This window comes from Chryseobacterium sp. AC405b, from assembly GCF_979258685.1.
In genome coordinates, this window is the sequence record NZ_OZ409877.1 from 1,499,461 (window position 1) to 1,614,803 (window position 115,343).

At 35.3% G+C, this 115,343-nt stretch carries 108 protein-coding genes, 3 tRNA genes, 3 rRNA genes and 2 pseudogenes (2 of these 116 only partly in view); 73 read left to right on the forward strand and 43 right to left on the reverse strand.

Annotated elements, in window-relative coordinates:
- Positions 1 to 180: the beginning of a lipopolysaccharide biosynthesis protein gene (locus tag ACZZZA_RS07265; protein ID WP_463430500.1), read on the reverse strand. The gene continues 1,275 nt to the left of window position 1, outside the view; 180 of the gene's 1,455 nt are visible here — the first part of the coding sequence; its start codon is at positions 178 to 180; its stop codon lies beyond the left edge, outside the window.
- A gap of 122 nt (positions 181 to 302) precedes the next feature.
- Here ACZZZA_RS07265 and ACZZZA_RS07270 point away from each other — a divergent pair, with 122 nt between their 5' ends.
- Positions 303 to 1,640 carry a dihydroorotase gene (locus ACZZZA_RS07270; RefSeq protein ID WP_463430501.1) on the forward strand — a complete coding sequence of 446 codons (1,338 nt, stop codon included), beginning with the start codon at positions 303 to 305 and terminating at the stop codon, positions 1,638 to 1,640.
- A gap of 37 nt (positions 1,641 to 1,677) precedes the next feature.
- Here ACZZZA_RS07270 and ACZZZA_RS07275 read toward each other — a convergent pair whose 3' ends face one another.
- The 4 genes from ACZZZA_RS07275 to ACZZZA_RS07290 all read right to left on the reverse strand — a co-directional run bounded on the left by ACZZZA_RS07275 (position 1,678) and on the right by ACZZZA_RS07290 (position 5,648).
- A complete protein-coding gene (locus ACZZZA_RS07275) occupies positions 1,678 to 2,574 on the reverse strand; it encodes a helix-turn-helix domain-containing protein (protein ID WP_463430502.1) in 897 nt (298 codons plus the stop codon).
- 17 nt (positions 2,575 to 2,591) lie between these two features.
- The gene (locus ACZZZA_RS07280; protein WP_463430503.1) at positions 2,592 to 3,593 is read right to left on the reverse strand and encodes an aldo/keto reductase; all 1,002 of its coding nucleotides are present in this window, start codon (positions 3,591 to 3,593) and stop codon (positions 2,592 to 2,594) included.
- A 111-nt stretch (positions 3,594 to 3,704) separates the two neighbouring features.
- On the reverse strand, positions 3,705 to 4,385 hold the full coding sequence (locus ACZZZA_RS07285) for a response regulator transcription factor (RefSeq protein ID WP_463430504.1): 681 nt from the start codon (positions 4,383 to 4,385) through the stop codon (positions 3,705 to 3,707).
- Between the two features lie 15 nt (positions 4,386 to 4,400).
- Positions 4,401 to 5,648, reverse strand: coding sequence for a sensor histidine kinase (locus ACZZZA_RS07290; protein ID WP_463430505.1), 1,248 nt, complete (start codon positions 5,646 to 5,648; stop codon positions 4,401 to 4,403).
- A gap of 166 nt (positions 5,649 to 5,814) precedes the next feature.
- On the opposite strand from ACZZZA_RS07290, the gene ACZZZA_RS07295 reads away from it, so the two are divergent.
- From ACZZZA_RS07295 to ACZZZA_RS07335, 9 genes are all read left to right on the forward strand, one after another.
- Positions 5,815 to 6,228: a DUF1573 domain-containing protein gene (locus ACZZZA_RS07295; RefSeq protein WP_463430506.1), complete on the forward strand. Its 414-nt coding sequence runs from the start codon at positions 5,815 to 5,817 to the stop codon at positions 6,226 to 6,228.
- Positions 6,229 to 6,408: 180 nt separating this feature from the next.
- On the forward strand, positions 6,409 to 7,290 hold the full coding sequence (locus tag ACZZZA_RS07300) for an SDR family oxidoreductase (protein WP_463430507.1): 882 nt from the start codon (positions 6,409 to 6,411) through the stop codon (positions 7,288 to 7,290).
- A gap of 169 nt (positions 7,291 to 7,459) precedes the next feature.
- The gene (locus ACZZZA_RS07305) at positions 7,460 to 8,344 is read left to right on the forward strand and encodes a DUF2589 domain-containing protein (RefSeq protein WP_463430508.1); all 885 of its coding nucleotides are present in this window, start codon (positions 7,460 to 7,462) and stop codon (positions 8,342 to 8,344) included.
- 17 nt (positions 8,345 to 8,361) lie between these two features.
- Entirely contained in the window at positions 8,362 to 9,060 is a 699-nt protein-coding gene (locus ACZZZA_RS07310) for a hypothetical protein (protein ID WP_463430509.1), read from the forward strand.
- The gene (locus ACZZZA_RS07315; protein ID WP_463430510.1) at positions 9,060 to 9,638 is read left to right on the forward strand and encodes a hypothetical protein; all 579 of its coding nucleotides are present in this window, start codon (positions 9,060 to 9,062) and stop codon (positions 9,636 to 9,638) included. The genes ACZZZA_RS07310 and ACZZZA_RS07315 overlap by 1 nt, the downstream gene beginning before the upstream one ends.
- Before the next feature lie 11 nt (positions 9,639 to 9,649).
- Positions 9,650 to 10,906: a S8 family peptidase gene (locus ACZZZA_RS07320; protein ID WP_463430511.1), complete on the forward strand. Its 1,257-nt coding sequence runs from the start codon at positions 9,650 to 9,652 to the stop codon at positions 10,904 to 10,906.
- 2 nt (positions 10,907 to 10,908) lie between these two features.
- A complete protein-coding gene (locus ACZZZA_RS07325) occupies positions 10,909 to 11,112 on the forward strand; it encodes a hypothetical protein (protein WP_463430512.1) in 204 nt (67 codons plus the stop codon).
- Positions 11,113 to 11,180: 68 nt separating this feature from the next.
- Complete coding sequence (locus ACZZZA_RS07330) at positions 11,181 to 12,014, forward strand: endonuclease/exonuclease/phosphatase family protein (protein WP_463430513.1); 834 nt, start codon at positions 11,181 to 11,183, stop codon at positions 12,012 to 12,014.
- A gap of 141 nt (positions 12,015 to 12,155) precedes the next feature.
- On the forward strand, positions 12,156 to 12,860 hold the full coding sequence (locus ACZZZA_RS07335; protein ID WP_463430514.1) for an FKBP-type peptidyl-prolyl cis-trans isomerase: 705 nt from the start codon (positions 12,156 to 12,158) through the stop codon (positions 12,858 to 12,860).
- Between the two features lie 116 nt (positions 12,861 to 12,976).
- Here ACZZZA_RS07335 and ACZZZA_RS07340 read toward each other — a convergent pair whose 3' ends face one another.
- The 5 genes from ACZZZA_RS07340 to clpB form a co-directional block, all read right to left on the reverse strand.
- Positions 12,977 to 13,618 carry a response regulator transcription factor gene (locus tag ACZZZA_RS07340; RefSeq protein ID WP_463430515.1) on the reverse strand — a complete coding sequence of 214 codons (642 nt, stop codon included), beginning with the start codon at positions 13,616 to 13,618 and terminating at the stop codon, positions 12,977 to 12,979.
- Positions 13,615 to 14,400 (reverse strand): sensor histidine kinase, encoded by a 786-nt coding sequence (locus ACZZZA_RS07345; RefSeq protein ID WP_463430516.1) that lies wholly within the window; start codon positions 14,398 to 14,400, stop codon positions 13,615 to 13,617. Before ACZZZA_RS07345 ends, ACZZZA_RS07340 begins: the two co-directional genes overlap by 4 nt.
- Positions 14,376 to 15,029 carry a hypothetical protein gene (locus ACZZZA_RS07350; protein ID WP_463430517.1) on the reverse strand — a complete coding sequence of 218 codons (654 nt, stop codon included), beginning with the start codon at positions 15,027 to 15,029 and terminating at the stop codon, positions 14,376 to 14,378. Before ACZZZA_RS07350 ends, ACZZZA_RS07345 begins: the two co-directional genes overlap by 25 nt.
- Positions 15,029 to 15,517 carry a hypothetical protein gene (locus ACZZZA_RS07355; RefSeq protein ID WP_463430518.1) on the reverse strand — a complete coding sequence of 163 codons (489 nt, stop codon included), beginning with the start codon at positions 15,515 to 15,517 and terminating at the stop codon, positions 15,029 to 15,031. The genes ACZZZA_RS07350 and ACZZZA_RS07355 overlap by 1 nt, the downstream gene beginning before the upstream one ends.
- A 164-nt stretch (positions 15,518 to 15,681) precedes the next feature.
- Positions 15,682 to 18,276, reverse strand: a complete 2,595-nt coding sequence (gene clpB, locus ACZZZA_RS07360; protein ID WP_463430519.1) for an ATP-dependent chaperone ClpB — start codon at positions 18,274 to 18,276, stop codon at positions 15,682 to 15,684.
- 345 nt (positions 18,277 to 18,621) lie between these two features.
- Here clpB and ACZZZA_RS07365 point away from each other — a divergent pair, with 345 nt between their 5' ends.
- The 16 genes from ACZZZA_RS07365 (at position 18,622) to ACZZZA_RS07440 (ending at position 33,400) form a co-directional block, all read left to right on the forward strand.
- Positions 18,622 to 19,194 (forward strand): TetR/AcrR family transcriptional regulator, encoded by a 573-nt coding sequence (locus ACZZZA_RS07365; RefSeq protein WP_463430520.1) that lies wholly within the window; start codon positions 18,622 to 18,624, stop codon positions 19,192 to 19,194.
- A 94-nt stretch (positions 19,195 to 19,288) separates the two neighbouring features.
- On the forward strand, positions 19,289 to 20,374 hold the full coding sequence (locus ACZZZA_RS07370) for a 2Fe-2S iron-sulfur cluster-binding protein (protein WP_463430521.1): 1,086 nt from the start codon (positions 19,289 to 19,291) through the stop codon (positions 20,372 to 20,374).
- Positions 20,375 to 20,450: 76 nt separating this feature from the next.
- Positions 20,451 to 21,389 carry a 1,2-phenylacetyl-CoA epoxidase subunit PaaA gene (gene paaA / locus ACZZZA_RS07375; RefSeq protein ID WP_463430522.1) on the forward strand — a complete coding sequence of 313 codons (939 nt, stop codon included), beginning with the start codon at positions 20,451 to 20,453 and terminating at the stop codon, positions 21,387 to 21,389.
- Positions 21,390 to 21,494: 105 nt separating this feature from the next.
- On the forward strand, positions 21,495 to 21,776 hold the full coding sequence (gene paaB, locus ACZZZA_RS07380) for a 1,2-phenylacetyl-CoA epoxidase subunit PaaB (protein WP_463430523.1): 282 nt from the start codon (positions 21,495 to 21,497) through the stop codon (positions 21,774 to 21,776).
- A gap of 89 nt (positions 21,777 to 21,865) precedes the next feature.
- Positions 21,866 to 22,615 (forward strand): 1,2-phenylacetyl-CoA epoxidase subunit PaaC, encoded by a 750-nt coding sequence (gene paaC / locus ACZZZA_RS07385; RefSeq protein ID WP_463430524.1) that lies wholly within the window; start codon positions 21,866 to 21,868, stop codon positions 22,613 to 22,615.
- A 170-nt stretch (positions 22,616 to 22,785) separates the two neighbouring features.
- Positions 22,786 to 23,250 carry a 1,2-phenylacetyl-CoA epoxidase subunit PaaD gene (gene paaD, locus ACZZZA_RS07390; RefSeq protein WP_463430525.1) on the forward strand — a complete coding sequence of 155 codons (465 nt, stop codon included), beginning with the start codon at positions 22,786 to 22,788 and terminating at the stop codon, positions 23,248 to 23,250.
- 121 nt (positions 23,251 to 23,371) lie between these two features.
- The gene (locus ACZZZA_RS07395) at positions 23,372 to 24,172 is read left to right on the forward strand and encodes an enoyl-CoA hydratase/isomerase family protein (protein ID WP_463430526.1); all 801 of its coding nucleotides are present in this window, start codon (positions 23,372 to 23,374) and stop codon (positions 24,170 to 24,172) included.
- 110 nt (positions 24,173 to 24,282) lie between these two features.
- The gene (locus tag ACZZZA_RS07400; RefSeq protein ID WP_463430527.1) at positions 24,283 to 25,413 is read left to right on the forward strand and encodes a 3-hydroxyacyl-CoA dehydrogenase NAD-binding domain-containing protein; all 1,131 of its coding nucleotides are present in this window, start codon (positions 24,283 to 24,285) and stop codon (positions 25,411 to 25,413) included.
- An 87-nt stretch (positions 25,414 to 25,500) separates the two neighbouring features.
- The gene (locus ACZZZA_RS07405) at positions 25,501 to 25,914 is read left to right on the forward strand and encodes a PaaI family thioesterase (protein ID WP_463430528.1); all 414 of its coding nucleotides are present in this window, start codon (positions 25,501 to 25,503) and stop codon (positions 25,912 to 25,914) included.
- A gap of 48 nt (positions 25,915 to 25,962) precedes the next feature.
- Entirely contained in the window at positions 25,963 to 26,325 is a 363-nt protein-coding gene (locus ACZZZA_RS07410) for a four helix bundle protein (RefSeq protein ID WP_463433746.1), read from the forward strand.
- A gap of 44 nt (positions 26,326 to 26,369) precedes the next feature.
- A complete protein-coding gene (gene pcaF, locus ACZZZA_RS07415; RefSeq protein WP_463430529.1) occupies positions 26,370 to 27,578 on the forward strand; it encodes a 3-oxoadipyl-CoA thiolase in 1,209 nt (402 codons plus the stop codon).
- Positions 27,579 to 27,695: 117 nt separating this feature from the next.
- Positions 27,696 to 28,289, forward strand: a complete 594-nt coding sequence (locus ACZZZA_RS07420; protein WP_463430530.1) for an acyltransferase — start codon at positions 27,696 to 27,698, stop codon at positions 28,287 to 28,289.
- A gap of 19 nt (positions 28,290 to 28,308) precedes the next feature.
- Positions 28,309 to 29,136, forward strand: coding sequence for an alpha/beta hydrolase (locus ACZZZA_RS07425; protein WP_463430531.1), 828 nt, complete (start codon positions 28,309 to 28,311; stop codon positions 29,134 to 29,136).
- A 25-nt stretch (positions 29,137 to 29,161) separates the two neighbouring features.
- Positions 29,162 to 29,992 carry an alpha/beta hydrolase gene (locus ACZZZA_RS07430; RefSeq protein WP_463430532.1) on the forward strand — a complete coding sequence of 277 codons (831 nt, stop codon included), beginning with the start codon at positions 29,162 to 29,164 and terminating at the stop codon, positions 29,990 to 29,992.
- A gap of 75 nt (positions 29,993 to 30,067) precedes the next feature.
- Positions 30,068 to 32,563, forward strand: a complete 2,496-nt coding sequence (gene paaZ / locus ACZZZA_RS07435) for a phenylacetic acid degradation bifunctional protein PaaZ (RefSeq protein WP_463430533.1) — start codon at positions 30,068 to 30,070, stop codon at positions 32,561 to 32,563.
- Between the two features lie 306 nt (positions 32,564 to 32,869).
- On the forward strand, positions 32,870 to 33,400 hold the full coding sequence (locus tag ACZZZA_RS07440) for an SMI1/KNR4 family protein (protein ID WP_463430534.1): 531 nt from the start codon (positions 32,870 to 32,872) through the stop codon (positions 33,398 to 33,400).
- Between the two features lie 346 nt (positions 33,401 to 33,746).
- Here ACZZZA_RS07440 and ACZZZA_RS07445 read toward each other — a convergent pair whose 3' ends face one another.
- Genes ACZZZA_RS07445 through ACZZZA_RS07455 form a run of 3 tightly spaced genes read right to left on the reverse strand, consistent with a single transcriptional unit; the run spans position 33,747 to position 35,799 of the window.
- Entirely contained in the window at positions 33,747 to 34,424 is a 678-nt protein-coding gene (locus tag ACZZZA_RS07445) for a response regulator transcription factor (protein WP_463430535.1), read from the reverse strand.
- Positions 34,421 to 35,155 (reverse strand): sensor histidine kinase, encoded by a 735-nt coding sequence (locus tag ACZZZA_RS07450; protein WP_463430536.1) that lies wholly within the window; start codon positions 35,153 to 35,155, stop codon positions 34,421 to 34,423. Before ACZZZA_RS07450 ends, ACZZZA_RS07445 begins: the two co-directional genes overlap by 4 nt.
- A 23-nt stretch (positions 35,156 to 35,178) precedes the next feature.
- Positions 35,179 to 35,799, reverse strand: coding sequence for a hypothetical protein (locus ACZZZA_RS07455; RefSeq protein ID WP_463430537.1), 621 nt, complete (start codon positions 35,797 to 35,799; stop codon positions 35,179 to 35,181).
- A gap of 276 nt (positions 35,800 to 36,075) precedes the next feature.
- Here ACZZZA_RS07455 and ACZZZA_RS07460 point away from each other — a divergent pair, with 276 nt between their 5' ends.
- Positions 36,076 to 36,840, forward strand: a complete 765-nt coding sequence (locus ACZZZA_RS07460) for an enoyl-CoA hydratase/isomerase family protein (protein ID WP_463430538.1) — start codon at positions 36,076 to 36,078, stop codon at positions 36,838 to 36,840.
- 123 nt (positions 36,841 to 36,963) lie between these two features.
- A complete protein-coding gene (locus tag ACZZZA_RS07465) occupies positions 36,964 to 37,695 on the forward strand; it encodes a hypothetical protein (protein ID WP_463430539.1) in 732 nt (243 codons plus the stop codon).
- A 117-nt stretch (positions 37,696 to 37,812) separates the two neighbouring features.
- On the opposite strand, the gene ACZZZA_RS07470 is transcribed toward ACZZZA_RS07465, so the two are convergent.
- Together ACZZZA_RS07470 and ACZZZA_RS07475 are read right to left on the reverse strand one after the other, a co-directional pair.
- Positions 37,813 to 38,364: a GNAT family N-acetyltransferase gene (locus ACZZZA_RS07470; RefSeq protein WP_463430540.1), complete on the reverse strand. Its 552-nt coding sequence runs from the start codon at positions 38,362 to 38,364 to the stop codon at positions 37,813 to 37,815.
- A gap of 130 nt (positions 38,365 to 38,494) precedes the next feature.
- Positions 38,495 to 40,096, reverse strand: coding sequence for a class I SAM-dependent methyltransferase (locus ACZZZA_RS07475; RefSeq protein WP_463430541.1), 1,602 nt, complete (start codon positions 40,094 to 40,096; stop codon positions 38,495 to 38,497).
- A 101-nt stretch (positions 40,097 to 40,197) separates the two neighbouring features.
- Here ACZZZA_RS07475 and ACZZZA_RS07480 point away from each other — a divergent pair, with 101 nt between their 5' ends.
- The 9 genes from ACZZZA_RS07480 to ACZZZA_RS07520 all read left to right on the forward strand — a co-directional run bounded on the left by ACZZZA_RS07480 (position 40,198) and on the right by ACZZZA_RS07520 (position 46,033).
- Positions 40,198 to 40,815 carry a hypothetical protein gene (locus ACZZZA_RS07480; protein ID WP_463430542.1) on the forward strand — a complete coding sequence of 206 codons (618 nt, stop codon included), beginning with the start codon at positions 40,198 to 40,200 and terminating at the stop codon, positions 40,813 to 40,815.
- 116 nt (positions 40,816 to 40,931) lie between these two features.
- Positions 40,932 to 41,336: a hypothetical protein gene (locus ACZZZA_RS07485; protein ID WP_463430544.1), complete on the forward strand. Its 405-nt coding sequence runs from the start codon at positions 40,932 to 40,934 to the stop codon at positions 41,334 to 41,336.
- Between the two features lie 23 nt (positions 41,337 to 41,359).
- Entirely contained in the window at positions 41,360 to 41,650 is a 291-nt protein-coding gene (locus tag ACZZZA_RS07490; protein WP_463430546.1) for a winged helix-turn-helix domain-containing protein, read from the forward strand.
- A 65-nt stretch (positions 41,651 to 41,715) separates the two neighbouring features.
- Positions 41,716 to 42,003: a hypothetical protein gene (locus tag ACZZZA_RS07495; protein ID WP_463430548.1), complete on the forward strand. Its 288-nt coding sequence runs from the start codon at positions 41,716 to 41,718 to the stop codon at positions 42,001 to 42,003.
- Positions 42,004 to 42,024: 21 nt separating this feature from the next.
- Positions 42,025 to 42,864, forward strand: coding sequence for a metallophosphoesterase (locus ACZZZA_RS07500; protein WP_463430550.1), 840 nt, complete (start codon positions 42,025 to 42,027; stop codon positions 42,862 to 42,864).
- 124 nt (positions 42,865 to 42,988) lie between these two features.
- On the forward strand, positions 42,989 to 43,474 hold the full coding sequence (locus tag ACZZZA_RS07505) for a Coq4 family protein (RefSeq protein ID WP_463430552.1): 486 nt from the start codon (positions 42,989 to 42,991) through the stop codon (positions 43,472 to 43,474).
- A 38-nt stretch (positions 43,475 to 43,512) separates the two neighbouring features.
- Positions 43,513 to 44,886, forward strand: a complete 1,374-nt coding sequence (locus ACZZZA_RS07510; protein WP_463430554.1) for a DUF4153 domain-containing protein — start codon at positions 43,513 to 43,515, stop codon at positions 44,884 to 44,886.
- A 38-nt stretch (positions 44,887 to 44,924) separates the two neighbouring features.
- On the forward strand, positions 44,925 to 45,371 hold the full coding sequence (locus ACZZZA_RS07515) for a hypothetical protein (protein ID WP_463430556.1): 447 nt from the start codon (positions 44,925 to 44,927) through the stop codon (positions 45,369 to 45,371).
- A 140-nt stretch (positions 45,372 to 45,511) separates the two neighbouring features.
- Positions 45,512 to 46,033, forward strand: coding sequence for a hypothetical protein (locus tag ACZZZA_RS07520; RefSeq protein WP_463430558.1), 522 nt, complete (start codon positions 45,512 to 45,514; stop codon positions 46,031 to 46,033).
- A gap of 75 nt (positions 46,034 to 46,108) precedes the next feature.
- Here the strand turns inward: ACZZZA_RS07520 and ACZZZA_RS07525 are convergent, their stop codons facing one another.
- The 3 genes from ACZZZA_RS07525 to ACZZZA_RS07535 all read right to left on the reverse strand — a co-directional run bounded on the left by ACZZZA_RS07525 (position 46,109) and on the right by ACZZZA_RS07535 (position 48,169).
- The gene (locus ACZZZA_RS07525; RefSeq protein WP_463430560.1) at positions 46,109 to 47,023 is read right to left on the reverse strand and encodes a hypothetical protein; all 915 of its coding nucleotides are present in this window, start codon (positions 47,021 to 47,023) and stop codon (positions 46,109 to 46,111) included.
- Between the two features lie 236 nt (positions 47,024 to 47,259).
- Positions 47,260 to 47,709: a D-aminoacyl-tRNA deacylase gene (dtd, locus tag ACZZZA_RS07530; RefSeq protein ID WP_463430562.1), complete on the reverse strand. Its 450-nt coding sequence runs from the start codon at positions 47,707 to 47,709 to the stop codon at positions 47,260 to 47,262.
- A 1-nt stretch (position 47,710) separates the two neighbouring features.
- On the reverse strand, positions 47,711 to 48,169 hold the full coding sequence (locus tag ACZZZA_RS07535) for a hypothetical protein (protein WP_463430564.1): 459 nt from the start codon (positions 48,167 to 48,169) through the stop codon (positions 47,711 to 47,713).
- Positions 48,170 to 48,277: 108 nt separating this feature from the next.
- Between ACZZZA_RS07535 and greA the strand changes: the two genes are divergently transcribed.
- The 9 genes from greA to ACZZZA_RS07580 all read left to right on the forward strand — a co-directional run bounded on the left by greA (position 48,278) and on the right by ACZZZA_RS07580 (position 55,419).
- Positions 48,278 to 48,748: a transcription elongation factor GreA gene (gene greA / locus ACZZZA_RS07540; protein WP_463430566.1), complete on the forward strand. Its 471-nt coding sequence runs from the start codon at positions 48,278 to 48,280 to the stop codon at positions 48,746 to 48,748.
- Between the two features lie 37 nt (positions 48,749 to 48,785).
- Positions 48,786 to 49,175 (forward strand): HIT family protein, encoded by a 390-nt coding sequence (locus ACZZZA_RS07545; RefSeq protein WP_463430568.1) that lies wholly within the window; start codon positions 48,786 to 48,788, stop codon positions 49,173 to 49,175.
- A 62-nt stretch (positions 49,176 to 49,237) separates the two neighbouring features.
- Entirely contained in the window at positions 49,238 to 50,425 is a 1,188-nt protein-coding gene (gene clpX, locus ACZZZA_RS07550) for an ATP-dependent Clp protease ATP-binding subunit ClpX (RefSeq protein ID WP_463430570.1), read from the forward strand.
- A gap of 71 nt (positions 50,426 to 50,496) precedes the next feature.
- Entirely contained in the window at positions 50,497 to 52,488 is a 1,992-nt protein-coding gene (locus ACZZZA_RS07555; protein WP_463430572.1) for a T9SS type A sorting domain-containing protein, read from the forward strand.
- An 8-nt stretch (positions 52,489 to 52,496) separates the two neighbouring features.
- Positions 52,497 to 52,706 carry a signal peptidase gene (locus ACZZZA_RS07560; RefSeq protein WP_463430574.1) on the forward strand — a complete coding sequence of 70 codons (210 nt, stop codon included), beginning with the start codon at positions 52,497 to 52,499 and terminating at the stop codon, positions 52,704 to 52,706.
- A 60-nt stretch (positions 52,707 to 52,766) separates the two neighbouring features.
- Entirely contained in the window at positions 52,767 to 54,050 is a 1,284-nt protein-coding gene (locus ACZZZA_RS07565; protein WP_463430576.1) for a TlpA family protein disulfide reductase, read from the forward strand.
- 44 nt (positions 54,051 to 54,094) lie between these two features.
- A tRNA-Met gene (locus ACZZZA_RS07570) sits at positions 54,095 to 54,168 on the forward strand.
- A 236-nt stretch (positions 54,169 to 54,404) separates the two neighbouring features.
- Positions 54,405 to 54,884: a hypothetical protein gene (locus ACZZZA_RS07575; protein WP_463430578.1), complete on the forward strand. Its 480-nt coding sequence runs from the start codon at positions 54,405 to 54,407 to the stop codon at positions 54,882 to 54,884.
- A 343-nt stretch (positions 54,885 to 55,227) separates the two neighbouring features.
- Entirely contained in the window at positions 55,228 to 55,419 is a 192-nt protein-coding gene (locus ACZZZA_RS07580; RefSeq protein ID WP_463430580.1) for a hypothetical protein, read from the forward strand.
- Between the two features lie 12 nt (positions 55,420 to 55,431).
- On the opposite strand, the gene ACZZZA_RS07585 is transcribed toward ACZZZA_RS07580, so the two are convergent.
- The 3 genes from ACZZZA_RS07585 to ACZZZA_RS07595 form a co-directional block, all read right to left on the reverse strand.
- Positions 55,432 to 56,199 carry a CPBP family intramembrane glutamic endopeptidase gene (locus ACZZZA_RS07585; protein ID WP_463430582.1) on the reverse strand — a complete coding sequence of 256 codons (768 nt, stop codon included), beginning with the start codon at positions 56,197 to 56,199 and terminating at the stop codon, positions 55,432 to 55,434.
- A gap of 44 nt (positions 56,200 to 56,243) precedes the next feature.
- Positions 56,244 to 56,849, reverse strand: a complete 606-nt coding sequence (locus ACZZZA_RS07590) for a hypothetical protein (RefSeq protein WP_463430584.1) — start codon at positions 56,847 to 56,849, stop codon at positions 56,244 to 56,246.
- A gap of 367 nt (positions 56,850 to 57,216) precedes the next feature.
- Positions 57,217 to 57,402 (reverse strand): hypothetical protein, encoded by a 186-nt coding sequence (locus ACZZZA_RS07595; RefSeq protein WP_463430586.1) that lies wholly within the window; start codon positions 57,400 to 57,402, stop codon positions 57,217 to 57,219.
- Between the two features lie 168 nt (positions 57,403 to 57,570).
- On the opposite strand from ACZZZA_RS07595, the gene ACZZZA_RS07600 reads away from it, so the two are divergent.
- Complete coding sequence (locus ACZZZA_RS07600) at positions 57,571 to 58,368, forward strand: TIR domain-containing protein (RefSeq protein ID WP_463430588.1); 798 nt, start codon at positions 57,571 to 57,573, stop codon at positions 58,366 to 58,368.
- Positions 58,369 to 58,486: 118 nt separating this feature from the next.
- Here ACZZZA_RS07600 and ACZZZA_RS07605 read toward each other — a convergent pair.
- The 5 genes and pseudogenes from ACZZZA_RS07605 to ACZZZA_RS07625 form a co-directional block, all read right to left on the reverse strand.
- Positions 58,487 to 58,591, reverse strand: a pseudogene (locus ACZZZA_RS07605) (hypothetical protein); the annotation flags it as partial.
- 636 nt (positions 58,592 to 59,227) lie between these two features.
- Complete coding sequence (locus ACZZZA_RS07610) at positions 59,228 to 60,283, reverse strand: DUF3810 domain-containing protein (RefSeq protein ID WP_463430590.1); 1,056 nt, start codon at positions 60,281 to 60,283, stop codon at positions 59,228 to 59,230.
- Complete coding sequence (locus ACZZZA_RS07615; protein ID WP_463430592.1) at positions 60,273 to 61,718, reverse strand: MFS transporter; 1,446 nt, start codon at positions 61,716 to 61,718, stop codon at positions 60,273 to 60,275. Before ACZZZA_RS07615 ends, ACZZZA_RS07610 begins: the two co-directional genes overlap by 11 nt.
- Before the next feature lie 49 nt (positions 61,719 to 61,767).
- The gene (locus tag ACZZZA_RS07620; protein WP_463430594.1) at positions 61,768 to 62,493 is read right to left on the reverse strand and encodes a lysophospholipid acyltransferase family protein; all 726 of its coding nucleotides are present in this window, start codon (positions 62,491 to 62,493) and stop codon (positions 61,768 to 61,770) included.
- A gap of 3 nt (positions 62,494 to 62,496) precedes the next feature.
- Entirely contained in the window at positions 62,497 to 62,955 is a 459-nt protein-coding gene (locus tag ACZZZA_RS07625; protein WP_463430596.1) for a GtrA family protein, read from the reverse strand.
- Positions 62,956 to 63,184: 229 nt separating this feature from the next.
- Here ACZZZA_RS07625 and ACZZZA_RS07630 point away from each other — a divergent pair, with 229 nt between their 5' ends.
- The 12 genes from ACZZZA_RS07630 to rrf all read left to right on the forward strand — a co-directional run bounded on the left by ACZZZA_RS07630 (position 63,185) and on the right by rrf (position 81,625).
- Complete coding sequence (locus tag ACZZZA_RS07630; RefSeq protein ID WP_463430598.1) at positions 63,185 to 63,448, forward strand: hypothetical protein; 264 nt, start codon at positions 63,185 to 63,187, stop codon at positions 63,446 to 63,448.
- A gap of 86 nt (positions 63,449 to 63,534) precedes the next feature.
- A complete protein-coding gene (locus ACZZZA_RS07635) occupies positions 63,535 to 64,386 on the forward strand; it encodes an ATPase (RefSeq protein WP_463430600.1) in 852 nt (283 codons plus the stop codon).
- Between the two features lie 17 nt (positions 64,387 to 64,403).
- On the forward strand, positions 64,404 to 66,692 hold the full coding sequence (locus ACZZZA_RS07640; RefSeq protein ID WP_463430602.1) for an NADP-dependent malic enzyme: 2,289 nt from the start codon (positions 64,404 to 64,406) through the stop codon (positions 66,690 to 66,692).
- Between the two features lie 169 nt (positions 66,693 to 66,861).
- The gene (gene ruvA / locus ACZZZA_RS07645; RefSeq protein ID WP_463430604.1) at positions 66,862 to 67,446 is read left to right on the forward strand and encodes a Holliday junction branch migration protein RuvA; all 585 of its coding nucleotides are present in this window, start codon (positions 66,862 to 66,864) and stop codon (positions 67,444 to 67,446) included.
- 6 nt (positions 67,447 to 67,452) lie between these two features.
- The gene (sov, locus tag ACZZZA_RS07650; protein ID WP_463430606.1) at positions 67,453 to 74,577 is read left to right on the forward strand and encodes a T9SS outer membrane translocon Sov/SprA; all 7,125 of its coding nucleotides are present in this window, start codon (positions 67,453 to 67,455) and stop codon (positions 74,575 to 74,577) included.
- 157 nt (positions 74,578 to 74,734) lie between these two features.
- Positions 74,735 to 75,112 carry a glycine cleavage system protein GcvH gene (gene gcvH, locus ACZZZA_RS07655; protein WP_463430608.1) on the forward strand — a complete coding sequence of 126 codons (378 nt, stop codon included), beginning with the start codon at positions 74,735 to 74,737 and terminating at the stop codon, positions 75,110 to 75,112.
- Positions 75,105 to 75,464 (forward strand): VanZ family protein, encoded by a 360-nt coding sequence (locus ACZZZA_RS07660; protein WP_463430610.1) that lies wholly within the window; start codon positions 75,105 to 75,107, stop codon positions 75,462 to 75,464. The genes gcvH and ACZZZA_RS07660 overlap by 8 nt, the downstream gene beginning before the upstream one ends.
- A gap of 966 nt (positions 75,465 to 76,430) precedes the next feature.
- Positions 76,431 to 77,946: ribosomal RNA gene (locus ACZZZA_RS07665) — 16S ribosomal RNA — on the forward strand.
- Positions 77,947 to 78,166: 220 nt separating this feature from the next.
- Positions 78,167 to 78,240 (forward strand) — tRNA-Ile (locus ACZZZA_RS07670).
- An 89-nt stretch (positions 78,241 to 78,329) separates the two neighbouring features.
- A tRNA-Ala gene (locus ACZZZA_RS07675) sits at positions 78,330 to 78,403 on the forward strand.
- Between the two features lie 203 nt (positions 78,404 to 78,606).
- A 23S ribosomal RNA gene (locus ACZZZA_RS07680) occupies positions 78,607 to 81,368 on the forward strand.
- A 149-nt stretch (positions 81,369 to 81,517) separates the two neighbouring features.
- Positions 81,518 to 81,625: ribosomal RNA gene (rrf, locus tag ACZZZA_RS07685) — 5S ribosomal RNA — on the forward strand.
- Together the 16S, 23S and 5S rRNA genes with 2 tRNA genes alongside form the textbook arrangement of a ribosomal RNA operon.
- Positions 81,626 to 82,221: 596 nt before the next feature.
- Here rrf and ACZZZA_RS07690 read toward each other — a convergent pair.
- Together ACZZZA_RS07690 and ACZZZA_RS07695 are read right to left on the reverse strand one after the other, a co-directional pair.
- Positions 82,222 to 82,692 carry a VanZ family protein gene (locus ACZZZA_RS07690; RefSeq protein WP_463430612.1) on the reverse strand — a complete coding sequence of 157 codons (471 nt, stop codon included), beginning with the start codon at positions 82,690 to 82,692 and terminating at the stop codon, positions 82,222 to 82,224.
- A gap of 182 nt (positions 82,693 to 82,874) precedes the next feature.
- Positions 82,875 to 84,503: an acyl-CoA carboxylase subunit beta gene (locus tag ACZZZA_RS07695; RefSeq protein ID WP_463430613.1), complete on the reverse strand. Its 1,629-nt coding sequence runs from the start codon at positions 84,501 to 84,503 to the stop codon at positions 82,875 to 82,877.
- A 385-nt stretch (positions 84,504 to 84,888) separates the two neighbouring features.
- Here ACZZZA_RS07695 and ACZZZA_RS07700 point away from each other — a divergent pair, with 385 nt between their 5' ends.
- The 3 genes from ACZZZA_RS07700 to ACZZZA_RS07710 are packed head-to-tail and all read left to right on the forward strand — an operon-like array spanning position 84,889 to position 87,654.
- On the forward strand, positions 84,889 to 85,767 hold the full coding sequence (locus ACZZZA_RS07700; protein WP_463430615.1) for a DMT family transporter: 879 nt from the start codon (positions 84,889 to 84,891) through the stop codon (positions 85,765 to 85,767).
- 13 nt (positions 85,768 to 85,780) lie between these two features.
- Complete coding sequence (locus tag ACZZZA_RS07705) at positions 85,781 to 86,863, forward strand: putative type IX sorting system protein PorV2 (RefSeq protein ID WP_463430617.1); 1,083 nt, start codon at positions 85,781 to 85,783, stop codon at positions 86,861 to 86,863.
- A 26-nt stretch (positions 86,864 to 86,889) separates the two neighbouring features.
- A complete protein-coding gene (locus ACZZZA_RS07710; RefSeq protein ID WP_463430619.1) occupies positions 86,890 to 87,654 on the forward strand; it encodes a hypothetical protein in 765 nt (254 codons plus the stop codon).
- Positions 87,655 to 87,716: 62 nt separating this feature from the next.
- Here ACZZZA_RS07710 and ACZZZA_RS07715 read toward each other — a convergent pair whose 3' ends face one another.
- Both ACZZZA_RS07715 and msrB read right to left on the reverse strand, forming a co-directional pair.
- Entirely contained in the window at positions 87,717 to 88,286 is a 570-nt protein-coding gene (locus ACZZZA_RS07715) for a fasciclin domain-containing protein (protein ID WP_463430621.1), read from the reverse strand.
- A gap of 136 nt (positions 88,287 to 88,422) precedes the next feature.
- Entirely contained in the window at positions 88,423 to 88,902 is a 480-nt protein-coding gene (gene msrB, locus ACZZZA_RS07720; RefSeq protein WP_463433748.1) for a peptide-methionine (R)-S-oxide reductase MsrB, read from the reverse strand.
- A 129-nt stretch (positions 88,903 to 89,031) separates the two neighbouring features.
- Between msrB and ACZZZA_RS07725 the strand changes: the two genes are divergently transcribed.
- Together ACZZZA_RS07725 and ACZZZA_RS07730 are read left to right on the forward strand one after the other, a co-directional pair.
- Positions 89,032 to 89,598, forward strand: coding sequence for an RNA polymerase sigma factor (locus ACZZZA_RS07725; RefSeq protein WP_463430623.1), 567 nt, complete (start codon positions 89,032 to 89,034; stop codon positions 89,596 to 89,598).
- A 6-nt stretch (positions 89,599 to 89,604) separates the two neighbouring features.
- A complete protein-coding gene (locus ACZZZA_RS07730) occupies positions 89,605 to 90,429 on the forward strand; it encodes an anti-sigma factor (protein WP_463430625.1) in 825 nt (274 codons plus the stop codon).
- A gap of 53 nt (positions 90,430 to 90,482) precedes the next feature.
- On the opposite strand, the pseudogene uvrC reads toward ACZZZA_RS07730, so the two are convergent.
- A pseudogene (gene uvrC / locus ACZZZA_RS07735) lies at positions 90,483 to 92,277 on the reverse strand (excinuclease ABC subunit UvrC).
- A gap of 86 nt (positions 92,278 to 92,363) precedes the next feature.
- On the reverse strand, positions 92,364 to 93,128 hold the full coding sequence (locus tag ACZZZA_RS07740; protein ID WP_463430627.1) for a hypothetical protein: 765 nt from the start codon (positions 93,126 to 93,128) through the stop codon (positions 92,364 to 92,366).
- 127 nt (positions 93,129 to 93,255) lie between these two features.
- Here ACZZZA_RS07740 and hutH point away from each other — a divergent pair, with 127 nt between their 5' ends.
- Entirely contained in the window at positions 93,256 to 94,746 is a 1,491-nt protein-coding gene (gene hutH / locus ACZZZA_RS07745) for a histidine ammonia-lyase (protein WP_463430629.1), read from the forward strand.
- Between the two features lie 265 nt (positions 94,747 to 95,011).
- Complete coding sequence (locus ACZZZA_RS07750; protein WP_463430631.1) at positions 95,012 to 96,511, forward strand: S8 family serine peptidase; 1,500 nt, start codon at positions 95,012 to 95,014, stop codon at positions 96,509 to 96,511.
- Positions 96,512 to 96,580: 69 nt separating this feature from the next.
- On the opposite strand, the gene ACZZZA_RS07755 is transcribed toward ACZZZA_RS07750, so the two are convergent.
- The 3 genes from ACZZZA_RS07755 to ACZZZA_RS07765 form a co-directional block, all read right to left on the reverse strand.
- Positions 96,581 to 97,750, reverse strand: coding sequence for a carboxypeptidase-like regulatory domain-containing protein (locus ACZZZA_RS07755; protein WP_463430633.1), 1,170 nt, complete (start codon positions 97,748 to 97,750; stop codon positions 96,581 to 96,583).
- A 58-nt stretch (positions 97,751 to 97,808) separates the two neighbouring features.
- Positions 97,809 to 98,636, reverse strand: coding sequence for a 4,5-DOPA-extradiol-dioxygenase (ygiD, locus tag ACZZZA_RS07760; RefSeq protein ID WP_463430635.1), 828 nt, complete (start codon positions 98,634 to 98,636; stop codon positions 97,809 to 97,811).
- A 75-nt stretch (positions 98,637 to 98,711) separates the two neighbouring features.
- Positions 98,712 to 99,224, reverse strand: a complete 513-nt coding sequence (locus tag ACZZZA_RS07765) for a YceI family protein (RefSeq protein ID WP_463430637.1) — start codon at positions 99,222 to 99,224, stop codon at positions 98,712 to 98,714.
- Between the two features lie 233 nt (positions 99,225 to 99,457).
- On the opposite strand from ACZZZA_RS07765, the gene ACZZZA_RS07770 reads away from it, so the two are divergent.
- The 4 genes from ACZZZA_RS07770 (at position 99,458) to ACZZZA_RS07785 (ending at position 104,327) form a co-directional block, all read left to right on the forward strand.
- Positions 99,458 to 101,599: a S9 family peptidase gene (locus tag ACZZZA_RS07770; protein WP_463430639.1), complete on the forward strand. Its 2,142-nt coding sequence runs from the start codon at positions 99,458 to 99,460 to the stop codon at positions 101,597 to 101,599.
- A gap of 15 nt (positions 101,600 to 101,614) precedes the next feature.
- Positions 101,615 to 102,709 (forward strand): acyltransferase family protein, encoded by a 1,095-nt coding sequence (locus ACZZZA_RS07775; protein WP_463430641.1) that lies wholly within the window; start codon positions 101,615 to 101,617, stop codon positions 102,707 to 102,709.
- Between the two features lie 78 nt (positions 102,710 to 102,787).
- The gene (locus tag ACZZZA_RS07780; protein ID WP_463430643.1) at positions 102,788 to 103,807 is read left to right on the forward strand and encodes an LLM class flavin-dependent oxidoreductase; all 1,020 of its coding nucleotides are present in this window, start codon (positions 102,788 to 102,790) and stop codon (positions 103,805 to 103,807) included.
- A gap of 85 nt (positions 103,808 to 103,892) precedes the next feature.
- Positions 103,893 to 104,327 (forward strand): lipocalin family protein, encoded by a 435-nt coding sequence (locus ACZZZA_RS07785; protein WP_463430645.1) that lies wholly within the window; start codon positions 103,893 to 103,895, stop codon positions 104,325 to 104,327.
- A gap of 90 nt (positions 104,328 to 104,417) precedes the next feature.
- On the opposite strand, the gene ACZZZA_RS07790 is transcribed toward ACZZZA_RS07785, so the two are convergent.
- Genes ACZZZA_RS07790 through ACZZZA_RS07805 form a run of 4 tightly spaced genes read right to left on the reverse strand, consistent with a single transcriptional unit; the run spans position 104,418 to position 108,854 of the window.
- The gene (locus ACZZZA_RS07790; protein ID WP_463430647.1) at positions 104,418 to 105,479 is read right to left on the reverse strand and encodes an SbcC/MukB-like Walker B domain-containing protein; all 1,062 of its coding nucleotides are present in this window, start codon (positions 105,477 to 105,479) and stop codon (positions 104,418 to 104,420) included.
- A complete protein-coding gene (locus tag ACZZZA_RS07795; protein ID WP_463430649.1) occupies positions 105,442 to 107,457 on the reverse strand; it encodes an AAA family ATPase in 2,016 nt (671 codons plus the stop codon). The genes ACZZZA_RS07790 and ACZZZA_RS07795 overlap by 38 nt, the downstream gene beginning before the upstream one ends.
- Positions 107,458 to 107,505: 48 nt before the next feature.
- Positions 107,506 to 108,705, reverse strand: coding sequence for a metallophosphoesterase family protein (locus ACZZZA_RS07800; RefSeq protein WP_463430651.1), 1,200 nt, complete (start codon positions 108,703 to 108,705; stop codon positions 107,506 to 107,508).
- Positions 108,702 to 108,854 (reverse strand): hypothetical protein, encoded by a 153-nt coding sequence (locus tag ACZZZA_RS07805; RefSeq protein ID WP_463430653.1) that lies wholly within the window; start codon positions 108,852 to 108,854, stop codon positions 108,702 to 108,704. Before ACZZZA_RS07805 ends, ACZZZA_RS07800 begins: the two co-directional genes overlap by 4 nt.
- A 120-nt stretch (positions 108,855 to 108,974) precedes the next feature.
- On the opposite strand from ACZZZA_RS07805, the gene ACZZZA_RS07810 reads away from it, so the two are divergent.
- A complete protein-coding gene (locus tag ACZZZA_RS07810; protein ID WP_463430655.1) occupies positions 108,975 to 109,226 on the forward strand; it encodes a VF530 family protein in 252 nt (83 codons plus the stop codon).
- A gap of 112 nt (positions 109,227 to 109,338) precedes the next feature.
- On the forward strand, positions 109,339 to 109,839 hold the full coding sequence (locus ACZZZA_RS07815) for an FKBP-type peptidyl-prolyl cis-trans isomerase (RefSeq protein WP_463430657.1): 501 nt from the start codon (positions 109,339 to 109,341) through the stop codon (positions 109,837 to 109,839).
- A gap of 68 nt (positions 109,840 to 109,907) precedes the next feature.
- Here the strand turns inward: ACZZZA_RS07815 and ACZZZA_RS07820 are convergent, their stop codons facing one another.
- The 3 genes from ACZZZA_RS07820 to ACZZZA_RS07830 form a co-directional block, all read right to left on the reverse strand.
- Positions 109,908 to 110,285, reverse strand: coding sequence for a YchJ family protein (locus ACZZZA_RS07820; RefSeq protein WP_463430659.1), 378 nt, complete (start codon positions 110,283 to 110,285; stop codon positions 109,908 to 109,910).
- A gap of 22 nt (positions 110,286 to 110,307) precedes the next feature.
- Positions 110,308 to 110,646 (reverse strand): superinfection immunity protein, encoded by a 339-nt coding sequence (locus ACZZZA_RS07825; RefSeq protein WP_463430661.1) that lies wholly within the window; start codon positions 110,644 to 110,646, stop codon positions 110,308 to 110,310.
- A gap of 133 nt (positions 110,647 to 110,779) precedes the next feature.
- On the reverse strand, positions 110,780 to 112,921 hold the full coding sequence (locus ACZZZA_RS07830) for a M3 family metallopeptidase (RefSeq protein ID WP_463430663.1): 2,142 nt from the start codon (positions 112,919 to 112,921) through the stop codon (positions 110,780 to 110,782).
- 136 nt (positions 112,922 to 113,057) lie between these two features.
- Here ACZZZA_RS07830 and ACZZZA_RS07835 point away from each other — a divergent pair, with 136 nt between their 5' ends.
- Entirely contained in the window at positions 113,058 to 113,858 is an 801-nt protein-coding gene (locus ACZZZA_RS07835) for a head GIN domain-containing protein (RefSeq protein WP_463430665.1), read from the forward strand.
- 1 nt (position 113,859) lies between these two features.
- Here ACZZZA_RS07835 and ACZZZA_RS07840 read toward each other — a convergent pair whose 3' ends face one another.
- On the reverse strand, positions 113,860 to 115,343 hold the 3' portion of the coding sequence (locus ACZZZA_RS07840; protein ID WP_463430667.1) for a monovalent cation:proton antiporter-2 (CPA2) family protein. 403 nt of this gene lie beyond the right edge of the window; the window shows 1,484 of its 1,887 coding nt (coding positions 404-1,887); the start codon falls outside the window, past its right edge — the gene reads right to left on this strand; it ends in the stop codon at positions 113,860 to 113,862.

The window sequence follows — 115,343 nt, forward strand, 5'->3', positions numbered from 1 at the left end:
CATTCCGTGGGTCAAAAAAACGGTAATTACTCCTGCAATAGAGTACCAATCTACAAAAGGTGATGATGCAGAAGGTCCGAATGCATTGGTCACGATAGGCGCAATCAGGAAAGGAAATATCCTTACTAAGACCGAACTCAACCCATATACAGCGGTTTGACCAAATAATTTCTTGTACAAATTTATTTTTTTAAAATGCAAATGTAAATATTAGAATTCACAAATTTCTGATTGATGCCTAAAAATCATTGTTGAAAATATTAAATTTGTGCAATATAAATTTCCACATCTAAAATAAATACATGAAAACCCTTATAAAAAATGCAAAAATCGTCAATGAAGGAAAAATTATTGAAAATGATATTCTTATTGAAAATGATTTAATTGCCAAAATTGATTCTCTTATTTCTGACGAAGCGGATCAGATTATCGATGCTTCAGGAAAATATCTTTTGCCGGGAATTATTGATGATCAGGTGCATTTCCGTGAACCTGGATTGACGCAGAAAGGTGATATTGAAACCGAATCTAAAGCTGCAATTGCTGGCGGAATTACAAGTTTCATCGACCAGCCAAACACTGTTCCGAATGCTGTAACGCAGGAATTATTGGCTGATAAATACGAAATTGGTTCTCAGAAAGCTTACGCCAATTATGGCTTTATGATGGGTGGAACGAATGATAATCTGGAGGAAGTTTTAAAAACAAACCCAAGAAATGTTCCGGGAATTAAATTGTTTCTAGGTTCTTCCACAGGAAATATGTTGGTTGATAACCCGGAAACGCTGGAAAATATTTTTAGCAATACAAAAATGCTGATCGCCGTTCATTGTGAAGATGAAGCAACGATTAAAGCAAATACCCAAAAATATCTGGATGAATATGGTGAAGATATTCCTGTAAAATTTCACCATTTGATCAGAAGTGAAGAAGCTTGTTACAAATCTTCTTCAAAGGCGGTTGAATTAGCCGAAAAAACAGGTGCAAGACTTCACGTTTTCCATCTTTCTACAGCGAAAGAAATGGAACTTTTTAGAAATGATATTCCTTTAAAAGATAAAAAAATTACGGCAGAAGTTTGTGTTCATCACCTGACTTTCACGAATGAAGATTACGATACTAAAGGCGGACTTATCAAATGGAATCCTGCGGTAAAAACTCAAAAAGATAAAGATGCACTTTGGGAAGCTTTGCTGGATAACAGAATTGATGTAATTGCAACAGATCATGCGCCACACACATGGGAAGAAAAGCAGAATGTTTACACAAAATGTCCTTCCGGTGCGCCTTTGGTTCAACATTCTCTGAACGTAATGCTTGAAAATTATATCAACGGGAAAATTTCACTTGAAAAAATTGTTGAAAAAATGGCTCACAATCCTGCCATTCTTTTCAGAGTGGAGAAAAGAGGTTTTATAAGAGAAGGGTATAAAGCAGATTTGGTTTTGGTAGATTTAAATGAAAACTGGACGGTTGCTAAAGAAAATATTCTTTACAAATGTGGCTGGAGCCCGCTTGAAGGAACCGAATTCCATTCTAAAGTGACCCACACTTTTGTCAACGGAAATCTGGTGTATGATAACGGAAAAATCAATGAAGAAAAATTCGGAGAGCGATTGCTTTTTGAAGTTCAGAAATAAACAAAAACGACTGCTAAAATGCAGTCGTTTTTTTATGTTAATTAAGAGACTGCCTAAATTCCAAAGGCGACATATTGGTTTTCTTCTTGAAAAGCGTACTGAAAGACTGCGAATGTTCAAATCCCAATTCGTAAGCAATTTCGCTTACAGAAAGTTCTGTGGTCGACAGTTTTTCTTTTGCCTTGCTGATCAGCTTTTCGTGAATGTGTTGCTGAGAGTTTTGTCCCGTGTGAACCCGCAAAAGGTCACTTAAATAATTGGGTGAAAGATTCATCGCTTCAGCAATCTGATGAACAGTCAAAAGTCCTCTTTCTGCAGTTTTCTCATCAAAATAGTCGTTCAGAAACCTTTCGAATTTTACCAGCAACTGATGGTTGTTGTTTTTTCTCGTGATAAATTGGCGCTCATAAAAACGATGAGAATAATTCAGCAGAAGATCTATTTGGGATAAAATAATTTCCTGTGTATGTCGGTCAATATGCTGACTTTCTTTATCAATTTTATGAAGGATTTCGATCAGGTCATTTTCCTCATCTTCAGATAAATGCAAAGCTTCATTCACTGCATAAGAGAAAAACCCATAAGAGGAGATTGTTTTTGCCAACGGATGCTTCAGCAGAAAATCTTCGTGAAAAATCAAAAGATAACCATTATTGTCGCAATCCATGGTTTCCAAATCCAGATACTGCACCTGATTGGGAGCTGTAAAACTCAGAACACCTTTATCATAATCATAATGTTGCTGTCCGTATTTCATCTTTCCCGTTGCTTCTCTTTTCAGGGCAACACAATAAAATCTGTTGGTGAAACCTTTCCAGACCTCATCTTCTATGAAATTACTTTCGGATAAATTGATGACGCTTACCAACGGATGTTTCGGTTCTGACAAAGATAATAATCTGTGGAAAGCTGAAATGGACGGAATTGTATTCATTTAATGCAAATTTAAATTTAATAATCCAAAAGTCCCATACTAAATTCATCGTAAGGCGCTCCGGTATCGGTTCCTAAAGGTACAATACTATCCAGTTTTGTAAGTTCGTTTTCTGTCAGTTCTATTTTACCAGCTTCAATATTCTGCTCCACATATTTTGTGCGTTTGGTTCCCGGAATCGGTACAATTCCTTTGCTGATGATCCAGGCTAATGCTAATTGAGAAGAGGTAATATCCTTTTCCTTGGCAAGATTGTCAATAGCTTCCACCAATTCAATGTTTTTATGAAAATACTGTTCCTGAAAACGTGGAATTCCTCTTCTGAAGTCATTTTCCGGGATGTCATTAATCGAACGGATCTGTCCGGATAAAAACCCTCTTCCCAGTGGTGAATATGCAACAAAACCTATTCCCAACTCGTTTAATGTTTTGATGACCCCTTTTTCTTCTACAGTTCTCTCAAAAAGAGAAAATTCACTTTGTACTGCAGTAATCGGATGAATAGCGTGTGCTCTTTTAACCGTTTCAGATGAAACTTCAGACAAACCAATATATCCAATTTTTCCTTCTTTTACCAATTCGCTCATCGCTTCTACCGTTTCTTCGATCGGAGTATTTTTGTCGAGACGGTGCATGTAATAAAGATCAATGTAGTCTGTCTTCAGGTTCTTGAGCGAACGTTCTACTGATTTTTTTACATACTCTTTCTTTCCATTGATCGCCCATGTTATCTGATCGCTGTCATCAATTTCCCAACCGAATTTTGTTGCAATGATGTACTGGTCACGATTCCCTTCAATAGCTTTGGCAACGAGCCTTTCGTTTGTAAAAGGGCCGTACAAATCTGCCGTATCAAGAAAGTTGCCTCCCAATTCTAATGAACGGTGAATGGTTGCGATGGCTTCTTTTTCATCTGCCTTTCCATAGATGTCACTATCACCAAAACTGGTCATTCCCATACAGCCTAAACCGATATTTGGAATGATTAAACCCTGATTTCCTAATTTTACTTTGTTCATATTTTAAATATTAATTTTAATAGAACAAAGTTGAACAGAAATAAAGATTCGGATGTATGCAAAACGATGAATGTTGTATGCGAATTACGGATGGTATTTTTTCGGTTTTAATTATTTTTCAGAAAAACGAAAACCAATTCCGTGAAGATTTTCTATGGTGATATTATCCTCATTATGAAAAACTTTGCGTAGTCTTGAAATGAAAACATCCAGACTTCGTCCCATGAAATAATCATCATCTCCCCAAATGGCTTTTAAAATATCTTGTCTTTTTAAAACAGAATTTTTGTGTCTGATAAAATATAAAAGCAATTCAGATTCTCTTTGGGTAAGAGCAATGATGTTATTTTCTTCCTGCAGAGTGTAGTTTTTCGGGTCGAATTGATATTTTCCGACTTGATAGGTAATGACAGATGTTTCTGTTTTTCTTGTACGTTTTAAGAAAATTTCGATTTTTAAAATCAATTCTTCAATACTGAAAGGTTTCACCAAATAATCATCAGCACCAATTTTGAGTCCTTTGATTCTGTCTTCTTTTAAAGTTTTAGCAGAAATAAAAATAATGGGAATCTCTGAATTGTGAGCTCGAATATGTTTTGCCACCTCAAAACCGTCTACTTCGGGCATCATGATATCGAGCAGACAAATATCATAATCTTTGCAGTCAAATGCATGTAAAGCAGACTTTCCATTTGCATGATAATCAATATGATAATGAGTTTCCAGACTGTCCTGGATCAGAAAAGCAATTGTCTGGTCATCTTCTGCATACAAAATTTTAGGTTTTTCCATTTATTAAGCAGTATTTCAATAGGGTAAAAGCAGTGTCGTGGTAATTCCCTGATCTGCATTATTCTCAACAGAAATTTTCCAGCGATGTTGCTGAACGATTTTTTTTACATAAAATAAACCAAGTCCGAAACCATTGATTTCGTTATTCTTCTCAGTATTCACCCGGTAGAATTTATCAAAAATATGAGGGATATTTTTACTGGGAATTCCTATTCCGTTGTCTTTAAACTTTAAATATAAACCTTTTGAATCTTTTTTGGCTGAAATTGTAATATCCGGTTTGGTTTCACAATATTTAATAGAATTATCTAAAATGTTGTAAATGATATTGGTGAAGTGAAACTCATCTGCCATCACCGAAATATTATTTTCTACATCTACATGAATCGTAAGATTTTCATTTTTCTGCTTCATAGTCTCAGCAATTTCCTGAATAAAAGGCAACAACATGATTTTTTGAGTTTTTAAAGACAATCCGGAAGCATCATTTTTAGCAATATTCAGTATTTTTTCAATATGATTGTTAAGCTTATTGCTTTGGTTGATAATAATTGAAGTGTAGGTTTGAAGCTTGGAATTTTCTTTGATAATCTGTTGTTTGTTAAGAGCTTCAGTAGCCAAAAGAATTGATGACAACGGAGTTTTAAACTCATGAGTCATATTATTGATAAAATCACGCTGCAGTTCTGAGAACTTTTTTTGCTGAATAATGGTATAAATTGAATAAACATAGACCAGAAGAATAATAATCAATGCCAGTGTAAGCAGGTACCAAAACCTTAGTGAACTGATCAGGTAAGTGGTTTTATCGGGAAAGCGTATCGAGAAATAATACACCAGATTTTTATGTTTCGGAAATTCTATGAACTGATTTTTTAGGTTTTCATCATCAACTGAAATATATTTTCCGTACACCATTTTATCACTTTGGCAATTATACATTGCGTATACGTAGTCTGTTTCTATATGAAGACGCGTGAATTCTGTTTTTAGATAATATTCAAGAATGGAAGGATGAAATTCATTATTGGTGTTGACCACATAATAGTCGTTGGCAATATTCTGTACAGGGTTTTCTGTGAAAGAGGTTTTCCCTACAGATAATTTTTCAGCAACTTGCAGTAAAGCGATATTTACTTTTTGGTTAAATTTTTTATCCTCAAGATTATAGGCCTGTTTTGCCCACAGAAGCTGAGCCGTAAGAATTCCGACAATAGCGACAAACCCGAGACTTATAATGATATTGAGCTTTTTTATTTCCATTTTCAGAAGCAATATTATCCAAAAATATTTATTAATCTTTTATCATTAACAACTTGTTAACAAATCTTTGAGAATGGTTAACAACTTCTCATCAAAATCATCAATACATTTGCTCTATTGAAATACAATTATAGGTTTCTTTATTAACTATTCAAAATTTATACTTATGAAAAATTTAAAAATTACAGCATTACTTGCAGTTATGGCATTTTCACCATTTTATGCAAATGTACTTCCTATTGAAGGTACTTCTTTAGTAAAAGCAGTTGCCGAAGCCATCAAATGGAAATCAGAATCTATCAACGTAGGAAATATTCCTCAGGGAAAACCAAAGTTAATCAGATTTGAGTTCACAAATACCTCTTCAAAACCAATTATTATCGAAAACGTTGCACCATCTTGTGGATGTACAACGGCCAATTACACAAAAACGCCAATTCAACCGGGAAAAAAAGGCTTTGTAGAAGCAAGCTATAATGCTGCAAGTCCAGGTGCATTTGTGAAAACAGTAAATGTTACTACAAGTGACAACAAAACACCAAAAACGCTTTCTTTTAAAGGTGTGGTTACTGCTTCATAAGAATTAAAAAAATATAATCAACAGCTGATCGTATTGATCAGCTGTTTTTTTATATAAGAACGGTATCATATACCTTTTTTCTGAGATCGCTATAAAGAACAATTATTTATAACATCATTTATCGACAGATTTTAGGCTGCAACAGGTTTATATTTATTATTTTTAAGAAAAATAAAATTTATGAATCTTTATACACAACCCATGTTGCGTGAGGGTGCTCTCAAAGATAAAGTAGCCATCGTTACAGGTGGCGGAAGCGGTCTCGGAAAAGCGATGACCAAATATTTCTTAGAATTAGGGGCAAAAGTAGTCATTACTTCGAGAAATTTAGAAAAATTGCAAGCCACAGCAAAAGAACTGGAAGATGCAACCGGCGGAAAAGTTCTGTGTGTTTCTTGCGATGTTAGAAATTGGGATGAGGTAGAAGCCATGAAAGAAGCGACTCTGAAAGAATTCGGTAGAATTGATATTTTATTGAATAACGCAGCCGGCAATTTCATCTCTCCAACCGAAAGACTGACGCATTCTGCTTTTGATTCCATTTTAGATATCGTTTTAAAAGGGACAAAAAACTGCACACTTTCCATTGGAAAACACTGGATTGATTCTAAAACACCCGGGACGGTTTTAAATATCGTCACCACTTATGCCTGGACAGGTTCTGCCTACGTTGTTCCGTCAGCTTGTGCAAAAGCAGGTGTTCTGGCAATGACAAGATCTCTAGCCGTTGAATGGGCAAAATACGGAATCCGTTTTAATGCCATTGCGCCGGGACCGTTTCCTACAAAAGGAGCGTGGGACAGATTGCTGCCGGGAGATTTGCAGGAAAAATTTGATATGAGAAAAAAAGTTCCTTTGAGAAGAGTAGGAGAACATCAGGAACTGGCCAATCTTGCTGCTTATCTTGTCTCAGATTATTCAGCGTACATGAATGGTGAAGTAGTGACAATTGATGGTGGAGAATGGTTGCAGGGCGCAGGAGAATTTAATATGCTCGAAGACGTACCGCAGGAAATGTGGGATATGCTTGAAGCAATGATTAAAGCTAAAAAATCGAATTAAATTTATTTCGTTTAATTCATAAAAATGCAGATTTCCAATCAGGATATTCTGCATTTTTTATTTAAGGTGTTTTCACCCTTTACTTTTAGGTGAAAGTCCTGTAATGTTTTCATATTTAGTGATTTAGATTTGTACTACAAATTAGTATTAACCTAAAAACAAAACCAAAATGGAAACATTAAAAGCGGCGTTAGAATCTAATCACGCCAAAAAATCAAAAAATGAATTAATTGATCTTTTATCAGGAGTAGAAAAAGTTCTTACTCCAGGTGTTTATGAAAAAATTTCAGGAGTGGAAGTTTCAGAACTTAAAAATCTTTCGTTAAAAGAGATTCTTTCAATTGTAGATCAGTTTAAAAATGGCTATGATGAAAAGTGGGAAAAATCTTTAGCCAACGCATCTTCAGAAGTTCTTAAAATGATTTCTTTGAAGATGGCTGCAGATGAAAATATTTTTAAAACTTCGGATGCCGCAAATGCAGATTTTGCAGCAGAATTGGGCAGTATAGATTTCGCAACCATCATCGGTGGTCCTTTGGATGCCTGTGTAAAAGCACAGTCAAATGCTTCAATTGCGACTGTAAGCTTTATCAATGAAGTTGGTTTTGAACTTTCCGATCCTAATGATCCTGCAAGTGCAAAAAAATTGAGAATGGCAGATTTTAAATACAAAAAAAATGCGCCAAATCCCGATTATATCAATGAAACAGAAACGCCGAATGAAGAACCAATGATTCCTACTGATGTAGAACTTTCTGTTCCGTTCATCGCTCTGCTGAATGTTCCAAGCTTCAGAATAGAATCTTGCGAAGTTGATTTCAATGTTAAATTAAATTCCACATACACTAAAAATGTGAGTGACGAATTTGGTTTAAAAGTAGGAGCTTCCGGTGGATGGGGCCCTGTGAAACTGAGTGTAGATGTGTCTTATAAAAGATCTTCAAGCACAGGAATCAAAGTAGAAAAAGAATATTCTCTGGGAGTGAAGGTAAGAGCCACGAATGACGAAATGCCTGCTGGACTTGAAAAAGTTTTGGGAATACTCGCCCAGTAATTTCAAATTTTACGATCATGATCAAATTATCAGATTACCTGGATTATCTCAACAACGAGATAATTCAGGCTCGTAAAAAGGCTGACGAAAATGCTGTTGCGATCGCAAAAGAATACGCAAAACATCCTTACCTCAAATTTTTTACGGCACCAAGATATGCTTTGCCCAGTGTGAAAATGGATATTCCTCTGAAAATAACCGACATTGATTCTGATGCTAAATATAATTTTAAACTTAACGAAGATCAGCTTATCGGCGAGGTTAACGAAAGAATACGACTTGTAAACCGGGAAAAAAAACTCAATATTTCTGAGATCACAAAAAAGCAGATTCAGAATGACGATTTTAAAACTCTTTTTAAAAAGCTCGAATCTCACGACCAGAAATTTGGCAAACTTCCTACGACAGAAATTATAAAAATTGATCTAAAATCTAAAATACAGACTTTGAATACAGGTGTTTTCAGACCGCAGGATGGAACGACAGATGAAGAAGTCAATGAGCTGAAAGACATTTTTTCGAACATTTTGGTGAATAAATATACATTGGTGAATGCTAAGCTCAACAATATCTACATCGATCCTAACACGACAGCAGCAGAAGACAAAGACAAACTTTTCATCAATCTGCAAGTGTCTATGGAAGCTGAAGGTATACGAATAATGTCTTACAAAGATAAAGACGGTAACGAGGTCGAACAAATAACTTTTGAGTAATGCAAGAGCTCATACACCACAGCACGCAGACTTTAGAGTTTCATTTAGATCAACTCAATAAAGTTCAGGAGTTGTACCTCTCTAAATCTTTTGATTTTGATGCCGGTTTCGATACTTTTCTTCGTGATCTTTTAGAATATTTTAAAGCAAAAGGAAATACCACATACGAATCTGAAGTTTTAAAAATAATGAGTATGATTTCCACTGTCAAGCGTGGTTTTAATCCCGTGAAAATGGAAAAAGTAAATTTTGGAAAGAGAGATCTTGTGTATGGATTTTCTTTTAACGGAATTGAAAATATTCATGGTTTTCTGACCGGTTTACTTTCTAAAGAACAAAGAAAACTAGACGAATCGGAAGAACTACTTTCAGGATTAATCATCTCCATGTACCAAAACGGAATTTTAGATGATGCAAAAATACAAGATCTGAATTCAGTCGCAAAAATTGAAGCTTTTTGGAATCAGCTTCTTCCACAGAATTTAACTATTGCAGGGCTCAACAAAAAACTGAGACTTACACTTTTAGCAGAAGATATCTATTTGATTATCGAAAAAATATGTACCAAAATTGCATAAAAAAACCAGCCATGAAAAAAGAAAAATACTTCGTCCTGCTCAGAAATCAGGAAAAAACATCGCTCAGAAAAGTAGAAAAAGAGCTTCAGGTAAGCATCACCTCTTCAGAACTTCTTTCAAAAGAAAACCGCTCTTTTCAGGTGATTGATCATGATAACGGAGTTTTGTATAAAAATCTGGGAGTAGTAGTGGTAGAAAATATGGATGAAGATCAGCTGAAAAAAGCAGTGAATGATGATACAAATCCTATCGTCTATTTCGAAAAAGAGCGTGAGTTTTTTCCTGCAGATGAGATGAAAATCATAGCTGAATTAAAACAACAAACCACAGAACTTTCAGTTAAAATTTCGGAGCTCGAAAAATACCTCAACAATAAACCCATTCCGCCAAAGAATTTTATGGAAATGGAATGGGGGCTGAAAGCGGTAGGAATAGAGAAAACAATTTTTACAGGTAAAGGAATTAATGTTTGCATTTTAGATACAGGTTTAGAAATGACCCATCCCGATTTTTCTGCCCGGGAAATTGAAGGTAAATCCTTCATCGAAGGAGAAGAATGGAACAAAGATCCCAACGGTCATGGAACGCACTGCGCCGGTGTTGCTGCCGGAAATCTGAGAGCCGATACAGGCAAACGCTACGGAATTGCGAAGGACTGCAACCTGAAAATAGCCAAAGTGCTTTCCAATAAAGGAAAAGGAACAACAAGCAGCGTTATTGACGCTATCGACTGGGCAATTACCAAGCAGTTCAGAGTTTTGTCGCTTTCACTTGCAGCTCCTGTAGGTTTAAATGAAAAGCCTTCCGTACTTTTTGAAACTGTGGGAATGAGAGCATTAGAAAACAATTGTCTCATCATTGCAGCAGCAGGAAACGACAGCAACCGACCTTCTCTCCCAAAACCTGTTTCTGCGCCGGCTAATTCTCTTTCAATCCTAGCTGTTGCTGCCATCGACGGACAAATGCGGGTTGCAGGTTTTTCTAATGCCGGTTTAAATCCTACCACGGGAGGAAATATCAATGTTTGCGCTCCGGGAGTAGATGTTTTTAGCAGTTATCCCAAAAATGCAAAGAATAAAAATAATTATCTTGCCTTAAGCGGAACCAGTATGGCAACACCACACGTCTCCGGACTTGCAGCTTTGTATATGGAGCAGTTTCCGGATAAAACAGCAAAAGAAATTTGGGAAATGATAGAAACACAGGCAAAACCAATCGAAGGTTTGAAGTACAGAGATATTGGGAATGGTTTAATTCAAATAGTTTAATCATGAAAATTTACCTTGCTGTTCTTAAAGAAAATGTGAATATTGAAGAATTTAAAAAGATTCTTAAAGAGAAAAAAAATAAATTTCTGGAACATTACAAGATCCTGGGAATCGTAAAATTTCAGAGCGATAAGACAATTTCAGAGAAAGAATTTGAAAAATTTTGTTCAGGCATTGAAGAGGAAAAAGATAATTTAACAATTTAATCATCACAATAAGGCTTTTCTGTACAAGAGAAGTTTTATTTTTGTTTTCAATTTAAATAAAGACCATAATGAATTTCAGATTTTCAATCGTTTTACTGATGTTTTTTGCAGTAGGCTTTTCTCAGGATGTAAAAGTAAAAGTAATGAGTTTCAATATCAGGCTGAATGTTGACTCCGACAAAGAAAATGCGTGGCCCAACAGAAAAAAAGATGTTGCAGATCTGCTGACCTATTATCATCCGGATTTTTTTGGTGTGCAGGAAGCGCTTCCTGAGCAGATGAAAGATATTAAAATGAGTCTAAAAAACTACGATTATGTAGGAGTCGGAAGAGATGACGGAAAAGAAAAAGGCGAGTTTTCTGCAATATTTTATGATACGAAAAGACTTCAGATTATTAAATCCGGAACATTCTGGCTATCTGAAACTCCCGAAAAACCATCTAAAGGCTGGGATGCGGCTTTGAACAGAATTTGTACCTACGCTGTTTTTAAAGATAAAGAATCTCAGAAAGAATTTTTGGCAATGAACATCCATTTTGATCATGTAGGAAATGTCGCAAGAGTCAAATCTTCAGAATTAATTTTGAAGAAATCTAAGGAACTGAATCCAAAAAACTTACCGTTGGTGTTGACTGGTGATTTTAATTTAACGGAAGATTCGGAACCTGTTAAAATTCTTTCGCAAAACCTGGAAGATACTTTTTACAATTCAGAAAAGAAACATTATGGTCCGGTAGGGACTTTTACCGCTTTTAATGTAACTGAAATCCCGCAAAACCGAATCGATTATATTTTTGTGAAAGGTTTTAAAATAAAATCTCACAGACATATCAACGACAGAAGAGAAAATCTGTTGTATCCTTCAGATCATTTCCCGGTATTGGTAGATTTGCAGTTTTAAAATAATGTAATCATATGAATTCAGATGATCATCAATTGAAAAATTAATGGTAGAAAAACTTTTTTGTAATAAGAAAATTTCTATAATTAATGATAGATTTGCAGCCATTAATTAATTACTGATCAACAATAAAAATTATCAATGAAAAAACAGATTATTGCATTATTTTGTATAGCAGCATTTAGTGTTTCGTGTGACAAGAAAGATGATACACAGGGAGACAGCAAATATACCGATGACCAAAAAGCTTCTTATTATATAGGTCTTAATATTGCACAAAATATGAAGCAGGAAGGTTTCAAAGTAGATGCAGACCTTTTGGCTCAGGCTATCAAAGAGGAAATGGAAGGCAAAAAAAAGCTGTTGCCTGCAGAAGAGATGGATACCTTTATGCAGGAATTTATGCAAAAGCAAAATGAAAAGAAACATTCTTCAGCATTAATACAGGCAACTGAAAACAAGAAAAAAGGTCAGGATTTTCTTGCCAAAAATAAAAGCAATCCTAAAGTGAAAACTACGGCTTCCGGTTTACAGTACGAGGTTTTACAGGAAGGTGATGGTACAACGAAACCAAAAGCATCAGATGTTGTACAGGTAAAATATACCGGAAAACTGCTTGATGGAACTGTTTTTGACTCTACCGATAAAAATGGAGGCGCACCAATGGATATTAATCTTGGCGCTGTCATAAAAGGATGGACAGAAGGTATCCAACTCATGAGCAAAGGATCTAAATACAGATTTTACATTCCTTCAGATTTGGCTTACGGAGATGGCGGAGCCGGAGCGGCAATTCCCGCAGGTGCTACGATCATCTTTGATGTAGAATTGGTGAGTATACAATAAGTTAAGATATTTTTTTCAAAATTATATTCAAAAAGAAGGAGCTGAAAAGTTCCTTCTTTTGTTTAAAAAATTCCAGATTATTAAATATTAAAATCTTACTTATAAAGATTTGAGAATTAAGATTCTGCAAAACCGTTTTTTAGCGCAAAAATCGCCAAACCTACTCTTGTTTTCAGTTTTAATTTTTCACAAAGCTGATCTCTATAACTTTCTACTGTTCTAGGGCTGCAGCACATTATATCGGAAATTTGTTTATAACTGAGCTCAGTTACGGTGTATTTGAGAAATTCTTTTTCTCGGGTGGAAATCCGCACTGCTTTTTCATTATTTTTTTCGTCATTTACATTAAATATAATTTTTGAAGCCCATTCCGGGTAGAAAAAACCATTATCCTTTATTTTGATAAGAGCCTCTTCAAGATCTTTAGGATGCGTATTTTTTAATAAATACCCTTTGGCTCCGTTTTTTATCATTTTGATGAGACTTTGTTCATCACCCTGCATACTTAATGCCATCACTTTAATGTCCGGATGATTATTTTTAAGCCAAATTACAGTTTCAAAACCATCCATTACGGGCATACTGATGTCCATCAGAATAATATCCGGAATCTTGCAGTTATTCTCAAACTTATCAATAAGATCCTGGCCGTTTTCTGCTACATTTATTACTGTAAAATCTTTGAAATTATTGATGATTCCTTCTAATGCTTTTGCAATCAGGAGGTGATCATCTACAATAATTATGGTTGTTTTCATGATTGTTTTTTAAAAGATATGCTGAGTGTGGTTCCTGAATCTTTTTTACTTTCGAGACTAAATTCGGCTCCGATGATCTTAGCGCGGTTTCTCATATTTGTTAGCCCAATTCCATTGCTGAGGTTTGTAGAGGCATCGAAGCCAACCCCATCATCTTTGATAATAAGTTCCCATAAATTGGTTTCAGAAGTATTCAGATGAATGAAAATATTTTTGCATTGTGAATGTTTAATGCTGTTCTGAATAAACTCCTGCGTAATTCTGAGTAAAACATTTTTGTGCATGAAATCTAAATCTAAATCCTCAAAATTGTGTTCAAAACTTATGATGCATTTTTTAATGGTATTGGTGGTCTCAACTTCTTCTTCAATTAAAGCTACAATTTCTTTCTGGTTGATATTGTCATCTGTAAGAGTTTTAGATAGATTTCGTAAATCCTGAAGTGACTGATTAATGATTTGTGAAACCTGATCTATTCTCTCAACCACTTCAGGAACTTTGTTTTCGTACAAAAGCTGTTGAGTGTAAAGACTTACCAAAGTGAGTTTCTGACCAATATTATCATGAAGCTCACGACCTATTTGCTGCATTGTAGACTGTTGAATTTCTAATTGTGTGGCTAAAAGTTCTCTCTGATGAATTTCGTTTTTGATTTGAATTTCACTTAAATATTCTACTTTTCTCTGTTTGTATTTTTTTATATAAACCATTACGGCAACAATAAAAAAGACAAAGAAAATATTGAATAAAAAAATGGTTAAGAATAATTCTGTTTTCCCCATATAAAAGAACTTGCGAACATAAGATACATAATAATCGCCGAAGTTTGGAAATATAAAGTATATATATTCCAGATTTGTCTGTGTTCGAAGATTTGAAGATAAAACGTCCAATATGGAAGAGTCCCAATATAAAATAATGTTACTCCGAGGTTGGTGTAAAACATAGGATTTTTAGCAAATTCCAGGATATGATCTGAATTAATCTGCTTATAATATTCCATAACAACTAAAAACATCAACAGTACGCTCCCAAAAGTATAATTGAAAGAAAAGATATATTTATTTTTCAAAAAATAAAGTTCATTGGGTATATAAGCTAATAAAAATAAAGCTGTAAAACACCAAAACAAAACCTTTTTCTGTAAAGAAACATAAGCATAAAGCCAAAAGAAAAATATGAATTCTAATGGGATCACAAAATAATTAAAAACTAAATTTATAGGAAACGGACTGTATTCTGCACCGAATTTTCCAAGCATTTCACAGCAAAAAATAAATACGAGATAACCCGCAAAATAACGATAAATCGTTTTCTTGCTTTTTTTGAAAGTCATAAAAACAGCAATAAATGCTGCAAAACCTTCAGTGAAAATCATCGAATCCTGCAGCAATAATTGGAGGTCGTTCATTAGTATGACTCTACAATAGAGGTTCCCGGAGGAATAAGTGCCCCATGATTCTGAGCAACCGCTCTTCCTGAAACTTCTAAAGTCATTGCCAATGCCTGACCGATTTCTTGATAAGGATTAAAGTCATAGTTGAGATCGTCCTGCCTTTTTGTAGGAACCATAATGAGAGTGTGTCTTCTAGCATAATCTTCAGGAATTGGTTCTGCAGGTTGTTCAGGATATGCTGCATAATAAAAACGGATGCCTAAATCTTCAGTTTTTACTGCAGAATCTACATTAGTCGCTTCTTCTTCAATATCTGCAATAAATTTTTTCATAGTAACCAGATCAAACCAGATCGAATGCGCATCATCTATTCTCATGTTTTCATTGATTGTCAAAAGCTGGTTATTACGATAATTGTCAACCTGGGTTTGAATTATTTCTGTAGGCATCAAATTCGCAGCACTAAGTCTCTTTTTTTCTGTTGTTTCAGTTTTGTTTTCCATAGTATTAGTTCTAAATTTCACTGCAAATTAAAGAAAAATAGGATATGTTTTTTTTCTAAGCTTAAAATTCCGTGATTTTACGGTACTTTTAAAATAAAATAACCACAAATTTTAGTTTGCGGTTATTTCTTTAAAAATAATATATATGAAAAAAAACTACTCTTTTATTTGTCTAATGGTCTGAAAACCAAACCTGTTTCCTCAAAATAATCTAAAGTGATTCTGTCGCCGTCATTCACGGTTCCTGCAAGGATTTCTCTTGATAATTTATTTAAAACTTCCTGCTGAATTACTCTTTTCAAAGGTCTTGCTCCAAAGCTTGGGTCGTAACCTTTATTGGTCAGATAATCCAAAGCATCCTGTGTCGCGGTCATAATGATGTTTCGTTTTAACAACAAATCATTGAAACCTCTCAACTGATACTGAACGATTTTTCCGATTTCTTTTTTTCTTAAAGGCTGGAACAATACTGTTTCATCAATTCTGTTCAGAAATTCTGGACGCAAAGTTTGTTTTAATAAATCGAAAACTTCAATTTTAGTTTTGTCAACAATTTCATCTTGATTTTCCTCAGTAATATCTTCAAAATTCTCCTGAATGATGTGCGAACCGAGATTCGAAGTCATAATGATAATCGTGTTTTTAAAATTTACCACTCTGCCTTTATTGTCTGTTAATCTTCCGTCATCCAAAACCTGCAGCAGCGTGTTAAAAACATCAGGATGCGCTTTTTCGATTTCATCTAAAAGCACGACTGAGTAAGGTCTTCTTCTCACTGCTTCCGTTAATTGCCCACCCTCATCGTAACCCACATATCCCGGAGGCGCACCAACAAGCCTGGACACGCTGTGTCTTTCCTGATATTCACTCATATCAATTCTCGTCATATTGTTTTCGTCGTCGAAAAGGAATTCTGCTAAAGCTTTTGCGAGCTCAGTTTTACCGACACCGGTTGTTCCTAAAAACAAGAAACTTCCGATTGGTTTTTTCTCATCGCTCAATCCTGCTCTGTTTCTTCTGATCGCATCTGCAACCGCCTGGATTGCTTCTTCCTGACCTACAACTCTGTGATGAAGTTCGGTTTCCAGATGTAATAATTTTTCTCTTTCAGACTGTAGTAATTTGGTTACAGGAATTCCTGTCCATTTTCCGATCACTTCAGAGATGTTTTCCGAGGTCACTTCTTCTTTAATCAATTCATTTTGATGGTTTTGCATTTCCAGCTCGAGTTTTTGCAAAGCATCTTCTTTTTCCTTGATTTTCCCATACTGTATTTCAGCAACTTTTGCATAATCTCCTGCTCTTGAAGCTCTTTCGGCTTCCAGCTTCAGAGATTCAATATCTTTTTTAATGGATGTAAGATCCTCAGATTTTTGTTTTTCTTTCAGCCATTTTGCATTTATCTCATTTCTTTGTTCAGAAATTTTCGAAATATCTTCTTTCAAATGGTCAATTTTCGTCTGATTTCCTTCTCTTGAGATGGCTGCCAATTCAATTTCCATCTGCATCAGTTTTCTGTCGAGAACATCGAGTTCTTCAGGTTTCGAATTGATTTCCATTCTCAATTTTGCCGAAGCTTCATCAATCAGATCAATCGCTTTATCCGGTAAAAATCGGTCTGAAATATATCGTTGAGACATTTCTACCGCAGCAATAATTGCTTCATCTTTGATTCTTACTTTATGGTGTGCTTCATATTTATCTTTAATCCCACGAAGAATGGAGATGGCAGATTCCGTATCAGGTTCTTCCACCATTACTTTCTGGAAACGTCTTTCTAATGCTTTATCTTTTTCAAAATATTTTTGATATTCATTTAAAGTTGTGGCTCCGATCGCTCTTAGTTCTCCTCTTGCCAAAGCGGGCTTCAGAATATTGGCGGCATCCATTGCACCTTCGCCACCTCCGGCTCCTACCAAAGTATGGATTTCATCGATGAAAAGAATAATTTGTCCGTTCGACTTTGTGACCTCGTTGATCACAGATTTCAAGCGTTCTTCAAATTCACCTTTGTATTTTGCTCCGGCGATCAAAGCTCCCATATCTAAGGAATACAAGGTTTTATCCTGTAAGTTTTCAGGAATGTCTCCGGAAATAATTCTGTGCGCAATTCCTTCAGCAATGGCAGTTTTACCCACTCCGGGTTCACCAATCAGAATCGGATTATTTTTAGTTCTTCTGGAAAGAATCTGCAAAACTCTTCTGATTTCTTCGTCACGACCGATGACGGGATCAAGTTTTCCTTCCGCAGCGAGTTCGTTGAAGTTTTTTGCGTATTTTTTTAAGGATTGATACGTTTCTTCTGAGCTTGCAGAATTCGCAGTACTTCCTTTTCTTAATTCTTTAATTCCGCCTTCCAAAAGACTTTTGGTTACGCCCAAATCTTTGAGTGTCTTAGAAACTTCGGAATTCGTTTCTAATAATGAAAGCCATAAATGTTCGATCGTCACGAATTCATCTCCCATTTTTTTGGCGATGTTGGGTGCATCAAGCAAAACTTTGCTGGCAGATTGTGAAAGGTAAATATTTCCACCCTGTACTTTTGGCAGTTTTGCAAGATTTTCACGGTTTCGCTCTCTTACCAAATTAGCGTCTGCTTCAGATTTTTTTAGCAGGAAAGGCGATATATTTTCATCTATTTGAAAAATTCCTTCCAAAAGATGTTGAGGTTCTATTTGCTGGTTACCAAATTCCATTGCTACTTGCTGAGCGGCCTGGATGGCTTCCTGTGATTTTACGGTATATTGATTTAAGTTCATATCGTGTATATTTTGGTTTTGTTGTCATATAAGATTTCAGACATCAGATTTCAGACCATAAGAGTCTAATAAGTGCTAATTTTTAAATCGAATTTCTAAATTCTGATGCCCTTAAATCCTATTTAATCATTTAATTCAGTTAACTGATCGCAAAAAGCATTCTATTATTGAATTTATAAATTTTTAAGACAAATTTTCCGAATATTGTATTTTAATGATTATTTTTATTGACAAATTTTCCGAAAAGAGATTATTCCATAATTTTTACGGGATATTTTGACATTTGAATATTGTCAATTTTCAGAAATAAATTTTAAATCAGAATAGTTACTTTTGTATTACATCATGGAGCTTAAAGAAAAACAAAAGAAAATTTTAGACGTTGCGGTAGAACTTTTCAAAGAAAAAGGTTATATGGGCAGTTCTGTAAGAGATTTGGCAACAAGACTGAATATCAAAGCTGCTTCTTTGTACGCACACATCCGTTCAAAAGAAGAAATTCTGGAATGGATTTGCTTTGGAATCGCTCATGAATTTTTTGCGCAGCTTCAGGAAATCAAAAATACCGATGTTCCTGCTACAGAAAAATTGAATTTATTTATCGACAAACATTTATCTGTGGTTCTTGAAAACCGGGATGTTACCCACATCTATTCCAATGAATGGAAACATTTGGATGGCCGACTACCTGAATTTGTCGAAATGAGAAAAAATTATCAGCTTGAGGTCGAAAAATTGCTGATTGAAATCTATAAGGCTGAAAACTGGGAATTGAAATCTCCTGCTTTTACGACAAGATTTATTCTTCATACTTTAAACAACTCTTATTTCTGGTTTAAAAGAAATGTAGAATCTACCGTTGAAATTAAAGATGAAATCAGGAACAAAATACTTTTCGGTCTTATAGGAAAATCGTAGAATATCAAAGAATTATAAAAATTTTGTCATCACAGAAAATATTTTTACATTTGTACCTAACAAGTGTTAGTTAGTTTTATTTAGCATATCAAAAATGAATTCATTTTATAAATTAAAAACTGTAAAAGTTCAGAAAGATACCAATGATGCTGTAAATGTAGCGTTGGAAATTCCTGAGGAGCTGAAAGATAAATTCAGGTTCAAACAAGGGCAGTATCTGAACTTTAAACTCATGGTAAACGGTAATGAAGAACGCCGTTCTTACTCTATCTGCAATGCGCCGAGCGAAAAAAGCAATACGCTTGAAGTTCTGGTAAAGCTTTTAGAAAACGGAAAAGTTTCAGGATATTTCAATGAACATCTTCATATGGATGAATTGCTGGAAGTAATGCCTCCGATGGGCGGTTTCAATACTTCTTATCATCCGACCAACACAAAAACATATGTTGGTTTGGCTGCCGGAAGCGGAATCAGCCCGATTCTTTCTAACTTAAAAGAAAGTCTTTACCAAGAGCCCAACTCAAACGCATATCTTTTCTACAGCAACAGAAGCATGAATCATGTGATGAAAAAAGCTGAAATAGATGCATTAGTAGAGCAGTTCAACGGAAGACTGAAAGTCGTTTATCTGGTAAGCCGTGAAAAACACGCAGACCCGATTTTTGAAGGAAGAATTTCTCCGGAAAAATTAGAACATTTATTTGAAAGATATACAGACATCGACATCAAAGAAGCTACTTATTTTATTTGCGGACCATCTGATATGATCAAAGGGATTTCTGACTATTTGAAAAAAGAGAAGAAAGTTCCTGCCATTCAGGTTTTATTTGAATATTTCTCGGCTCCAGATGAAGAAGATTCTGCGGAAATGAGCGATGAATTTAAGGCAATTGCCAATATTGAAAGTATGGTAACGGTGATTATCGATGATGATGAATATTCGTTCCATTTGAATTCAAAAAAAGAGAGTATCTTAGATAAAGCATTGAAAGACAATCTCCCCGTACCTTTCGCTTGTAAAGGAGGAGTTTGTTGTACGTGTAAAGCGGAAGTTCTCGAAGGAGAAGTTTTCATGGAGAAAAATTTCGCATTGACCGAAGACGAAGTAGCCAGAGGTTTTGTTCTGACTTGCCAGTGTCATCCGACGACCAATGTGGTGATGCTAAATTATGATGTTTAAATTGTATTAACGATTTAATGTAAAACGTATTCATGAATACATCAATACTTTTTACATTTTACAAAAAAGACAAAAAATGGACTTAGAAAAATTCGTACAATACGTACACGACGAAAATAAAGTTGAACCAAAAGATGTAATGCCCGATGATTACAGAAAATTATTGGTTCGTCAGATTTCACAGCACGCACATTCTGAGATTGTCGGGATGTTGCCGGAAGCGAACTGGGTTTCAAGAGCACCTTCATTGAGAAGAAAAATGGCGCTTTTGGCTAAAGTTCAGGATGAAGCAGGTCACGGTTTATACCTGTATTCTGCCACCGAAACGTTAGGAAACGGAACGATCAGAGCAGACAGAGATGCGACCTATGAAGATATGCTGGAAGGAAAAGCAAAATATTCAAGTATCTTTAATTATCCTACTTTGAGCTGGGCAGATATCGGTGCAATCGGTTGGTTAGTTGATGGTGCAGCGATTATGAACCAAGTTATGTTGATGGGGAATTCTTACGGTCCTTACTCCAGAGCGATGGTGAAAATCTGTAAAGAAGAATCTTTTCACCAAAGACAAGGCTATGAAATTTTAATGGCACTTTGTCGTGGTACAAAGCAGCAGAAAGAAATGGCTCAGGCTTCGTTAAACCGTTTCTGGTGGCCGGCTTTGATGATGTTTGGTCCGAATGACGACAGTTCGCCAAACTCAAAAATCTCAATGAATTACAGAGTGAAAAGAGAAAGTAACGACAGTCTTCGTCAGAGATTTATCGATGTTACGGTTTCTCAGGCTGAATTTTTAGGATTGACAGTTCCTGATAAAGATCTGAAATGGAATGAGGAAAGACAACATTACGATTTCGGGGAACTTCCTTGGGGTGAATTCATGGAAATCTTAAAAGGAAACGGGCCTTGCAACAAAAAGAGATTGCAGACCAAAGTAAAAGCACAGCAGGAAAACCTTTGGGTAAAAGAAGCGGCGATTGCTTTTGCTGAGAAACAAGAAAAAATTTCGATATAACAATATACCAATGTAAAAATGTAACAATCATTGTCATGCTGAGCTGGTCGAAGCATTTCATTGGTAAACTGGTACATTGATACATTGTTAAATTTAATTTTATTTATGGCAAATTTAGATGTGTGGGAAGTGTTTATTCAGACTAAACCGGGATTATCTCACAAACACGTTGGAATAGTACAGGCACCAACAGCAGAAATGGCTTTGCAGAACGCAAGAGACGTTTATACAAGAAGAAAGGAAGGAACTTCTGTTTGGGTAGTTCCAAGTAAATATATGGTGACTTCGGAAGGAATTGACAAAGAAGCTTTTTTCGATCCGGCTGATGACAAATTATACCGTCACCCGACGTTCTACGATATTCCAAACGATGTGAAAAATATGTAATTAATAAAGATTTTAAGATGTGAGATATCAGATAATAGACTGATTGTCAATCTGAAATCTAATGTCTGAAATCTGAAATCTACTAAACAATGAACCCATTATATAATTATTTATTAAAACTAGCAGACGACAGTTTCATTATGGGACAGCGTTTGTCTGCGTGGTGCGGTGAAGGTCCTTATCTGGAGGAAGATATTGCATTGACGAATATTGCTTTGGATGAACTTGGACAAGCCAACAATTTTTATGTTTACGCTTCAAGAGTTGCCGATAACGGGAAAAGTGAAGATGACCTGGCTTTCCTGAGATACGAGCACGAATATCTGAATGCACACTGGACAGAACTTCCCAACGAAGATTATGCTCAGACCATTCTGAAAGTATATGTTTTTTCTGTGTATCAGAAATTGATGTATGAAGCTTTGTCAAACTCAACGGACGAAGAACTTTCTGCCATCGCTCAAAAATCCCTGAAAGAGGTGAGATATCATTATACTCATGCCGCTTCATGGATGAAAATTTTCGGACAAGGCACAGAAGAAAGTAAAATGCGCCTGGAAAGATCCATCGAAAACATCTGGGAATATACCAAAGGTTTATTCGCAAAAACAGAAGGTGAAGATGATTTAATTGCTTTAAACATCGCTCCAAATACAGATGCTTTGTATGAAGATTTTGTATCGATTACAATAAAAGATTTTGCAGATTTCGGTTTGGAATATCCTGCAAATCCTTTCATGCAGCCAAAATCGAGAACAGGATACCACACAGAATATTTCGGATTTATGCTTTGTGAATTGCAGTATATGCAGAGAGCGTATCCGGGATGCACTTGGTAATTATTTTGAATGGAACAATGTAACAGTTTATCAATGTAACAATTTGAACTGGCATTGGAATTATATTTTGTTGACTTTGCTGAGTGAAACGCCTTTGCGAACTTAAAAGCAGTTAGTAGTTAAAAAAATCTTAGCACACTTTGCGTTAAAAACTTGAGATAAAAGAAAGATTGAAAAATCCTTTAGAAATATTAGAATTAGTCCCCGATCCGGAAGTTCCGGTAATCAATATCGTGGAATTGGGTATTGTAAGAGAAGCAAAAGTTACGGGCGAGAATTCTTGTGAAATAACGATTACTCCCACTTATTCTGCTTGTCCCGCCATGTTTACCATTGAGGAAGACATCATCAAGATCATGAAGGAAAACGGTTGGGATGCAAAAGTAGTCACCAAAATGTTTCCCATTTGGACAACAGACTGGTTAACAGATGAAGCGAGAGAAAAACTTCGTGTGTATGGAATTTCGCCGCCCGAAAAAGGAGCAGACGAAAATCACATCGGGAAACCCAAAAAATGTCCTCGTTGTGGTTCTATGAATTCTAAGCAGATCAGCAGATTCGGGTCTACTTTATGTAAGGCCTCTTATCAATGTCTGGATTGTTTGGAACCTTTTGATTATTTCAAATGCCACTAAAATTAATGTAATCATTTAGAAATGTAACAATTTTGAATGCTGTAAATATTGTTATTAGGCTAAACTCATACTTTGCCACATTTTTATATGTAAATTTACATTAATCATAAAAATTAAAACTATGTACACACAACTCGATATTGAATCGCATTTTGATGGAAAATTAAAAATCGCTTATCTCAATCAACCTGATACGATGAATGCTTTAACGAAGCCTTCGTTGTCAGATTTGAGAGATTTTGTAAAAGAGTGTAGTGATGATCCCACAGTAAGATGTGTTGCCATTTCAGGAAGAGGAAAAGCGTTCTGTTCTGGTCAGAACCTGGATGATGCATTTGTTCAGGGCAACGAACATCACGATAACGACATCATCAGAAGAATTGTAACCGATTATTATAATCCATTGGTGTTAGAAATTACCCGTTGTAAAAAACCTGTAGTTGCTTTGGTAAACGGTCCTGCAGTGGGAGCCGGTGCAATGTTGGCGTTGATTTGTGACTTCGTTTTAGCGAGTGATAAAGCCTATTTTGCTCAGGCATTCTCTAATATCGGTTTGATTCCTGATACAGGCGGAACTTATTTTTTGCCTAAATTGTTGGGAAGACAACTGGCAAACTATTTAGCATTTACCGGTAAAAAATTATCGGCTGAAGAATCAAAATCTTATGGTTTGGTTGCTGAGGTTTTCACTGAAGAAGAATTCAATTCAAAATCAATGGAAATTTTAGAGAAAGTTTCCAATATGCCGACTGTTGGTTTAAAATTAACCAAAAAAGCCTTTGCAAATTCGTATAATAACACTTTGAAGGAACAGTTGGAACTGGAAGGAGATTTACAGCAGGAAGCCGCCGAAACGGAAGATTTCAAAGAAGGAGTAAGTGCATTTTTAGAAAAAAGGAAACCTAATTATTTGGGAAAATAAGAATTAATATAACAATGTACCAATGTAGCAGTTTACCAATGAAATGCTTCGACAAGTTCAGCATGACAGGGCGTAATTGTTACATTGTTACATTGATACACTGTTAGATTATGAATATAGGAATTATCGGTGCAGGAACAATGGGAATTGGCATTGCTCAAGTAGCCGCAACCAACGGATGTAAAGTTTGGGTCTATGATGCCAATGCAAAACAGGTAGAAACGGCAACTGTAGGTTTAGAAAAAACCTTAACCAGATTGGTAGATAAACAGAAAATTTCGTCAGAAAAAATGGTCGAAATTTTATCTAATATTTCCATTGCGACAGAACTGAAGGACTTCAAAGATTGCGGGTTGATCATTGAAGCTATCATCGAAAATAAAGAAATAAAGACTAAAGTTTTCACAGAATTAGAGAAACATATTTCAGAAAGCTGTGTGATTGCTTCCAATACATCATCCATTTCCATCACTTCTCTCGGTGCAGAATTGCAAAAACCGGAACGTTTTATAGGAATTCACTTTTTCAATCCGGCTCCTTTAATGCCTTTGGTTGAAATTATTCCGTCTTTACTTACCGAAAAATCTTTAGCCGAAAAAATGTACAATCTTATGAAGGATTGGGGCAAAACGCCTGTGATTGCCAAAGATATTCCCGGCTTCATTGTCAACAGAATTGCTCGTCCTTATTACGGTGAGGCATTAAGAATTGTTGAAGAAAACATTGCCACTATAGAACAGGTTGATGATGCGATGAAAACAATCGGAAACTTCAAAATGGGTCCTTTTGAATTGATGGATTTAATCGGTGTTGATGTGAATTTCTCTGTTACGACAACGGTTTACAAAGAATATTTCTACGACCCGAAATACAAACCATCTCTTCTACAGCAAAGAATGTCTGAAGCAAAACTTCACGGCAGAAAAACAGGAAAAGGCTTCTATGATTATGCTGATGGCGCTGTAAAAACAGGACCAACGAAAGACAACGCTCTTTATCAACAAATATTTCTAAGAATTATTTCAATGCTGATCAACGAAGCTGTAGAAGCGAAAAGATTAGGAGTTGCAAGCGATGAAGACTTAGAATTGGCAATGCAGAAAGGCGTAAACTATCCAAAAGGATTATTGGCTTGGGGAAAAGAAATCGGTTATGTAAAAATCTCTGAAACTCTGGAGAATCTTTACGAAGAATATCAGGAAGAGAGATACAGACAAAGCCCTTTGTTAAGAAAAATGTAAAAATACATTCATGTAACAATCACACACTGTCATGCTGAGCTTGCCGAAGCATCAATTGGTAAAATGTTACACTGTTAAATTAAATTTATGACACCAAGACAGGTTGCAGAATATATGTTCGGTCAGGATTATTTTTCCCAATGGATGAATATCAAAATGATTGAAGTAAGAGAAAATTATTGTCTGATAGAAATGCCTATCAAAAAAGAAATGATTAATGGTTTGAAGACCGTTCACGGAGGCGTTACGTTTGCTTTTGCAGATTCTGCATTGGCATTTTCGTCCAACAATTCCGGAGAAGCTGCTGTTGCACTGAATTGTATCATCAATTTTACCAAAGCCGGTAAAGAAGGCGATATTTTTAGAGCAGAAAGTGTTTTGGTAAACGATACAAGAAAAACGGCCATCTACGACATCAAAATTACCAATCAGAATGATGAGTTGGTCGCAAAATTTGTGGGAACAGTTTATAAAATTGGAAAAAAAGTAACAGAGCTGTAAGCTCAATGTAACCATGTAATAATTTACCAATCTAACAATTTAATAATGATGATCAATTTTGAAAATAATCCATTAATTCAGAAAACAGTCCAGTTTTCGTTGGATATTATTGAATTCTGTGAATTGTTAGAGGAGAAAAGAAAATTTGTTATTGCAAAACAATTGTTACGCTCTGGAACAAGCATTGGCGCAAATGCATTTGAAGCACAAAATCCTCATAGTAAAAATGATTTTATCAGCAAGATAAAAATTTCAGCCAAAGAATTGGAAGAAACCAAATATTGGCTTTATCTGTGTAAACATTCCAAAAATTATCCATTTGATGAAAAACTAGAACATCAAATTGTAGAATTAGGAAAAATTATTTATAAAATATTAAGTACAAGTTTAAATAAAAATCAAGGCATTTAACATTGTTATACTGTTAGATTGCTACATTGTTAAATTGAAATATCATGAACAACGTATATATCATAGATTACATCAGAACCCCCATTTCAAAATTAGGCGGAGGTCTGTCAGAAGTGAGAGCCGATGATTTGGCAGCAATTGTGTTGAAAGAAATTGTTGCAAGAAACCCTGAAGTTCCTGTTGAGGAAATTGAAGATGTTATTTTCGGGTGTGCAAATCAAGCGGGTGAAGACAACAGAAACATTGCAAGAATGGGACTTTTATTGGCCGGACTTCCGTATAAGATTGGTGGGGAAACCGTCAACAGATTGTGTGCTTCAGGAATGTCGGCGGTTGCCAATGCTTTCCGTTCTATAGCAGCCGGAGAAGGTGAAATTTACATTGCGGGTGGAGTAGAACACATGACGCGTTCACCTTACGTAATGTCAAAACCAAGTGCAGCTTTCGGGAGAGACAGCCAGATGTTTGATACCACTTTCGGATGGAGATTTGTAAATCCCAAAATGAAAGAAATGTACGGCGTTGACGCAATGGGAGACACGGCTGAAAACTTAGCAGAAATGCACCATATCAACCGTGAAGATCAGGATAAATTTGCGCTTTGGTCGCAACAAAAAGCCACAAAAGCACAGGAAAGCGGAAGATTGGCGGAAGAAATTGTAAGCGTTGAAATTCCGCAAAAAAAAGGCGAACCCAAAATTTTCGATAAAGACGAATTTATCAAGCCAGCATCTTCAATTGAAGGTTTAGGGAAACTGCGTCCGGCTTTCAGAAAAGAAGGCGGAACCGTAACTGCAGGAAATGCTTCCGGAATGAATGACGGAGCAGCAGCTCTTATTTTAGCAAGTGAGGAAGCCGTAAAAAAATATGGTTTACAACCGAAAGCTAAGATTTTAGGATCTTCAGTTGCTGGTGTTGAGCCAAGAATCATGGGAATAGGTCCTGTTGAAGCGGCTCAGAAATTATTAAAAAGACTGAATCTTTCATTAGAAGATATGGATGTTATCGAATTGAACGAAGCTTTTGCTGCTCAATCTTTGGCAGTAACCAGAAGTTTAGGTTTACAGGATGATGATTCAAGAGTCAATCCAAATGGAGGAGCCATTGCAATCGGTCATCCGCTTGGAGTTTCCGGAGCTAGAATCATTGGTTCTGCGGCAATTGAGCTACAGAAACAAAATAAAAAATATGCGTTATGTACGCTTTGTATCGGTGTCGGTCAAGGGTATGCAATGGTTATTGAAAAAGTGTAATTTTAATAATGTAACAATTTATCAATGTGACAGTGTAACAATATTGAGGTGTGATTTTCAAATGGTTACATTGGTAAACTGATGCATTGCTACATTATTTTTTTTAATAAAAAATTTATGAATATTTACTCATATCACGGAATTCGTCCTATTATCAAACCATCTGCTTACGTTCATCCGCAAGCGGTAATCATCGGAAATGTAGAAATCGGCGAAGAGGTTTATATTGGTCCCAATGCTGTGATCCGTGGCGATTGGGGTAAAATTATCATTAAAGATGGAGCAAATGTTCAAGAAAACTGTACACTGCACGTTTTTCCTGGTATTGAAACTGTTTTGGAAGAATCTGCCCACATCGGTCACGGTGCTATTATTCATTCGGGACATATCGGTAGAAATTGTCTGGTTGGAATGAACGCTGTTGTGATGGATAAAGCCGTTATCGGTGACGAATGTATCATCGGAGCTTTAGCGTTTGTTCCTGCAAATTTCAGGTGTGAAGCTAGAAAATTGATCGTCGGAAGTCCGGCAAAAATCATCCGTGATGTTTCTGACGAAATGATCAAATGGAAAACAGAAGGAACAAAACTTTATCAGGAATTGGCAAGAGAAGGAAAAGATGCGATTTTGCCTTGCGAACCTTTTGCAGAATATGTACAGCAGATTCCTACGAAAGTTGTTGATTACAGCATTTGGGATGATGTGAAATAATTGAACTTCAAAATTTAATATGTTAAAAAAACTTCTCATTTTCTTCAGTATTCTGTTTGCATTTCATTTCATGGTTTCTGCCCAGAATGGAAATGTAAAACCATTAACGATTGGAGAAATCAGAACATTTAAGTCTGAAATCTTAAATGAAGAAAGAACGTTAAACATCTATCTTCCACAGAATTTTGATAAAACAAAATTTTATCCGATCATTTATCTTCTGGATGGAAGCATGAATGAAGATTTTATTCACGTGACAGGATTGGTGCAGTTCTTCAATTTAATGTATGCAATGCCGGAAACAATCGTTGTCGGAATTGCCAATGTTGACAGAAAAAAAGACTTCACTTTCCATACAGATTTAAAAGATTTACAAAAAGATTATCCTACGACGGGACATTCGGATAAGTTCATCAGTTTCCTTGAAAAAGAGTTAAAGCCTTATATAGAAAGTCAGTTTAAAACTACCGATACTTATGTGTTCGGACAATCACTTGGCGGACTTTTAGCCACCGAGATTTTGTTGAAAAAACCTGAACTATTTAATCATTATTTTATCATCAGTCCGAGTTTGTGGTGGGATGATCAAAGTCTTTTAAAAAAGGCAGATCAGTTATTATCTAAAATTCAGGATACTAAGAAATTCATTTATATTTCTGTCGGAAAAGGGGAACATCCTGTCATGATAAAAGATGCAGAAAATCTATTCGATATTCTTAAAAAATCAAATAAAAAAAACTGGACGGTAGAATATAAAATGATGGAAACAGACAATCATGCAACAATTCTTCACAGAAGTTTGTATGAAGGTTTGGTGAAAATGTTTCCTTATCAGGAACCCAAATAACTTATTTTATCAAAATAGTAGTAATATGAAATGTACATTCTGCATAGTTTTCTTAATGGGTCTGATGATAAGCAGCTGCAAATCAACGGCTGTTTATAAGGATATTTCATTTACTCAAAACAATGCAGGTGAAGAAGTTAAATTGAATGTTTTCGCTCCAAAAAAGGCTGTTAATAAAAAATATCCTGTACTCATCTTTGTACATGGAGGAAATTGGAATACAGGTGATAAAAAAACATATAATTTGATGGGTAAAAATTTTGCCCGTAAAAACATCATTGCAGTTATTCCAAATTATACCTTAAGTCCGAAGGCAGATGTCGATCAGATGACAAAAGAAATAGCAGCGGCTATACAATTCACAAAAGCAAATGCTCAAAAATATAAAGGAGATTCTCAGCAGATATTTGTTTCAGGTCATTCAGCGGGCGGTCAATTGGTAGCTTCTGCAGTGATGAATCCGAAATATAATATTCCTGAAAATACGGTTTCCGGTATTATTTTAATTGATGCTGCAGGAATTGATATGAAAAACTATTTAGAAAAAAATCATCCAACCGCAGAAAATAATTATGACGCTACATGGAGCAAAAATCCGGAAAAATGGAAAGAGGCATCTCCCATCTATTTTATCAATGAAAAGACTCCGCCCTTTTTAATTTATGTAGGCGAAAAAACATATCCCTCGATTAAAGTTGCTAACGAAAATTTTCTGGAAGCACTTTATCCTTTTCAACCCAGTGTAAAACCTAAATTGATTAATAAAAAACATATTCCGATGGTCATACAATATTTTTTTCCGTGGAGTAAAAGATTTGATGAAGCTTTGGAATTTATAAAAACTTCGGAAAATTAATTTTAAAAAATAAATCTAAAGTGTATCAGTAATTGGTAAACGATTAAATTGATACATTTTTAAATTAAAAACTATATGGAAAAATTAAAAAACTATATCTACGGCGAATGGGTAGAAGGTAACGGAAACGGAATCCCCTTATACAATGCTGTGACAGGAGAGCAGGTTGCCATTTCTGATACTGAAGGGCTTAATTTCGAACACACTCTTGATTACGGAAGAACAGTAGGTTACAAAAATCTTTCATCGATGACTTTCTATGATCGTGGAGAGATGCTGAAAAAAGTAGCGCTTTACCTTTTAGAAAGAAAGAAAAAATATTACGAATTATCATATAAAACAGGCGCAACCCACGCAGATTCCTGGGTAGACATCGAAGGAGGTTTCGGTACTTTCTTCACGTATTCAGGATTGGCAAAGAGAATGCTTCCGAATACGCCGTTTTGGGTAGATGGGGAAACTCAGAAAATTTCCGCCAACGGAACTTTCCTGGGAACTCATATTTTGACACCAAGTGAAGGAGTTTCTGTGCAAATTAATGCGTATAACTTTCCTGTTTGGGGAATGCTGGAAAAATTATCGACTTCATTATTGGCGGGTGTTCCAAGTATTGTGAAGCCATCACCTTACGGTTCTTATTTAACCAATGCAGTTTTTCACGATATGATTGAAAGTGGAGTACTGCCTGAAGGTGCTCTTCAATTGGTTTGTGGCGAGCCGGGAAATATTCTGGATTATGTTCAGGATGGGGATTCTGTATTGTTCACAGGGTCTGCAACAACAGGTAGAAAACTAAAAGCATTGCCTTCTGTATCAGGAAATTCTGTTCGTTTCAACATGGAAGCCGATTCTTTGAACTGTTCAATTCTTGGATTGGATGCAAAACCTGGAACTCCCGAATTTGATTTATTCATCAAAGAAGTTCGTAACGAAATGACCACAAAATCTGGTCAGAAATGTACGGCAATCAGAAGAATTATCGTTCCTGAAAACTTAATTGGTGAGGTTCAGAATGCTTTATCTAAAGCTTTGGATCAGACAAAAATTGGAAACCCCTTAAGCAGAGATACAAGAATGGGTTCTTTGGTCGGAAAAGAGCAGTATGATGAGGTTTTAAGAAAAGTAAATATCTTAAAAACTGAAAATGAGCTAGTCTATGACGGAAAGCACGAGCTTATAGATGCAGATTATGAAAATGGTGCATTTATGAGTCCGAAATTGTTCTTAAACGATTCTCCTTTTACTAAAAATATATCTCATGATGTCGAAGCTTTTGGTTCGGTTTCTACGTTGATGCCTTATAAAGATGCAGAAGAAGCTGCAGCCTTGGCAAAAAGAGGAAAAGGAAGTTTGGTAGGCTCAATTGTTTCGCACGATGAAAATTTTGTTGCTGAAACTTCCTGGAAAATGGCTTCTCAGCACGGTAGAATTTTCGTGTTAAACAGAGACAACGCAAAAGAAAGTACAGGTCACGGTTCTCCACTTCCTACGTTAATGCACGGCGGTCCCGGAAGAGCAGGAGGCGGTGAGGAAATGGGCGGATTAAACGGTCTTCATTTCTTCCTTCAGAAAACAGCAATTCAGGGTTCACCGGATATTTTAACGGCGATTACAAAAGTTTATCAGCAAGGAGCAGAGAAAAAATTTGCAGACAAGCATCCTTTCCAGAAATATTTTGAAGATGTTGAGGTTGGAGATTCTTTGGAAACAGCGGGAAGAACGGTTACGGATGCAGATATCGTGAATTTCTCAAACGTTTCTTGGGATCATTTTTACGCACACACCGATGCAACAAGTCTGAGCGGAACTATTTTCGATAAAACCGTTGCTCATGGATATTTTATTCTTTCCGCAGCAGCAGGATTGTTTGTTTCAGGTAAAAAAGGACCTGTTATTGCGAACTACGGATTAGAAAACTGCTCGTTCTTTAAGCCGGTTTATGCAGGAGATACGATTACGGTTTATTTAACAGCAAAAGAAAAAATCAACCGTGGTGTAAAGGGCAGAAATATTCCTTCCGGCGTTGTGAAATGGTTGGTGGAAGTTGTCAATCAAAGAGATGAGATCGTTTGTGTAGCTACGATTTTAACTTTAGTGGCAAAGCATTCGCCATTTATTGATTTTAAAGTTCAGAATATTCAGAAAAAATTAAATGCACTGACTGAGAGAACTCAACCTGTTTTCGGGGATTTTACACCGCAACTGATGGTTGAGCATTTAGAGGAAGTATTGAGAAACGGCTTCGGTGATTTGAAACCACAAGATTTTGACGAGATTCCTGCTGAGAAATTAGAGAAACTTCAGGATTGGTTGTACACCGACCAGAAGATTCGTCCGGGAGCGCAATATCCTTTGTGGAAAGAAGGTGAAGTTCCCCAAAATAAAAATAAAAATCTGGATGAAGCGAAGTCGAAATTAATTGAAACTTTAAAAGAGTTTACAGTTTATTACAAAGAAAATCCTTTTGCAGAACATTATAACCCAAGGTTCGGGCATCTGAATAAAGAAATGATGGAACTTTTCCAAAGAAAACATTTTACGCATCATTTTGAACAGTTTGGATTGGTTTAATTCAAATTATAAATAAAATTGTTATCCCTTTTAGCTTTTACTGAAAGGGATTTTTTTTTAATTTGAAACATTGTTCTTTAGATGAAGGTATAAAAATCCGATCTTTTTTATCATTTTAATTATCATGGAGAGAAATTAAATGTGAAATTATTGTAAATTTTATATTAGGAAATAAAAATAATTGAGAAACCATTTCAGGAGAAAAAACATTTTATGCATCATTTTAAATAGTTTGGATGGATTTAACATAAAATAGTTATAAATTTGTCACGGCAAATAAGCTCCCTTTTTCAATAAACTAATACTATGGATTTAAAATTTTTTAAAGACTTTGATCTTACAAATTTTTGGAGTGAATGTAGCTACTCTTCAAGAGATTACATTGAAGATGTACCGGATGAGGAAATGATTGAGTCGATTGAAAAAGAACTTGGATATAAACTTCCGGATTCTTACATTGAGTTAATGAGAATACAAAACGGCGGATTGGTCAACAGACCTTGCTTTCCTACCACTGAAAGTAATTCCTGGGCAGAAGACCATGTTGCAATGACGGGTTTTATGGGAATCGGAAGAACAAAAAAAAACTCACTTTGCGGATCACTCGGAAGTCACTTTATGATCGAAGAATGGGGTTACCCGGCAACCGGAATTTACATTGCAGATTGTCCTTCAGCAGGTCATGACATGATTTTGCTTGATTATACAAATTGTGGCAAAGATGGTGAACCTGAAGTGGTACACATCGACCAGGAATCTGAGTTTAAAAAGACATTTTTGGCAAAAGATTTTGAGACTTTCATTAAAGGTCTTGAGCCGGAAGAAAAATTCGATTAAGCAATATTATCTAATTCAATGTTCTCATTTCAGGTGTAATACGATTATAAAGTTGTTAACATCTGAAAATTATAAAAAAACAAAAACCTTTGAGAAATTTCAAAGGTTTAATCATTCATGTAATAGAATCATATGATGAAACTATTCTTAAGTTTTAATGGCTGATAGCTGATGATTGAAAACAAAAGTCTAAGATTTCATAATCATTTTGATTAAACGCTGGTATCATCACTTAGTCAGATTTAATCATACCGCAAAATAACAATTTAATCTTTAATCATAATTCAGTACAAATAACCAATTTTTATATTCAGTATTTATACGTAATTGATGGAGATTTAATTATTTATTGAATATTTACAGGAAGAGTATAGATTCCTTTCATAACAGCATAAATTACCAGCCCGACTGTGTTTCTTGCTCCGATTTTATCTAGAATTCTCTGGCGATGGCTCTCGACCGTGCGAGCGCTGAGTGATAATTTTTCGGCGATCTCATGATTGGTAAGTTCTTTACAGATAAGTGTTACGACTTCTTTTTCCCTTTCCGAAAGCTCATCCCGAATATCAAATAATCCTATGTTTTTTTGTGAGTCATTCAGATAAGATAAGAGCATCTTGTGATCTTCCGAAGTAAAATAAATTCCTTTTTTATGCACCTGCGTTATAGCTTCTATAAATGTTTGCTTATCAGAATTTTTGGGTAAAAATGCAGAAACGCCCAGTTTTACCATATATCCCAAAACACTGGTTTTATAATGGGAAGAAAGAATAATAATCTTAAGTTCAGGGTATTTTTGTCTCAGAATTTCTACCAATTCAAAACCGTCCATTGGCTGCATCTGAATATCAATCAATGCAAAATGAGGAAAATCATCAGGATGAATCACCTCAAGATTTTCCAGAAAACTGTTACCATGAGTAGCAATGATTGTTACCGAAATATTTTTATCCATAGAAAGCAAAAGCTTAACTCCCTCAAGAATCAACAGTTCATCATCTACAACGGCAATTTTTGTAATCATAAGAGTGTGTTTTGTGGTATTTTAATAATGAGTTTACTTCCTTTACCGATCTTGTTTTTCCACTTGAACCGGGCGTCAAGTGATTGTATCCTGGATTCTATATTTTTGATTCCCATACCTTTGTTCACCGAATTATAATCGAAACTCTTTCCGTTATCGGCAAGTACAAGTGCCCTATTTTTAAGATTATCTTTAATGTAAATTGTAATTTCTGTAGCAACAGAATGTTTGATGACATTCGTGGTAAATTCCTGAATGATTCTGTAAAGTTGTACTTCTGTGGAAATATCTTTCTTTCTGTAGTCAGAATTTATGACAATGTTGATGTGTATAGTCTTCGAAAGATTGCACCGAAGTTCGCCTATATACAACAGCAATCCAAGTTTCTCAAGATTCACCGGATATAATGAATGCGAAATACTTCGAGTTGAATCTATTAACTCAGAAATTTGTTTTGAGATGATTTTTTCTGCAGCATCTTTATTTTCAACATCCAGATTGTTTATCCAAAGCGAAAGGATATTGAGGCGGTTGCCTATATCATCATGCATCAGAACAGCCATTCTTTTTCTTTCTTCTTCCTGTACTTTGGTGATTTCGGAAACCAAGTTTTTCTGATGAAGAATCTCAGCTTCGTGTCGGGTATTTTTTTCTTTGATAAGACGATCTATGAAAAATTTGTAAGCCAGTAAAACAAGACATATGATAATTACCACGGCGATAATTATCATGATGTAAAAGCTTATATGAAGTTTTATTTCTTTAATCTTAAAAATGTATATATAAATGACAGATATAAAATGCAGGTAAGAACGTTATTGATGCTCCAAAGGAGAAATGCCTGGCTGATCTCCATATTTCCAAGTTGATGATGTAAAATAAATATAAATGTTGAAACAGAGTAATATAAAAATATGAAAGCATCTACCGGCAGAAAACGGTTGTCAGAATTTGTTTTTCTGATCTCCTGTAAAAGAGTAATCCCTGCAAGAACAAAAATTATGACGTTTGAAATTGCTTTTATATGATCATGACTGATTTCGTTAAAATACGGATGTACAAATAAATATAAAATTCCGATTGCAGGAATAATCAATATCCAAATTTTTGGAAATTTTAGTTTTACAAGGTACAAATAAGCAAGAATTGAAAAAACTCCGCCGATGTAAAAAGGATAAACTGCTGATGTGTCTTTGGCATGAAACAGTTTTACAGAAATGTTGGAAGATACTTCAATGATTGAAGTATAGATCAAATAATAAACATACCACCTTTCATTTTGACGCAATGCCTTAAATCTTAAAATTCCGGAAACATTAGCTAATAAAAGAAATAAATAACTAAAATAAACAGTTGCGTTAGCAAAATACTCCATAATAAAAGATGTTAAATACTGATGATAGAATTTTTATCTTGTATTAATATTTTGGTGAGCAAATCAATAAGGCATAAAATTATACAATTAAACCATTTGAAACAAGATAATAAATAAATATTATCAATTTGTGGTATTTAAATTGGCTATTTTATTTAAATTTTGCTGCCATATATTTTTATGTTCAATAAATTGATAAAAAGTAAGACTTTATTTATTTGTCCAAAGATTAATCTATTTTTGCACTAAATAATATCCAAACTATATTTTGAAAAAATGAGTGATTTTGTAACATCAGAAATTAAAAACAATATTGCGGAGATTACATTCGGAACGCAAAAGAGCAATGCTCTTCCGGGAGCAATTCTTGAAAAACTGGCTCAAACTATTTTAGACGAAGGCGCAAAAAATGAAGTAAAAGCTATTTTGGTAAAAAGTGAAGGAGAAAAGGCATTCTGTGCCGGTGCAAGTTTTGATGAACTGCTGTCAATTGATGAGCTTGAAACCTCAACCAAGTTTTTCGGAGGTTTTGCTAAAGTACTCAATGCAATGAGAAACTGCGGAAAAATAGTAATCGTAAGAGTACAGGGCAAAACTACCGGAGGTGGAGTAGGATTGGCTTGTGGTGCAGATTATTGTTTTGCAACCAAAGATGCTGCGTTGGCTTTAACGGAAATCAATCTGGGAATCGGACCTTTTGTAATCGGACCTTACGTAGAAAGAAAAATCGGGAAATCTCAGTTTTCTGCAATGGCAATTGATGCAGATTTCAGATCGGCAGAATGGGCAGAGCAGCACAATATTTATCATTCAGTTTCTGAAACCATTGCCGAAATGGATTCCAAACTTGAAAATTTTCTGAATACTTTAGCAACCAGAAGTGAAGACGCTTTAGCTTTAATCAAAAAAGTTTCCTGGGAAGGTACAGAGCATTTTAATGAATTAATGCCTGCAAGAATTCACATGAGTGCAAGTTTGATTTTGGAAGATTCGGCAAAGAAAAATATTGGAGCCATCAAAGAAAGATTAAGAGCCAAATAAAATTTTCAGATATCATTATTGAAATAAACAAGGAAACCACTCTGTATAAAGGGTGGTTTTCCTCTATAAAGAAATGACCGGGCGAAGTAGTTTTGTATCAAATAATTTATAAAACTTTTTATTATGAAATCAAGATTTTTTTTATGCCTGATGTCTATCGCCACTTTGGTTTTAAGCTGTAAAAGTGATGACGACGAAGTTGTACCAGAGCCGGAAACATTTACCTACAGCGCAGTAACCGGAATGAGTACAGGAACTACTTCTGCTGCAGGAACTACTTCTCCGGCAGGATATAGCTGGAGTGAGGTTAAAGCGCCACAAAGCACTTGGGGACTTAACGGAACTGTAACCGACCGTATGCTTTCAGACGACTTTCAGGTTCCTGCAGGTGAAAAATGGAACATTCAGAATTTTTATTTCTATGCTTACCAAACGAGTTTTGCAGGAGCTACATTTCCCGTAAATGAGTTTTACTTCGAAATTTATTCATCAGATCCTTCTGTAGCAGGAGCAGTAAAAGTATATGGAGATATAACCAGCAACCGTTATGTTTCTGCCGAAGAAACGAAATGGTACAGAATATTGCAGGGACAAACGGATAACACCACCAGAAAAATTTATAAAATGAAAATAAATGCGCCTGATCTTAATCTTGCTGCAGGTACTTATTGGATAAAATGGGGGGCAAAAACTTCTACAGGAACTCATTTCTACCCACAGTTGCCTCATGATGCAGGTAAAGTAAACAATGCGCAGCAGTTTATTGTTGCAAGCTCTACATGGGTAAATCTGGATGACGGCGGACAAAGAGTGAGTTTCCCATTTGAAATTTCAGGAACCAAACTTCCTAATTAAAAAAATATAAAAACTAACACCAACCATACCAAATTACAAAACCATTCTGACTTTCAGAATGGTTTTCGTATATAAATTTAATTATTTTTAAATAGAAACACAGTTATTTAATAAGTATTAGAGTTTATAACCTTTATTATATTCTGATTTAATCAAAGAATACAAAACGGAATCTTCAAATATTCCGTCAACCAAATAATGTCCGCGAAGATTTCCTTCCCGGGTAAAACCAAAATGATCTAACAATTTTTTTGAAGGTGTATTGTTTTCATCAATCAAAGCTTCAATTCTGTTGAGATTCATTTCCTGAAAGCCATATTCAATTACTTTTTCGAGAGCCTCTTTCATATAACCTTTATTTTTAAACTCATCAGAGTTCAGAGCGTAACCCACTTCTGCACGATGATGTTGAGGATTCCAGGTATGAAAACCGCAATTACCGATAGTGGTATTGCTTTGTTTTTCTACAATTTTAAAATTCATTATTTTTTGGTTGTAGGATTCATAGCCACTTTGATTAATTCTTTTCTGTCGGGCAAATTCTTCTTCAGAAATGCCTAGTATTTCCTTGATTTTATCATCATTATTCAACTCAAAAATTTGATTCATCGTTTGTGAATCTAATTTCTGAATCAGAAGACGTTCTGTTTCTATCGTTTCAAATGTCATTTTTTTTGTTTAAATTTTTACAGATTTAAATTCATTTACAGGATTTTTTAATCTCGCTGATCAAGCAGATAAAAAATGGTATAAAATAAATATGCTTATCAGAAAAATCAGCTTGAGGTTAATTAGGCTTTTAGCTTTTCAATAAATTAATAGAAACCGTAGCCAACTCCGAATTCGGAAACTTCCTGAATAATTCTTTATCAATCTGCAATCCAGTTTCCAGACATATCTTTTTAAAAACGTCCACTTCCAAAATATACTGATCAGAAAAACCGTGTGTTGTTTCATAAGCTGTTGCCGGAGTTTTTCCTAAATTTTGACTTGTCAGTTTTGAATCTAAAGCATGAAGCTCAATGATTAGAAGTCCGTTTTTCCTGATATAAGGCAGCCACAATTCAAGATGCTCTTTTAAACTTTCTTCTACTAAATGATTAGGTAATCTTTTTCCACGATGTGCAAATGCTCCGGTTGAAGTGCTGATTCTTTCAGGCTGATTGTTTGCAGGAGCTTTCCAAACTCTGTTATGATCAAGAAACGTTCTGATATTCAACAGATCTGAAAGTTCAATTTCATAATTTTCTTTTAAATCTTCCGCCAGTTGTTGAGGATTCCCAATATCACCCCAAATTACTTTAGCCCAAATGTCGTTGTTGATGAGGTTGGCTCTTGTCACTTTTAAAGCGGCTTGATTGTAATCTGCACCTACAAGAAAAAGAGGGTGCTCTTCCAGCATTTTCCCTCGAAGTGTGTATCTTTCAATCGTCTCAAATATGTGCTGAATGAAAGCACCGTTTCCGCAACCCATATCCAGAACACCTTTTGGCTGTAAATGTATGGGCTGATTAAAAATCTGAATAATAAAATCATTCGCTACTTTAAAATAATTGGAGTGTGAGCCGCCGCTTCCCCATACATTCATTGCACGGTCTACATGTATTTCATCTTCGCCATCTGAGATGTCTCTTATTTTGGATGCATTTCCGAACAGAAGTTCATCCATTTTATTCAAAAGAGGCAGATAAGATACCGTAACACCATATGACGCGGCTCTTTTGGCAAAATAAATTCCGGTTTCTGTAAATTTATAGTTGTCACCGGTTTTCTTAAACCAGCCCAAGTAGGTAAGGAAATCTAGAATTACTTCAAAATTCTCTGAGTTTTTGTGAAACTCTGCAGCCTGAAAAGAAGTTTCCATAAAATATTTGTGAAACATTCCTGTCATTCCCAAATAAACAATAACAGGACCGATGATGCAGCCTTCAATATGCTTTAAAATCTGTTCCTGTACGATTTTTTCTTCGACATCATCAGAAAGCTGAATTCCAAAATGTTTTTTTACTGAATCACTCAGTTGCGAAAATTCTTCGATAAAAGAAGTTTCATTGATTTGATTTTTAATATCTGTAGAAAACTTTAAAAACGGAATCACTTTAACATAAAGCAAACCATATTTTTGCAACAAGTGAGTTGTGTTGTTTGCAGAAATTGTAATGCTGTCATTCTCATTATTTACCTCATACTCTAAAAAGCCTTGTGACGCCAATGCCCGAATTGCTACATTGAGGTAACCTTCATTCGCTTTAAATTCTTCCGAAAGCTCACTCAGAAATATTTTTTTGCGTTCGATAATGAAAGCAATGATTTCTTTTTTCAACAGCGAAGCTACTACAGGCGCAGTAACAACACCGTCCAAATGTCTGAAAATTTCTGAGCGAAGAATTTCTTTGTCCATACCATACGTTTTTCTAAAGTTAAGAATTTGAACAAATTATTTTAAAAAAAGTTTTGATAATTAAAAATAAAATATAACTTTGCAATTCAAAGTTCTTTTATATGGAATCGAAAAACTATCACGAAGATTTATCACACATCCGCACCATGATGGAACGTTCGTCTCGTTTTATATCATTAAGTGGTTTGTCGGGGGTTGTTGCAGGCTTGGCTGCGATTATCGGAGCAGTGTATGTTTATTTTGTTTTTCAGAGAGAAGGTATTGATTATTTTGACGGTGACAGAAATATCTTCGGAAAAGAATTGGTACAAGAACTTGTTCTTACCGGCGCTGTAATTTTGATCATTGCGCTTTTAAGCGGATATATTTTAACGGCTAATAAAAGCAAAAAGAAAGGGCTGAAAATCTGGGATGCCACCACGAGAAGACTTCTGGTTACATTCGCAGTTCCTCTGGTAACGGGCGGTTTGTTTTGTCTGATACTTTTGTATCATCATTTATTTGTTTTGGTTGCACCTGCAACGTTGATTTTTTACGGATTGGCTCTGGTAAGTGCAGAAAGATATACTTTGACAGATATTAAGTATTTAGGATATTGCCAGATTGTTTTAGGATTGCTTTCATTCTTGTTTTTGGGATGGGGATTAGTCGCATGGACGGTCGGTTTTGGTGTGTTGCATATTGTGTATGGATTAATCATGCATAGGAAATATAAGTGATGATTTTAATTTGGTTTATATTTTTTATTATCATATTCGGGATATCTCTCATTTTACTTTTATTATATAATAGGACTAAAAATAAATTTTTTAAAAGATTATTCATAGGATATTGGTTGTTTTTTATTGTATTGTATTTGGTTTTGTTTATCGTCGGTTTTATTAATAGCCCAACTATTGTTGATAAAGATGATATTTATGGAAAATATGAAATAGAAAAGGATATGTTTAAAGGGAAAAATACTGATTGGCAGTTTCAACATTTCAGTTTTGAAATAAATGAAAATGAAGAATTTATTTTTTTTGAATATTATGATAACGCAACCATTAAGAGTACACACAGAGGAAATGTAGAATTTATTGAAGGGTATGCTAGTCCACATTTAAGAATAAATCAGTTACAGCCGGAACATCAGATGGTAGAATTTGAGCCACTATTGGTAAGGAAAAAATGGGATTTTTATTACGTGTTCAAATCTAAAAAGTTTGGAAATGTATTTTTTAAGAAGAAAAAAGAATGAGTTTTAAGCAAATTTTGATATTCATGTACAACATCAGTCAACTCAACAAAGAATTCGAAAGCCGTGTAAGATTAGGCATTATGTCTGTTCTTATGGTCAACGACTGGGTTGATTTTTCCGAAATGAAAAACCTTCTTGAAATCACAGACGGAAATATGGCAAGCCATAGCAATGCTTTGGAAAAAGCCAATTATATAGAAGTAAAAAAAGAATTTGTAGGCAAAAAACCAAAGACGTCTTATCGTGTTACCCAATCGGGAAGAATTGCTTTTACAGAACATTTAGATGCCCTGGAAAAATTAATTGGAAGATAACTCTATATTTTTTTGAAAATAAACTTTGAAATACAAAGTACTTTATAAATTTAAAATTAAACAAAATGACACAAAAACAAAAAACCACAATCGTTTATGCAGTACCTGCAGCTTTATTATGCATTCCTCTGATCGGAAATTTTATTTCTAAAGAGTTTAACTGGTCTCTAAGCGATTTTATAATCGGCGGATTACTTTTATTCGGAACGGCTTTTCTTATTGATTTAATTCAAAGGATTGTAAAAAACAAAACTTACAGAATTGCGATTTGCGCAGTGATTGTTTTGCTGCTAATGCTTATTTGGGCAGAATTGGCAGTGGGTATATTCGGAACTCCTTTCGCCGGAAATTAAATGTATTAAAATTATAAAGCAATGACCCGAAAACACTTTCTCAAAAGACTTTTACAGCTTTCAGCAGTTGGAGCGCTGCCTTTTTTGTATTCTTGGCAGGTTGAACCATTTTGGGTAGAATTTGTTGAAAAAAAACTTCCAATTAAAAATTTACCGGAAGATTTAGAAGGTAAAATTTTGATGCAGATTTCAGATTTGCACGTCGGAAACCGGTTCGACTGGAATTTTCTTATCAAATCATTCCAGGATGCTCAAAATTTCAACCCGGATTTTGTCGTCTATACCGGAGATTTTGTCAACCACGGCACTTCTAAAGATCATGAAAGCCTGAAAAAAGTAATGGCAAAAGCAGTTTACGGAAAACTGGGAACTTTCGGAATTCTCGGAAATCATGATTATGGAAAAGCCTGGAAAGATTTAGGTTCGTCAGAAGAAATCAGTAAAATTCTAGAAAATAATGGGGTGACGATGCTTAAAAATGAGCAAAGAGAATCTCACGGTTTGAACATTATCGGTTTTGATGATCTTTGGTCACCCAATTTTGATCCGATGAAAGTAATGAAAGATTATGATGCTGAAAAAGCCAACCTTGTGCTTTGTCATAATCCGGATGTCTGCGACAGAGATGTTTGGAACGGTTATCAAGGCTGGGTTTTAAGCGGTCATACGCACGGCGGACAATGCAGAATTCCGGGAGTGATGACACCCATTCTTCCTGTGGAAAATAAAAAATATATTTCCGGTGAAATTGATTTGAATGATGGAAGAATGCTCTACATCAACCGCGCAATTGGTCATTCTTTTCAGGTAAGGTTTATGGTGAGACCAGAGATTACTGTTTTTACTTTAACTCAAGCTTAAATTATGGATAATAAAAAAACTTCAATATGAAATTTTTCTTTTGTCTTTCATTAAGTATTCATATCAATATTCCTATTTCAATTTTATACTTCTTCAATACAACATCACTTCTAAATTTTTAATTATGAAAAAACTACGCGTCCGCTTTATCATTTTTATGTACGAAAATTCACAAAAACAGTATAGGAAATATTTTAAAAAGAAAAAAAGACAATGGCAGTTTAATGAAGAACAATTGCTGAGTTTCAATCAAGATTCTCTAGGAAGAATAATGGGCGAATTTTATCATAATCACGGTTTCAGGATGATTCCCAAAATGGAAAATCACGATGTTTATCATCTGATCACAGATTTAGGAACCAATATTCAGGACGAAATTGCAATGCAGTATCTGCTTTTCGGGAACGGAAAACGCAGCGCTTATCTTCTGGGAGTTTTGGCTTTGGGAACGATTGTTTTTCCGGAATATTTTAAAATATATCTTAAAGCTTTCCGTAAAGGTCAAAACATGAGAGCTTTTCATCATTGGGATTTTGAAGAACTCCTTTGCCAGAATTTCGATCACCTTAAAGATTTTATCCGACAAAAAGAAATCCAGGTTCTCTATTAAACTCAATATCAACTTATCATTAATCTTAAAATTTTCTCATGAAAACACATCACTATATATTGCTTACCACTGCCTTATTTGTAGCTCTTTTTTACAACGAAAATGTAGGACTTAATCTCGGAATTTTAACAATTGTTTATGCTGTACTCACTCTCTTCAGAACTCAGGAGAAAAACAGGACAAAAACTTTGATGATTCTTTTTGTAGCGAGCGTACTTTCGGGTATTGCATTTGCTTGGTACGGAGATTTTCCTTCATTTTTGGCAGTTGTAAGTTCAGTTTTATTACTTGCTTACCGTTCGAAAAACAGAAGGATGAAAGTTCTTCTGTTGATCCCGGTATTTGTGGTCAATTGTTTTACTTTTATCTGCAGATTTTTTAGTTTTGATTCCTGGTTGCCCAAAACAAATACTTCAGGATTGTGGCAGAAAACCTTAGCATTTATTTTAATTCCGCTTTTATTAATTTCAATATTCTTCGGAATTTATTCTGCCGGAAGTGAGCATTTTGCCAGTATTTTTACAGATTATGAATTAGATATCAATATTTGGCAGTTGCTGTGTATCTCTGTTTTAGGATTTTTTATTGCATTCAATTATTGGAACTATTCTGTCGAAAAACTCATCTATAAACAAAATCATATTCTTGATAATGAATTCGGAGAAAAAGCCAAAATTCAAAAAGCAACGTATTCATTTTTAGATTTAAACTCTGAAAGAATGAGTGGCGTGATATCTTTCTTTTGTTTAAATGTTTTATTGGTGTTTTTTATTATTACTTTCAATTACGAACAGTTTTATGAAGCCGTAAAAACTCCCAATCAATTGTCAGAGGAAACACATGAAAGAGTAGGCGCAGTAATGATGTCAATCGTAATGGCAATTCTGGTAATTATGTTTTATTTTAAATCTAACTTTAATTTTGATCAGAAAGCGGGTTTAATGAAACTTTTAGTCAAAATCTGGATCATTTTGAATGCTGTTTTGGTAATTTCTGCCATGTTGAAAAATACAGAATACATCGTCAATTACGGCTTTACCTATAAGCGACTTGGGGTTTATGCTTTTCTTACTTTATCTCTCATTGGTTTAATGCTTACCTTTATCAAAATTCAAAAAAAGAAAACGAACGCTTACCTTTTCAATTCGATGGTCTGGTCGGTTTATGGAACGGTTTTGGCTTGCAGTTTCATCAATTGGGGCGGGGTGATCACTTCTCAAAATATGAAAAGAAATGATTTTGTGATCAATTATCATCTTGAATCTATTAATTTCAGCGAAAAATATTTGTTGAAATATGCTGAGGAAAAACAAAATAAACAATTAAAGAAAGATGTTTTGTCAAAGGTAAATTATGAAGAGCCAAGAACGTTTCTTTCAAAAGTTTTGTTTTACGAAACCATTAATAAATAAATCGTTCAAAATCTTGATCACCATTAAAATATTTTAATATGAAAAAATCACTTTTGTTACTCATTCCTTTGATGATGATGTCTTGTAAGAAAGAAGCAGCTGTGACTGAGAGGTCAGATAAAGATTCTTTAATGGCAAACGAAGAAAGCATTATTCAGAAAAACGATTCTTCTAATCAGGTTAATAATGATTCTCAAGACAGCATCTCTGCAGAAACACAAAAGGTCTCGAAAGATGATGTAATGCGTGAAGAAAAAGACAGGGTAATTATAAGAATGGCAGAAGGTAAAAAACTGCCGTTCACCATTGAAGAAGAATTTACTGAGAAACACGATAAATTAATTCTTAAAATCACCAATTTCACCAAACCGAAAATCACTGCGAAAATCACTACAAAACAGCAGGATTTTAATATAAGATTCAACCAGATTAAGCTTCCGGATGGCAAAATGAACGGTCCGATTCATGAGAGAAGTTATTTATGACGTTCCAAAACCAGGGGAAGTTTGGTTAATCGTTGGGAAAAATAATATGGCTGATGGTAAAACTACCGGAAAATTCTCTGTTCGTATAGAATAAATTGGTACAGTTTGTGTAATTCAATAATATACAATAATAATTTATTATGAAAAATATATTCTCAATAGCAATCATGACCTCTATAGCTTCTGCAGCCCTCGTGAGTTGTGGAACCGTACAGTCAATAGTTCAGAATACATTTCCTTACACGGCAAATGTGTTGATTTCTACCGGAGTTCCTGCAAACAAGGAAGTTTCTTCTACAGCAACGGCTGCAAATCTGCAGACTTGGTTTGGTGGCAACAATAATGCGCAGATTAAGGATGTAAGAATCTCCGATGCAAAAATATCTGTAGTTTCTCCAACTGGAGGTAATCTTAGTGCTTTGAAATCTGTAAAAGTTTACATTTCTTCTAACGGAACTAATGAGAAGTTAGTGGCTTCACGGTCTGATATTTCAACAGATTCGGCAAGCCTGAATTTAGATTTAAGCAGTACGGGATTTTTAGATGAAATTGTAAAAAGTACAGGAGTTACGGTGAGAACTGTTTATGAATTGAAAAACCAGACTACTTCTGATATGAATCTTAAGGTTGCATTGAATTTCAGCAGCGTTCCGGTAAGATAAAGCCAGACTTATTTAAAATACAAAAAATGCTTTCTCACTGTTCTGAGAAAGCATTTTCTTTTATATTTTACTTTATTATCTGATCTTATAAATTGATAATTCAGCAGAAGAATCGCTTAAAACGCCTGCTGCTAAACCACCTGTAACAACACCAAATCTCACCCTGTCTCCTGCAGTAAATTGGTGAATATGGCTGATTTGTCCTTCGGTTAATGCAAGATTTGCAAGTGTTAATCCACCCACAAGCGGAACTCCTGATAATGCTACTAGATTTACACCTCCAAAATATCTGTAATCTACTGTTGTTGCGGTCGTTGCAGCTGCACCTGATGCTGTCTTTGTAATAATTAATCCCGGGCGGTTTGCTCCCAGAACTTCTAATCGAAGACCTTGACCGGTGCGGTAACTGTAATTGATTTGATAAATACCTGTTGAAGGAATCGTGTAGTACGAATCGGTCTCTGTAGTTGTTATCTGTGTTGAAGAGATGTCTAGATTAGCATTAGGCAGGCTGGTTGCTGTAGGTAAAGGTATTGTTTGTATATTGCTCCCAAGAAGATTGATGCCAAGATTAAGAAGTGATAATGTACCTCTCAGTCTTGCTGCATAAGCTCCGTCACCGGTTCCTGTTGAAGGAGAATTGCCTCCCATTTGTAACCCATTCCAAAGGCCAAATCCACTACCATTGTTTGCATTAGCATCATACACGAAAATTCCTCTGGTTGTGACGGCGATTGTTTTTGGTCCCGCAGTTGTTACAGGTTCTGTCACAAATACAATAGCTCCATGTTGATCGGGGCCATAAGCAGCTTCCTTTGCTTCCAATAAATCTCCTGTGAGTCGAGGGGGTATAATTCCGTCAGGAATGGTAATTTCTGGTCTGCCTTCTACATCTAATGTCGCTCTTGGTGTTTCTGTATTAAGACCAACTTGTCCACTAATACTATATCCCCATAGAATGAAGATAAGTTTAAAATAATTTTTTTTCATAATTGTTTTTTTTATAATTTTCTAATTTTTTTCGTTCTTAAATTTAATTAAATAATTATAATACTTGCAATAAAAAGTTGATAATTTTAAAGAATAATGCGTTAAAAGCCCTTTGTAATGGATTATTCCCAAAGTTACTTTTTGTAACTAATCATTAATTAGTGATATAAAATTAATTCATGATGGTGAATTATTGTGTTTTTTAATGTTGTTTTTGGTGGAAAAAAAGTAGAATATCAGATTTTAGTAATAGAATCCATTACGATCGTAACAGGTCCGTCATTAATGAGTGAAACTTTCATATCTGCGCCAAAAATTCCGCTTTCGGTTCTAAGACCAGATTTTTTTATTTCTTCTTTAAAGTAATCAAATAATGGAATCGCCTGAGTAGGTTTTGCTGCTTTGATGAAGGATGGGCGATTGCCCTTTTTGTAATCAGCGATCAGTGTAAACTGGCTAATGCAAAGGATTTCTCCCGAAATGTCTATTACGGAAAGATTCAGTTTTTCATTTTCGTCGCCGAAGATTCTGAGATTTAAAATTTTTTGGATGAGCCAGTCGGCATCGGTTTTTTCATCTTGCTCATCAATACCGATCAAAAGCATGAGTCCTTTCCCGATTTCACCCACAATTTTGCCGTCAACTTTTACATTCGCTTCAGAAACTCTTTGTATAACAGCTTTCATTTTAATTATAAAGATTAAGATTCTTTGTTGCAGGATCGTAATTCCAAAAATAAGTTTTCGGCGGAACTGAAGAAATGGCTGTTGGCTGACCTGTAATTAAAATCCAAGTTGCGTTATCTTTCGGGCAGACAATACTGATATTATCTTTGATTTCTAAAGTGGTGTCTGCATCAGGACAAAGATGAGGTGCATTTCTATCATATACTTTAAAAGATGCCGGTGAATCTGAAGTTCTTACGACTATAAGTCCGCGTGTTCCGGATTGCTGCTCATCTATGTAAATTGGCTGTCCTACGAAGTTGAGGTTGTTGTAACTGGCAAGATTTAAGTTTAAATTTACGTTTATCGGTGAGTCGGGAAAACAGCTTACCGTATCTTCACGGCTTCCGCATGAGTTTACATTTAATAAACTGAAAGTCAACAAGATGAAAAATGATATGATTGAGAAAGTTTTTTTCATTAGAATATAAATTTTTATATATTTGTAAAACAATAACGATTAACACGCTAAAACATTGTCCGACAAATGTCGGATAATTTTTTTATACTAAAACAAAATTTAAAGATTATGGCAAGCTATGTAACTAAGGAAGGATTAGAAAAAATGAAAACCGAGCTTGAGCAATTGGAAAAGATAGAGAGACCCAAAATTACTCAGCAAATAGCAGAAGCAAGAGATAAAGGAGATTTGTCTGAAAATGCAGAATACGATGCGGCCAAAGAAGCTCAGGGAATGTTGGAAATGAGGATTTCTAAACTTAAAGATATTGTAACGACTTCTAAAGTAATTGATGAAACTCAGCTTGATACTTCAAAAGTTTCAATCTTAACAACGGTGAGATTGATGAATAATGATACCAAAAAAGAACAGATTTTCAAATTGGTTCCGGATAATGAAAGTGATCTGAAAACAGGTAAAATATCAGTAAATACACCCATTGCGAAAGGTTTACTGGGGAAAGTTATCGGTGAAACAGCAGAAATTGTTTTACCAAACGGAAATAAACTTTCTTTTGAAGTATTGGAAATTACTTTATAACTAATATCTAAATTCTAACATCTAATTTCTAATAAGAATGAGTTCAATTTTCACCAAGATCATCAACGGAGATATTCCTGCTTATACAATTGCGGAAACCGATGATTTTATAGCATTTCTTGATGCAATGCCTTTGGTAAAAGGGCATACGCTGGTTGTCCCGAAAAAAGAAGTTGACTTGATTTTTGATCTGGAAAGTGAAGATTTTAAAAACCTTTGGGGTTTTGCTCAGGAAGTGGCAAAAAAAGTAAAAAATGCAGTTCCCTGCGTTAGAGTGGGCATTGCTGTGGTGGGGCTTGAGGTTCCACATGCTCATATTCATCTGATACCTTTGCAGAAAGTAGAGGACATGAATTTTAAAAATGAGCGGCTTAAATTATCTGTAGAAGAATATACAGAAATTCAAAATTCAATTATCAATTCTTAACAAAACAGATAGTCGTAAAAAAGAAATTTTTTACGATTTTCTTTAATCATATTTATATCAAAATGAATTCAAACCAATGTTCTTTCTGTGGCAAGAAAAGAAATGAAGTGCAAATGTTAGTCTCAGGACAAAACGGATTTATTTGCGAAAACTGCATCGAACAGGCACATTCTATCGTGAAAGAAAGTGTTTCTCCTGCGGGATATTCCCCGGCAGAAAGTATAGAAGAATTAAAAAAGCCAAAGCAGATAAAAGAATTCCTTGATCTGTACGTAATCGGACAGGATCAGGCAAAAAAACAACTGTCAATTGCTGTATATAATCATTATAAAAGATTACTGCACGCAAAAGATGAAAACAGGGAAGTAGAACTTGAGAAATCCAATATCATCATGATCGGTGAAACGGGAACAGGTAAAACTTTATTGGCTAAAACGATTGCAAAAGAGCTGAATGTTCCTTTCTGCATTGTAGATGCTACAATTTTAACTGAAGCAGGTTATGTAGGTGAAGATGTAGAAAGCATCTTGTCTAGACTTCTGATGGTAGCAGATTACGATGTTGAAAAAGCAGAAAAAGGAATCGTATTTATAGATGAAATTGATAAAATAGCAAGAAAATCTGATAACCCGAGTATTACCAGAGATGTTTCCGGGGAAGGTGTTCAGCAAGGTTTGTTGAAATTACTTGAGGGCAGTATTGTGAATGTTCCGCCACAGGGAGGAAGAAAACATCCTGATCAGAAGTATATTCAGGTGAATACACAGAATATACTGTTTATTGCAGGTGGTGCTTTTGATGGTATTAAAGAGATCATTGAGAGAAGAATGAATAAGCAGGCGATTGGTTTTAGTTCAGAAAAAATCAATAAAGTAGGTGACGATGATGATGTATTGACTCATCTTAATGCAATAGATCTTCGTTCGTTTGGGTTGATTCCGGAACTTTTAGGAAGATTCCCGATCATCACTTACCTGGAAAAACTGACGAAAGAAACCATGATAAGAATTATGACCGAGCCCAAAAATTCTATCACCAATCAGTTTGTTGAGCTCTTTAAAATGGACGGTACGAAATTGGTCTTTACAGAGGGTTCGATCGAGAAAATCGTGGATGAAACCATGGAAAAAGGGTTGGGTGCTAGAGGGCTTAGAGGGACTACCGAAAAAGTTTTAGAAGACTATATGTTTTCAATAGGGGAAGATGACGAAATAACGTTAACAAGTGATAATGTTTTGATTAATAAATGATTTTGATGTTTTTTTAAAAAAATATTATATATTTGCAATTGAATATTATATTAACACAAAAGTAATATACAATGAAAAAAAATTTATTAACAATAGGACTTTTATCCTTAGCTGTCTCTATTAATGCACAGATTCTACTTCATGTAGATGATACAGCCAAAATGTATGTAAGCAAAGGTACCCTCGTATACAATGGTGGTGGTCTCCAAGTCAAAAGTTCCGGAAATATTGAAAATCACGGGAATGTTATGGTTGCAGGTTCTGCAACAGATGTTTTCAAAACAATAGATGGAGCAAACGCTGATAAAACTGAAGCGAACGGAGGCGGAAATTTTGTAAATAGCCTTAATGAGCCCACTGCATTTGCTACTGTAAATACAAACTCATCTGCAGTTACTCCAACTTTCACATTCGGACAATTGTACATTACCGGCATCCCCCAGACAAATATTACAGGTATTGTTGATCAGGAATACAGACAGGTCAATCAGGGAGATTACCAACAAATGGGTTTGCCATTTTACAGCAAGACATTATCAACACTTAATGCTGAGCTGGGTAAAACTTTTACCGGTGTAAGAGGGTCAAAAAATGATATCCTACAATGGAATAACGCAACTGTTGTTTTCAACCATTTTACCAATCTTACCTACAGAACTGGAATTGACTCCCAGTTTCACTCTTACTATGCTGTAGGAGGTACGGGACTTAATGCCAATACTGTAACAAGAACATTAAAAGGACGCCCTTACTCTGATATTGGGGCATCAGTTACCTTAGCAAATGCCGGATTAGGTGTGAATTTTGGTACCGGTGGAGGTAACTTAAACCAATATAATGAAAAATACTGGTCATATTTACAGGATGCTTTCCATTTGGCGGCAGGTGGTTTAGTATGGCAGGGTAACTACGGAAAAAATATATATCAATTCTCAAACCCATATTTAACGAATCTTGATTTAAGAAGAATTGCCTACAACGAAGCTGCAACTGCAGGTGATGGGATCAATTTAAGCAATCTTCAGGCAATCAGATTTGAAGTAAGCGGGGTTCAGTACACCAATGCCAATTTGGGTGGTGGTGGCTCTACTTCATATAAGTTTGTATCTTTTGCCACAGGAGGCGGTACTCCATCAGTACCTACAGGGGATATTGATTATATGGTAGTAAGACCTATGGGTACATTTGTACTAAAGCTTAAAGATAATACAGCGGCTAATCAGGTTCTTAATTTTGCAAATCTGAGAAGATTCAATTATTACAGCAGAGCAGATGCAACAGATTATAGCATCGCAGCAAGTAAAAATGCTTCTAAAAATACAAGCACTGTAAAACAGCTGGGTGTGATTGGTCTTGATGTTAACGGAAATGAAGTAGGAAGAACATATTATGTAGTATATCCTGGTGGAACTACTGGTCATTCTAATGATTCTTATACTCAGGTAGGTTCTGCCCAGGGAAGTGTCTTAGGAACTTTCGAAGAAGCTTTGACTGGCGGGTATGATAATAATTATACAAGCTCATATTGGTTGTATATTAACGAGGCTAATGAAGCTAACTTCACCGGTAAAAACGTGAAACTGGTAAATTACGATCTTAATAAAATTAAATCTTACAAGTTTGAAATCAGAGAAAATGCAGAATTAGTTTCAAACGGAACTCATCAATTATCTACAGGAATCGGATTTTATTACAAAGCACCAAACGGAACTGCACAGGCAGCAGTTCAGGGAGCTGTGATACCGGTGGCAAATGCAGAATTTGATTTGTATTACGGTGAACCAAATAGTGCTGTATTAGGAACAAATAATTCAGTTAAACCTTCCAGAACAATGGTGGTGTACAACCCTCAAATCACCAACTACATTGTAAGGTTTGATCCTAGCTGGAAAAAAGCAGATATTCAGGTATATGACATGAGTGGTAAAGTAGTTATCTCTAAAACAGGTGTTAATACTTCTCAGGATTTTGTTATAGAACTGGATAATTCAATCAAAAATTCTTATGTTGTAAAAATTGTTGCTGATAACGGTGAAACCGTTAATGCTAAAATCTTAAAATAAACACAAATATGAAAAATTTTAATAAAGTAATAACTGCTTTTCTTTTTTTTGCAGTTTTATTTACTAATGCACAGCCACCAAATCCTGGCGGAGGCGTAGGAGGTACCACTCCCGGTCAGCAGGCATCACCAATCGATATGTATGTCTATGTACTGGCAATTATAGCAATTTCAATGATTGTCTATTTTGCAAAAAAATTTAAGATTCAAAAAATATAAAAAATTCTTAAAATATTTGAAACTCTCTGATTAGTCAGGGAGTTTTTTTATTTTTACATTATGAAAAAAATAGTAATATTATCAGGATTGATATGTACGCTCTCAATGCATGCACAATTTTCAATAAATGTTCAGTCCACAGCAGATTTTAGTGAAACTGATGCTATATTATATACCCTTAATGGATCTAAAGATAATATTGTTACAAAAGAACAGAACAAAAATAATTCTTGGACATTTAAATATCCAAAAAGCTATTTTGGAATGATGAAACTTTATTTTCCCAATACCAATAACACGGTAAGTTTTATTTCCGAGAATAAAAACGTCAATATCAAATTAGAAACAGCAAATAATAAATTAAAAACTGTGACTTATCTTGATGAAGCTAATAAGCTGATGAATTCTATTCAAGAATCTTCCCAGAAAAAAGAATTGATCCTTCCGGCATTAGCTCAAATTAAAGAATATTACAAGGATAATACAGACTTTGGGAAAGCATTATCAACAGAAATTGCAAACCTGTCGGGAACAAGCGGTGAGGATGTTACAAAACATCCATTTATCTCCTTTTATAATTCAAATTACACTAAATTTCTTTCAAATGATCCCGCTAAAAAAGTATCTCAGGATGAAGTTATTGATTTCTTTGATAAATCCAATGACATGCTTGAGTCTTCATCTTTAGTAAGACCTATTTTAGTTGCCTACCTTAATAACGGTGGAAATACAAATGTAAGTCAATCGGTAGACAAATTATTAGATCGGTTAAAAGTGGAAACACCACGCGGGCAAACTGTTTTATCTGAGCTTATTGACATTTTTGATGTCTACGAAATGAAAGATTTTAAAACTAAATATTTGTCATTAGCAAAAAATCTAAAATGTACAATTACAGACAGATTAGCATCTACGCTGAAATCTAATGCAAACGTTGAAATAGGAGCAGTATTTCCAAATTACAAGTTTCAGTCCCCTGTAAATACTAAAGCGAAATCTATTGCAGATGTTAAAGCTGACAAAAAAGTGATTGTTTTCTGGTCTTCAACGTGTTCTCACTGTGAAAGTGAATTGCCAAAACTTTTAGAAAAATATGCTCAGTTGAAAGCACAGAACATTCAGGTAATTGCTCTTTCATTAGACAGCGAGAAAGAAGCTTATACCAATAAAATCGCAGCATTTCCATGGATCAATGATTCAGAACTAAGAGGTTGGAACAGTTCGTATGCAGATACCTATAATGTACATGCTACGCCTAGTTATTTTATTTTAGATGCTAACAATAAGATTATCAGTAAGCCGGAACATGTTGGTGATGTTTTGACAGATTTAAGTATAAAATAATTTTGGTGAATGTTAAATATTTTATATATTTGCACCACCAAAAAGGCGAGGTAGCTCAGTTGGTTAGAGCGCAGGATTCATAACCCTGAGGTCACGGGTTCAATTCCCGTCTTCGCTACAAGAATAAATGTCGGTGTATCAATTAGATACATCGATTTTTTATGTTATCAATAACAGAGGTTTTGAAGACCGAATACTATTTCGAATACTATAATGGGATGACTGAAAGACAGTACCTTTTACCCAAAATATACCACGGTGGAAAGAATTTTGACCTTTCTAAGCGGTGGTATGTGTACTATTCTTACAGGAATCCGTCAACCTGTGAAATGACCCAGGCAGCCTGCCGTATATATGAATGTAAATCGTGATTTTACAACAGTAAAAGAAAGACTTACCAGGCTTAAAATTATTCAGAAAAATTTAATTGATCTTCTTAAAAAAGGATTCTCACCATATCCAGCGACAGACCAAAAAGATACTTACACAATTAAAAGTGCTTTGGATTGGGCATTTGAATTGAAGAAAGTAAATTTATCAGATTCTGCAAAAGTTGATTACAGCTCCAGAGTTAAAAAACTTCAGGATTTTTTAGCAAAAAAGGGATATGATGTCATTGATGTAAATGATTTTCCGAAGAAATATATTTTTGAATATTTTAACGAGTTGATGGTCGCAGGATCCGCTAAATCGTACAATAATCACAAAAGTGTTTTATCATCAATTTTTAATGTACTTAAGGATAACGAAATGATTTCCGAAAATTTCATTACCAGCGTCAAAAACGCCAAAGCAAAGCCTAAAAAAATAAAACATATTCTGATGAGCAACTGAACCTCTTGCTTGAAAAAATACAGGTTACTGACCCTCAATTGTCTTTGTTTTTAAATTTTGTTTGCTTCAATATTCTCCGACCAGTAGAGGTGGTTTGGTTAAAGTGAAATTATCTGAAGTTAACTGAAAAATCCTTCTTATCTGGAAGTGTAGGCAAAAAATAAGGAACTTAAGGTAAAATTGATCCTTAGCTTTTTGCTGAACAATTAAGGTTGATTAAAAAACAGGATGCTGCAGAATACATTTTTTTAACAAACGAAAAAGAAATTGAAACAACAGAAACTAATAAAAGAAACTTCTTCTGAAAAATTCAAAATATTTAAGGATGAATTGGGTGTAGGAGATGAATATACAATGTATTCTTTTAGACATACCTTTATGGCAAAACTTTTTAGAGAAATCTATCCGTAAAGAAAAACCGGGACTTATGATCTTTAATGAAATTACAGGATATACAAGCTTGGCGGCCTTGAAGGCTTATCTTAGAGATATTGATGCAGAACTTGCCGACGATTATCCAAGATATTTATATTAAATTTTTAGTTTCTTATTTCTTTATATTTCCTGATTTTTCTTCTGAATTTGTGTAAGCATTGCTTCCGCGAACGAGAAAATAACTGGCAACAATTACGATAAGCAAAAATATAGCAATTGATAATAGGGTTGTTGAAAATTCACCAGGTTCGTAATCACTGTTTAGATTATTATTTATTACGAAAAGTTTTGATCTGTAGCTTCCGAAATAATTTATTAAAGTATGTATAGTTACAATAAATATTAAGCTGTTAAATCGGATATATAGGCTCTGTAATAGAATGCCTACGGCAATTGCAAATAATGATTGATTGAGAACTGAAAGTGGATAATACTCAGGATTTAAAAAATTTGAATAATGAGCTACCCCAAAAAAGACAGACGTCAAAACAATTGATTTTAATAATTTTCGTTTATCATTTTCGAAAATTTTTAGAATAAATAGGAACATAAATATTCTAAAAAATAATTCTTCAAATAGAGCTACAGCGAAACAGGAAAATAAAAATATAGAGTGGGAGTAATCATCAATATTTAATCGACTATTCAATATTTCATCTCTAATAAAAAGATAGGATGATAGTATTAACGTAAATGAAATAACTGTAAAGAAAATATATCTTTTCGTGTATTTAAATTTAGTGAATAAGTCGTGTTTAAATAAAAGTAGAGCGGTAACTATTACTAGTAACAACTTAGAGACAATTTTTATAATCAAATTGTCGTCAAAAAATTTTGTATTGATTTCTTTAAATAAAATATTTGTGGCAATAATTGCCACAAATATTATTATTAATCTTTTGAGACTAAAATTCATATTAAACTTTAGAATTCGATTTCTACTGATAATTCACAATCATAGAAGTCAACGCAAGTACATGAACTACCCCAAATACATGTATTGTACCATGATGTTTGTGGACATTTAATGTTTCTTACTTTACAACCAAGTTTAATTAATCTTTTAGCATTTGTATCAGATAGGTATTTGGAAAGTGCAGTTTCGTAATTAAAGAATTCGCTTTTATTAACAATAATGGTATTCATTACAACCTCTTTGTTTGTAACCTTGTAACTTTTAACAGATGTATAAATCCCATCGTTAGCAACTTTATCGTTGAATTTTCCGTTGTCATTATACTCTATTCCTTTAATTTGGTATGCTTCATTTAGTTGAATATTTCCACTAAAATCTTTGATTTCCATTAAAAGAAAAGTGTTTTCCGGATTAGAAGGATCTTCATAACCACCTTGCCCTAGTATAGCAACAGAATTAACAAATTCCTCTGGTGTCGCAAATGTTTTAGCAACATTGTTAGTAGCTGAAGTCTGAGTTCCTTTTTGTTGTACTGCATCATTGTCATCCTGACAAGAAGTTAATACTAATAACATTGATAAGGTAGCAAAAATAGAATTTAATAAATTTTTCATAATATTGAAATATTTTGTTTAGTTGTTTGTTTTGTAATTTTTTATCTTACTCTTTCGATTTTCAGATTATACTCGCCCATACTATTTTTTATTTCTTTTTAATGGGATTTCACATGTTTTGATTTTGGATGGTAAGTCCCTTTATACCTAGATAATTTTGTAATTGTTGGTTTTTTAATTCGGTGCAAGTATACAATTATTTTTTAATTCATTGCAAGGTGAATGTTTAATTTAACATTTTTTTAAAATAAAGATCTGGAGGGATTTTAGAGGTGTCAATAAAAACTTTGTTTAAACTTGTATCTTTGAAGACAATGTGTGGTAAAAATTTGTACCATGAAGCCTAAAGCTGTAATCCGGGAAGAAGTCAAAGTTTAATTTCTTCTTTTTTATCCTGTTCTGAAGCACTATGCAATATGTCAAAAATTGTTGTGATTTCTACCATTAATCTTTCTGTTTCCTCCTTGTTATCATCTTTCATAGCTGAAACATAGCTCATCAGAAATTCTGTAAGATATTTGATGTTCATTTTCGAATTTTGATATCTATTCATAAAGTAAATTTAAATATTTTTCAAATTTGAATTGATAATGCGACAAAACTTGACGTGTTAAAATAAAATTAGACTTCCAAAACTGAAAGCCCAATGAGAATTTTGAACGATAATAAAACCGGCTATGTAAATTTAATAAATATTTCTATATTCGTGAAAATTATCACTATGAACATATTCATAAGTTGGTCAGGAGAGACTAGTAAAAAAATTGCGCAAGAAATTAAAAACTGGCTGCCAACAGTAATTCAATCATCTAAGCCTTATTATACCCCTGCTGATATAGATAAAGGTAATCTTTGGGATAAGGAAATAAATGAAAAGTTATCAGAATGTTTAATTAGTTTAATATGCTTAACAAAAGACAATACTGAGAAGCCTTGGATCTTATTTGAAGCTGGGGCATTGTCCAATAGATTAGAAAAATCAAAAGTTTGCCCAATTTTATTTGGAATAAAAAAATCTCAAGTTACAGGTCCGTTATCAAGATTTCAATTAACAGATTTTACAAAAACTGAAATGTTTGCTTTAGTCAAGTCTATTAATAAATCAATGTTGGAAAATGCAATTGATATTAATATTTTATCAGTAGTGTTTGATAAGTTTTTTCCAGAACTTGAAGAAAAGGTTTCAAAAATATTAGATGAAAAAATTGTGGTAGATGCAAAACCAGAAAGAAGCGATAGGGAAATTCTAGAAGAAGTGTTGGAATTGGTGAGGAATAATGGATTAAATGTAAAAAGGAATAAAATCACAACAAAAAGTTATATTTTTGACCATAATGAAAATCAACATATTTTCTCTATAAGGGAAAAAGTTTTTAGCAAAGAGCACGGCAAAGGAATTATTGAAAGTATTGTTACAGCTAATGGCAAACAAAAATATATTATAGTTATATTCGGATCCTCTGGACTAGAAATACAATATGATGTCAAGGACGCTTTGGAAAGTCTTGTTATAATGTAGTAAAGGTGTCTAATCCAACACCTTATTCTATCTAAAATATAAATCAGACTCGGCTTTTCTACGTCTTACCAAACCTTTTGGCTTCACAGCCTGAGCTGTAATATACCCTATTTTCAAATCAATCCTTAATTACGTCTTTAGCCGATTTTTTATTAATCAAATCAAATAATGTAGAAGATCCTCCGGTATTATAAGTAGGAGAAATTAAAGCATCAAACTGGTTCTGAGTTACCGGAGTTTAAGTTTCTCAGGAGTCCGAGTAAAAATAATTTGAGGAATTCGGCATCGTTTAAAATTCCAGAAAATTATCAATATTTTTTTCTCCTCAAGTTTTAAGATTGATCCCACATTTTCCAAACTTTCATGATTATAAAAGGTAGACAATTTTTATTTTTTCAAATTTTACCCAAAAAAAATGAACGTGAGCAATGTTGTTTTTGATTTAGGTTAAATATATTGTCTCGAAATGATTACTGATATCAATATTTAGTTTGAAAATACAAATATTAGCGCTTTTTACCATTCAAATTATTAACATTCTCTTAAAAATATAGTGTAAAAATATCTTTGAATAATTATTAATTTAATAGCGATATTTTATTTTAGTTTGATTATTATTAAAATAAAATATGAAATAATGTTATATAGTAAATCTTATAAAAGGGATAAATGAACCAGTAAACTTATAAATCATAAATTTTTCTTAAAATTAATTAAAAAGATGGTAGATCGTTTTGAAATAAGAAATATTGTTGTACTTTTACAGTGCCTTGAATGAGGGAACAAGTCAAGGTAATAAATTTTTTTTCATCATTTGTGTTTTTAGAATCGTATCATCTGATACGGTTCTTTTTTTGTTCTAATTTTCGTATCGAATTAATAGATCAATAAAGTAAGAATAGGTTACAGCTCCTTCCTGCTGATTGCTTTTGAGAAACATATTGTTTGTAAATCCGAAAAAATCGTTGAGCCAGCCTTGATGTTCCAAAACAAATTTCTTTTCATATTGTCTGTCTCTTTTCATTCCTTCAGAATAATTTTTAAGCATATTTTCGACAAACTTTTCATCTTCGTAAACAATCGAGTTTAGAAGGCTTTTTAAAGTAAAATATTCTGTGCTGTATCTAAGTTCCGTATTTGAAGAATGTATCCCAATTAAATATCCTATAAAATTGGCCTCCTGCTCTCGGGCAAAGCCAAGTTGGTGAGAACTTTCATGTGCTAATGTAAAAGGTAGGTAAGAGGATGGCAATTCAGAATTATATTGTGCTTCTGCCGTGAATGGATTGTAGTATCCCAAAATACCCGAAAAGCTCATGACATTTTTAAATATGCTTGGCTTAAAAGAATTGATTTCAGTTGATTTTTTATCTGAAATAGATAATGGAAGTTTTTTTTGCTGACTGATGATTTCTGATTGTATCTTTTTAATGTCCGAAACAATAAAAACTCCTTGTTGGTCTTCCTTGAGTAATCTTCTGGTCTGCCTGCATTTTTCAAGATACTTTAAAGCTAATTTTTTCTTTTTTTCTAATGTGATTTCCGTCTCAGTAAGTTTTGCTATGATTGGTTTTTGAAAATAAAGCATTCCCCAAAAAATCTGGTAGATAAAATAAAAAATATTGATAAGAATAAATATTTTTACAAGAGATAGATTTCTGGTTTTTTTCTTCAGGCATTGTATCAAAAAATAGAAAAGTGAAATTCCTAACAGGATATACAAAACATCTCCGACTGAAAACGGAATCCATGAAAATAATAACTGATGTGTTTTCTTCTGTAATTCATAGAAAACTTCAAATGCAGAAATTATAATTTTTAGCTTTGAAAATAGGTAGAACAAAAGAATTTGGACAACTAAAATAGTTGCCCAGAATCTCTTTTTATGATATGTTTTTGTTGTATTAATGACCACTTCCTTTAGAGATTTTATCTAAATCAATTCCTTGAGATTTTAAAATTCCACTTACACGGATGGCATAAAATGCCAAATAAGCAAAGCATATAACACCAACGATATAACTGAAGTGAATATTCGTTAAATCTGCAACATAACCTTGAAGAAGACTGACAATTCCACCACCCATAATCATCATGATCAAAAGTCCAGAACCTTGGTTGGTGTGTTTACCAAGACCATTGATTGCCAAAGCAAAGATACAGGGCCAAAGTGTAGAACAAAATAGACCAACGCTTGTAAAGGCGTATACAGAGGTCATTCCTGATGTGAGCATTCCTATAATGAGTGCCGCAATACCCGCTGTTGAGAAAATAAGAAGCATTCTTGCAGGGTTTCCTTTACTCATGACATCGCAAATAATCATCGCAATAATTATTAATCCATATACATAAAACGGACTCAAATCATGATTGGCAATAGCGTTAACTAATAAGAAAACTGCAAATGCTAAATAAGGAGCCAAAAATCTCAATATTTTTTTGAATCCGGCTTTGATGTCAAAAGCATCTACCGCTCCCGTCCAACGTCCGATCATCATTGATGCCCAATATAATGAAATGTATGGGGCAACCTCTTTGGTTGAAAATCCTAAATCTTTTTCCATATATGCAGGAAGATTACTCGCTGTAGAAACTTCCACACCTACATAGACGAAAATTGCAATCATTCCCAAAACAAGCTGTGGAAATTGAAGGGCAGATTTTTTATGTGATCCTGCAGTTTCCTCTTTAATGTCTTCAAGAATAGTTGGTGTAATAGCAGGAAGTGAAGAAAATTTTAGCATAATAGCAACCAATACAAATGCTGCTCCTAAAATCAAATAAGGAATTTTTACGCTTTCAATACTTATTTCATCGCTAGCTGCAGTTGCAGAACCAAAAATAGCAAATGATACAATAAGGGGTCCGATGGTTGTTCCTAAATTATTAATTCCTCCAGCCATCGTCAGTCTTTGAGCGCCTGTTTCTGATGGGCCTACTTCGATCGCTAAAGGATTGGCAACAATTTGTTGTAGAGAAAATCCTAAACCTACGATAAACAAACCGGAAATCATTAATGGAAATGATGCCAGATTAGCAGCAGGATAGAATAGTAATGTACCTGAAGCGGAGATTAAAAGACCTGCGATCAGTCCGTTTTTATACCCTATTTTATTGACCAAATCCTGTTTTATACCTTTCGAAACTGCCATATAAATTAAAGATCCTACTGTATAAGCAACGTAGAAGCATATTTGTACCAGCATACTTTCGGTTTGGGATAGATCGAAAGCTTCTTTGAAAACAGGGATTAAAATATCGTTACTTGCAGCAACAAATCCCCAGAAAAAAAATACAGTTACCAAAGGGATAAATTGTCCCCAGTTAGTTTGTTTAGAATAGTTTGACATATTTGTTATTTAATAATATCTGAACAACAAATATAATTTTTTTCTTTGATTAACTGTGTTTTGTTAATGTTTTTTTTATTGTCTCAAATGAAGACAATTTTAAATCTTTCGGAGAATCTGTTGGTTCTAGAATGTCGTTGAAGTAAACTTTTACTTTTCCGGGGAACCCTTTGGAATGATCAAACGGAAACATTTCTTTTAAACCTATGAAAGTAAACACGGCAATTGGAGAATGATGTTTGGATGATAATGTGAATGCGCCGTCTTTAAATTCGTCGAGAATGATAGAAGTGTCATCTGCTACACCACCTTCGGGGAAAATAACAATGCTGTTGCCTTCTTCCATTTTTTCGGCGCATCTTCTGTAGACATCGGCACGGCTTCTCGGGCTGCTGCGGTCTACCATCACACATATTCTTTTATAAATAGTTCCGAAAATTGGAATTTTCACCAATTCTATTTTTCCTACATAACAAAGCGGATGATTGGGAAATAAAATACATGGCAGCATAATGTCCATAATCGAGGTGTGATTTGAGATCACAACATATTGTGTGTTTTTATCGATTTTTTTATCTGTAAGGTTGATGAGTTGATATCTCATTCCCATCCCATAGAAAACTCCATAGCACCATATTCTGATAAAAATGTACGCATATTTGTAGGTTTTCTTGTTAAGAGAAAACAAATAAACAGGTAAACCTAATATAATTGTAAGCAAAAATGCCAAAACGACAAGCCAAAACCTCCAGAGATAATTTAAAATCTTTACCACAAATCAACCGTTAAAAATTACTTTTTTCTTCACCGAATAGTTAAAAATGGAAACCAAAAGAATCGCTGAGATTTTACTGATCATTTCCGGACTCAAGGTATAAAAAATTAAATCAATATTATCTTTAAATATAAAGCTGTAAGATATCTGGAAGAAAAATAAACTTACCAGGGTAGAAAAAAAAGAAACGCCCATGAAATACACAAACTCTCTGTTTTTAGAATGTTTTCCTCTTTCAAATACAAACCAGATGCTGAGAAAATAATTGACCAAAATCCCGCAACTGGTAGATAAGATATTACTTAAAGGGAAATGTACTCCATGAAAATTCTGTTCCTGAGAGAATATCTGTGGCAGATAGGTACTGAAGATTTTGAAACTGCCGATCTCTACAATTGCACTCAATCCGCCCGCAATGATAAAAAGTAAGACCTGTTTCTGGCGTAGAAGTAATTCTCTCATTAGATTTAATAATGCACAAATTTATAACTATATGTTAAACAGTGAAAAAAGTTGTTAATTTTTTTTTTCGAAAGAAAATAATTTCTAAATTTAATTTTCAGAACGAAACAAAATTTACCTGATACTAAATTCATTTTCAACTTTTTCTGTTGATGGTTTTTCTATCTTGTACCAAGTGATTGAGACCGTTAGCTCAAGTTTTACACAATAATAACAATCAGATATTTTTATGAAATCTCAAAACAAATACAGGAAATTTCAGCTTCAGCAACAAAATATTGAAGCTTTGGAAAAAGAAAACATTCGTTTTAAAAGAGTTTATTCGGAATACGAAAATATGTCTAATGAACTTTGGAATCTTGAAAATAAAGAGGGAGAACCAATTCCTGATGACTTTATTAACGCTATGGTGATGCAGACATCTTATCTTGAAGAAGAAATAGAAGACTGGCTCGTAAAATTTAATCAAAATAAAAGCGAAATCAAAAGCTGAACTAAATCATTTTAGTGGGTTTGCATCTGTGTTTTAAAGACTATTTGAAGATTAATTCATAATTTAGCGCTCTTAAAATAAGAATTATGATTGCTATTGTTGATAGTGGTTCTACAAAATCAGATTGGATAATTTTAGATGAATTTAAAAATGTTTTCTTAAAAACGGAAACCATTGGTTTTAATCCCAATTTTATCAGCAGAGAACTTATCATTCCGGAAATTGAAAAAAATACAAGCTTAATATCAGTAAAAAATTCAATTACCAAGATTTATTTCTATGGTTCAGGTTGTGGCGTGAAGCAAAACTGCGAAACGATAGAACAAGAAGTCGGAAAGGTGTTTTTTAATGCCAGAATTACAGTAAGAGAAGATTTGGCTGCAGCTGCTTTTGCGGCATACAATGGAAAACCTGCCATCGTTTGTATTTTGGGAACAGGTTCCAATTCATGTTATTTCGACGGAGAAAATTTAAAAATAAAACTTCCTTCATTGGGTATTTTAATCGGTGACGAAGGAAGCGGAAGTGCTATTGGAAAGCAATTGGTACGCAGATTTTTTATGCAGAAACTTCCACAAGACCTTCATGAAGAGTTTGAAAACACCTACCATTTAACCATTGATGTTGCATTGAAAAATATGTATCATGGCTCAAGACCCAATGCTTTTTTGGCAGATTTTAATAAATTTGTAGTCGAGAGAAAAAATCATCCTTATTTTGTTCAGATGGTTTCCGAAGAGATGAAAAATTTCTTTGAATATCAGGTTCTTCCTTATGAAGAATCAAAAGAATCTGAGATCAATTTTATCGGATCTATTGCATATTACTACGAAGATATTCTCCGTTCTGTAGCTTCAGAACTTCACCTCAATGTGGGACATGTTGTACAAAAACCGATCGAAAGCTTGGTCAACTACCATATTAAATATATACTTTAAAATAAACAGAAAATTCTATGTCGAATAAAACTCAACGCGACGAAAAAAATTTCAATCAGGCCGCGCTAGATTATCATAAAGCTGAACCGAAAGGAAAAATTGAAGTCATTCCTTCTAAACCGCACTCTTCGCAGAGGGATTTGTCATTGGCATATTCTCCGGGAGTTGCAGTGCCTTGTATGGAAATTCATCATCATCCTGAAACAGTTTATGATTATACAGGAAAAGGAAATCTGGTTGCCGTAATCTCAAACGGAACAGCAGTTCTTGGTTTGGGAGACATCGGAGCAGAAGCTTCAAAACCGGTCATGGAAGGGAAAGGTCTTTTGTTTAAAATCTTTGCAGATATCAATGTTTTTGATATTGAAATTGACGAAAAAGATCCCGATAAATTTATTCAGATTGTAAAAGGTATTGCTCCGACTTTTGGAGGAATCAACCTTGAAGATATCAAAGCTCCGGAAGCTTTTTATATCGAACAAAGATTAAAAGAGGAATTGGATATTCCTTTGATGCACGATGATCAGCACGGTACAGCGATCATTTCTGCAGCTGCATTAATCAACTCACTTCAGATTGCCAACAAAAACATCGAAGATGTAAAAATGGTGGTCAACGGAGCAGGAGCGGCAGCCGTCGCGTGTACCAATCTCTATATTTCTTTAGGTTTAAAAAGAGAAAATGTTTTGATGTGCGACAGCAAAGGCGTGATTAATCATAAAAGAGAAAATCTTACTCCTGAGAAAATAGATTTTGTTGCTCATACAGATCTTGAAACTTTAGAAGATGCCTGCAAAGGCTCAGACGTTTTCATTGGTTTGTCAAAAGGAAACGTGATGACGCCCGAAATGTTGAGCAGCATGGCAGAAAACCCAATCGTTTTTGCATTGGCAAACCCTGATCCGGAGATTGCTTACGATCTGGCAATGGCGACAAGAAAAGATGTCATCATGGCAACCGGAAGAAGTGATTATCCTAACCAGGTAAACAATGTTCTGGGTTTCCCGTATATTTTCCGTGGTGCGTTGGATGTTCAGGCAAAAGGTATTAATGAAGAAATGAAATTGGCAGCCGTTCACGCAATTGCTAATCTGGCGAAAGAACCGGTTCCGGAAGCGGTGATTTTGGCTTACAATGTTCAGAACTTACAATTTGGAAGAGAATATTTTATTCCGAAACCATTTGATAACAGGTTGATCACCAAAGTTTCAAGCGCAGTGGCAAAAGCTGCCATCGACAGCGGAATTGCAAGAAAAACCATTGCAGATTTCGACGAATACGAAACTCAGCTTCTTGACAGAATGGGAAGAGATGAGAAGTTGGTGAGAATGATGCAGAATCGGGCCAAAGCAAATCCTAAGAGAATCACTTTGGGCAATGCTGAAGAATACAATGTTCTGAAAGCGGCACAAATTCTCTATGAAGAAGGAATTGCTTACCCAAGCCTTTTAGGAGATAAAAAATACGTCAAAGAACAAATGCTGCGTTTCGGAATTACGCTTGATGTTCCGATTATCGATCCGAGTGATGACGACCAGAAAGAAAACAGAAAAAAATACCGAGAAACACTTTGGAAACTTCGTCAGAGAAAAGGAATGAATGAGTACAAAGCAAAAAGATATGTTCGCCAGAGAGATTACTTCGGGCCATTGATGCTGAAACATGGAGATACAGACGGATTGATCGTAGGTTTTTCTAAAAATTATGTTTCTACTTTAAGACCTGTTTTAGAGGTGATTGAAAAAGAAAAAGGTGTTGAGAAAGTTGCCGCAATGATGATGATCTTGTCTGAAAAGAAACCGATTTTCTTCGCAGATACTTCGATTAATCAAAATCCTAGTGCTGAAGATCTGGTGAATATTGCTAAAATGGCAGAACACACCGTAAAATCTTTTGCAATCGAACCAAGAATTGCGATGTTAGGCTTTGAAAACTTTTCAGCCATATCTGATACTTCAAAAAAGGTTGCAAAAGCAGTAAGCATCCTTCATGAGAAATTCCCGAAAATGATTGTGGATGGAGAAATTCAGCCTGATTTTGCGATGAATGCAGATCATTTAAGTGATTACCCGTTCTCAAAATTAGGTACGACTCCGGCAAATACATTCATTTTCCCGAATCTGGAATCTGCCAATTTATCTTACAAAATCATCAGAGGAATGAAGGTAGCGCAGGTAATCGGACCGATTTTGATGGGACTGAAACAGCCTGTTCACGTTTTACAAATGAGGTCAAGCGTAGATGAGATTGTAAACTTGGCAACGGTTGCGGTTTTAGATGCACAGAGAAGAGAAGGTAAAAAGTAAATTACATCAATTTTATAAATATAAAACTCCAAATCAATTTTGGAGTTTTTGTTTTTTATGCTCAAATTATTGTCTTTACCAATACAAAAAAAGTTAAATAGCATTCTTGTGTTAAATGAATTTATTACTTAGTTTAAATTACTATATTTGGAAGTTATAAAAATTAATGATGATATTTTCTTTACAAGGAATTGTTCAGGAGCTTACGCCAACTTATGCAGTGATCAACGTCAATGGCGTTGGGTATTATGTAGGCATCAGTTTAATGACCTCACAAACCCTGACTTTGAATCAGGAAACCATGCTTTTCATTCAACAAATTATACGCGAGGATGCACATTTGCTTTTTGGTTTTAAGACCCGTTCAGAAAAAGAAATGTTCAATCTCCTCATAAGTGTTAACGGTGTTGGTGCTGTTTCAGCATTGATTTTACTGTCGACTTTAAGCCTTTCAGAGATCGCTACAGCCATACTTTCCAAAAATAGTGCCGTAATTCAGAAAGCAAAAGGCTTGGGAACCAAGACAGCTGAGAGAATCATCGTTGATTTGAAAGATAAAGTACAGAAATTCGGAACTGCTGAAGAAAATATTTCTAATGCAATTAATAATAAAATCAAGGATGAAGCGTTATCTGCATTAGAAGTTTTAGGGATTTCTAAGAGAATGAGTGAGAAGATTGCAGATCGTATCATTAAGCTGGATCCAGCGATTTCTGTTGAAGAATTGGTAAAACAAATTTTAAAAAACATTTAACTTTTGGTGGAAAATAATAAGTTTCTCAAGATATATTCGTTTCTGGCATTTTTATTCTTATCAATAAATTTGTCTGCACAGGAAAATCCGCAGCAAGGGTTTTCGATTAAGAAAGATTACAAGGTAACTGATCCAACCTATTACGAAGCCTACTACGATATCAAAACCGGGATGTACTACGTGTATCCTAAGATCGGAAACACGGTAGTCGGTCAGCCTACTGCGATGTCGCCGGAAGACTATAAAGAATTTATGCTTGCTCAGCAGGCAAAAGCATATTACAAAGATAAATCTGAACGTTACAATCTACTTTTCAGAAGAGATACTTCAGAGGCTCAGAGAAAAGGGTTGATTCCTTCATTGACGATCAATAACAGACTTTTTGAAACCATTTTCGGGAGTAATAAAATTGAGATTATTCCTTCAGGATACGCATCTTTTGATTTAGCGGGTTTATATCAGAAAATTGATAATCCTTTGATTCTACCTCAAAACAGAACAAGTTTTACCTTTGATATCGACCAGAGAATTCAATTGGGTTTGATTGGAAAAGTTGGAGAGAACCTACAGTTGAAAGCCAATTACGACACACAGAGCGGCTTTGCATTTGAGAACAGAATGAATTTGGTTTGGCAGGCAAAAGGAAGCTGGAAAGATCTTCAGACAAAAGGTTTGGGTGATGTGAATAAACCGAGTGCCGGTGGTGAAGATAAAATTATAAAAAGAGTTGAATTCGGTAATGTAAATATGCCGCTTTCAACCAGTTTGATACGAGGCTCAGAATCATTATTCGGGGTAAAAACAGAATTTCAATTAGGAAAAACTTTCGGAACTGTCGTTCTTTCTCAACAGCAGGGTGAGGCAAGAAATATCGTTGTACAGGGTGGTGGCGTGATGAATACATTTAAAGTAAATGCCATCGATTACGAAGACAATCAGCATTACTTTATCGGGCATTATTTCCTTAATAATTATGACAATGCATTGCTGAATTATCCCCAGATCAACTCAAGAATCAACATTAGCAGAATGGAAGTCTGGGTTCTGGATCAAGGAAATTCTAATCTTGCGTATCAGAAAAGTATTGTTGGTATACGAGATTTGGGAGACGGAGTTTCCGGTACACCAGATAACTCACAAAACGGTATTTATACAGCCGTTACCGGCTTGGGTACAGGTCTGCGTGATGTGAATTCTGCTTATAATACAATCAACGGACAGGTTCTTCCCAATTCTACGGGTGGTACCGAAACATATGCAGACGGTGAACAGTTTATTTACAACAGAAAAGCAAGAAGATTAGCCAACAATGAGTTCACTTTTCATCCACAGTTAGGATATATTTCATTAAATCAACGATTAAATGACAATCAGCTTTTAGCAGTTTCTTATTCTTATACAGTCAACGGAACCAACCAGGTTTATAAAGTCGGAGAATTTTCTGAGGAAAGTCCTGTCTTAGTAACCAAAGTTTTGAAACCCAATACAACCGTAAAGACCACATCACCGATGTGGAAATTGATGATGAAGAACATCTATGCATTAGATGCAGGTCAGATTGATCAGGATGGTTTTATCTTAAATATTTATTACAGAGACGCACAGACAGGGGGTAAAGTAAACTATCTTCCAAACACGCCTGTTCAGGATACCAATTTATTGAAATTATTAAACTGGGATCGTCTGAATGTACATGGCGATTTACAAAGTAACAATGGCGTTTTAGGTGACGGAGTTTTCGATTTTGTACCCGGAATTACCATCCGTCCCGAATTAGGAAAATTAATATATACCAAGGTAGAACCTTTCGGAAGTTACATGGCGGGTCTTGTAGGAAATAATCCGCAGTATGTTTTCAGCGATTTATATTCTCAACAAAAACAAGTGGCTACATCCAGCAATCTTGCTCAGAGATACACCATGGAAGGTCGTTACAAAGGAGCACAGGGACAAGGTATTTCTTTAGGCGCAGTAAACGTGCCTCAAGGTTCTGTAAAAGTTGCTGCAAACGGAGTACAGCTGACTGAAGGGGTAGACTACACCGTAGATTATATGCTTGGAACTGTAACTATTATTAACGAAAACGTAAAACAATCAGGTCAGGCAATTAATATCTCACTAGAAAATCAATTGACATTCAATACTCAGAGAAAAAGATTTTTGGGTGTTAATTTAGAAAGAAGAGTGAGCGAAAACTTTATTTTTGGCGGTACTGTGGTTAATTATTCTGAATCTCCGCTTACCCAAAAAGTAAATTACGGTCAGGAAGCCGTTAACAATACAATGGCAGGATTGAACCTGATGTACAACAATCAGCTTCCATTCCTGACGAGATTGACAGATAAAATCCCGGGTATCAATACAGAGGCGCCATCCAATTTAAATTTCAAAATGGAAGGAGCTTACCTGCTTCCGGGCATCAATAAAGGAACCAACGATCAGTCGTATGTCGATGATTTTGAACAGACGACTTCAAAAATTTCATTAAAAGAACCTGCGGCATGGAGTTTAGCTTCGAAACCTGAAAAAAACCAGAGTAATCCTGTTTTTGCCGGAGCCGGAGTTAACGATAATGTAACAAATGGTTATGGCAGAGGTTTGCTTTCATGGTACAATATTGACCCGAGATTTTGGGGAGTAGGAGGCAGAGCCCCTGCAGGAATTACGGCACAATCGGTTTCCAATCACGCATCCAGAAGAGTTCAGTTTTCAGAAATTTTCAACAACAGAGATTTTGTGGCGGGTGAGCAGACGTTTACCAATACTTTTGATATTTCATATTATCCTTTAGAAAAAGGTCCTTATAACGTCAATCCAAATGACGAAACTCCTCAGCAGAGATGGGCGGGAATCATGAGACCGATTCAGGTGTCCAACTTTATCAATTCAAATATTGAGTACGTTGAATTCTGGATGATGGATCCTTATGCTGACGGAAACAATTTAGGTACAGACCCTAGACTTTTGTTGCAATTAGGAAACGTAAGCGAAGATATTCTGAAAGACGGATTAATGCAGTACGAAAACGGATTGCCAACACCGGCACAAACTTCGTCAACTTCCAACTCAAACTGGGGAACCCAACCCAATCAGCCACCTATTCTTTATGCATTTTCGAGTGAAGGCGATGATCGTTTAGCTCAGGATGCAGGATATGACGGTTTACGCTCTGATCAGGAAGGTTTAAAATTCCCGACCAGTACATTTGTGAATCCGGTTCTTAATCTTACGGATCCTGCAGTTGATGATTTCATCTTTTATATGTCTGAAAGATTTACGGGAAGTCAGGCGGCATCAATTGTTCAGAGATACAAATATTTCAGAGGTCCGGACGGAAATTCTCAAAGTAATTCTTTGGAAGTAGCTTCCCAAACTCCGGATGCAGAAGATATCAACAGAGATTACAACTTAGATCAAAGCGAAAATTATAACGAATATGTCATTAAGCTTGATCCGGCAAGTTTAACTTTAGGTCAGAATAATATTGTTGACGTAAAAACGGTTAATGCAACTTTCCAGAATGGTCAGACAGATGATGTGAAATGGTATTTATTCAGAGTCCCGGTTTCTAAATATGCTGAACCAGATGCAGGCGGTGATAAAGAACAATCCATACTTAATAATGTAAGATTTGCCAGATTATTAATGACAGGATTTGAGCAGACGTCAACTTTAAGATTTGGTACAATAGATTTAGTGAGATCAGACTGGAGAAGATATCCTAAAAATATTGCAAAATTTATAAATACAGCAGCTGTTCCCCCAGTTCCTGAAACGCCAGATCCGGCGACAGATGAAGGAACTATAAACGATTTAAACATTGATGATTTTGAAGTTGGAAGTGTAAACATTGAAGAAAATGCATTGAATCTGCCACCTTACGTATTGCCTCCGGGAATTGACAGACAGGTACTAAGCGGAAATGCAGGTGCGCAAAGACAGAATGAAGCTTCTTTATATTTAAAAGCAACTTCACTTCCAGCTAATGAAGCAAAAGGGGTTTTTAAGAATATGACTTTAGATATGAGAAGATATAAAAAGCTAAAACTTTTTGTACATGCTCAAGATCCCACTAATAGTGATCTAAATATTGGAAGAATAGATGAGAAAACAAAATTCTTTATCCGTTTCGGAAGTGATGCAACAGATAATTATTATGAATATGAATCTTCATTAAAACTTACTCCGAGATCGGCGACCGCTCCTATGGATATTTGGCCTTTCGAAAATGAAGTTGATTTTGATATTCAGAATTTTGTAGATGCCAAGTTGAGAAGAGATAAAAACTCTCCAACTGAGATTATTAAGAGATCAGAAGATTCAGAATTTGGAGGAGGAGATACCTTCAAAAAAATCTATATCAAAGGTCGCCCAAGCTTAGGAAATGTGACTACCATAATGGTTGGTATTAGAAATGCAGGTGAAAGAATTGGTGGTACTATGGACAGAATTCTTTGGGTTAATGAAATCCGTCTTTCAGAAATTGAAAATGACGGTGGATATGCCGGAAACGCAAGTTTAAATTTCAACCTTGGTGATTTTGCTGTCGTTAATGCAAGTGGTTCTTATACTTCGGTAGGTTTCGGTAATATAGATTCTAAACCTGCCGAGAGAAATCAATCGACACAATCAGCCTTTAGTATCAATACACAGGTGAATGTAGATAAATTTTTACCTGAAAAAACGGGAGTGAAAATTCCGGTAAATTATTCGTATTCGCAAACCATCGAAGATCCAAAATATAATCCTTTGGATACCGATGTAGAATTTAGCAAAGCGGTCAACAGGGAAGAACTGAAAAAAGTGGCAAGAACATATACACAACAAAGAAGTTTAGGTGTCGTGAATATGCGTAAAGAGCGTGTGAAAGAAAACAGCAAACCAAGATTCTATGATGTAGAAAACCTTTCACTTACCGCAGTGTACAATGACGACTATTATAGAGATATCTACACCAAAAAGAATTACAGACAGTATTTCAGAGGTTTCTTAGATTACAATTACACATTCAAACCTTGGGTGATTAAGCCTTTCAATAAAATGATCAGCGACACTGCCAAGTCCACAAAGTATTTAAGATGGATCAAAGAATTTAATTTTAATCCGGTTCCTACAAGATTGTCGTTCAGAACAGAATTAGACAGGAATTACAACGAGCTTGAATTCAGAAACATTGATGCAATCTTAAGCGGAAACCTTGGAGACGATTTTGCGGCAATCAAAAACAGAAACTTCTATTTCGGATGGCAGTATGGTTTAGGATTTAATTTTACCAAATCTTTAAAACTGGAAATCAACTCGCTTACGAGAACATTAAATGATAATGTGGATGTCAACACGATGGATAATTCTTCCATTTTCGGAAATATGTTCAGAGCAGGACGACCTGTATTGTACAACCACAGAGTGCAGCTAAATTATAAATTGCCTTTCCAGCTGATTCCGTATTTAGATTTTATTGATGCAGAATTACAGTATGGGTTTACGTATAACTGGAATGCGAGATCAACGGTGTTAAGTGGATTTACCAATCCTGAAACTAGAAATGTAGAAAGCTTAGGTTCTATCGGTCAGAATACCAATATTATTCAGGCTACAGCAACGGCTGATATTCCGAAGTTTTTTGGTCAGTTCGGATATTTCAAAAGAATGTCTACCACTCTCCAGAAACGTAAGCAGGAAATGGATTCTTTAAACAACGCCTATACTCAGGCTTGGGACAAAAAAAGATATAAATTTAAAAGCTATAAGTTTAAAAATAAGTTGTCGATTTTACAGAGTGCAGCATTTGTATTGACTTCATTTAAACAACTAGACGTTAATTATTCTGAAAACAACGGTACTGTTCTTCCGGGATTATTATCTGCGCCGAACGGTTACGGTTACGGGCAAACTGCAGGTGGTCCTACGATTGGATTCCTTTTAGGATCTCAGGCAGACATCAGACGTACGGTTATCGAAAATGGTTGGGTAAGTGATTCTGACTTTATGATCGATCCTTATGTAAAGATGTCAACAAGAGAGTTGAGGGCAAACTTACAAATGATGCCGGTTAACGATTTCAGGATAGACTTCAATGTTTTACAAACATACAACAGAAACTTCTCACAAACCGGTTTCAACTTCCGGGACAGTGATGGTTTCTCTAACCCGAATCTTACTTTTGCCAGTGATATGGTGAGTTACTCAAACTCAGTTATTATTACCAGTACAGCTTTCCAAACCGGGCAGGCTGTTTACGAATCGATCAGGCAAAATGCAAGATTGATCTCGCAACAGTTAGGAACAAATCCTGGTGCAGATGGTTTCACCGATGGTTACAGTATCGCCAATGCTTATGTTTTGATTCCTGCGTTCCGTGCAGCAGTAGAAGGTAAAAGTCCGGAAAGAATGGGTGATGCTAAAAAATCAGGTCTTCCTATACCAAACTGGAGAATTATCTATTCAGGGTTAAAAAATATTCCGATAATCAGCGGTCAGTTTACCAAATTTGATATTCTGCACAGCTATAATGCAACCTACACGGCAACCGGTATACAGTCGAGTATTGATCATTTTAATAGTCTGAGTCAACCTCCTTCGGAAAGATTTGATATAAATGGTGATGTCATCAATCCATATACATTTTCACAGGTAGGTTATGTGGAAGCTTTCGCACCGCTTATCGGAATCGATGTGACGATGAGAAACAATATGCAGTTCGGTTTACAGTATAACAGAATGAGAACTTTATTGTTAGGATTAGTGAATCATACTTTAACAGAAGATTCGAACACAGAATATGTTGTCAGATTAGGCTATATCGTAAGAAACTTTAGATTAGGAAACATGGGTAATCCAAGAGGCGGAAGAGCAAAAGGAAGTGATCTTAACATTAGAGGAGATATTTCTCTTCGAGACAGCCGTACAAGCATCATGAATATTTTACTGAATGATTCGCAGGTTACTGGTGGTCAGAGATTAATGAATATCAAGCTTTCTGCTGATTACAACGTTTCAGAAAACTTAAACTTAAGGTTATTCTATGAGCAGATGACTTCAAAATATAAGATTTCAACAGCATTCCCGTTATCAACCATCAGAGCTGGTATTTCAGCGACATTTACTTTTGGTGATTCCGGAGGATTCTAGAATAATATAATGACAATCCCTTTCTGAATCAGAGAGGGATTTTTTATTAAATATGAAATAATTAACCAGATTTTACGGTGTATTAAATAATCATTTATTTTTCTTTGAGCATATCTCTATTTTGAATAAATTTGTCAGTATTAAATAAAAAATTAAAATGAACACACCATCAGAATTAAAGTACACTAAAGATCACGAATGGGTAAAGATTGAAGGTAATGTCGCTACCATTGGTATTACAGACTTTGCACAGGGAGAGCTGGGAGATATTGTTTACGTAGATGTAGATACAGTAGATGATGACATCAATGGCGGAGACGTTTTCGGAAGTGTAGAAGCTGTAAAAACAGTTTCAGATTTGTTCTTGCCGATTTCGGGAAAAGTGATCGAGTTCAACGCAGCTTTAGAAGATCAGCCGGAGTTACTTAATACAGAACCTTACGGAAACGGTTGGATTATCAAATTAGAAATTGCTGAAGGTGCGGATCAGTCAGAATTACTTTCTGCCGAAGAATACCAAGCAATCATTGGATAAGATTTCAAACATATTTATAAAGATACTGCCCATTTACTGGGCATTTCTTACCTATATGCTCCTTCGTCCCGGCGAAGAAAACCACGAATATTTCTTTATGTTCGATGGGATCGATAAAGTTTTGCATTTGGGAATATTTTCAATGCTTGGTTTTTCATTCATGGCAGCTTTCCCGAGAATCAGGTTCTCTTATTTCTTTCAAATTATCCTTATATATGCATTCCTCACAGAAATCCTGCAGGAAGAGATGCATCTCGGCAGATCTATGGAAAGTTTAGACATTGTAGCAGATACTATTGGCTGCCTCGTTGGATACTATATATATAAGGTACTTATCAAACGTTATTTTTAGAATAGTTCTCATATTTCTTCCTATTTTATATTATTCACTTTTCTTAAATAATGTTGTTTTGGTAATAATTAGTTTATTTAAGTTGCGTTTTGTGAATTTTTCTTCCGGTTAAGATTTTTGAGTTCTTGTATAATATATACCGGTTGAATGGTTTTCATTCCAAAGAGCTAAAAATTTTAGCATAATTTTGATAATAAAATATAAGCTCCTTTAGGACGGATTAAGAATAATCACAACCCTATACTATAATAATATATAAGGTTTCTCTCCGATGTTGATTCCGCCTTCTCCAAAAACCCTTTTTAAAGCCTTTTAACTCATCAATCCCAGATAGCTTTTAAAAAAACAGTTCCATTTACTTTTATATTTTCTTCAACCGATCCAAGTCCCACGCCTCGTTTCTCCTACGCTCCATATAACGACCGCATCACACGCCCTTGTTCTTAAAAATTTTTCTCTCACATTTTCAGTATTTTAGGTTTAAATATGAATTAAAGATCAACATTATGTTAACTTCTTTTGGTTGGATGGGTTAAAGTTTCTATCTTTGCCCCACTGAAAACGAGAGTATGTCAGTAGCGCAGGAGAGCTTTAGGGCTGTAGTTTATATTACTTTAGGAGAGAGGAAAACTTTTCAATTATTAATAAATTTTTAGCGATAAAAATTTGTGAGGATGAAAAAGATTTGTATCTTTGCAATCCCAATACGGGGAGCGCAGGAGTAGTAGATTGAATGTTTAGAAAGAGGGTGTTTAGGGTTACTTAAAAAACTTTAAAATTTCTTCAAAAAACATTTGGTCAGGACAAAATAAATTATTACTTTTGCACACGCAAATACGGCAACGCCCAACGACAGAAAAGGGTAGCTGAGGAAGCGTAAGAGAAGAGATCATTGAAACATAGATATAACAACCAAGTAAGGAAAAGACTAAAGCGTCAATAACTTTGAGTGAGTCAGACAAACATACAATGGAGAGTTTGATCCTGGCTCAGGATGAACGCTAGCGGGAGGCCTAACACATGCAAGCCGAGCGGTAGAAGTCCTTCGGGACTTTGAGAGCGGCGCACGGGTGCGGAACACGTGTGCAACCTGCCTTTATCTGGGGGATAGCCTTTCGAAAGGAAGATTAATACCCCATAATATATTAACTGGCATCAGTTGATATTGAAAACTCCGGTGGATAGAGATGGGCACGCGCAAGATTAGATAGTTGGTGAGGTAACGGCTCACCAAGTCAATGATCTTTAGGGGGCCTGAGAGGGTGATCCCCCACACTGGTACTGAGACACGGACCAGACTCCTACGGGAGGCAGCAGTGAGGAATATTGGACAATGGGTGAGAGCCTGATCCAGCCATCCCGCGTGAAGGACTAAGGCCCTATGGGTTGTAAACTTCTTTTATACTGGGATAAACCTACTTACGTGTAAGTAGCTGAAGGTACAGTATGAATAAGCACCGGCTAACTCCGTGCCAGCAGCCGCGGTAATACGGAGGGTGCAAGCGTTATCCGGATTTATTGGGTTTAAAGGGTCCGTAGGCGGACTCGTAAGTCAGTGGTGAAATCTCATAGCTTAACTATGAAACTGCCATTGATACTGCGGGTCTTGAGTAAGGTAGAGGTAGCTGGAATAAGTAGTGTAGCGGTGAAATGCATAGATATTACTTAGAACACCAATTGCGAAGGCAGGTTACCATGTCTTAACTGACGCTGATGGACGAAAGCGTGGGGAGCGAACAGGATTAGATACCCTGGTAGTCCACGCCGTAAACGATGCTAACTCGTTTTTGGGTTTTCGGATTCAGAGACTAAGCGAAAGTGATAAGTTAGCCACCTGGGGAGTACGATCGCAAGATTGAAACTCAAAGGAATTGACGGGGGCCGCACAAGCGGTGGATTATGTGGTTTAATTCGATGATACGCGAGGAACCTTACCAAGGCTTAAATGGGAATTGACAGGTTTAGAAATAGACTTTTCTTCGGACAATTTTCAAGGTGCTGCATGGTTGTCGTCAGCTCGTGCCGTGAGGTGTTAGGTTAAGTCCTGCAACGAGCGCAACCCCTGTCACTAGTTGCTAGCATTAAGTTGAGGACTCTAGTGAGACTGCCTACGCAAGTAGAGAGGAAGGTGGGGATGACGTCAAATCATCACGGCCCTTACGCCTTGGGCCACACACGTAATACAATGGCCGGTACAGAGGGCAGCTACACAGCGATGTGATGCAAATCTCGAAAGCCGGTCTCAGTTCGGATTGGAGTCTGCAACTCGACTCTATGAAGCTGGAATCGCTAGTAATCGCGCATCAGCCATGGCGCGGTGAATACGTTCCCGGGCCTTGTACACACCGCCCGTCAAGCCATGGAAGTCTGGGGTACCTGAAGTCGGTGACCGTAACAGGAGCTGCCTAGGGTAAAACAGGTAACTAGGGCTAAGTCGTAACAAGGTAGCCGTACCGGAAGGTGCGGCTGGAACATCTCATTTTAGAGCGTCATTAGACGATAAACAAAAAAAGATACTTAAATGTATCATGTACTTACTTAAAGAAAGACGTTTTAGTTTTTTACTCGGTTGCTTATATTATAAAAATACAAAACCCACTAGAAATTAGTATCAGAGGGAGAGATTTAGAAAATAGAGGTTAGAAAATTAGAAGTTAGAGATTAGTCTAACATCTAGTGTCTAAAATCTAACATCTAAACAAAGTCTCGTAGCTCAGCTGGTTAGAGCGCTACACTGATAATGTAGAGGTCGGCAGTTCGAGCCTGCCCGAGACTACTAATTGTAAAAGACGGGAAGACATCAGATATGAGACGTGAGACATTTAGGTCTAGAGTCTGTAATCTGACATCTGAAGTCTACTAGAGGGGGAATTAGCTCAGCTGGCTAGAGCGCCTGCCTTGCACGCAGGAGGTCAAGGGTTCGACTCCCTTATTCTCCACAGTTTTGTGAGTTTGATTTAAAAGTAAGATGGATAGAGCCAAAACAAATATCCATTTATCAGACGAGCAGAAAGAATTAAGATCATTGACATTAACGGTAAAAATATCACAAAGAGAAAACCGAGCGCAATTAAGCGTTTGAGTTTACAAAATAGTTTAATAGCAATATTAGACAAAAATACTGAACTAATTAATAATTAGGAAAGAAATCGTTAAGGGCGTATGGCGGATGCCTAGGCTTTCAGAGGCGAAGAAGGACGCGGTAAGCTGCGAAAAGCTGCGGGGATCGGCACACACGAATTGATCCGCAGATGTCCGAATGGGGCAACCCGTCTGGTTGAAGACCAGTCACTCCGCAAGGAGAGCAAACCCGGAGAACTGAAACATCTAAGTACCCGGAGGAAAAGAAATCGAAGAGATTCCGTAAGTAGTGGCGAGCGAACGCGGATTAGCCCAAAAGTCTTTATATGTTTAAAAGAATGTTCTGGAAAGAACAGCCATAGAGGGTGATAGCCCCGTATTTGAAAGGCATACATAGATGATAAATGAGTAGGGCGGGACACGTGAAATCCTGTCTGAATATGGGGGGGCCGATCCTCCAAGGCTAAATACTCCTGAAAGACCGATAGTGAACAAGTACTGTGAAGGAAAGGTGAAAAGCACTTCGAATAGAAGGGTGAAATAGAACCTGAAACCGTACGCCTACAAGCGGTCGGAGCCCACAAGTTGGGTGACGGCGTGCCTTTTGCATAATGAGCCTACGAGTTAATTTTACTAGCGAGGTTAAGGACTTCAGGTCCGGAGCCGGAGCGAAAGCGAGTCTGAATAGGGCGTATAGTTAGTAGGATTAGACGCGAAACCTTGTGATCTACCCATGGGCAGGTTGAAGCTTTGGTAACACAAAGTGGAGGGCCAGAACCGGTTGACGTTGAAAAGTCTTCGGATGACCTGTGGGTAGGGGTGAAAGGCCAATCAAACTGGGAGATAGCTCGTACTCCCCGAAATGCATTTAGGTGCAGCGTCGTGTATAAGTTTATTAGAGGTAGAGCTACTGATTGGATGCGGGGGAGTCAAATCCTACCAATTCCTGACAAACTCCGAATGCTAATAAATGTTCCACGGCAGTGAGGGCGCGGGTGCTAAGGTCCGTGTCCGAGAGGGAAAGAACCCAGACCAACAGCTAAGGTCCCCAAATCTCTATTAAGTTGAAGCAACGCGGTTGGACTGCATTGACAGCTAGGATGTTGGCTTGGAAGCAGCCATTCATTTAAAGAGTGCGTAACAGCTCACTAGTCGAGCGGTCCGGCATGGATAATAATCGGGCATAAATAGAGTACCGAAGCTATGGATTTACAACCTCGGGTTGTATCTGGTAGGGGAGCATTCTGTTTGCACAGAAGCAGTAGCGTGAGCTATTGTGGAGCGTACAGAAAAGAAAATGTAGGCATAAGTAACGATAAAGCGGGCGAGAAACCCGCTCACCGAAAGACTAAGGTTTCCTCAGCCATGCTAATCAGCTGAGGGTTAGTCGGGACCTAACGCGAACCCGAAAGGGGTAGTGGATGGACAATGGGTTAATATTCCCATACTTGCTCACACTAAAAAGGGGACGGAGTGCCGTACTTACTGGAGACTGACGGAATAGTCAAGACCTAGCCTTCGGGCGAAGTTGCTGTAAGGAAAGTGCTTCCAAGAAAAGCCGAAGTGAAGCAACCCGTACCAAAACCGACACAGGTAGTCGAGGAGAGAATCCTAAGGTGCTAGAGTGAATCATGGTTAAGGAACTAGGCAAAATAGTCTCGTAACTTCGGAAGAAGAGACGCCAACAGCAATGTTGGCCGCAGTGAAGAGGCCCAGGCGACTGTTTATCAAAAACACAGGACTCTGCTAAATCGAAAGATGCTGTATAGGGTCTGACACCTGCCCGGTGCTGGAAGGTTAAGGAAGGGCGTTAGCAGCAATGCGAAGCGTTTGACTGAAGCCCCAGTAAACGGCGGCCGTAACTATAACGGTCCTAAGGTAGCGAAATTCCTTGTCGGGTAAGTTCCGACCTGCACGAATGGTGTAACGATCTGGGCACTGTCTCAACCATGAGCTCTGTGAAATTGTAGTCTCGGTGAAGATGCCGAGTACCCGCAATGGGACGAAAAGACCCTGTGAACCTTTACTATAACTTCGTATTGACTTTGAGTAAGTAATGTGTAGGATAGGTGGGAGACTTTGAAGCAGGCACGCTAGTGTTTGTGGAGTCAACGTTGAAATACCACCCTTTACTTACTTGGAGCCTAACTTCTTTTAGAAGGACATTGCGTGGTGGGTAGTTTGACTGGGGTGGTCGCCTCCAAAAGAGTAACGGAGGCTTTCAAAGGTACCCTCAGCACGCTTGGTAACCGTGCGTAGAGTGTAATGGCATAAGGGTGCTTGACTGTGAGACCTACAAGTCGATCAGGTGCGAAAGCAGGACATAGTGATCCGGTGGTTCCGTATGGAAGGGCCATCGCTCATAGGATAAAAGGTACTCCGGGGATAACAGGCTAGTCTCCCCCAAGAGCTCACATCGACGGGGAGGTTCGGCACCTCGATGTCGGCTCGTCACATCCTGGGGCTGGAGAAGGCTCCAAGGGTTGGGCTGTTCGCCCATTAAAGTGGCACGCGAGCTGGGTTCAGAACGTCGTGAGACAGTTCGGTCTCTATCTATTGCGGGCGTTAGATGTTTGAGAGGGCTTGATTCTAGTACGAGAGGACCGAATTGAACAAACCTCTGGTGTATCAGTTGTTCCGCCAGGAGCACCGCTGAGTAGCTACGTTTGGAAGAGATAAGCACTGAAAGCATATAAGTGCGAAACTCGCCTCAAGATGAGACATCTTTTAAGGGTCGTTGGAGATGACGACGTTGATAGGCTACAGGTGTAAAGTTGGTAACAGCATAGCCGAGTAGTACTAATTACCCGTAGATTTATAGCCTAATTGGCATCGCTTAATTGCGCAATCAAGGTTCTCTCTTTGTGAATATTCTTATCGCTTAAAACAGATGTCAGAAATAAGACATCAGATAACAGACTAAAAAAGTCTGAAATCTGAAATCTATCCTCTGATATCTTATATACAACCTTTAGGGTGGTTTTAGCGGTGGGGCTCACCTGTTCCCATTCCGAACACAGAAGTTAAGCCCACCAGCGCCGATGGTACTGCGAAAGCGGGAGAGTAGGTCGCCGCCAGTTTTTTTTTAAAGCTCCTCAATCGAAAGATTGAGGAGCTTTTTTTATGCAATACATTCAACAAAACACTCCTAAAAAAAGACTCCTACTGAAAAGTAGAAGTCTTTTTTGTTATAACAAGTAATCAATTACTAATAACAATCAACCCAAAAAAGTCCTGTACTCAATAGTAGGGGAGTTTTTTTATTGCTAGTATTTGGTTATAAAGTCTTTTTTTATCCGAAAGAAAGTAAAAACCGGTTTACGGAAATAGATCCAGGAAAACTTTAAAGTGAAAAAACATACTTATACTTATGCAAAAAATCTGAACTTAAGGTAAAATAGAAATAGCTGTACAGATGATTTATATAAAAATAAATTACATGCTTCCGTACAATTTTGTACAGCATTCTTTTGTTCACAGGGATATCAGAAAATATAATGTGTTATAAATAAGAAATAACAAATTATATAGTATACTATTATTTAGTGATACAAATTTTTTATGATCTGTTTTATAAGTAAAAGAATCCTTCAGTCTTGAGAATTAATACACGATAATTTTATTCTACTTTGAGCAAATTATATAATAGCATTCTATTATACTTAATAGATTAATTTTATACAGTTGTTGAAGCTCTTTTTTTGTTTTCTAATAACTCAAAGTGAAATTTAATATTTGCAATATTTTTCCAAGTTGCATATTTGAATAAAATAAAACCTAAAAGCATTCCGATAGTATTAAGAAATACATCATCAATATCTGCAACACCGCGACCTGAAAAATACTGTATAGATTCGATAATACTTATCATAATTAAAAAAAAGAAAGTAATTGGAACTAAACGATTAAATTTTTTAGCGCATAAGCCTAGCCAACCAAACGGACTAAACAAAAATATGTTACCAAAAATATTGACTATAAAAGCTTGATTATCTATATTATGATCATTAAAAAAATGTTGTATTGTAGTAAATGGATGATGCTGAATGTACGATATTTCAGATGGCTCTCTTCCGGAAGCATAAAACATCATATATAATAAAACAATTGTGTATAAGGTGATAAATACTGCAAAATATCTTTTCATAGGTTTCCTTTTGGGATTAGTAATTAAAAAGAGGAATGCTATTAGTTTTCCTTTATACAACAAGAATCTTACCCTTATATTATGCCTTTAAGACAGTTTATAATTGTTTAATAATATTTAACATAATAAAAAAGCCTCACTTGTTAAAGTAAGGCTTGATTTTGTATTTGTGATTTTTGTAATCAGACTTGAATAACTCCCAAATTAAATTTTTCTGTTATAGGAGCATGATCTGCAGCTTCAATTCCCATAGAAATCCATTTTCTGGTATCAATTGGGTTGATAATGGCATCTGTCCATAATCTTGAGGCAGCATATGTAGCTTCTGTCTGTTTCAGGTATTTTTTAGAGATTGAGTCTAAAATTTCTTTATGTGCTTCTTCGGTAATCTCTTTTCCTTGTTTTTTCAATGTTGATTCCTGGATTTGAGCTAAAACCTTTGCAGCCTGAGAACCACCCATTACTGCTAAATCTGCCCAAGGCCAAGCTACGATCAGTCGCGGATCGTAAGCTTTTCCGCACATTGCGTAATTTCCTGCACCGTAAGAATTTCCTGTAATAATAGTAAACTTAGGAACTACAGAATTAGCAACTGCATTGACCATTTTTGCACCATCTTTAATGATTCCGCCATGTTCAGATTTAGAACCGACCATAAAGCCAGTCACATCTTGTAGGAAAATCAATGGAATTTTTCTCTGGTTACAATTAGCAATAAATCTCGTTGCTTTGTCAGCAGAATCAGAGTAAATCACCCCTCCAAACTGCATTTCACCTTTACCGCTTTTTACCAGTTTTCTTTGATTGGCAACAATACCTACAGACCAGCCATCAACTCTTGCTGTGGCACAAATGATACTCTTACCATAATCAGATTTGTATTCTTCAAATTCAGAATTATCAACCAAACATTTTATGATTTCTAAAGTGTCATATTGGTCTGCACGGGAAACCGGCATAATTCCGAAAATATTATCTATTTTTTCTTTTGGTGGAAAACTCTCAATTCTGTCGAAACCAGCTTTATCATAGCTACCGATAGATTTCATTATGTTTTTTATTCTGTTTAAAGCATCCTGATCGTCTTTAGCTTTATAATCAGTCACCCCGGAAATGGCACAGTGAGTTGTGGCACCACCTAAAGTTTCATTATCAATACTTTCACCGATAGCAGCTTTTACCAAATAACTTCCGGCGAGGAAAATAGATCCTGTTTTGTCAACAATCATCGCCTCATCACTCATAATAGGAAGGTAAGCACCACCTGCAACACAACTTCCCATTACAGCTGAAATCTGAATGATGCCCATTGCGCTCATTTTAGCATTATTTCTAAAGATTCTGCCGAAATGTTCTTTATCAGGAAAAATCTCATCCTGCATTGGAAGATAAACTCCTGCTGAATCCACCAGATAAATAATCGGAAGCTTATTTTCCATAGCAATTTCCTGTGCTCTCAGGTTTTTCTTACCTGTAATCGGAAACCATGCGCCCGCTTTTACAGAAGCATCATTGGCAACTACAAGACATTGTTTTCCAGAAACATATCCCATCACCACAACAACACCTCCGCTTGGGCAACCACCATGTTCTTCATACATTTCGTAACCTGCAAAAGCTCCGATTTCAATAGAATCTGAATCTTTATCAAGAAGATAGTCAATTCTTTCTCTTGCCGTCATTTTTCCTTCGTCACGCAGCTTCTGAAGCCTCTTCTCTCCACCACCTTTTTTTATTTCAGCAAGTAGACGGTTTATTTCAGATAATTTTAATTTGTTTTGATCTTCCCTTTTGTTGAATTCAATATCCATAAAACTTCTATTTTAATGTGCCTAAGATACTACTTTTATGAAAAATAATTTTCGATAAGTTTTTATGATTTAACATGATGAAAATCAGAAAATTATGAAATATTTAACATAGATAAGTTTTTTTATGTTTGTTTTTTTTATATTTTTACATAAGAGGAAAGGAGCTGATTACTCCGTTATAAATCCTCTGTTCCTAGTTTATTTTTTTAATAGTTTATTATTTGAAGGCCCTGAAAGTTCTATAGACTTTCAGGGTTTTTTGTGATTTTTTTAAATTTTGTCTCATTTAGTTTCTGTCTAAATTTTCTTATGATCATCGTTAAATAGTAACGTTTTAATAAAATGCTATTTGTAAATTTACTTTTTTAAATTTGATATATTAAATATGCAAAAATTAGCTCTTTTCAGATTGCATTTGATTGTTTTTTTGTGGGGATTTACTGCAATTCTAGGAAAACTGATTACTGTAAATGCTCATATTTTGGTTTTCTACAGAATGTTGTTTGCTGCAATATTTCTATTTATCTTCATCAGAATTTTTAAGAAAGAAAGCATTAAAGTTTCAAAAAAACTTTTTTTACAACTTGCGGCCATAGGATTTTTCATGGCGTTGCACTGGTTTTGTTTTTTTTATTCGATTAAAGTTTCTAATGTTTCAATTGCGCTCAGTTGTTTGTCATTGTCGACATTGTTTGCAGCAATTTTAGAGCCTTTGGTTTTTAAGCGAAAAGTTGATGTTTCAGAAGTCGTCATGGGGATTGTTATTGTTGCCTGTATTCTGCTTATTTTTAAAACAGAATTTCAATATAAAGAAGGCATTTTCTTTGGAATTCTCTGCGCAGTTTTCGGGACGATATTCTCGGTTTTTAATGGAAAACTATTTGGTAAAACCAGTCCGGGAAACATTATTTTTTACGAAATTTTCAGCGGTTGGCTTATTTTGTCTGTATTTTATTTATTATCAGGACAAATATTTCAAATGAACGAAATAAATTATAAGGATTTGGCGTTAATATGCTTATTGGCAAGTGTTTTCACAGCATTCCCAATGCTGGAATCGGTGAAGCTGATGAAATATATTTCTCCTTTCACATTAATTTTAACAGTAAATTTGGAACCAGTCTACGGAATTATACTAGCTTTTTTTATCTTTGGAGAATCAGAACATATGAGCTCTATATTTTACGTGGCATCATTCGTAATGATTTTAGCCATTGTAGCCAACGCTCTGATCAAAAGTAAGAAACAAAAAACAATTAACTAAGCATCTAATTTGCATGATGAAAAAATATCTTTTACTACTATTTTCCCTATTATTTGGGTTTTCTCAATCTCAGATTATCAGAAAATACTCCAATGAATTCCTAAATATTGGCGCAGGAGCGAGGGGTTTGGCTATGGGTGGTGCAGTAATCTCTAATCAGGATGACGTCTATTCACCAATGTGGAATCCCGCAGGTTTAAATGGAATTACTAAAGACTGGCAAGGAGCTGCGATGCATGCAGAATATTTTGAATCGATTGCGAAATATGATTACCTGGCGTATGCTAAAGTTCTGGAAGAGGGAGTTTTTGGTGTATCAATTGTTAGATTGGGAGTTGATAATATTTTGAATACAACTCAGCTAATTGATACTGAAGGAAATATTGATTACGATAAAATCACCAAATTTTCTCAGTCCGATTATGCGGGCATCATTTCCTACGCATTTCATCCGGGTGGAAATCCTAAATTAGACGTTGGTGTCAATGCGAAAATTGTCTACAGGAATGTAGGGAAATTTGCAAGCGGCTACGGTTTCGGTTTTGATGTAGGAGCAATATATAAAGCAGATAACGGGTGGAAATTCGGAGGTATGCTTCGTGATGCCACTACAACTGTCAATTTCTGGAGCATTAACCAGGATGAGCTTACAACAGTCGTTAATGGTGAAGAGTTTAACCCTGCACCTACAGATAAAATGGAATTGACGATGCCAAAATTAAATGCCGGTGCAAGTAAGTTATTTGAAATCAACAGCAGCGTTTATATTTTGCCCGAAGCAGGAATTAATGTAGATTTTGCTAAAACGGCAGCTCTTCTTTCAACAGATTTTGCCAGTATTACCCCTTATGCAGGTGCAGAAATAGGATATCAAAAGATGATTTTTGTAAGACTGGGAGTCAACAGGTTTCAGTCGATTACTGATATTGAAGATTTGAGTAGAAAAGTTTCTTTTCAGCCGAGTGCAGGTTTAGGAATCAGATATAGAGGTCTTACCCTTGATTATGCCATCAGTAATTCAGGAATTGGCGGATCCAATTTCTTTTCTAATTTCTTTTCTCTGAAATTGGATATGGGAGAGTTTAGAAATGATTAAAATTCAGAAGTAATTTAAATAAAAAAATGAAGAAACTTTCAATAATAATCGCAACAGTGTGTTTTACGTTTTCATATGCACAAAAAGTTTCCGATTACAAATATATTGCACTGCCGGAGAAATTCAGCGGTTTTAAAGGTGATCAGTACAAGATGGATGTTTTGCTTACTAAAACCCTTAAGCAAAAGCAATATGTCGTAGTTTCCGGAAATAGAAATCAATGGCCTGCTGAAGCTAATTCAAACCCATGCTCAGTTTTAAATGCCGATGTAATTAATGATAGTGGATTTCTAAGAAACAAAGTGATCTTAGAATTCAAAGACTGCAATGGGAAGACTATTGCAACCCAAAAAGGAAGCACTTCAATAAAAGAATATCTGGAAGGTTATCAGGATGCTTTAAGGCAGTCGTTAGTAGCAATTCCGGTTTCGGTACCGAAAGCGATTGCTGCTCAGACTGAGATGGCAATTGTTCAGGAAGTGCAGTCGGCTGAACCTGTAAAAGAAGTTGTTGCTCAAACTGTAAATACTGCTTCAAATGAAACCGGTAAATATAGCAACGGAAAAATAAGCTTACAAAAAGTTCAGATTGACGATAGCCAATTTATTTTGGTTGAAAGTAATAGTTCTGTACCTTTTGCAACTTTCAGATCGACAAGTAAAAAAGATACTTTTAAAGTAAAACTAAAGTCAGGAGAATCTACCATCGGGTATTATGAAAACGGAAACATCGTTATTGAAATGCCAAAGGGCAACGATGATTATTCTAAAGAAATTTTCATTCTGAAATAAAAGAAAAGCCTTACCTGAACTTCAGATAAGGCTTCCTTAAAATAAACCATAAAAAACTAAAACTAAGGTAATAGTACAGTGTCTATTACATGTATAACACCATTTGACTGATTAACATCAGCAATTGTAACTTTTGCTTTGTTACCTTTTGCATCAGTAACATATACATCATTCCCTTTTGTCCAAAATGTCAGCTGTTCTCCTGCAACAGTTTTCATCATTGCTTTTCCATTTCCAGCTTTTACAGCTGCCTTAACTTGCTTTGAACTATATTTTCCGGGAAGTACATGATAGGTTAAAATTTTTGTAAGCATCTCTTTGTTTTCAGGCTTTACCAGAGTTTCAACAGTTCCTGCAGGTAATTTTGCGAAAGCCGCATCAGTAGGAGCAAAAACTGTAAAAGGACCAGCGCTTTGTAAAGTTTCTACCAAACCTGCTGCTTTTACTGCAGCAACTAAAGTCGTGTGATCTTTAGAATTTACTGCGTTTTCAACGATATTTTTAGAAGGATACATTGGCGCTCCGCCAACCATTACCGTCTTTTCTTTCATTTTTTGTGCAGCCACATTTCCACTTAATGCAAATGATAATGCTACCATTCCTAATGCTACAAATTTTGATCTAGTATTCATTGTATTGATTTTTAAATTATTATTATTTGAGTTGTGAGTTTCTTTCTGTATTACTAGCATATACGACAGTCTATGAAATTTAGTTTTAATTTTTTTTAATTTTTATTGTATTTAATTGTAAATCAATAAATTAATTTCATTTCTTCGATTTTTGATTAGGTTTGAATTCCAGAGAAACAGAGTTCATGCAAAATCTTTTTCCGGTAGGTTTTGGTCCGTCGTCAAAAATATGACCCAGATGAGAATCGCATCTTCCACAAAGAACTTCTGTACGTTCCATATTATAAGAAAGGTCTTTTTTATATTTTACACCGTCTTTTCTTAATGGTTCATAAAATGATGGCCATCCGCAGGTTGTAGCAAATTTTGAAGTGGATAAAAACAAGGCGTTTCCGCAGACTGCACAATAGTAAGTACCTTTTACATCAAATTCATAATATTTACCTGTGAACGCCATTTCAGTTGCGCCTTCTCTGGCAACTTTGTACAATTCAGGTTTTAGAATTTTCTTCCATTCTTTATTGCTCACTTTCAAAGGAGCGGTATTTTTTTTAGAATAGTATGGGTTTTTTGTCTTAAAGTTTTCTGTCTGTGCTGCATAATTTCCAAACATCATAAAAAAAAGGATACCTGAAAGTATTTTGTAGATCGTATTTTTCATTATATAGATAATAATTGTTTATTATTATATACGAGATAAAATTTTTGAAAGATTTTGGTGATGGTAAGTTTTATTTTGTTATTTTTGAAATGTAAAATAAATCATATTAAAACAATCTATTCGGAGGACGAACTAATCGCTTTGCTCAGAGATAAGAGCGAATCTGGTTTTCACCACTTATATGACCACTATTCTGGGGCATTATATGGTGTTATCCTTCGTATTGTGCAGTCAAAAGAATATACTGAAGAAATTATTCAGGATGTTTTTATGAAAATCTGGAATTCTATCCATCAATATGATACTGCTAAAGGTAGATTTTATACATGGATGATCAATATTGCTAGAAATACAGCAATTGATTATTTGAAATCTAAAAGCTTTCAGAACGAATTAAAAAACCAATCACTACCTGATTTCGTATATAACAAAGCGGAACTTTCAACTACAAACAATTCTGATTTTATTGGTTTTAGTAATGTACTTGAAACACTGGACTCTGATAAACAAGAGCTTATAAATCTTGCTTATTATCAGGGCTATACGCAGAGTGAAATATCAGAAAAACTGAATATGCCTTTAGGTACTGTAAAAACGAAAATGCGTAATGCATTGATGAAATTAAAAGATTTATTAAAAGATTATCAATAAAATAAATTGAATAGCAAAGAATACATATCATCCGGAATTCTAGAATCTTACATTCTAGGTCATGCTTCTCCCGAGGAAGCAGGTATTCTGGAGTGTGTGATGAAGAACAATAATGAAGTAAAAGAAGCTTTTGAAGAGGCTCAAAAAACTTTCGAAATGCTTGCCACTGCGCAGGCTGTGACACCACCCGCTGATTTAAAATCTAAAATCTGGGAGAAAATTCAGTTTGAACAAAAAGTAGAAATTGAAAAACCTGTCATTCCGATCCAAAATAATGTTCATAAAATTGATGAGGAGATAAATGTTCAGGATGTTAAAGATAACAAAGGCAGCAATTGGAAGAATTTCGCAGTTGCAGCATCTTTATTATTTTTAATAAGTATGGGAACTAATCTTTACTGGATGAGCAATCAATCTAGTATTGATGATCAGTTAGCGAAAATGGAAGGTGAAAGGAATGCTAATAAAGTTGCTATGAAAAATATGCAGCAAAAATTAGATGTTTTTGCAAACCCAAATATGAAAAAGGTTGTATTGGCAGGTGTTGAAAAACATCCTGAAGCTAAAGCAACGGTACTGTGGGATACTAATTCTAAAGATATTTATCTATCTGCAAATACTCTGCCAAAAGCTCCGGAAGGGATGCAATATCAACTTTGGGCGATTGCAGACGGCAAACCTGTAAGTGCAGGAATGTATTCTGAAGACATAGACAGCATGATCGCTATCTCAAATATTACCAACGCACAGGCATTTGCAATAACTCTTGAGAAAAAGGGCGGAAGTGCAGTTCCTACAATGGAGAATATGTATGTAATGGGCGGAGTTTAGGAGATCAGATTAAAATAATAAATAAAACAGCTCAAATTTTTGAAGCTGTTTTTTTATGGTTTGTTGAAAAAATCGTGTACAATTTTTGCCTTACTTTTTCCTAAAATCTCTTCTAGAGTTTCGAGATTAGCTTCTTTGATTCTTTTAACCGACTTTAATTTAGATAAAAGCATTTCAATGGTTCTATCACCAACTCCCGGAATTTCTTCAAGTTCAGATTTTATTGTAGAATTGGTTCGTCTGGTCCTGTGATGTCTTACTCCAAAGCGATGGGCTTCGTCACGTACTCTCTGAAGAATTTTTAAAGTTTCAGATTTTTTATCAAGATATAAAGGGATAGGATCTTCCGGAAAGAATATTTCTTCCAGTCTTTTTGCAATACCTACGATGGTTATTTTACCATATAATCCAAGTAATTTTAAGCTTTTTATGGCAGATGACAGTTGTCCTTTTCCACCGTCAATCAGAATCAGTTGAGGCAAGTTTTCACCCTCATCCAGCATTCTTTTGTACCGTCGAAAAATCACTTCTTCCATCGTAGCATAATCATCGGGACCTACTACCGTTTTGGGGTGAAAAATCCTGTAATCTGCTTTGCTGGGCTTTCCGTCTCTAAAAACTACACACGCTGAAACAGGATTGGTTCCTTGAATATTTGAGTTGTCAAAACCTTCAATATGACGAGGTTCCACAGGCATTCTCAAGAGTTTTTGCATCTCAGCCATGATTCTGTTTGAATGTCTCTCCGGATCTACAATTTGTACCTGCTTCAGCTTTTCGATTCTGTATTCTTTTGCGTTTTTTTCAGAAAGTTCGACGATGCGTTTTTTGTCGCCCATTTTTGGAACTATCAATTTCACATTCGGAATTTCAAGCGTCAAATGAAACGGGATGAGAACTTCTTTTGAATCAGATTCAAATTTCTGACGGATTTCAATTAAAGCTTCTTCTAAGATATCTTCATCGCTTTCTTCAATAATCTTTTTAATCTCAGTGGTAAAACTCTGGATGATATTTCCGTTTCTTATTTTAAAATAATTAACGTAAGCTGCAGTTTCATCACTTGTCATCCCAAAAACATCCACATCATCAATATTGGGATTTACAACCGTGTGTTTTACCTGATAATCTTCCAGAATATCCAGTCGTTCTTTGATGGTTTGTGCATTTTCAAACTCTAGGTTTTCTGCATATTTCATCATTTGATTCGTCAGATATTTCTTCGCAGTCTGGAAATCACCTTTGATGATTCCTCTTATCGCATCAATCTTTTCATCATACTCTTCTTTGCTTTCAAGACCTTCACAAGGTCCTTGACAGTTTTTGATATGAAATTCCAGACAGACCTTATATTTACCTTCATCAATTTTATTTGGCGCTAAATTGAGGTTACAGGTTCTGAGTTTGTAAATATGTTTAATGGTATCTAAAAGAATTTTTGCGGGGCGCACTTTCGCATAAGGAACCATAATATTCCGAACCGTCTTTAATCTTTGTCCGGGTTAAAAAAATTCTTGGAAAATCTTCATTTTTAATGCAAATCCAAGGATACGTTTTGTCATCCTTCAGCATCACGTTGTAAAAAGGCTGATGTTCTTTGATCAGATTATTTTCTAATAAAAGTGCATCATATTCGCTGTTGACAATCGTAGTTTCCAGTCGATGGATTTTACCAACCATTATTTTGATACGATATCCCGGAAGATTCTTATTAAAATAGGAGAGAACCCTTTTCTTTAAATGCTTTGCCTTACCTACATACAATAGATTTCCGTTTTTATCGTAATAACGATAAACGCCGGGTTCTGAAGGTAAAGTTTTAAGCTGTAATTCTAAAGAAGGATTCATAAAACAAAATTACGGAATCCTGCTGTTATTTAAAAGCACAAAAAGCTGTAGAATTCTGCAGCTTTCAGATTTATATTTAAATAATTTTATCCGTTTGTCATTTCGGTATATTCATTCACCAAAAAGCTGAAAAATCCCCATTCTACAGATTTTTTAGGATATTTTTTCATGAATTCTGCATTGTCACCAAATAAGAAATCATAGTTGTCTTCAAAATCATCTTTATGAAGCCAAAGAACTTTGTCTCCTTTTTTTACATAAAACGATTTTGCAAGTCCGCCACCAAGTTGCATCCCAAATCCTACAGTCATACCCGAAGTTTCCTTTGCTCTTGGATCATGATAAACAGAAATAATTTCGCTAAATTCAGGATTAATCAATTGCATTAAAAACTCTTTATCATCTTTTTTGTTTTTCAACGAAACGGTTTGGTTTACAAATGGAATTTGACCATCAGTTGTATTTTTACTCAGTTTTTTAGTGCTTAAGCTTCTTACGTTAGTCATGTGTTTTCCAACTTTCAAGATTTTCGCCAATTTCGTAGGGTAAATGTACATTTCGCTCACATTGTCTGCGTTGAAAACCATCTGCTTTTTCGTAGCACTGTCTTTGATGGAAATTTCGTAAATCTGACCTTTTTTGGTTTCAATATTGTCGCAATATCCTTTGTTGATAGTTCCGTCTTTTGAAATGATGGTTGAGATTTTTTCTGTTGATGGACCAGGAAATCCTTCGTTAAAAAGATATTGTTCCATTTTTTTGATTTGTTCTTTCGTGTATTTTACTTTTTCCTGTGCAAAAGTTGAAATGCTCATCAAAGAAAGAGCCAATAATAAAGCTTTAATTTTCATACATTTAGTTTTAATGTTAAGGCGTAAAAATAATAAATAATTTGCTTGTTTTTAAAAATAAATTAAGACCTCTGTTTTGCATTTTCAGTTCTCTTCAAAATGTGTATTTTTAGGGAAATTTTTTGAAATGATATACGGAGTAGACGTTTTGAGTTTCCACGATGTTTTGGAAATCTGTAAAATACCCAATAAAGCACAGTTAGATGAAAATTCAAGAGCACAGATATTAAGATCTCAGGATAATGTAAAGAAAATTGTAGAGTCAGATCGTTGTGTTTATGGCATCAATACAGGATTCGGCCCACTTTGTGATGTTAAAATTTCAGCTGACGAAACGGCGCAGCTGCAGTATAATTTAATTATTTCTCATGCTGTCGGCGTTGGAAAACCTATTGACAAAGAATTTTCTAAAATCATGATCATTGCTAAAGTTCATGCGTTGTCAAAAGGCTTTTCGGGAGTTTCTCTGGAAGTGATTGAAAGATTAATTTTGATGCTCGAAAAAGACATCATTCCTGTTGTTCCGGAGCAGGGTTCTGTTGGCGCTTCGGGAGATTTGGCGCCTTTGTCACATCTGGTTTTGCCACTTTTAGGTTTAGGTCAGGTTTGGGTTGGAAATGAAATTTTCGAAACTGCTGAAATTCTTGAAAAACACAACCTTGAACCCTTGGTTTTAGGTCCGAAAGAAGGTTTGGGATTGATCAACGGAACGCAATTTATCTTAGCCCATGCTATAAAAGGTCTTGAGAAGTTCGAATATCTTTTAGATTTAGCAGATATGACAGCGGCAATGAGTCTTGAAGCATACAGAGGTTCCGCAAGTCCGTTTAAAAAAGAGCTTCACGACATCAGACCGTTTGAAGGCAGCAAAAAAGTAGCGGCGAGAATGGTTAAATTTTTAAAGAATTCTGATAACTTACAAGCTCACGAATATTGCGACAGAGTACAAGATCCTTACTCAATGAGATGCGTTCCTCAGGTTCACGGTGCAAGTAGAAATGCTTTTGAACATTTAAAGTTAATGGCTGAAACAGAATTGAATTCTGTAACCGACAATCCGATTGTTTTAAGTGCTGAAGAATCTATTTCGGGAGGTAATTTCCACGGACAATTGATGGCAATGCCTTTAGATTATGCAACTTTGGCGGCAGCTGAATTGGGAAATATTTCAGACCGAAGAAGTTATTTATTATTGGAAGGAAAATATGGTTTACCAAGATTATTGACGGAAAGTTCAGGTTTAAATTCAGGATTTATGATCCCGCAATATACTTCTGCAGCTTTGGTTACAGAGAATAAAACACTTTGTTTCCCGGCTTCGGCAGATTCTATTCCTACAAGTTTGGGTCAGGAAGATCATGTTTCAATGGGAAGTATTTCGGGTAGAAAATTTAATCAGGTTTTAGGGAATTTGGTGAATATTTTAGCGGTTGAATTGATGTTTGCAGCGCAAGGTTTAGAATTCAGAAGACCTGCAAAATGCTCGAAAATCATTGAAGAAAATTATGCAATTCTTCGTACAAAAGTTGACAAGCTTGAGGATGACAGATTAATTGGGAAAGATATTTTAGCGATTGCGGAATTGATTAATGAGAGACAATTTGTTGTAAATTTTTAAGTTTAATACATTTTTAAATAAATGAAGCTTCCACATCGGAAGCTTTTTTTATTTTGAAGTAACGAGTAAACCGTGTTTTTCAAAAATAAGTGAAACGCCTTAGTCTATCTTAAAAGAATTAATATTTTAAAATCATCTTAGTTTGTCTTTGCGTTTAATGTTAAGCTTAAAAATTTTATGCCTTCAATATTAAATTTCAATCATCAAGTATCTGTAATTCAACAGAAAATATTAAATTGGTAAAACCAAATCAAAATATTTTTATATGAAAAAATGTGTATTCCTCCTGCTCACTGTTTTCGCTTTGAGTTCTTGCAGCAATGATGATCTTCAGACATCCGCTGTTGAAAATGAAATTGTACAGACCGATCCGCTGAGTGCAAGACAGATCAACGAAAAAATCAACGAAACCACCAAAATTAAAGGGAAATTTTCCTGGAATGAATCTTCATCTCATTTTTTGTGGAGCGGAATTTTTCGGGGAAATAAAATTGCTTCAATCGGTTTCGGAGACTCTAAAGATGATTTCGACAGAAGTAAATCCTCAAATTCTGAAACTTTACAGAACGAAATTCTGGAAGTAATTTCAAAATATGAAGGTAAAAAAGACCGCGTTCTCATGGCATCCGATGAATATTTGAATCAAATTGATGTTTACATTGAAAAACAGGAAACTGTAATTGCATTGAGAAAATTAAAATCAATCCGCTATTTTGAGCCGGCTGATTACCGGTATTTTGAAAATGAAAATAAAGTAAATGGTGTCGCAAAATCAAGCAGCAGTTCTGGTTGCGGATATGAGTCGACAGCTCTAAACTCAGCAGATTTCACAACAGTAAGTCCTAATGCAAAAGCGCCGTGGTCATTCGCTAAACATAATATTACCAATGCCTGGAATTACAGTACAGGAGCAGGAATTACCATCGGGTTGATTGATTCGGGAGTTTCATCCAATCAAAGTCTTTTGGGAAGCAGCTTTAATAATGGTTTGTCTTCCGGCAGAACAATCAGTAAAAACGGAGTTTATGTAGATTCTGTATGGCCGTGGAGTTCGGGTTACGACGGGTCAGACGATAAATGCGGTCACGGCACAAGTATGGCTTCAGCGATGGCGTCTCCTAGAAATAATCAGGGACAACCTGTTGGGGTAGCTTATAACGCTAATTTAATTTCTTATCGTGCCGCTTCAAATGTAGTTTTAGATGGTTATCATGAGCAGGAAGGAGTAAAAACAGCTTTTACGGCTTTAGGAAATAATACCTCAGTGAAAATTATTTCTATGTCGATGGGACACATTTTCTCAGTCGGAAAAATTGAAGACGGAGTAAAATATGCTTATTCAAAAGGAAAACTAATTTTCTGTGCCGGTGGAACGTCTACCAGTTTCACCACTTTCGTTGGGGTGATTTTCCCGGCTTGGATGCCAGAAACACAAGCAATCACAGGTGTAAAAGAAAATACTTCAAATCAGAAATGTGATGTCTGTCATTCAGGTAGTGAGATTGATTTCACTTATCAAATGGAAAGAGCTTCCGGAAGTAATATTCCTGTATTGAGCTATTACAATGCGCAGGCAGATTATGTAGGTGGTTCCTCTGTTGCTACGGCTTCCACAGCAGGAATTGCGGCTTTAGTCTGGTCAAAAAATCCTTCATGGACAAGAGATCAGGTTTTAAATAAAATGAGACAGTCTTCCACTTATTATCCTACAAAAAATGCAGATTATGGATACGGAAATATCAATGTTTTACAGGCCGTTCAATAAACTTAATTTTCAGAAATAATCAAATAAAGCTTTCGTTCTGGAAGCTTTATTTTTTTTGAAGAAAACTGATCAGTCTCCCAACTGATAATCCAGGGGCAAAAGTTTTTCGATTTTATCTTTTGTAAATTCTCCCTGATTGATTAATTGACTAGGGTTTGAAGTATTTCCATCTGAATAAATTTCAAAAGTATCGTTTTCCGGATGAAGAAATGAGGTCTGAATCACAGGCAAACTGCTTTTAACAAATTGTCCTTTTTTTGATTCATAAAAGTACTTTTTAAAATTAACCTGCATCATAAAATTGTAATCAAGAAAAAGCTTTTCACCAGTCTTTTTAGTATAATCATTCTCGGGAATCTGAGTTTTTGTTATGGCAATTTTGTAGGGTGACTCATTTCTTTTTCTGCTTGAGATATCTGAAATATCTTCAGGAATACTAATGATTTGTTTAGATTTAAAGGTTTTTGTATACTCTTTTAGTCTTTGTAACTCCTCTTCTGTCGGGTATTTTGGATTAGGAAATTTGGTGACCTGGTTGACGATAAAACCTTCATCTGCAACCTTGTTAGCAAAAACACTCCTGAAAAAATGTACCTGACTTCCATTATAAGCATTCATTCTGTTTAATTTTACTCGATCAGTCGTTTTGGTTTCTTTGAAGAAACTGGTACCTATAAATAATGAGGTGTTGTTCTCAAAATCAGCTGAAAACTCAATCAGATTATAATCTATCGTATATCCTAAATTTTTATTTTCAATGATTAAAGTTTGGGGAGCTTTTACTTTTAAAATTTTATTTTCTTTATCGTAAGAAAACTTTAGTGATCGCTGATTTTTAATTTTCACGTTTTGTTTGTCATAACCGATAAAAGAATCCAGAAAGAACTGAATATAATTTTTATATGCCGCTTCTGTAAAAGGAATAATCACCACTTCTTCGATTTCCTGAGATTTTATTAAAACAACCTTTAATGTTTTATTTATTACTTCTGAAGTATTAATTGTAAATGTAGTGTAATGATCTTTCTGAAAAACCAAAGTGCTGTTATTAGCAGAAGCTAAATTAAGAGTAAAACTTCCGTCTGGCGCAGAAACTGTTCCGGTTTTTGTACCGTCGAGATAAATGTTGACATTGGAAATTGGTTTCTCAATATCATTGACCACTTTTCCTTTAATAGTCTGAGCAAGCGAAAGGCAAATCGGCAGAATGATCAATAAAAATAATACTGTTTTTTTCATGGTAAACAATATTACTAAATTTATAGTGATAAAAAAAGACTGTTACAAAAATTTTATTTTAACCAATTTTCACACTCGTCATGCTAAGACTTCCGGCAATTAATTCATCATTAAACAAAACCAAATCTTCAGATTTATCTTTTAAAGCTAAACTGTAAATCAGAGGTAAATAATGATCAGGAGTAGGAACAGAATACTGCAGCGAAGCACCTTGCTTATGATAATCAATCAAATTCTGGAAATTGCCATCTAAAAGCCAATTGTTGGTTTTCTCTCTCGCTTCGATCGCCCAATCCCAGCCGGCTCCAACGGTATTGATGTTTCGCCAGTCTATTAATCCTAAATTATGGATAATATTTCCGCTTCCGATGATCAGAATTCCTTTTTCACGGAGTTTATTTAGTCTTTTAGCCAAATCAAAATGATACTGCGGCGGTTTTGTGTAGTCAATACTCAACTGAATCACAGGAATGTCTGCTTCAGGATACATGTGCTTAATAACCGACCATGCACCGTGATCCAAACCCCAATTGTGATCTTCTTCTACCAAAATCGGTTTTAAAATTTCGGCAGTTTCTTTAGCCAATTCAGGATTGCCGGGAGCGAGGTATTCTACATCAAACAAAGCCTGCGGAAAACCTCCGAAATCATGAATCGTTTTAGGCATATCCATCGCAGTAACTTTAGTCCCATTTGTGAACCAATGCGCAGAAATACACAAAATAGCATTCGGTTTCGGGATTTCTTTTGCCACGTTTCTAAATCCCTGCACAAACTGATTTTCCTCAATTGCATTCATAGGCGAGCCATGACCAAGAAAAAGTACGGGCATTTTCTGAGTGTTTTTAAAATGATCGCTGATATTTTGTAAGTCGTTAAGTTGCATGATCTGTATTTTTTAAAATAAAAAGATTCGGCGATTATAGCAAACCACCGAATCTCAAAAACTATATTTAATTTACTATGCTTGCTTTACAAACTGCAGTTCTCCTGCAATCTTTACTTCGTCGCTTACCATCACGCCTCCTGCTTCCAGAGCTGCATTCCAGTTTAATCCGAAGTCTTTTCTGTTAATTTTCCCTTCAAAAGAAAAACCGGCTTTTGTATTTCCCCACGGATCTACGTTGATTCCTCCGAAATCTACATCTAAAGTAATAGGTTTAGTAACACCATTTACCGTAAGATTTCCGGTTACAGAATTGTTTAAAGCCTGAGATTCGAAAGTAATAGTCGGGTTAGCTTCTGTATTAAAGAATTCTGCAGACTTCAGGTGATTATCTCTGTCGGTATTGTTTGTTGAGATAGAATCTGTTTGAATAGTTGCTGTAGTTTTTGCATTCGCAAAAGTATCGTCTTCAGCATCAATTTCTGCAGTAAAGTTGGTGAAGTTTCCTTTGATGTTGGAGATCATCATGTGTTTTACTTTGAAAGTAATTTCACTATGAGCGGGGTCTAAATTCCATTTTGTAGCCATTGTATTTATTTTTATTTGTTGTTATTATTACTGCAAATCTAAGACATGAATGATATGCGATTCATTGATTTAGGATAAGAAATTATATTTAATAAAAATTTAACAATAAACTTTAATTGATTAACTATTGATGAGCCATAATCGTTTTTGTTTTGAATAAGTTCATCTTTTATTTAACATTTATTAACGGTTGATTTTTATTTCTTACTTTTGACAGATTCAATTTTTATACAATGAAATTACATAAATTTTCTTTATTGATGGTTGTTTTGGGTGGAACTGTTTTTGCACAGACTCAAAAATTTACTATGGCAGAAGCTGTTAACGGAATGCGAAGCAACCTGGCTGTGAAAAACATCTCTCAGTTTTCTTGGTCAGCTGACAACAAATCATATATTCAGGCGGTAAAAGGCGGATATCTTTTGACTGATCTGAAAACCAACAAACAGGATACTTTAATGTCTCTTCATCAGGTCAATAAAAATTTTGTGGACAAAAAGTTAAAAGGACTTCCGCCTGTAAAGTTTATAACCAGTTCAGACGCTTATTTCTCTGCTAATAGCCAAATGTACTGGTTCACAAAGTCAGGAAATGACTGGAAAATGAAACGATCGGCAGCTCTGGGTGATAATCCCGCTAATATGAAAACACTTTCCGACAATCAGACTTTGGTGTATACAAAAGGAAATAATCTATTCATCAACAAAAACGGAAAAGAAGTTGCGGTAACGAATGATATCAACGAAAATATTCTCAACGGTGCTTCCAACGTACACCGAAACGAATTCGGAATTGATTCGGGAATTTTTCCATCTCCAAATTCAGAAAATATAGCTTTTTATAGAATGGATCAGACGATGGTTGCAGATTATCCTGTAATCGACTGGTCTGTAACACCTGCAGTCAACACAAACATTAAATATCCAATGGCAGGAAAGACTTCTCATGAAGTAACCCTTGGAGTTTACAATATTAAAAATGAATCGACCACTTTCTTAAAAATTGAAGGTGAAAAAGATCAGTATTTAACGTCAATCACGTGGAGTCCGGATTCTAAATTTATATTCGTCGGAGTTTTAAACAGAGGTCAGAATCATTTAAAAATGAATCAATACGATGCTGTGACAGGTAATTTTATTAAAACTTTATTTGAAGAAACCGATAGCAAATATGTGGAGCCGCAACATTCTTTATTGTTTTTCCCAAATTCCAATACAGATTTTATATGGCAGAGCCAAAGAACGGGTTACAATCATTTGTTCCATTACAATTTAGAAAAAGGTTTGATTGCGCAGATCACCAAAGGAGAATGGCTGGTAACTGATATCTTAGGTTTTAATGAAAAGAAGAAAGATATTTACTATGCTTCTACTCAGGAAAGTCCTGCAGAAAGGCATTTGTACAGAATCAACTGGGCAACATTCAAAACTCAAAAATTAGATAACGGAGAAGGAATGCACGCAGCAGTTTTAAGCAGCGACGGAAATTATTTGTATGATTCTTACAGCAATGCCAATACGCCTAGAGTTGCCAATATCATCAATACTGCCACATTAAAATCTACGAATCTTCTCACATCAGAAAATCCGTTGAAAAATTATCAGCGTCCGGAAATTAAAAACATCAATCTAAAAGCAGACGACGGAACTTTACTGTACGGAAAAATCATTCTTCCGACCAATTTTGATCCTAATAAAAAATATCCTGCAATCGTATATTTGTACAATGGCCCACATTTGCAGTTGATTACAAACAGTTTTCCGGCTTCGGGAAACCTTTGGTATGAATATATGGCGCAAAACGGATACATCATTTTCACGATGGATGGAAGAGGTTCTTCTAACCGTGGAATGAAGTTTGAGCAGGCTGTTTTCAGAAATCTGGGAACAACAGAAATGAATGATCAGATGCAGGGTGTAAAATACTTGAAATCTCTACCTTATGTAGATTCTGAAAAACTGGGAATTCACGGTTGGAGTTTTGGTGGTTTTATGACAACAAGTTTTATGCTTCGTCAGCCGGATGTTTTCAAAGTAGGAGTTGCAGGCGGTCCTGTAATCGACTGGAGTATGTACGAGATCATGTATGGCGAAAGATATATGGATTCTCCACAGGAGAACCCGCAAGGTTATGCAACATCAAATCTTTTGGATAAAGTTCAGAATTTGAAAGGAAAACTATTGATGATTCACGGAGCGCAGGATGATGTTGTAGTTTGGCAGCATTCTATGAAATTCATCAAATCTGCTGTTGACAATGGCGTACAGTTGGATTATTTCGTTTACCCGGGACATCCACATAATGTGATCGGAAAAGACAGAGTGCATCTTATGCAAAAGGTGACTGATTATTTTGATCAGCATTTGAAGAAGTAGTGCATTGGTTAAAATATGAGCTTAACAAAAATAGATAGAGTACACTTTCATACTTTTGATTCTTTAAGGTTTTTATCATTTTTATTAGTATTCATTCATCATGCGGGAGTTCCTGAGAATAGTTTTTTAAGTTATTTTTCTAGAGGAGAAATTGGTGTGTCTTTTTTCTTTGTCTTGAGCGGGTTTTTAATTACATATATTTTGATTGTTGATAAAATTAACAATCAGGGAAAGATTCCGCTGAAACCATTTTTTAAAAGAAGGATATTAAGAATCTGGCCATTGTATTATGCAATGGTTTTATTTGCATTTTTTACTCCTTATATATTAAGTTTAGTGCATTTTCCATATTCTAATGACGGATATGAACCCAACTGGCTTCTTACATTCACCTTTCTCGAAAATTACATGGTGATGTATACAGGTGGACATCCGAATGTTTCGCCATTGCCTGTAATCTGGACATTGTGTGTGGAAGAACATTTTTATATCATTTGGGGACTTCTCCTTTACTGCATTCCTTTAAAAAAAATTCCCGGGTCGATTGTGATTTGTCTTGCTGTTGCATTGGTTTTCAGATTTGTTTACAGTATGTTGAGTATCGGCTCGCTTGATGTTTTCTCTAATATTGATTATTTTGCTTTTGGCGCAATCCCTGCTTATCTTTTTGTTTTCAGGAAAGATATTATTAATAAAATCACACAAATTTCTGCTGTTCATAAATACATCTATTTTCTTGCTGTTATTGCTATCATCACTTTACCTTTAGATTGGTTTATATTTGGAAATTTAAATCTAAGACCTTTGCTTTATGGCTCCTTTTTTTCGGTGTTAATTTTATTCACACTTGGCGATAAAAATACATTTAAAATTTCTGATAAATCCATTTTAGCCTGGCTTGGGAAATATACTTATGGGTTATACCTTATCCATTTAGTTCCTATCATGCTGTTCCGGAAAATCGGCGAAAAATATAAATTTGAGGGGTATGTCACTTTTCTGCTGTCATTTCTTTGTTCAGTATTACTTGCGTTTTTATCGTATCATCTGTTTGAAAAACAATTTTTGAAATTAAAAAACAGGTCACAGAAACATGTTCAGCCACAGTAATCATTTTGTTTGTTCTTACCAAACATCAACGTTTTTAATCATTCATTATCCTAATTTTGTCTTATAAAAATCAACAATATGGAATTAGGAATAGGAATGTTTGGCGACTTGGCATTTGACCAAACCACCGGAAAATATAAAGATGCGGGAGTGAAAATCCGTGAAATTCTTGAGCAGGTAAAATTAATGGATGAAGTGGGAATTGATGTTTTCGCAATGGGAGAGCATCACCGAGCAGATTATGCAGTTTCTTCACCTGAAATGATCTTGGCCGCAGCGGCAAGCATTACAAAAAATATAAAATTAGCAAGTGGTGTTACGGTTTTAAGTTCGTCAGAACCCGTGAAAGTTTATGAAGACTTTGCAACATTAGATTTAATCTCAAATGGAAGAGCCGAAATATATGTGGGTCGTGGAAGTTTTATAGAATCTTTTCCTTTGTACGGATATTCTCTGAACGATTATGAAGAATTATTTGACGAAAAATTAGAATTACTGCTTAAAATAAATTCAGAAGAAAACGTTTCATGGTCAGGAAAACTTCGTGCTCCGATGCAAAACCAAACCGTTTATCCGAGAGCAACAAATAACGGAAAACTTCCTATTTGGAGAGCTGTTGGTGGAACTCCACAATCAGTTTTAAGTGCAGCAAAATTAGGAATGCCTTTAGTAGTGGCAATTATTGGCGGAATGCCTATTCAGTTTAAAAATTTAATTGATTTTTATAAGCAGGAATATTTAGCAACCGGTCACACAGAATCGGAAATGCAGATTGCCATACATTCGCACACTTTCGTAAGTGAAGACCAAAATGTTATCGATGGATATTTCAATAATTATAAATCTCAAATGGATAGGATTGGGAAATCTCGTGGTTGGTCGCCTTATACAAAGATGCAGTACGATGGTGGCAGAGCGAAAGAAGGTGCATTATTCATAGGAAATGCAGATGAGGTTGCAGATAAAATCAATTATATGAAAGATATTTTCGGCATCACAAGATTCATAGGCCACATGGATGTCGGTGCTCCTGAAAATGATGTGATGATGAGATCTATTGAACTTTTCGGCACTGATGTCAAAAAACAGATTCTTTAGAACTTTTAAAAATATCATTTTTATGTGAAAAAATGTTTGGTTATTTTCGAAAAGTAAGTATATTTGACCTCTTAAAAAAACAAATATGAAAAAAATCACAATGCTTTCACTAGCTGTATTAACAGTAATGTCGTGCTCAAACGACGATTCAACAGAAGAACAGGTATCTATCGTAGGAACATGGAAAGAGGCTAAAACTGTAATCTATAGTGGAAGCAACAACGCTATTCTAGATACTGAAATACCTGATGCATGCGATAAGAAAAACACTTACGAATTTGCTTCCAGCGGAGTTTTAACCTCAAATATTTTTTACACAAAATCAGATGGTACTTGCAGTGTAGATGGTACATTCACAGAAAACTATTCTTATAATCCATCGACAAAAAAAATAACAATTGATGGTGAGATTACCGATGTGCTTACACTTACTCAGAACGAACTGCAGATTGTGGCAGATGAAAATGACGAGAATGGTGATGGTATCAATGATAAAATAGTAATGTATTTTTATAGATAACTATCAATAAAATTGATTACAATAACTGTCTAATAACAATCCATCTCAAAGCTGAGACGGATTGTTTTATTTTTATCTTATAGTATCAAATTACACAATCTCAATCAAGCTTCCCCTCTCCTCATCTTTAGTGATATTAAGAGACACCGGGATTTTTTCTTTCAGTTCTTCAACGTGAGAAATGATACCTACAATTCTGTTTTCTTTCTGCAGATTCATTAATGTTTCAAAAACGATATTTACCGATTCCAAATCCTGTGTTCCAAAACCTTCATCAATAAAAAAGAAATTCTTCTCTGATTGTGCATTTGCCTGAACGCTTTCTGCCAAAGCTAAGGCGAGACTTAGCGAAACCTGAAAAGCCTGTCCTCCGGAAAGTGTTTTCACACTTCGGCTTCGTCCTTCATTCAGATAATCGATGATTTCAAAATCGTTGTTGTCATTCAACTGTAAACTGAGCTGATTTCTCGTCATTCGGTGGAAGCGTACATTGGCATGGTCGCATAACTGACGAAGATAAATCGAAGAAACATACTGCACAAAACCTGCTCCTTTAAAAAGATGGGTCATTATCTTCAGATTGTCTGCGCGTTTTTGAAGCTGACTTAAATTTTTTAACAAATCTTCCTTTTTCCTAAATTCTTTTTCCAGTCTTTCAATTTCAGAACTGATTTTCACGACAGTATCATTGGCTGTTTTTAAATCATTTCCTGAAGTTTTGAACTGGTTTTCAGCTTCCGCAAACTGCTCTTCATCAAAAGAAAAATCTTTGAGTTTCGTTTCCAATTCGGAAATTCCGTTTTTCAGAGTTTCAAAATCTATCCTGAATTTCTGAATTTGGTTTCTCACTTCCTGAACGTTAACTTGCTGCGATAAAATATTCTGAACTTCGTCTAGAGCATTGAATTGATGATCGATTAAGGATTTTGTTATAATACTTTCATTGTCTGAAATTTCCTTTTCCAAATCCAAAATTCGTTTTTCTAATTGATTAACGATGGCTTTTTGCTCGGCTAATTTTGGAGAAATACTTTTTTCATCTTTAATGAGCTGATGGTAATTTTGTTCCGTTTCAAGATTTGATTGTGCCAGCTTTTTATAAATTTCTTCTGCTTCAGTAATTTTTTGATCGTGATAATCTGCCCATTTCAAAATTTTCAGATTGGATTGGTTGGTTTTGATCTGTTCTTTCTTTTTTTGCTTCGTCCAATTTAAATTCTTCCAAAGCTTTTTTATATTTTTCCAGATGTTCACGCTCCTTTTCCAAAGTTTTTTGGTGCTCAGCAACTTGCAGCTTCAGTTCTTCAATCTGCTTTTCAATCTCAAAAGACTGTTGACGTTTCTGCTGAAATTCAGCGTTGTTTTCAGGATTAAAATCTGTCCAGATGAAGTTTTTCCTATGATTTTCAATTTTAATTCTGATCTGATTTAAATTTTCCTGTTCAGCTTTTTGCTGTTCTTCAAAAATCTTTTTCCTGTCAAGGATTTTTTCAATTTCAGAAAGCTGTTTTTGTGTTTCATCAGATCGGTTTTTATTGTTCTGAATCTGATTTTTCAATTCAGTCAATTCTGTATTTACATCATCAAACTCTACGATATTCGGATGTTCGAGTGCGCCACAAAGCGGACAAGATTCTCCGTCATGCAATTCACCAGCAAAATGTGCCAGTTTTTGCTGAACTTCAAGCTGGTTTTTTCTTTCTGCCAGTTTTTTAGCTTCATTTTCTAAAGCTTCCGTTTTTGATTTAAAATCTTCTTTAAAAGTTTCCTGATGAATTGCGAAAGGAATTAAATCAGTATTTAATTTTTCAATCTTTACTTGAAAATCTTCAATTTTTATATTTTGATTTTTTGCAGATTCTGTTAAGTTTTTCTGTTCCAGAAACCAGTTCCCCACATTCATTAAAATATGGGATTCTATTTTTTTTGGCTTCAAAAATTCTGCATTTTCAGAAAGTGCCGTTATTTTTTTCTGAATTACCTTTTGTGTTACTTCAACTTCCTTTACTTTTTCAGAACCTTTTTCGGTTCGGTCTTTTAAAGTTTTTATACCATTCGAAAACTCAAGCATTTTAAGAATTAATTCCAAATCATTTTCCTGAATTTTCGATTGTTCCAAAGCTTCAAATTTCGGTAAAATTGCAGCCAGTTTATTTTTAATATTTTCAAATTTTACCTCTGTTTCCTGTACAATTTTAAATTGATGGTCTTTATTTTTCTGTTGCTCCGAAATTTCTTTTTGAAGTTTATTTTTCTCTGTAATAATCGGTGTGAAAATCCTGAAAACTGTATCGAAAAGTGCTGTTTTAATTTCTAATTCATCAATATTTGTTTTCTGAAAATTAAGTTTTTCAAAGTCTGTTTTTTTCTGTTTCAGCGATTCAAAATCGGTTTTTAAATTTTTGAACCGTTGATATTTATCTTCAATATTTTTAAACTGAATTTTTACTTCTTCAAATTTTTGTTGTTCTAGCTTTAAATTTTCTTTTTGCGCAGAAATCTGCTCTTCATTCACTTCTTCAAAACCTTTCAGCTGACCTTCCAGCTGATCAAGTTCTGATCTGTTTTTTGCATTTAAAATTGAAACATTATTTTGAAGGTCAAAACGCTGAAGATTGAAAATCTCCTTCATCATATTCGTTCTTTCGGTGGCTCCGAGTTCCAGAAATTCTTTGAACTGACCTTGCGGAATGATTATCGTACGTTTAAAATTCGCATAACTTAAACCGATTATTTTTTCCGAATTCGAATGATCCAAAGGAATCCAGTTTTCATTTTTCCATTCATAAAAAGTAACATTTGGTGTTTTTACATCCTCAAAATTTTTAGAATTTCTTCTGAATTCTCTTGTTGCTCTGAATTTTTTATTTTCAAAATTGATAAAATCAAACTCAATGTATGATTTGTTTGATTTCAAATTCATCATATTGTAAGCACGTTTGTCTCTTGCGTTCAGGCGTTCCGTTTCGCCATACAAAGCAAATGAAATGGCTTCCAGAATAGAAGATTTTCCCGAACCTACCGATCCGAAAATTCCAAACAGACCTGCTTCCGTAAGATCTTTAAAATCGATTTTCTGACGTTCCTGGTAAGAATATAAACCTTCTAGGGTAAGTTGAATTGGAATCATTGATCAGTTGTTGGTTGGAGGGTTTTGGTTCATAGAGTGAGATTTTTGCTACATGAGTTCTTTGAAAATCTGCATCAAGTCTTCATTCGGTTCCTGACCTTGATTTTTAGACTTAAAATAATCTTTAAACAATGCCTGAATGTCCTGGTTCAAATTAATTTCGCTCAGTTGATTTTCATTAAAATTCTGATTTTTTACTTTCGGAATCAAATGTACAATTCCATCGTGAGATTGGTAAATCTGTTTTGTTTCTTCTGATTTTGGAAAAGTTTCGCTTTCTAAAGTGAGTTCAACCAAAGTATTTGGGTTTTCCTGAAGCCATTCAATCGTTTTTTCAACAGAATCAAATGTTTTTCTGACCAATGATTTCCCTTTTTCTAAGGCAATTTTTTCAAATGAAACGGGTTGATTGGGCTTGGCTTCAATCATGGAAACATATTTTGTTTGTCCTGCCTCACTAAAACTGTAGCACAAAGGCGAAGATGAATAGATAACGGGTTTTTCAGTGGTTCCTATATTTTGAAATCTGTGTAAATGCCCTAAAGCCGTATACTGAATCTGCTCAGGAATGATATCCGACCAAATTAAATCTGCATTTCCGATTTTGATGGGTTTTTCACCTTCCGGTTCTTCCAGAATAGGAGCACCTTTTTTGTTCATGTACAAATGTGCCATTAAAAGATTAACGCCGTCTTTATTACAAAATTCATCGGCAATTTGTTTCCAGTTTTCTCTTAAAACATTGTTCAGATTTTCTTCTTTGCTTTCACCAAAATATTCTTTTAAACGAATTTCATTCGCATAAGGTGTATGTAAAATTCTAAGCGGGAAATTGTGGTTTTTAAATTCCAGTTCAATAAAGCCTGCTGCAGCCTTTGAAATTTTAAAATGTTCGAGTTCAAACGGAGTAATATCCGCTTTCGGATGACCGATTAAAATAATTCCGCATTCTCTTGCCAAAGGGTTTGGAGCATCAATCAGACTGGGCGAATCATGGTTACCGGAAATAGCGATGACAGGACGTTTTCCGTTCAATGATAAACGTTTCAGAGTTTTATAAAAAAGTTCGGTCGCTTCAACGCTCGGATTGAAATTATCAAATAAATCTCCTGCAATCAAAACCAAATCAACATTTTGGTCGTCAGCAATTTCTATTATTTCGTTCATCACCAAAACCTGTTCTTCCAGTCTTGAAAAACGATCGAGACGTTTACCCAAATGCCAATCGGCGGTGTGGAGGATTTTCATAGTTTACTATTGGCTTCTTTTGCTTTAAAATCTTCTCGGATTTGTTTTAAACGTGCTTTTCTTTCTGCTTCCGCGTTTTGTATTTTACGTTTTTTCTGATCGATTTTATCTTTGTTTTTTTTTCTGTTCGCTTCGTTATTTTTGCCCATATTCATTTTTGCAACGAGTGATTTTACAGGTAAGAAATACCTTTATCAAAAATACTAAAGATTAGGAGTATAAACAATTTTAGTAGTAAAGTCTGATAAAATATTTAATTTTACTGCGTTATGGAAGAAAAATCAAAAGATCCGCTTCACGGAAAAAGACTTGATGCGATTCTTGAGGAATTGGTAGAATATTATCAGGGCTTTGAAAAACTGGGCGAACAAATTAATATCAAATGTTTTACAGATAATCCAAGTATCAATTCGTCATTGAAGTTTTTACGCAAAACTGATTGGGCAAGAACCAAAGTGGAGAGCTTATATCTCTACGTTCTGAGACAGAAAAAAAGAGACGAAGCTAAAGGTGGAAACTAAAACAAAATTTGTTTTCGTAATATTCCGTTAATGGATTTCCTCGTTCAATGATATTAAAAATAGTATATTTGTGCCGTTAATCGTGAAAAACATCACGAAAAAAAGAAAAAATATGACAATTGATCAGAAACACGTTGTGGCTGTAAGTTACATACTTCACACCATTGAAGAGGACGGTAGCAAGATTCTTGTAGAAGAAACGACAGCAGAAAATCCGCTTACATTCTTATACGGTTTGGGAATGATGATTCCAAAATTCGAACAAAATATTCTTGGTTTAAAAGTTGGTGATAAAGCAGCTTTTGTCATTCAGCCGGAAGAAGCATACGGTGAGAAAGATCCGGAAGCAATCGCACAATTGCCGATTGATATGTTCAAAGAAGCAGGAACTCCGCCTTTGGGAGCTATTTTGCCTTTAACGGATAACGAAGGGAATAATTTTCAGGCTTTTGTACTAGAAGTTACTCCTGAAGCTGTAATTGCAGACCTTAACCATCCGATGGCAGGGAAAGTTTTAGATTTTCAGGTTGAAATTTTAAATACCCGTCCTGCAACAGAAGAGGAGTTGGCTCATGGTCACGCGCATGGAGTTGACGTTAACGAAGCTCACTAACAATATTTGAATACTATAAATGTCCGGATTTTTCCGGACATTTTTTTGAATAAATTTTAATGATCATCTCAATCTAAAAACTTTCCCGAAACATAATACCACCGTTCATTCATTTTTTTAAACATTGAAAACTCGTGATGAATTTGTGATTCTCCGTCTTCATCGTTGTAAAACGCTTTAAATTCTACCTGATGTAAAGCGGGAGTTTTTATAATTTCCAGTTTCGTCCATTCATTGATTTCTCCCCATTCCTGCAAATCTTTTTTGTTGTGAAATTTTCTTTTTTCAGGAAGAGTTGTTTCCATTAAATATTCTCCGTTAGGAATCGCAAATGCAGAAAATCTGGAACGCATGAGTGCTTCTGCAGTTGGTGCATGTTTTTCTCCTGTGTGATAAGGTTTGCAACATTCTTCGTAGGATTTTCCGGAGCAACAGGGGCAGTTCATATTTTTATATTAGTTACAAAAGTTAACTGAGCAATTTGTTTTTTTGGTTTGTGAATTCTTCATTAGTTATTATACCTTTCTCATGAAGTGCAGTTAGTTGAGTCAATTGATCAATAGTAGAATTGTAATTTTGAGAGTGATCAGAATTAATAATTATTTGTTGATTGGATAAAGCCCAAACCAGTGCAGCTACCCACCCAATTAATGACCAGCCTAAAAATAAATTTAATGCGAAGATTGCTCCGGCATTTGTTTTTTTTCTGTTATATGCTATAAATGTTGGGATAAAATAAGGGACAACAAGTAATAATAAAATTAAAATATGTTGCCAAGAGATAATTAAAAATAGTAAAGAAATCATAGGGAGTATAAATTTTTATTTCATGACAAATATATTTATTTCTCAAACATAACAATCTTATTTCTTCTGAAATAGTATGATTGAATTAGAAGTTAAATAAAAGAAGCACTCAATAATGAATGCTTCCTAAAAATTATTTAATGAAACCTCGGTTTCTCAATAAAGGTTTGATATCAGGATCATGTCCTGTGAAATCTCTGAATGCCTGATTCAGATCAACAGAATTTCCTACAGACAAAATATATTTTCTGAATCGGTCACCGTTTTCTCTGGTCAACCCGCCATTCTTTGAAATCCATTCCCACGCATCGCTGTCTAAAGTTTCAGACCATAAATAAGCATAATATCCTGCAGAATAACCACCTCCCCAAATGTGTGCAAAATAAGGAGTATGATATCTCGGAGGAACAGTTGATAAAGTAAATCCGTGGTTGACTAGAGATTGTTTTTCAAAATCTAAAACCGGAAGTAATTGACTTTCATTGGTTACAGAATGCCAATCCATATCTAAAGCAGCTGCAGAAACCAATTCGGAAGTCATATAACCCTGATTGAAGGTTGCTGCATTTTTTATTTTATCAACCAAATCCTGCGGAATGGGTTGTTTCGTTTCGTAATGAATTGCATAATTTTTCAGAACCACAGGATCTAAAGCCCAGTGTTCGTTAATCTGCGACGGAAATTCCACAAAATCTCTCGGCACATTGGTTCCTGAAAGGGAAGGATATTTTTGGTTTGCAAACATTCCGTGGATAGAATGACCAAACTCATGGAAAATAGTGGTTACATCATCATAACTGATTAAAGAAGGTTTTCCCGGAGCAGGTTTTTGATAATTGTAGCAGTTAACGATCACTGGTTTTGTACCTAAAAGATAAGACTGCTCAACGAAATTACTCATCCATGCACCCCCATTTTTAGAATCTCTTGTGTAGAAGTCAAGATAATAAATTGCTAAAGATTTTCCATCGTGGTCGAACACTTCGTACGTCACCACATCAGGATGATAAACGGGAAGGTCTGTTCTCTTTTTGAAAGTCAGTCCGTAGAATTTTTCAGCAGCAAAGAAAACACCTTTTTCCAAAACCGTTGTGATTTCAAAATATGGTTTGATCTGGTTTTCATCTAAATCAAATTTGGCTTTTCGCACTTGTTCAGCATAGAAATTCCAGTCCCAAGGCTCCAGTTTAAAACCACCTTTTTGCTGATCAATCAAATCCTGAATATCTTTTGCTTCACGTCTCGCCGTTTCTACAGCCGGAGTTGCCAGTTGATTCATCAATTTTACAGCTGCTTCAGGGTTTTTAGCCATCTGATCTTGCAATTTCCATTCTGCGAAGCTTTTTTTACCTAAAATCTGTGCTTTTTTCAGTCTTAATTTCGCCAATTTTTCAATAGTTTCTCTCGTGTCACTGTTTCCGCCTTTTTCCGCTCTCATCCATGAAGCTTTAAACACTTTTTCACGAGTTGCTCGGTTGGTTAAGTTTTGTAAAACAGGTTGTTGGGTTGTGTTCTGAAGAGCTAAAAGATATTTTCCATCTTTGCCTGCGGTTTTGGCATCAGCTGCTGCTGCGGCTATTTCGTCAGCCGATAATCCGTCTAGTTCTTTTACATTGTCGATGATAATTCCGCCTTCCTTTCTTGCTTCAAGCAGTTTGTTGGAATATTGTGTGGACAATGAAGCCATTTCCTGATTGATTTGCTTCAGTTTTTCTTTGTCGGCTGCAGAAAGATTTGCACCAGCAATTTCAAAATTCTGTTTGTAAAACTGCAATAATCTTTTGCTTTCCGAATCTAAACCATTATCTGAAATTGCTTTTATTCTTGTATATAAATTTTCATTCAGATATAATTTATCAGAATGTGCCGCAAAAATAGGCGCAAATTCTTCGTCTAAAGCCTGTAAAGTTGGGTTTGTATTCGCACCTGTCAGGTTTGAAAAAACGGTTACAGCTCTTTTTAAAATTTCACCGCTTTTTTCTAAAGAAACAATGGTGTTTTCAAAAGTTGCTGTTTCAGAATTGTTTGCTATTTTCAGAATTTCTGCATCGTGCTGTTTTAAACCAAACTCAAATGCGGGTTTGAAATGTTCGTTTTTAATTTTATCAAATTCCGGAGCTTCATACTGAAGCTTGCTTTTTTTCATAAACGGATTCGAAGAAAGTGAAGAATCCGGTACAGGAATTTCCTGTTTGATATCGTTTGTTTTCATGGTGGTACACGAGTAATTAAATGCCAAAGCAGAAATTAACAATACTGATGAAATGTTTTTCATATACAGTCTTTTATTGTTTTTATTATTCATATTCAGTCTCTTATATATTTACTTATTGTTAGTTGTAAGAGATTTCATAAATTAGTTGTTATTAAAGTATAAAGATATTAAAAACTAATCTTCTAAACATCAAAACATGAAATGTACTACAATTTTACTTCTTTCCGGCTTGGTTATTTTATCCGCCTGTAACGAAAAGTCTGAAAAATCAAAATGGCTTCCCGATATCACGAATGAAGATCACGGACCTTTAAAACAAAAAGAATTCAGCGGTGATTTTGAAGAGATTGAAGTTTCTCAGGCGATCGAAGCTGAAATTATAAAATCTGATGTAGAAAAAGTAGTGATTTCTGCACCGGCAAATATCATCGATGAAGTTCTGGTTGATCGTAATGGCGGTGAACTGCATATACATTACAAAACAGGATTCCGGGTGATGAATACGAATAATGTAAAAGCGAAAATATATGCTAAAGATTTTAAAAAGCTGGAAGCAAATTCTGCAGCAATTATAGTGGTCAGAGATCAATTTACCCAAGATAAAACGGATGTGGAGATTTCAAGTGCGGGACATATTTCCGGGAAACTTGAAGCCAATGAACTGGATATTGATGCAGGAAGCAGCGGAACTTTTAAGGGAAATATCTGGGCTGTCAATCTCAATGTTGAAACGTCTTCAGCAGGAGGAGTAGCTATTTCCGGAGAAGCTGAAAATGCAAATCTCAATTCTTCTTCGGGAAGTAATATTTCTGCAGGCGAAGTGGTTGCTAAAAATGTGAAAGCTGAAGCTTCCAGCGGTTCTACCGTTGATATTGGTGTTTCAACAAAATTTGAAGGACATGCATCTTCCGGTGGAAGCGTGAACGGAATCAAAAAAGGAAATGTAAATACGGTGAACAAAGAAGAAAACAGTGGTGGGAGCGTTTCTTTGCAGTAGATTAATATTTGGTTTCGTCATCATCTTCTTCTGCAGATGATGATGAACCTTCCCAGTTTTTACCATCAAAATTGAGATTGTCGTAAGCCAATAATTCCTCCTCTCGCTGGAGGATTTCTTTTGTGGTGAACAGCCGGATTTCATCGTCGTCATCAGCTTTTGCCAATTTTCTTATGGAAGCTTTGTCAATCGCCATAAAACGCTGACCGAGACGTCTCGCTGCATATTTTCGCATTCCTGTTTCGTGAAGTACATCAACTGCCATATCTACGGCGGTTCCTAAAGTTTCGCGGTAAATATTATCAATACCATTATTTAAATAAGAATAAGCGTCAATTCTGTTTTTTGCACGAACAAAAATTTTCACGGCAGGATAATGTTCGCTCACCAGTTCTGCAATGAATTTATTATCACCCGAATTATCCAAACAAAGCAGTAAAATTTTCGCATCTTCAATTCCGGCAGCTCTCAAGACAGGAATTCTGGTGGCATCCCCATAATATACTTTGAAACCATAGTCTCTCAGAAGTTTTACCCGGTCAGAATCTCTGTCGAGAACAGTTGCAGTAATTTTATTTGCTTTTAAAAGGCGTCCTACTGTACTTCCAAAGTGACCGAAACCAACGATGATAATTTTCTTTTGTGCGATATTATTGTCGAGAATATTGAAGTCACTTTGCTCATCCGGTGTTTTTTTGATAAATCGTGGTGTGATGATTTTGTCGTTTATAATTAAAAGAAACGGAGTAATACACATTGTAATTGCTGTTACAGCCATCATTTGAGCATTTAATTCTGCTCCGAAAAGATATAAATCAGATCCGTAATTAATCAATACAAAAGCAAATTCACCAACCTGTGAAAGGGCAAATGCATAGAATAAGCCTTGAGGATTATCCAATTTAAAAAACTTTCCTATTGCAAATAGAACGGCAAATTTTACAGAAAGAACAGCAAATACAGTTGTGAAAATAAACAATGGATCGTCTGCAATCACATTAAAATTCATCGTAGAGCCTACGCTTACAAAGAAAACAGCAAGAAGTAATCCTTTGAAGGGATCAATCTGCGCTTCCAGCTCATGACGAAATTCGCTATTTGCCAACATGACTCCCGCAAGGAAAGCTCCGAGAGCAGGAGAGAGCCCGATAGAAATCATCAGTTCTGAAACTCCAATCACTAAGAATAGGGAAGAAGCAGTGAGCAATTCGGTCATTCCTGCTTTTGAAACATATCTTAAAAAAGGTACAAACACATATCTTCCTAATAAAATCAGGATAATTACTCCCATGATTACAGTTCCTGCCTGAAGCCATTCCGGAAGTTTTTGAATTAAAACCTGTACTTCATTTTCATTATGACTGACTTTAGAATGAGCAAGTAATGGTAATATCGCCAAAATAGGAATCACCGCAATATCCTGAAACAGTAATGTTGAAAAAGATGCTTCGCCGGCAACAGTTTTAAAATTATCTTTTTCCTGTA

What these genes read in the sequence shown, in the direction of transcription:
- ACZZZA_RS07270 (WP_463430501.1), top strand. Translation starts at nt 303, where the DNA reads ATGAAAACCCTTATAAAAAATGCAAAAATCGTCAATGAAGGAAAAATT.
- ACZZZA_RS07275 (WP_463430502.1), bottom strand. Translation starts at nt 2,574, where the DNA reads ATGAATACAATTCCGTCCATTTCAGCTTTCCACAGATTATTATCTTTG.
- ACZZZA_RS07280 (WP_463430503.1), bottom strand. Translation starts at nt 3,593, where the DNA reads ATGAACAAAGTAAAATTAGGAAATCAGGGTTTAATCATTCCAAATATC.
- ACZZZA_RS07285 (WP_463430504.1), bottom strand. Translation starts at nt 4,385, where the DNA reads ATGGAAAAACCTAAAATTTTGTATGCAGAAGATGACCAGACAATTGCT.
- ACZZZA_RS07290 (WP_463430505.1), bottom strand. Translation starts at nt 5,648, where the DNA reads ATGGAAATAAAAAAGCTCAATATCATTATAAGTCTCGGGTTTGTCGCT.
- ACZZZA_RS07295 (WP_463430506.1), top strand. Translation starts at nt 5,815, where the DNA reads ATGAAAAATTTAAAAATTACAGCATTACTTGCAGTTATGGCATTTTCA.
- ACZZZA_RS07300 (WP_463430507.1), top strand. Translation starts at nt 6,409, where the DNA reads ATGAATCTTTATACACAACCCATGTTGCGTGAGGGTGCTCTCAAAGAT.
- ACZZZA_RS07305 (WP_463430508.1), top strand. Translation starts at nt 7,460, where the DNA reads ATGGAAACATTAAAAGCGGCGTTAGAATCTAATCACGCCAAAAAATCA.
- ACZZZA_RS07310 (WP_463430509.1), top strand. Translation starts at nt 8,362, where the DNA reads ATGATCAAATTATCAGATTACCTGGATTATCTCAACAACGAGATAATT.
- ACZZZA_RS07315 (WP_463430510.1), top strand. Translation starts at nt 9,060, where the DNA reads ATGCAAGAGCTCATACACCACAGCACGCAGACTTTAGAGTTTCATTTA.
- ACZZZA_RS07320 (WP_463430511.1), top strand. Translation starts at nt 9,650, where the DNA reads ATGAAAAAAGAAAAATACTTCGTCCTGCTCAGAAATCAGGAAAAAACA.
- ACZZZA_RS07325 (WP_463430512.1), top strand. Translation starts at nt 10,909, where the DNA reads ATGAAAATTTACCTTGCTGTTCTTAAAGAAAATGTGAATATTGAAGAA.
- ACZZZA_RS07330 (WP_463430513.1), top strand. Translation starts at nt 11,181, where the DNA reads ATGAATTTCAGATTTTCAATCGTTTTACTGATGTTTTTTGCAGTAGGC.
- ACZZZA_RS07335 (WP_463430514.1), top strand. Translation starts at nt 12,156, where the DNA reads ATGAAAAAACAGATTATTGCATTATTTTGTATAGCAGCATTTAGTGTT.
- ACZZZA_RS07340 (WP_463430515.1), bottom strand. Translation starts at nt 13,618, where the DNA reads ATGAAAACAACCATAATTATTGTAGATGATCACCTCCTGATTGCAAAA.
- ACZZZA_RS07345 (WP_463430516.1), bottom strand. Translation starts at nt 14,400, where the DNA reads ATGGGGAAAACAGAATTATTCTTAACCATTTTTTTATTCAATATTTTC.
- ACZZZA_RS07350 (WP_463430517.1), bottom strand. Translation starts at nt 15,029, where the DNA reads ATGAACGACCTCCAATTATTGCTGCAGGATTCGATGATTTTCACTGAA.
- ACZZZA_RS07355 (WP_463430518.1), bottom strand. Translation starts at nt 15,517, where the DNA reads ATGGAAAACAAAACTGAAACAACAGAAAAAAAGAGACTTAGTGCTGCG.
- clpB (WP_463430519.1), bottom strand. Translation starts at nt 18,276, where the DNA reads ATGAACTTAAATCAATATACCGTAAAATCACAGGAAGCCATCCAGGCC.
- ACZZZA_RS07365 (WP_463430520.1), top strand. Translation starts at nt 18,622, where the DNA reads ATGGAGCTTAAAGAAAAACAAAAGAAAATTTTAGACGTTGCGGTAGAA.
- ACZZZA_RS07370 (WP_463430521.1), top strand. Translation starts at nt 19,289, where the DNA reads ATGAATTCATTTTATAAATTAAAAACTGTAAAAGTTCAGAAAGATACC.
- paaA (WP_463430522.1), top strand. Translation starts at nt 20,451, where the DNA reads ATGGACTTAGAAAAATTCGTACAATACGTACACGACGAAAATAAAGTT.
- paaB (WP_463430523.1), top strand. Translation starts at nt 21,495, where the DNA reads ATGGCAAATTTAGATGTGTGGGAAGTGTTTATTCAGACTAAACCGGGA.
- paaC (WP_463430524.1), top strand. Translation starts at nt 21,866, where the DNA reads ATGAACCCATTATATAATTATTTATTAAAACTAGCAGACGACAGTTTC.
- ACZZZA_RS07395 (WP_463430526.1), top strand. Translation starts at nt 23,372, where the DNA reads ATGTACACACAACTCGATATTGAATCGCATTTTGATGGAAAATTAAAA.
- ACZZZA_RS07400 (WP_463430527.1), top strand. Translation starts at nt 24,283, where the DNA reads ATGAATATAGGAATTATCGGTGCAGGAACAATGGGAATTGGCATTGCT.
- ACZZZA_RS07405 (WP_463430528.1), top strand. Translation starts at nt 25,501, where the DNA reads ATGACACCAAGACAGGTTGCAGAATATATGTTCGGTCAGGATTATTTT.
- ACZZZA_RS07410 (WP_463433746.1), top strand. Translation starts at nt 25,963, where the DNA reads ATGATCAATTTTGAAAATAATCCATTAATTCAGAAAACAGTCCAGTTT.
- pcaF (WP_463430529.1), top strand. Translation starts at nt 26,370, where the DNA reads ATGAACAACGTATATATCATAGATTACATCAGAACCCCCATTTCAAAA.
- ACZZZA_RS07420 (WP_463430530.1), top strand. Translation starts at nt 27,696, where the DNA reads ATGAATATTTACTCATATCACGGAATTCGTCCTATTATCAAACCATCT.
- ACZZZA_RS07425 (WP_463430531.1), top strand. Translation starts at nt 28,309, where the DNA reads ATGTTAAAAAAACTTCTCATTTTCTTCAGTATTCTGTTTGCATTTCAT.
- ACZZZA_RS07430 (WP_463430532.1), top strand. Translation starts at nt 29,162, where the DNA reads ATGAAATGTACATTCTGCATAGTTTTCTTAATGGGTCTGATGATAAGC.
- paaZ (WP_463430533.1), top strand. Translation starts at nt 30,068, where the DNA reads ATGGAAAAATTAAAAAACTATATCTACGGCGAATGGGTAGAAGGTAAC.
- ACZZZA_RS07440 (WP_463430534.1), top strand. Translation starts at nt 32,870, where the DNA reads ATGGATTTAAAATTTTTTAAAGACTTTGATCTTACAAATTTTTGGAGT.
- ACZZZA_RS07445 (WP_463430535.1), bottom strand. Translation starts at nt 34,424, where the DNA reads ATGATTACAAAAATTGCCGTTGTAGATGATGAACTGTTGATTCTTGAG.
- ACZZZA_RS07450 (WP_463430536.1), bottom strand. Translation starts at nt 35,155, where the DNA reads ATGATAATTATCGCCGTGGTAATTATCATATGTCTTGTTTTACTGGCT.
- ACZZZA_RS07455 (WP_463430537.1), bottom strand. Translation starts at nt 35,799, where the DNA reads ATGGAGTATTTTGCTAACGCAACTGTTTATTTTAGTTATTTATTTCTT.
- ACZZZA_RS07460 (WP_463430538.1), top strand. Translation starts at nt 36,076, where the DNA reads ATGAGTGATTTTGTAACATCAGAAATTAAAAACAATATTGCGGAGATT.
- ACZZZA_RS07465 (WP_463430539.1), top strand. Translation starts at nt 36,964, where the DNA reads ATGAAATCAAGATTTTTTTTATGCCTGATGTCTATCGCCACTTTGGTT.
- ACZZZA_RS07470 (WP_463430540.1), bottom strand. Translation starts at nt 38,364, where the DNA reads ATGACATTTGAAACGATAGAAACAGAACGTCTTCTGATTCAGAAATTA.
- ACZZZA_RS07475 (WP_463430541.1), bottom strand. Translation starts at nt 40,096, where the DNA reads ATGGACAAAGAAATTCTTCGCTCAGAAATTTTCAGACATTTGGACGGT.
- ACZZZA_RS07480 (WP_463430542.1), top strand. Translation starts at nt 40,198, where the DNA reads ATGGAATCGAAAAACTATCACGAAGATTTATCACACATCCGCACCATG.
- ACZZZA_RS07490 (WP_463430546.1), top strand. Translation starts at nt 41,360, where the DNA reads ATGTACAACATCAGTCAACTCAACAAAGAATTCGAAAGCCGTGTAAGA.
- ACZZZA_RS07495 (WP_463430548.1), top strand. Translation starts at nt 41,716, where the DNA reads ATGACACAAAAACAAAAAACCACAATCGTTTATGCAGTACCTGCAGCT.
- ACZZZA_RS07500 (WP_463430550.1), top strand. Translation starts at nt 42,025, where the DNA reads ATGACCCGAAAACACTTTCTCAAAAGACTTTTACAGCTTTCAGCAGTT.
- ACZZZA_RS07505 (WP_463430552.1), top strand. Translation starts at nt 42,989, where the DNA reads ATGAAAAAACTACGCGTCCGCTTTATCATTTTTATGTACGAAAATTCA.
- ACZZZA_RS07510 (WP_463430554.1), top strand. Translation starts at nt 43,513, where the DNA reads ATGAAAACACATCACTATATATTGCTTACCACTGCCTTATTTGTAGCT.
- ACZZZA_RS07515 (WP_463430556.1), top strand. Translation starts at nt 44,925, where the DNA reads ATGAAAAAATCACTTTTGTTACTCATTCCTTTGATGATGATGTCTTGT.
- ACZZZA_RS07520 (WP_463430558.1), top strand. Translation starts at nt 45,512, where the DNA reads ATGAAAAATATATTCTCAATAGCAATCATGACCTCTATAGCTTCTGCA.
- ACZZZA_RS07525 (WP_463430560.1), bottom strand. Translation starts at nt 47,023, where the DNA reads ATGAAAAAAAATTATTTTAAACTTATCTTCATTCTATGGGGATATAGT.
- dtd (WP_463430562.1), bottom strand. Translation starts at nt 47,709, where the DNA reads ATGAAAGCTGTTATACAAAGAGTTTCTGAAGCGAATGTAAAAGTTGAC.
- ACZZZA_RS07535 (WP_463430564.1), bottom strand. Translation starts at nt 48,169, where the DNA reads ATGAAAAAAACTTTCTCAATCATATCATTTTTCATCTTGTTGACTTTC.
- greA (WP_463430566.1), top strand. Translation starts at nt 48,278, where the DNA reads ATGGCAAGCTATGTAACTAAGGAAGGATTAGAAAAAATGAAAACCGAG.
- ACZZZA_RS07545 (WP_463430568.1), top strand. Translation starts at nt 48,786, where the DNA reads ATGAGTTCAATTTTCACCAAGATCATCAACGGAGATATTCCTGCTTAT.
- clpX (WP_463430570.1), top strand. Translation starts at nt 49,238, where the DNA reads ATGAATTCAAACCAATGTTCTTTCTGTGGCAAGAAAAGAAATGAAGTG.
- ACZZZA_RS07555 (WP_463430572.1), top strand. Translation starts at nt 50,497, where the DNA reads ATGAAAAAAAATTTATTAACAATAGGACTTTTATCCTTAGCTGTCTCT.
- ACZZZA_RS07560 (WP_463430574.1), top strand. Translation starts at nt 52,497, where the DNA reads ATGAAAAATTTTAATAAAGTAATAACTGCTTTTCTTTTTTTTGCAGTT.
- ACZZZA_RS07565 (WP_463430576.1), top strand. Translation starts at nt 52,767, where the DNA reads ATGAAAAAAATAGTAATATTATCAGGATTGATATGTACGCTCTCAATG.
- ACZZZA_RS07575 (WP_463430578.1), top strand. Translation starts at nt 54,405, where the DNA reads ATGAATGTAAATCGTGATTTTACAACAGTAAAAGAAAGACTTACCAGG.
- ACZZZA_RS07580 (WP_463430580.1), top strand. Translation starts at nt 55,228, where the DNA reads ATGAATATACAATGTATTCTTTTAGACATACCTTTATGGCAAAACTTT.
- ACZZZA_RS07590 (WP_463430584.1), bottom strand. Translation starts at nt 56,849, where the DNA reads ATGAAAAATTTATTAAATTCTATTTTTGCTACCTTATCAATGTTATTA.
- ACZZZA_RS07595 (WP_463430586.1), bottom strand. Translation starts at nt 57,402, where the DNA reads ATGAATAGATATCAAAATTCGAAAATGAACATCAAATATCTTACAGAA.
- ACZZZA_RS07600 (WP_463430588.1), top strand. Translation starts at nt 57,571, where the DNA reads ATGAACATATTCATAAGTTGGTCAGGAGAGACTAGTAAAAAAATTGCG.
- ACZZZA_RS07615 (WP_463430592.1), bottom strand. Translation starts at nt 61,718, where the DNA reads ATGTCAAACTATTCTAAACAAACTAACTGGGGACAATTTATCCCTTTG.
- ACZZZA_RS07625 (WP_463430596.1), bottom strand. Translation starts at nt 62,955, where the DNA reads ATGAGAGAATTACTTCTACGCCAGAAACAGGTCTTACTTTTTATCATT.
- ACZZZA_RS07630 (WP_463430598.1), top strand. Translation starts at nt 63,185, where the DNA reads ATGAAATCTCAAAACAAATACAGGAAATTTCAGCTTCAGCAACAAAAT.
- ACZZZA_RS07635 (WP_463430600.1), top strand. Translation starts at nt 63,535, where the DNA reads ATGATTGCTATTGTTGATAGTGGTTCTACAAAATCAGATTGGATAATT.
- ACZZZA_RS07640 (WP_463430602.1), top strand. Translation starts at nt 64,404, where the DNA reads ATGTCGAATAAAACTCAACGCGACGAAAAAAATTTCAATCAGGCCGCG.
- ruvA (WP_463430604.1), top strand. Translation starts at nt 66,862, where the DNA reads ATGATATTTTCTTTACAAGGAATTGTTCAGGAGCTTACGCCAACTTAT.
- gcvH (WP_463430608.1), top strand. Translation starts at nt 74,735, where the DNA reads ATGAACACACCATCAGAATTAAAGTACACTAAAGATCACGAATGGGTA.
- ACZZZA_RS07690 (WP_463430612.1), bottom strand. Translation starts at nt 82,692, where the DNA reads ATGAAAAGATATTTTGCAGTATTTATCACCTTATACACAATTGTTTTA.
- ACZZZA_RS07695 (WP_463430613.1), bottom strand. Translation starts at nt 84,503, where the DNA reads ATGGATATTGAATTCAACAAAAGGGAAGATCAAAACAAATTAAAATTA.
- ACZZZA_RS07700 (WP_463430615.1), top strand. Translation starts at nt 84,889, where the DNA reads ATGCAAAAATTAGCTCTTTTCAGATTGCATTTGATTGTTTTTTTGTGG.
- ACZZZA_RS07705 (WP_463430617.1), top strand. Translation starts at nt 85,781, where the DNA reads ATGATGAAAAAATATCTTTTACTACTATTTTCCCTATTATTTGGGTTT.
- ACZZZA_RS07710 (WP_463430619.1), top strand. Translation starts at nt 86,890, where the DNA reads ATGAAGAAACTTTCAATAATAATCGCAACAGTGTGTTTTACGTTTTCA.
- ACZZZA_RS07715 (WP_463430621.1), bottom strand. Translation starts at nt 88,286, where the DNA reads ATGAATACTAGATCAAAATTTGTAGCATTAGGAATGGTAGCATTATCA.
- msrB (WP_463433748.1), bottom strand. Translation starts at nt 88,902, where the DNA reads ATGATGTTTGGAAATTATGCAGCACAGACAGAAAACTTTAAGACAAAA.
- ACZZZA_RS07740 (WP_463430627.1), bottom strand. Translation starts at nt 93,128, where the DNA reads ATGAAAATTAAAGCTTTATTATTGGCTCTTTCTTTGATGAGCATTTCA.
- hutH (WP_463430629.1), top strand. Translation starts at nt 93,256, where the DNA reads ATGATATACGGAGTAGACGTTTTGAGTTTCCACGATGTTTTGGAAATC.
- ACZZZA_RS07750 (WP_463430631.1), top strand. Translation starts at nt 95,012, where the DNA reads ATGAAAAAATGTGTATTCCTCCTGCTCACTGTTTTCGCTTTGAGTTCT.
- ACZZZA_RS07755 (WP_463430633.1), bottom strand. Translation starts at nt 97,750, where the DNA reads ATGAAAAAAACAGTATTATTTTTATTGATCATTCTGCCGATTTGCCTT.
- ygiD (WP_463430635.1), bottom strand. Translation starts at nt 98,636, where the DNA reads ATGCAACTTAACGACTTACAAAATATCAGCGATCATTTTAAAAACACT.
- ACZZZA_RS07765 (WP_463430637.1), bottom strand. Translation starts at nt 99,224, where the DNA reads ATGGCTACAAAATGGAATTTAGACCCCGCTCATAGTGAAATTACTTTC.
- ACZZZA_RS07770 (WP_463430639.1), top strand. Translation starts at nt 99,458, where the DNA reads ATGAAATTACATAAATTTTCTTTATTGATGGTTGTTTTGGGTGGAACT.
- ACZZZA_RS07775 (WP_463430641.1), top strand. Translation starts at nt 101,615, where the DNA reads ATGAGCTTAACAAAAATAGATAGAGTACACTTTCATACTTTTGATTCT.
- ACZZZA_RS07780 (WP_463430643.1), top strand. Translation starts at nt 102,788, where the DNA reads ATGGAATTAGGAATAGGAATGTTTGGCGACTTGGCATTTGACCAAACC.
- ACZZZA_RS07785 (WP_463430645.1), top strand. Translation starts at nt 103,893, where the DNA reads ATGAAAAAAATCACAATGCTTTCACTAGCTGTATTAACAGTAATGTCG.
- ACZZZA_RS07795 (WP_463430649.1), bottom strand. Translation starts at nt 107,457, where the DNA reads ATGATTCCAATTCAACTTACCCTAGAAGGTTTATATTCTTACCAGGAA.
- ACZZZA_RS07800 (WP_463430651.1), bottom strand. Translation starts at nt 108,705, where the DNA reads ATGAAAATCCTCCACACCGCCGATTGGCATTTGGGTAAACGTCTCGAT.
- ACZZZA_RS07805 (WP_463430653.1), bottom strand. Translation starts at nt 108,854, where the DNA reads ATGGGCAAAAATAACGAAGCGAACAGAAAAAAAAACAAAGATAAAATC.
- ACZZZA_RS07810 (WP_463430655.1), top strand. Translation starts at nt 108,975, where the DNA reads ATGGAAGAAAAATCAAAAGATCCGCTTCACGGAAAAAGACTTGATGCG.
- ACZZZA_RS07815 (WP_463430657.1), top strand. Translation starts at nt 109,339, where the DNA reads ATGACAATTGATCAGAAACACGTTGTGGCTGTAAGTTACATACTTCAC.
- ACZZZA_RS07820 (WP_463430659.1), bottom strand. Translation starts at nt 110,285, where the DNA reads ATGAACTGCCCCTGTTGCTCCGGAAAATCCTACGAAGAATGTTGCAAA.
- ACZZZA_RS07825 (WP_463430661.1), bottom strand. Translation starts at nt 110,646, where the DNA reads ATGATTTCTTTACTATTTTTAATTATCTCTTGGCAACATATTTTAATT.
- ACZZZA_RS07830 (WP_463430663.1), bottom strand. Translation starts at nt 112,921, where the DNA reads ATGAAAAACATTTCATCAGTATTGTTAATTTCTGCTTTGGCATTTAAT.
- ACZZZA_RS07835 (WP_463430665.1), top strand. Translation starts at nt 113,058, where the DNA reads ATGAAATGTACTACAATTTTACTTCTTTCCGGCTTGGTTATTTTATCC.